This window comes from Paraburkholderia sp. HC6.4b (assembly GCF_014200875.1).
GTDB lineage: Bacteria > Pseudomonadota > Gammaproteobacteria > Burkholderiales > Burkholderiaceae > Paraburkholderia > Paraburkholderia tuberum.
Window position 1 is genome coordinate 1 of the sequence record NZ_JACHDC010000031.1, and the last position, 84,775, is coordinate 84,775.

Consider the following 84,775-nt stretch of genomic DNA (forward strand, 5'->3'; position numbering starts at 1 on the left):
TCACCGAGTTGAGCATCGATTCGCTTCGTCATCCGGAAAATTCGACGGCATCTCGTCTGCAACTTGGGCAGTTGGTCCATTGATCAGCGCTTCCCTAGTTGCAAAGAGGCGCGCAGCCAGGTCCGCGCGTTCCGAAGAGGTAGTAGCGATACCAGGATGATGGGTTGACTGCCTGGCGGCGGCGCAGCCCGTTACGATGCTTTGGATAGCTCGAACAGACCCTCGTCACCCTGGAAAGCCTCGAAGATGAATCGTAAGCTCGACGTACCATCGGCCGAACCGGTGCCGCCGCAGGCGCAGGCCACGGCGACAGCCAAGGCCGCCCCGCCGGCCGGCGATGAAGCCGCCGCGCATTGGCAGCGCAATCTGTGCGTGTGCGTGTTCGGCTCGTTCACGACCATCGTCGCGATGACACTGCTGCTGCCGTTCCTGCCGCTCTATGTCGAGCAGCTCGGCGTAAAGGATCATGCGGCGATCGTGCAGTGGTCCGGCGCCGCGTTCGGCGCGACCTTCTTCAGCGCCGCGCTCGTCGCGCCCCTGTGGGGCAAGCTCGCGGACCTCTACGGCCGCAAGCTGATGCTGATCCGCTCGAGCCTCGGCATGGCGGTCGCGATGTCGCTGATCGGCATGGCGCACTCGGCGTGGCAGCTGGTCGCGTTGCGGCTGCTCGCCGGGTTGCTCGGCGGCTATGCGTCGGGCTCGATGATCCTCGTCGCGACGCAGACGCCGAAGGCGCGTTCGGGCTGGGCGCTCGGCGTGCTGTCGTCGGGGATCATGGCGGGCAATCTGGTCGGCCCGCTGATCGGCGGCTTCCTGCCGCCGCTGATCGGCATCCGCGCGACCTTTTGGGCCTCGGGCGCGGCGATCTTCGTCGCCTTTCTCGCGACGGCGTTCCTGATTCGCGAAATGCCGGTTCGCAAGCGCGCGGACAGCGCGCCGAAGCAGGGCGCGTGGGCCTCGGTGGACGACAAGCGGCCGGCCATCGCGATGCTTGCCACGGGTCTGCTGCTGATGGTCGCGAACATGTCGATCGAGCCGATCATCACCGTCTACGTCGCCCAGCTCACGAAGCCTCAAAGCGTGACGATGATCGCGGGCTTCGTGATGTCGGGCGCGGCGCTCGGCAGCGTGATCTCGTCGTCGCGTCTCGGCAAGTTCGCCGATCGCGCCGGGCACTGGAATGTGATCGTCGGCTGCCTCGCCGTATCGGCGGTGTTGCTCGTTCCGCAGGCGTTCGTCACCGCGAGCTGGCAACTGATCGTGCTGCGTTTCCTGATGGGGATGGCACTGGGCGGCCTGTTGCCGTGCATCGCGAGCGTGATCCGCCATAACGTGCCGGCGAGCGTGACGGGCGCGATCCTTGGGTACTCGGTGTCGTCGCAATACGCGGGGCAGGTGGCTGGCCCGTTGCTGGGCGGTTTCGTCGGCGGACACATCGGCATGCGCGCGGTGTTTCTCGGCACCAGCGTGCTGATGGCGCTCGGCGCGCTCGCGAACTGGCGCGTAAAGTCGGGCAGGGCACGGGCAGCGGTGGCGCGCTGATACAAGCCACCTCGACGGTCAACGCGTTTGCCATTCCGGCGCAAACACCTTTCCCCTGGGCGACCAGCGCCCGCGTAAACCCCAGCGCGCGTCTAGCCAGAACCCGCTTTGCTCCTTTTTTTATTCATGCTACTGTGAATCGCAGTTCGTCAGGCTATGCAAATTTACATTGTGATCAGCCGAGGCGAAGCGGGGGGTGGCTTGAGGTCGCCACTCCGCCGGACACACCCCAACGTGTAATCCCGACCAAGGAGAAAGCGCGGTGACGCAGGTTCCGATCGACGGTAGCAGCATCGTTTCCGCGCGCGCTTTGTCCCACCCACGTCAGTCCCCGGCGAAATGGTTCGTCAGGGCGGGCGTCGCGCTCATCTATCTGTTCATGCTGAGCCCGCTGATCTTCGTGATCTGGCTGAGCTTCTTCAAGGACGCGATCATCACGTTCCCGCCGTCCGGCTACACGCTGTCGTGGTACGTCAACGCATGGCGTAACGACGCGTTCGCGAACGGCTTCGTGCTGTCGCTGAAGCTCGCGGCCGGCGCCGCGATCGGCGGCGTGGTGCTCGGTGTCGCTGCCTCGCTCGCGCTTGCGCGCTACCGGTTTGCTGGGCGGCGTCTCGTCAGCAATACGCTGCTGCTGCCATTAGTCGTGCCTGGTATCGTCGCCGGCATTGCGACCTATCTGTTCTATCTGCGCGCCGAGAATGCGCTCGACACCGACATCGTCGGCACGTTCGGCGGCCTGCTGCTCGCGCATGTCTGCCTGACGATCCCATGGACGATCCGGCTCGTCACCGCGAGCCTGGGCCAGCTCGACACCACCGTCGAGGAGGCGGCGCGCAATCTCGGCGCCGGTGCGTGGCGCACGCTGTGGCGCGTCACGCTGCCGATGCTGCGGCCGGCGATCGTCGCGTCCACGCTGTTCGGCTTCATCGTCTCGTTCGAGAACCTCGAGATGACCTTGCCGCTCGTCGGCCCCGGCAAGACGACGTTGCCGATCGCAATCATGCAGTACCTCGAATTCAATCTCGACCCAACCATTGCGGCGGTATCGGCCGCGCAGATCGTGCTGCTTGGCATCGTGATGCTGATCACCGATCGTTTCGTGAAGCTCGGCAAGGTGATCTGATCATGGCTCAGGTATCCCTGCGCAATCTGCGCAAGCAGTACGGTGCGACGACCGCGGTCGCCGACGTGTCGTTCGATATCGCCGAGGGCGAACTGGTCGCGTTCCTCGGCCCGAGCGGCTGCGGCAAGACGACGACGCTGCGCATGGTCGCGGGCTTCGTCGAGCCGAGCGACGGCGAAATCTGGATCGGCAACACCGAGGTCACGCGGCTCGCACCCGACAAGCGCAATACCGGCATGGTGTTTCAGCGCTATGCGTTGTTTCCGCACATGACCGTCGCGCAGAACGTCGCGTTCGGTCTGGAAATGCGGCGCGTACCGAAGGCGGAGCGCGACACGCGCATTCGCGAGGCGCTCGACATGGTGCGGCTGAGCTCGCTCGCCGAACGCTATCCCAGGCAGTTGTCCGGCGGCCAGCAGCAGCGCGTCGCGATTGCGCGCGCGCTCGCGATCCGGCCCGACGTATTTCTGCTCGACGAGCCGTTGTCGAACCTCGACGCGAAGCTGCGCGTCGAGGTTCGAGAAGAAATTCGCGCGCTCCAGCAGCGTCTCGGTCTCACGACGATCTTCGTCACGCACGATCAGGAGGAAGCACTTGCGATGGCGGACCGCGTGGCCGTCATGCACGACGGACGCGTGCAGCAGATCGGCAGCGCGGACGCGTTGTACGAGCGGCCCGCCAATCCGTTCGTCGCGAGCTTCCTGGGCCGCATGAATTTCCTCGCGGGCCACGTCGACAACGGCCAGTTCATCACGGCGAACGGCGAAAAGTTCACAGTCAACGCGGCCGCGCGCAATGCCAACACGCTCGGCATCCGACCCGAGCGCCTGCGTCTCGCCGCGGCGCCCGAGCACAGCGAAGTGTCGATCCCGGTCAGGCTGGCCGAGCGGATCTATCTCGGCGCGACCGTCGAATTGCGCCTCACGAGCGAGCGCGGCCAGAGCCTCGTCGCGCTCGTGCCGAACACCGCGCACGCCGGTGCCGGCGCATGGTCGCCGGGCGACACGCTGCACGCGTGCTTCAGAACCGAAGATTGCCTGCTTTTTTCCGCCTGAAGGACCATAAAATGAGCTATCCCATCACGCGCCGCACGTTTCTGAAAGCTGCTTCCGGTCTGCTCGTCGCTCCGTCGCTCGGCTTTGATCCGCGCACGGCGCTGGCGGCCGACGCTTGCCCCAACGTCGTCGTCGGCACGTGGGGCGGCGATTATCTGAACCTGCTCGAACAGAACATCGGCAAGCCGATCATCGAGGCCGCTGGCGGTCGCGTCACGTACGACTCGGCGGATCAGATCGGCCGCATGACGAAGCTGCGCGCGGAGAAGATGTCGCGTCACGGTTCGCTCGACGTCGCCTGTCTCGCCGACATCGACATGTTCGACGTCAACCGTTCCGGGGTGCTCGAACCGCTCGACACGAAACTGGTGCCGAACTCGGCGCGCACGATCGAAGCGCTGCGCCGCCCGTATTCGATTCCGCACATCTTCAGTGCGATGGTGATCGTCTACAACCCGGAGAAGTTTCAGGCGAAGCCCGATTCGCTCGCGGTCGCGCTCGATCCGAAACTGAAGGGACGGGTGGGTTTTTCCGACATTCTGTACAACTTCAACGTGCTGCAGTCTTCGCTCGCGGCGGGCCAGCACAATGGCGACACGGCGGCCGGCATCCAGTTTCTGCGCGAGGTGCGCAAGCAGCAGCCGAAGGTCTATCCGTCGAACGAAACGGTCGCGGCAGCGCTGAAAAGCGGCGAAATCTGGATGACCTGCATGTGGAAAGCGCGCGCGCTGCAGTGGAAGAAAGGCGGCGTGCCGGTCGACTACGCGTTCCCGAAAGAGGGCGGCGTGCCGGTCACGTTCGAGGCCGCCGTGCCGAAGAACGCGCCGACGCGTGCGTGCGGCTTCAACTATCTGAACGCGATGCTCGATCCGCGCGCGCAGGTCGGCTTCGCCGAGACGATGGGCTATGCGCCGACCGTCACCGATGCGGCCTTGCCGCCGACGCTGCAACAGAGCGTCGGCTTCACGAATGCCGAACTCGATCGCCTCGTCAAAGTCGACTACGCGCGTTTCACTGCGGAAAAACCGGCGCTGCTCGACTTCTGGAACAAGGAATTCAAGCCGGGACTTTGAACCATGACGACGAGCGCACTGAACGCCGCGCCGCGGCGCCGCGACTTCGCCGGGGGCCTGCTCGCAACGCCTGCCGTGTTGGTCGTGCTATTCGTGATCGTGCTGCCGGGCGTGCAACTGGTGCGCTACAGCTTCAATCATTTCGACTCGGTCCAGATGATGCAGGCGGCGTTCACGCTCGAGAACTACGTCCAGTTTCTGACCGATCCGTACTACCACGCGGTGCTGTGGACCACGATCAAGGTGGCCGCGCTGTGCACGGCGCTGTCGCTCGTACTCGGTTTTCCGGTCGCCTATGTGCTTGCTAAAACACAGAGCCGCTTCAAGAGCCAGCTGGTGATGCTGCTGGTGTTTCCGCTGCTGGTCGGCAACGTCGTGCGCGCGGCGGGTTGGATGGTCATGCTCGGCAACGCCGGTTTCGTCAATGCGATGCTGATGGCGCTCGGCCTCGTCGATCAACCGGTGCGGCTGCTGTATACGCCGTTCGCGGTGGTGGCCGGCACCACCGCCGTGGTTCTGCCGTACATGATCCTGACCTTGCAGAGCGTGCTCGAAGGCCTCGATTTCTCGATCGAGGAAGCCGCGCGCAATCTCGGCGCGAGCTTCGCTCAGACGCTCGCGCGCGTCGTGCTGCCGATCGCGGCGCCCGGCGTCGCGGCCGGCACGATGCTCGTGTTCATTCTGTGCATGAACGCATACGCGACACCGGTTCTGCTCGGCGGCACCGGCATCACGATGATGACGCCGGCAATCTACGACCAGATCGCCAAGGCGAACAACTGGCCGTTCGGGGCCGTGCTGTCGATCGTATCGATGGTCGTCACGTTTGCGCTGGCGCTGTTGTCGCACTGGATCATCCAGCGGCGCTACGCGAAGACGATGATGACCTGAACTGGCAGGGCGCGCCGCGGGCTGGTGTGTGGGATGCGCCTCTCCTTAATTCTTCTTCCTGAAGGAACAACAGATGCCAATCCTCACCGACAAGACTCGCGCTTACCGTCACGACCTGATGCAAAAACTGATGGAACGTCAGCGAGTCGATGCGCTGATCTTCACGTCTGCCGACTTCTTCCAGTGGGCGACCAATTTCCACGTCGACGTGCAGACCTGGGAGCGGCCGATCGCCGTGTGCGTGCCGCTGTCGGGCGAGCCGTTCGCGATCATGAACGAGCTGTCGACGCATCACGTGATGATGGCGCGCGAGCGCGGACATCTGTGGCTCGACGATATCTCGTTCTACTCCGAGCATCCGCGCGTGGTCGAGCGGCAGCCGCTACTCGCGGAAGTCCCGGAACTGATCGCCGCGCGTTTGCGTGCCGCCGGGCTTGGCGCATCGCGAATCGGCGTCGAAGCCGCCGGCGGTCCGCTCGGCCGCGCGGCGTCACTGCTGCCGGACGCGAAGTTCCTGCCGATGCTCGCCGAGCTGCGCTCGTTGCGCTGGGTCAAGCACCGGGAGGAGATTGCCATCATGCGGGCCGCCGCAAGCCTCGCCGATTGGGTGCAGGACCGCTATCGCGAGAACATTCGCCCCGGACGGCTCGTTCAGGAACTCGACTATCAGATGGCCACCCTGATGGTGACCGAAGGCGCGCGCCGCTTTCCTGGCGAGAACCTCGAAGTGATGCGTTGCTGGACCTTGTCGGGACCGGCATCGGCGTCGCCGCACGGCGACGGTGCGTCGTGCGGCGCGCAGATCAAGGCGGGCGACGGTCTCGTCAATATCGTGATTCCGCGTTTGAACGGTCTCGTGATCGAGAACGAGCGCACCTGGTTCTGCGGCAAACCGGGCGCCGAGCAGGCGCGTTTTCATGAGGTCGCGCGCGCGGCCAACGAGGCGGCCGTCGCGGCGGCCGTCACGGGTCAGCCGGTTTCGGGTATCGACGCGGCCGCGCAGGCGGTGATCGAGCAGGCCGGCTGCGCGAAGTACATCCGTCATCGCACGGGGCATGGCATGGGCATCATCGGTCACGAGTATCCGGACGACATGGCGTTCAATCACCGCGCGCTGCTGGACAACGAGGTGTACTCGGCGGAGCCCGGCATCTATGTGTACGGCCTCGGCGGTTTCCGGCTCGACGATTCGGTCGTGACCGGCCCGACGCCGGAGCTGCTCACGAAGACCCCGCGCACGCTCGCGCACGCGACCATCGATTGAGTCGCGCAGCGCGCGACACCCTTCAACGTTGGAGATGACCCGGATCTTGTACCGGGAGGAGACCTGATGGAGTCGATTCTGTTCTCGCACTGCGCGCTGCTCGATCCGGCTGCCGGCGAATTGCGTGAGGACCACGCGGTGCTGGTGGAAAACGGACGCATCAAGGAGGTCTCGGACCGGCCGATCCGCAGCGCGTCCGCACGCGAAATCGACCTGCGCGGCAAGACGCTGATGCCTGGCCTGATCGATTTGCATGTGCACGTGCATGCGACGCAGCTCAATCTCGCGGCACAGGTGAACTTGCCGAACGTGCTGGTCACGCTGAAGTCGTTGCCGTTGTTGCAAGGCATGCTTCGGCGTGGCTTCACGACAGTGCGCGACGCGGGCGGCGCGGGCTTCGCGCTGAAACAGGCGTTGGAACAGGGGCTCGCCGAAGGTCCGCGCCTGTTCGTCTCGGGCCGCGCGATCAGCCAGACCGGCGGACACGGCGACATGCGCGGCCGCAGCGACTACATCGGCACCGATAGCCCATGCGCGTGTTGCGCGCGGGTCGGCGCGATATCGCGTGTCGCCGACGGCGTCGATGCCGTGCGTCGCGCGGTGCGTGAAGAGCTGCAGATGGGCGCCGACCAGATCAAAATCATGGCCTCGGGCGGCGTCGCCTCGCCCACCGATCCGGTCGGCGCATGGGGCTATTCGGAAGACGAGATCAGGGCGATCGTCCACGAGGCGCGGGCGCGCGGCACCTACGTGCTCGCGCATGCGTACACGGCCGAGGCGATCGCGCGCGCGGTACGCTGCGGCGTTCGGACGATCGAGCACGGCAATCTGGTCGACGAAGCGGCTGCGCGGGTGATGGCCGAGCACGGCGCGTTCGCGGTGCCGACGCTCGTCACCTACGACGCGCTCGCGAACGAAGGCGAAGCGCTCGGCCTGCCCGCCGACAGCGTCGCGAAGATCGGGAGCGTGCGCCAGGCGGGCCTGCGTTCGCTCGAAATCTTCCGCGCGGCAGGCGTGCCGATGGGCTTCGGTAGCGATCTGCTCGGCGAATCGCAGCGTCTGCAAAGCGATGAATTCCGCTTGCGCAGCGAAGTGCTGACGCCGCTCGAGATCCTGCGCAGCGCAACGGTGGTCGGCGCGCAGGTGCTCGGCCAGGTCGGGCAGCTCGGGCAGATCACGGCAGGCGCGCACGCCGACGTGCTCGTCGTCGACGGCAATCCGCTTGCGTCGCTCGACTGTCTGCTGGGGCAGGGCGAGCGCATTCCGGTCGTGATGAAGGGCGGTAGAATCCATGCCTTTGATTTGCCGGCGTGACATGCGGAGCGCTCGCTTGCGAGCGAGGTTGACAGCGGGGAGCGCCGGCGGCCCGTGCAATCCGGAGAGAACGGATGGACTTTCGGCACATCGACGCATTCAGGGCGCTGATGCTCACGCGCACGACGACCCGCGCCGCGCAGGTCATCGGCACTTCGCAGTCGGGCATCAGCCGCCTGATTACCGATCTGGAGCGCTCGACCAGTCTCACGCTGTTCGATCGCAGCCGCGGCCGGCTCGAACCGACCGTCGAAGCCCTGGCGCTGTTCGAGGAAGTCGAGCGGCGCTATGCCGGCCTGGACAACATCCGCGAGTTCGCGCTGAGCTTGCGCAATCCGTCGACCGCGGTGATCCGCGTGGGCTCGGTCGTATCGTTCGGGCTCGGCTACTTCGCGCGCGTCGTGGCGAACTTTCATCGCCGGCATCCGGCCGTGCAGATTGCGTTGACGACCGGGGCATCGTCGCTGATTCGCGATCAGGTGGTGTCGCGTCAACTCGCGCTCGGTCTCGTCACGAATACGGTCGACGTGACCGGCACCGATTCGACCGCCTTCGCGCAGCTCGACGCGATCTGCGCGTTGCCAGCCGGTCATCCGCTGGGCAAGCGCAAGGTCATCAAGGTGGCGGATCTGCGGAATCAGCCGATCGTGTCGTACGATCTGCCGGACCTCGTGCGCTGGGACATGGATCAGGTGTTCGCGACCGGTCAGCTGCAATCGCAGGTGGTGGCGACCGCGCCGTATTCGGTCAACATCGCGACGATGGTCAAGGAAGGCCTCGGCATTGGTTTGCTGCATCCGGTGTCGGCGTACGACTTTCTCGACTCGAATCTGATCTTGCGCCGCTTCGAGCACGCAATGCCTTTCTACACGCTGAAGATCACGCCGCATGGCGCCGCGCCGGCTCCGCATCTCGACGAATTGTCGAAGGTGATGGAGGAGACGCTCGAAGAAGTGCTGGCGGCCGTGAATACGCGCTTGACGGCAGCGAGCTGACCGATTGCCGCTTCGCGGCGGCAGCGGCGTTCCCCACCTATCCAATGAAATACCGATCGGGCCACCGAGGCCTGACGTCGTCTGTTGCGGCTTCTTTTCGAAACGCATTTCTCCTGGAGCGAGTGTATGAACCACATCAACCAGCCACGCCGCCGTTTTCTTCGATCGACGGGGACGCTCGTCGCCGCCTCCGCGCTGGGTCCGTTCGCGTTGAAAGCCAATGCGGCCGGTGCGTGTTCCGGTCAGGTGGTGGTCGGCACGTGGGGAGGCGACTATCAACGCCTGCTGCAACAGAACATCGATTCGCTGGTGACGCCTACCGGTGATGCGATCACCTATGCGCTCGGCAGTGCGCTCGCGCGGCAGACCACGATGCGTGCCGAAGCGCACGGCCGGCGCAGCACGTTGGATGTCGCGCTGCTGCGCGATAACGACATGTTCCAGATGTACTCCGAAGGCACGACCGCGAAACTCGATGACGCGCTGCTGCCGAACCTTGCCAACGTGATTCCGCAATTTCGTCGCAGCTACGCGGTCCCGCACATCTTCAGCGCGCTGGTGCTCGTCTACGATACCGACAGGGTGCGCACGCGCCCGGACGGTATCGCCGCGCTGCTGGACCCTCAATTCAAGGGCAAAATCGGCCTGGTCGATGATCAGTATGACTATCTGACGCTCGCGGGCGCGCTTGCCTCGGGTGGGCAAGCGAGCGATCTCGCGCTCGGGCAGAAGTATTTGCGCGCGCTGCGCGAGGCATCGCCGCGAGTGTATCCGTCGGTCGATGCGCTGGCGTCGGCGCTCAAGAGCGGCGAGATCGTCGTGACCGTCACGTGGAAGGCGCGCGCGCTGCAGTGGAAAAAGGCGGGCCTCGCGGTCGATTACGTGTTCCCGAAGGAGGGCGCATTGCCGGCCACGTTCGAGGCCGCCGTCACCGCGGGCAGTAAATCGTCCGCCTGCGCGTTTCCCTATCTGAATGCGATGCTCGATCCGCGTTCCCAGCGCGCGTTCGCCGAATCGATGGGCTACGCGCCGACGATCACGAACGCGAATCTGCCGCCGTCGTTGCAACAGGCGGTGGGCTTCTCGGGCAAGGAGCTGGAGCGGATCGTGCCGGTCGACTTCGCGATGCTGATGAAACACAAGACGGAAATGCTCGACTTCTGGAACAAGGATTTCCGCGCTGGACTATGATCCTGAGGCTCCGCACATTTCTGCCTGCAAGACCCAAACACATGATTATTCTGACCAACAACGAAGGTAAATCCGGCATCGGCTTGACCGCGGAACTGCTGCGCAATGGCGGTGCCGGGCTCGACGCGGTCGAGGCAGGCATCCGGCTCGTCGAAGATGACGAAGAGGTGCGCACGGTCGGGCGTGGCGGCTGGCCGAATCTGCTCGGCGAAGTCGAGCTCGATGCGTCGGTGATGGATGGCTCGACGCTGCGCACTGGCGCGGTGGGCGGTCTGAAGGGCTTCAGGCATCCGGTGAGCGTCGCGCGTGCCGTGATGGAACGGCTGCCGCACGAGCTGCTGATCGGCGAGGGCGCCGCGCGCTATGCGGCCGAAACGGGTGCGGAGCGCTGCGAGCTGCTCGCCGAACATTCGCGCCAAGCGTACGCGCGCTGGTTCGACAGCGAAGTCAGCGCGACCGACAGGGCCGCGTGGCCGAACGTGCCGCTCGAACGGTACTGCCATGACGCGGTCGATCCGGAGATCGGCAAGGACACGACCGTGTTTCTCGCAATGGACAGCGCCCGCAATGTCGTGAGCGGCACGAGTACGTCGGGATGGGGCTGGAAATATCCGGGCCGTCTCGGCGACAGCCCCGTGATCGGCGCGGGCTCCTATGCCGATAGCCGTTACGGCGCCTGCGCATGCACGGGCGCGGGCGAGATGACGATCCGCGCCGGCACGGCGCGCGCGGTGGTGCTCTACATGAAAATGGGCATGAGCGTCGAGCGCGCGGTCAGCGAAGCGGTCGACGATATGCGCGCGCTCAAGGGCGGCTTGATCAGCCGCGTGACGATCCATGCGATCGATGCCGCGGGCAATCACCGCGTGGTGGCGGTCAATGGCTTGCCGGGCAATCACTACTGGGTGTGGACGCCAGTCATGGCGCAGCCGGAGCGCCGTGCTTGCGAGCTGATCCAGATCTCGGAGGGCGCGCCGCAGAGCAAGCGGATTGCGATGCAGGTTTATACCGACGTGTGAGGGTGACGCGTAGTGGCGATGTGGCCGTCCACGCATTGCGCGGACGGATAAGTTCGATCCGACGGTTCGTTCAGGTCGAATCAGTCGGGCAAAGACCTCTTAGCGATGCAGGCCCGGGCCTCGCGGACGATTATTCACGCATCGTGTTCAATGTCTCAACGCTACAGCGGCTAATTTCCGGCGCCCTTTGAGGCATGCTTGCACTCATCGAGCGCGCACCCATTGAGGCGCGCCGTGCAACGGAGAACGAGACATGAGCAAGACATTCAGAATCGCCGCGATTCCCGGCGACGGCATCGGCCAGGAAGTGATGCCGGAGGGCGTGCGTGTGATGGAGGCGGCAGCCGCGAAGTTCGATCTGAAGCTGGAATTTACGCATTTCGACTGGGCGAGCTGTGACTACTACCTGGAGCACGGCAAAATGATGCCGGACGACTGGTTCGCCACGCTCAAGGAGTTCGACGCGATCTATTTCGGAGCGGTGGGCTGGCCCGACAAGGTGCCCGATCACATTTCGCTGTGGGGTTCGCTGCTGAAGTTCCGCCGCGAGTTCGATCAGTACGTGAACCTTCGGCCGGTACGTCTGTTGCCCGGCGTGCCGTGCCCGCTCGCGAATCGCAAGCCCGGGGATATCGACTTTTTCGTCGTGCGCGAGAACACCGAAGGCGAGTACAGCGCCGTGGGCGGCAAGATGTTCGAAGGCACGGAGCGCGAGCTCGTGCTCCAGGAGTCGGTGTTCACGCGCCAGGGCGTGGACCGCATCCTTCAGTACGCGTTCGAGCTCGCGAACACGCGCGAACGCAAGAAACTTACGGCGGCCACGAAGTCCAACGGCATCTCGATCAGCATGCCGTACTGGGATGAGCGCGTGGCTGCGATGGCCGAGGCGTATCCCGACGTGAAGTGGGACAAGCAGCACATCGACATCCTGTGTGCGCGCTTCGTGCTGCAGCCGGATCGCTTCGACGTGGTCGTGGCGTCGAACCTCTTTGGCGACATTCTTTCGGATCTCGGCCCCGCGTGTACGGGCACGATCGGTCTCGCGGCTTCGGCCAACCTGAACCCCGAGCGCAAGTTCCCGTCGTTGTTCGAGCCGGTGCACGGTTCGGCTCCGGACATCTTTGGGAAGAAGATTGCCAATCCGATCGCGATGATCTGGTCGGGTGCGATGATGCTCGACTTCCTCGGCAACGGCGACGCGCAATACAAGGCGGCGCACGACGCGATCATGCGGGCCATCGAGAACGTGCTGGTGGAAGGGCCGCGTACCCCGGACATGGGCGGCGCGGCGAACACGGCGGACGTCGGCAAGGCTGTCGCCGCCGCGCTTTGAGCGGGAAGCGCGCGGGGTGTTCCTGCGGGACACCCCGTTATCTTTGACGAATGCTCGTCACCCGGATTCAGCGAACGTTCATCGCCCGGATTTAGCCCGCGCCGATGCCGAACGGCGCGCTTCCCGTGGCCGCGGCTTCTTCGGCGACCGGCTGCGCACCCGTGGTCGCGGCCGCCGTCATGTCGGCGGGCTGCGCCGCGCGGCACAGTGCCGTGAGCCACACATCCTCGCCGTGCGGCGCGACACGCGCGTAGCCTTGCTCCACCACCAGCCGCCACGTATCGTCGGGCAACAACGCACGATACAGCACGCGATAGTCCGCGCGATGCGTGAGCGCGTCATTCACACTCGCTTCGCGCGCCGCGCGGTCGTCGGAATGAATGTGCTGCGAAAGTTCGACGAAATGACGCGGCGCCCCGGCCGGATCGACGCCGAACAGGCGGCACCACTCGTCCGACACGATCAACTCGTCCTGCGCGCGCAGCCAGCGCCATGCACCGAAACCCGCGATGCGCGCAGCGTCGTTGAGCAACTGCAGGCGGCTTTCCAACGCGCGCTCCGCTTGCTTGCGCGCGCTGACGTCGATGGTGGTGCCCACCACACGCACGGGACGCCCGGCATCGTCCAGCAGCATGGCGACGCGTGACTCGATCCAGCGGATCTGCCCGTCGGGAAGAATGATGCGGAAGTCCCACACGCGCGGCGCCGTGCTCGCAACGAGTTCCTTCAAGGACCCTTCGTTCAGCCAGATCGCGTCCTCGGGGTGCAGGATCTCCCAGAATTCGGCGTTGCTGTGGATCTCGCGGCCATAAAGCTTCGCGCAATTGCTCGAATAGATGAGCTCGTCGGTGACCAGATTCCATTCCCACGTCACGATGCCGGCCGACTCCTGCGCCTGCTTCATGCGCGCTTCGTTCGACATGATCTCGGCGGTGTAGCGGCGGCGCAGGTCGGTCATGGGCAGTTCCGTATTGCCTGCGATGCCGAGGTCCTTCACGGCTTCGTCGCCGTAGCGCAGCCAGACCCAGTTCACGTCGAGGAACGCCGCGAGGCGGCGCAGGTTCGAATAGTCGATCTCGCCGCCGCGGGTCCACTTGTGCACGGCGGGTCGTGAAATGCCGACGGCGTCGGCCACTTGCTGCAAGCTCAGCTTCTTGTGCTCGAGCAGTACTTTCAGACGGAACGCGAACGTATCCTCGGACATCCATTTCCCTCTATGACGTATCGCGCGGTCGAACGGATCAGGCGAAAAGGGCGGCATAGGCCCTGGGCCCGAAAGAAGGGCTCGGGGCCTATGCCGCCGATGATGAATGGGGCGCGCGGCCGGGACAATGCGTGCGAGCGCCTATCTTTCGGTAGTTTAACGGATCGGCGCGAGGGCCGTTCCGTCAGGCGCTGCAGCGCTCACCCGGGAATCCGTGCCGTGGAGGCCGGCCTACAGGTCGATCACGAGGCGTCGCGTGCGCGAGCGTGACACGCATAGCAGAATGGTCTTCTGCGCGGCTTTTTCGTCGTCGTCGAGATACTGGTCGCGATGATCGGCCTCGCCTTCGAGGATCGCCACTTCGCAGGTGCCGCACACGCCTTCGCGGCACAGCGACTCCACCGTCACGCCCGCGCGCTCGATGGCCTTGAGGATGGTCTCGTCCTCGCCCACTTCGAGCTCGATGCCCGACTTCGCGAGTAGCACGGTGAACGCCTTGCCGCCGGTGTCGGTAGCGGCGAACTGCTCCGAGTGCAGCTGTGACTTCGGCCATCCCAGCAACGCGGCGTTCGCGTAGACGGCGTCGTTCAAGCCCTGCGGGCCGCACACGTAAACATGCGCATCGGTCGGCAGGCTCTTGAAGAGCTTGAGCAGGTCGAGACGCTGGCCCTCGCTTTCCACATAGCAGTGCACGTTGGCCGCGTGCGGGCCAGCCTTCAGTTCGTCGACGAATGCGCCGTGCTCGGGACTGCGGAATGCATAGTGCAGATCGAGCTCGAGATCTTCAGGCCGATGCTCGGCGAGCTGCGCGAGAAAAGGCGTGATGCCGATGCCGCCCGCGATGAACACGTGCCGCTTCGCGCCGCTCGCAAGCTCGAACAGGTTGGCGGGCGAGCCGATAGCGAGGCGCGTGCCCGCTTCGACCTTTTCGTGCATGAAGGCGGACCCGCCGCGCGAGGCCTCTTCGCGGCGCACGGCGATCTGATACCGGCGCGTGTCGTGCGGCGAACTCAGCAGCGAGTACGCGTTGTGGCGCCACGCTTCGCCGTCCTGCATGGAGACCAGCACATGGGCGCCGCCGTTGAAGGCGGGCAGTGGCGCGCCGTCGGGCAGTGCGAGCGTGAAGCGCTTGATGAGTGGAGTGAGTTGCTCGACGGCGACGACGTCGACAGCGATCGATTCGCGGGCGTTCATGTTGACTTCCTTGCCTTCTGAGTCCGGAGAAAAGAGCGGATGCGGCGCGGCCCGCATCCGCTCGAAGGTGAGCGCGTCGATTAACGCGAAACCCCCGCCATACAGAGGTACTTGATCGACAGGTAATCCTCGATGCCGTACTTCGAGCCTTCGCGGCCGATGCCCGACTGCTTGACGCCGCCGAACGGTGCGACTTCGTTGGAGATCAGGCCCGTGTTGATGCCGACGATGCCGTATTCGAGCTGATCGGCCACGCGCCAGACGCGGCCGATGTCGCGGCTGTAGAAGTACGCGGCAAGCCCGTAGATCGAATCGTTCGCGAGCTGCACGACTTCGGCGTCGCTCGAAAAACGCACGATGGGCGCGACCGGTCCGAAGATTTCCTCGGAGAGCACCGCCATGCCGGGCTTCGCGTCGGCGAGCACGGTGGGTGCGTAGAAGTTGCCGCCGCGCTCGTGCGGCGCACCGCCCGTGACCGCGCGCGCGCCTTGCGCCACGGCGTCGCGCACGAGGCTGTCGACCTTGTTGCGCGCCGCTTCGGTGATGAGCGGTCCGATGTTCACGCCCTCGGCGAAACCGTCGTCCACCTTGAAGGCGGCCACTCGCGCGGCAAAGCGCCGGCAGAACTCGTCGTACACCGAATCGTGTACATAGAAGCGGTTCGCGCAGACGCAGGTTTGCCCGGCGTTGCGATACTTCGAAAGCAGTGCGCCTTCGATCGCGGCGTCGAGGTCCGCGTCGTCGAACACGATGAACGGTGCGTTGCCGCCGAGTTCGAGCGACACTTTCTTGACGGTATCCGAGCACTGACGCATCAGCAGACGGCCTACTTCGGTCGAGCCTGTGAACGTGAGCTTCTTGACGAGCGGGCTCGAAGTCATCTCGAGGCCGATCTCGCGCGACTTGCCCGTGACGATGTTGATCACGCCGGCGGGAATGCCGGCCTCCTCGGCCAGCGCCGCAAGCGCGAACGCGGAGAGCGGTGTCTCGTTGGCGGGCTTGATGACGATCGTGCAGCCGGCGGCCAGCGCGGGAGCGGCTTTGCGCGTAATCATCGCGGCCGGAAAATTCCACGGGGTGATCGCGGCGCACACACCCACCGGCTCCTTCGTCACGACCAGACGCTGGTCCGGGTTCGGGCTCGGGATCACATCGCCGTCGATGCGCTTGGCCTGCTCGCCGAACCACTCGATGAACGAGGCCGCGTAGCCGATCTCGCCACGTGCCTCCGCGAGCGGCTTGCCTTGCTCGCGGGTCATGATCTCGGCCAGCGCCTGCTGGTTCGCCATGATGAGCTCGAACCAGTTGCGCAGAAGGCGCGCGCGCTCCTTCGCCGTAGTGGCGCGCCACGCAGGGAAGGCGCGGTGCGCGGCCGCGATGGCCGCGCGCGCTTCGGCGGCGCCCATGTTCGGCACGTTCGCGATCAGCTCGCCCGTGGAGGGGTTGTAGACGTCGAGCGTGGCGCCGTCGTCGGCGTTGCGCCACTGGCCGTCGATATAGGCCTGCTCACGCAGCAGGCCGGGATGTTGCAGCGAATTCATGCGTGGCCCCTTAGTCCTGGTACTGCTGGGCAAGCAGGTTGTGGAAGTGCGCAATGCCGTGCTCGCTGACGCCGCTGCGCTGACTGTCGACCATGATGCGTCCCTGGCCGCGATAGCCGCGCGACTTCAGGCCCTTCTGCACGCTCTCCACGAGGCGCAGGTCTTCCGGGCGGAACACGGTGCGATACCACTCGATCAGCTTCTTCTGCTCTTCGGTCGGCTCGTCGTTCAGGAAGTAGATGTCATAGTGCTGCAGCGTGACTTCGGCGCTCATCGGAAATTCGTAGATGACCGTCATGAAGTCGCCGCCCGGCGGCACGTTGAACATCGTGCAGGGCCACGCCCAGTAACCGCTGAAGCTCGGGTCCTTCACGGACGGATCGAGCTTGAACGAACGCTCCGACGATTGCGCGTGACCGAACTGCAGCGTCCAGTTGCCGTGCAGCGTGTGCGTGTACTGGTCGATCTTCACGGAATCCGAGAAGCCGGGGTGCGCCGGGCCGCAGTGGTAGCACTCGAGGTAGTTATCGACGATCGACTTCCAGTTGGCCGGCGTCTCGGTCACGAAGCGAGCGGCGAGCTTGAGGTCGTCGATCACGGGGCAGGCCTTGCGAAGGCTGGCTTCGAGGCCCGGCAGTTGCGCTTCCACGCCCTCGGCGTCCGGGTTCAGGTTGATGAACACGAAGCCCGCGTACTCCTCTACGCGTACCGGCACGAGCGTCGAGTTTTCCTTGTCGAACGACTCCACGTGATCGCAGTTGTTGGCGTGCGCGAGCGCGCCGTCGAGCTTGAACGCCCAGGCGTGGTACGGGCAGGTGATAACGTTCTTCGCCTTGCCGCTGCCTTCGAGCAGCTGGTGGCCACGGTGCGGACAGACGTTATAGAAGGCGCGCAGCACCTTGTCTTTGCCGCGCACGAGCAGGATGCTCTCGCCCACCACTTCACGGGTGACGTAGGCATTCGCTTCGGCCAGTTCGCTGCGGTGCGCGACGCAGATCCAGGTGTTCTCGAAGATCCTTCTTTCTTCGGCCTTGTACACCGATTCAGAGGTGTAGTAGCTCGCCGGGATGGTCCAGGCGAGTTCGGGGTTGGCGCAGAAGTCGGCCGGCAACTTGGGGAGGTCGGGTTTTTGGTGGAATTCGATCGGGAGGTAGGTCATGGGGTCCGCCGTACTGGGAGTTAATTAACTGACAGTTACTATAAAACTATTGGTTAACGGGAATATAGGAGAAAACGGTCCGGCGGAGGATCGGGGTTATCCCGCACTGATCGCCCGGGTGGCGTGCGGGTTCGATGCAAGACGCCCATTCTTTCTATTAAGAATCAATGGAAATTGACGTTCGACGAACCAAATCGATTTCCGCATAGACGTCAATAGGAGGATGCGATAGTGCGACGAAACACTCCAGGGTGGGTACCATCGTTAACTGATGGTTTGTAGTTAACTGAAAGATAACCGTGTCGTGTCAGGAAACTGGAACTCCAGGTATCGGGACCGGCGCGGAAGGCGGGACCGTGCCATTCGCGGCCGCTTTCGCCACCCCACAACTGGAGGAGACATGTCCCACGAGGCAATTGCCGAAACCTTGGCCAACGAACCTTCGCGCGCAAAATCGCGAATCGAATCACGCTCGATCGACTACGTGCCGCTTGCCGAACGCAAAGGCAAGGCCTGGCACCTATGGCCCGTGTGGTTCACGGGCGACGCCAATCTCGCGACCGTCGCGGCCGGTGCGATTGGCATCAGCATGGGCGGCAACCTGCTGTGGAGTGCGATCGCCATCGTGCTCGGCAACGTGCTGGGCACCTTCTTCATGGCGTTCCATTCAAGCCAGGGGCCGCAGCTCGGGCTGCCGCAGATGATCCAGTCGCGCCCGCAGTTCGGCTACATGGGAGCGCTGCTCGTGTGGGTGGTCGCGCTCGTCACCTATATCGGCTACAACTCGTTCAACCAGCTGATGGCGGGACAGACCGCGCATCACCTGCTGGGCACCGAGCCGCATCTGAGCTACATCGTGTTCACGGTGATCGCGGTTGCGCTCGCGGTGTTCGGCTATGACCTGATCCATAAGGCACAACGTTGGCTCGCGCTTGCGCTGCTCGCCGCGCTCACGATCTTCAGCATCGGCATGTGCCTGAAGGTGCCGTTCCCCACAGGCCAGTTGAGCCTCGCGGGCTTCAAGACCACGCCGTTCCTCGTGCAGCTTTTTTCGGCAGCGGCATATCAGCTCTCGTGGTCGATCTACGTTTCCGACTACTCGCGGTATCTGCCGCCCAATACCGGCGTGCGCGCCACCTTCTGGTGGACCTTCCTTGGCGCGCTCATTGGCGGCGTCTGGATGATGCTGGTGGGCACGGCGGCCGCGGCGCTCAACTCGCAGATCGAGATCTCCGACGCGGTCCAGCGCGCGGGCGACATGATCTTCCCGGGATTCGGTACGGTTACGCTGCTGCTCTCGCTGCTCGGATTGCTCGCCATCACGGGCCTGAACTTCTACGGTGCCTCGCTCACGCTGCTGAGCATCACGGACTCGTTCAAGCCGCTCAAGTCGAACGCGACCAAGCGCATCGTGAGCCTCGTCGTGGTGGCACTCGTTGCGACCTCGCTCGCGTTTTCGGCGTCGGATAACTTCATGGGCAAGTTCGGCGACTTCCTCGGCATTCTCGGCTATCTGTTCACGCCGTGGACCGCGATCAACCTCGTCGATTTCTTCATCGTCCGCCACTCGCATTACTCGGTGCGTGAGATCTTCAACCCGCGCGGCATTTACGGACGCTGGAACTGGCGTGGCCTGACCGCATACGGGGTGGGCTTTGCCGCGATGATCCCGTTCTTCAGGACAGAGCTCTATTCCGGACCGGTCGCGAATGCGCTGGGCGGCATCGACATCGCGATGCTCGTGGGCCTGCCCGTCGCGGCACTGGTCTATCTGTGGGCCTGTCGCTCGATCGACATCGAAAAAGAACGCCAGCTCGTGCGCGAAGCCGACCGTGGCCTGAACTGAACCTGACTCAACAACGACTACAACATGAATCAGACGAAGAAATTGCGGCCCGCCGTATTCGTTACGGCGGTGTTCGCACTCGCCTTGCTCCCGGTGGCCGCGCGCGCGCAAAGCAGTGTCACGCTTTACGGCGTGCTCGACGCGGGCATCACCTACGTCTCTAACGCGGGTGGCTCGCATCTGGTCAAGTTCGACGACGGCGTGACTTACGCGAACCGCTGGGGCCTGATGGGTACCGAAAACCTGGGCGGCGGGATGAAGGCCGTGTTCAAGCTGGAGAGCGGCTTTCACCTGGGTAACGGGCAAATCTCGAACGGCGGCTCGCTTTTTGGTCGCGCCGCTTATGTGGGTTTGCAGAACGACTGGGGCACACTCACGTTCGGCAATCAGTTCGACATGACGCGGGAAATGGTCTACCAGTACAACGCGTCCGCGTGGGCAAGCGGCTACGCCATCAACCAGGGTGACTTCGACCGCATGAACGGCGACCATCTGCCGAACGCCGTGAAGTTCATGTCGAGCACGTACGGCGGGTTTCAGTTCGGCGGCATGTACTCGTTCAGCAATACGCCTGGCGATTTTCACAAGGGCAGCGCGTGGAGCGTCGGCGCGCAGTATCAGCACGGCCAGTTCTCGATGGGCACCGCCTATACGCAGCTGAACAACCCGTCGGGCATTTACGCGTTCGACCCGTACAACATGATCGGCGTGCGCACGTTCTTCGGCAGGCCGACCGTGAGCGTCGATCCTGCCACGGGCGCCGTCACGTCGCTGTATGCGGATACGCCTTTTCCGGTCGACAGGCAAGGTGCCTTCGGCGTGGGCGCGAGCTATGTCATCAACAAGGTCACGCTGATGGGTGCTTTCACGTACACGCAGATCAAGGCGTTTGGCGAGAGCGAGCACATGCTGGTGGCCGAGGGCGGTGCGAACTGGCACATCACGCCGGCGGCTAGTTTCGCGGGCGGCTATCAATACACGCACTTCGACGGCCACCACTGGAATCAGCTGTCTGCGGGTCTGCATTACCTGCTTTCGAAGCGCACGGACGTGTACATCTCGGGCGACTGGCTGCAGGCGTCGAACGGTGTGGATGCGGTGATCGGCTACAGCTTCACGCCTTCTTCGACGACGACGCAGGCCGACGTGCGCATCGGCATACGCCACTCGTTCTGATGAAGCTTCCTGCTTCCCCTGAGCTCAACGACCTGCGGGTGTTCTGCATGGTCGCCCGCAAGTCCAGCTTTAGCGCGGCTGCCGATGCGCTCGACGCCTCGGCGGCGTATGTGAGCAAGCGCGTGGGGATACTCGAAGCGAGCCTCGGCACGCGTTTGCTGCACCGCTCGACGCGCCGCGTGGCGATGACGGCCGCGGGCGAGCGCGTGTTCGCGTGGGCCGAGAAAATCCTCGACGACATGGAACAGCTCGTCGAAGACGTCTCCAGCACGCGGCGCGTTGCGCGCGGCACGCTGCGCGTGTCGAGCAGCTTCGGCTTCGGCCGCAAGTTCGTCGCACCGGCGCTGGCAGCCTTGTCGGATCGCTACCCGCAACTGGGTGTGCGGCTCGACCTGTTCGATCGCGTCGTGGACGTGGCGGGCGAAGGCTTCGATCTGGACGTGCGCATCGGCGACGAGATCGCTGGCCACCTGATTGCCAGGCGCCTTGCAACCAACTATCGCGTGCTTTGCGCCTCGCCGGCATACCTCGCGCAGCACGGCGAGCCGCGAACCGTCGCGGATCTGGAGGCGCACGCGTGCCTCGCGATCAAGGAGCGCGATCACCCATTCGGCGTCTGGCGTCTCGATGCGGGCGGCAAGACGGTCGCGGTGAAAGTGACGGGTCCGCTCTCGACGAATCACGGCGAGGCCGCTGTGCAATGGGCGCTGGCAGGGCGCGGCATCGTGCTGCGCTCGATCTGGGACGTGCAGCCCTTGCTCGACGAAGGGAGGCTGCGGCGCGTGCTGCCCGAGCTCACGCAGCCCGCCAGCGTGTGGGCCGTATTTCCCGAACGTCTTGCGCAGTCGGCGAAGGTGAAGGTGTGCGTGGACTTTCTCGCCGAAGCGTTCGCGCAGGCTGGGGTGGGCTGCGCCGCGCAGGCGCCATCACAGGGCACTTCGAAGCCGCGGAGCAGAACAACGCCGACGCTGGTTCACAGTCACACCACCGCCTAAGGCGTCTTCTGCCCCCCCGCAATCACCCGCTCCAACGACAGCTTCAAGTGACGCTGCATCGCCGCTTGCGCCTGAATCGCATCATGCGCCTCCAGCGCTTCGAGAATCACGAGATGTTCGTCGGGCACGGCGCCCCACGTCGTCTCGTTCTCGAAGTGGCCGCGCAGCTTTTCCGACAGCGGACTATGCCGCGCATCGAATAGCGAGCTGACGGTGCGCACCAGCACCTCATTGCCGGACATTTGCGCGATCGCGAGATGGAACGCGCGATCGGCCGCGACCGGAATTCTGCCGGCCTTTACTTCGCGCTCCATCTCGTTGTAGATGGCGCGCAGCATCTTCAGATCTTTCGGTTTGCAGAACGGTGCGACGCTCGCGATGATCGAGCCTTCGATCAGGCAGCGCGCGCCGAGGATGTCGAGCAGGCTATCGCCGAGTTCGGCCTGCGACAGCGACGCATCACTCTGCGCGGACGGCGTCGCGCACAGGTAGACGCCCGAGCCCATGCGAATCTCGACGAGCCCTTCCAGTTCCAGCGCGACCAGCGCCTCGCGCACCGACGGCCGCGACACGCCGAGCGTCTCCGCCAGCGCGCGCTCGGGCGGCAGGCGGCCGTTCGGCGCGAACTCCGGCTGAGCGATCAGCGCGCGCAATTTTTCCGCGATCTGAAGATAGAGGCGGCGAGTGTCGGCAGGTCTGGTGGTCACAAAACGATTCCCGGCGATGTAGCTTGTGCAAGCCCCATAAGGCGAGCGCCGATTGTAGATCGAAGCGCCCGGCGCGCAAATCGTGCGCGCTCGGCGGCGCGGCGACAGCGTTCGGGCTTTCCCCAACTCCGTGCGAATTGGCTTGACCAGTATCGCACTCGCCGTTATTTTTGCAAATTGGTAAGGCCAGATTGGCGCCGCGGAGACGCCAGCCGTGCAGCCCTGCTGGTCGCTCCGCATCCCGACACCCGATCAATTTCTCCATGACGATGAAGACTGTGCGCGCACGACGGCTAACGACGCGGGCCGCAAATCCGCAGTAGATCTGTAGCACACCCCGGCAGCACACCGGCGGCCACGAGGCCGCATGGTTCATCCAAATAGAGTAGATGCCAGCCCAGGAGGAGACGGTTTCATGAAGAAGAAGATGCGTTGGGTAGTGATTTTTCTGTGCTTTCTCGCGATCGCGGTGAACTACATCGATCGTGCGAATCTCGCGGTCGCCGCGCCGCAAATCGAAAAGGCGCTCGGCATCGGCCCCGCCGAGATGGGCTTCATCCTGAGCGGATTCTTCTGGACCTACGCGTTGATGCAGATGCCGTTCGGCTGGTTCGTCGATCGTGTCGGCGCGCGCATCGCGTTGCCGCTCGCGGTCGGGTGGTGGTCGGTGTTTACCGCGGCCACCGCGGTCACGACCAGCGTCGCGGGCATGTTCGGCTGCCGCCTGTTGCTCGGCGTCGGCGAGGCGGGCGCATATCCGTCCTGCGCGAAGCTCGTCAGCCAATGGTTCGAGCCCAAGGAGCGCGCGATCGCGACCAGCATCTTCGATAGCGGCTCGCGGGTCGGCTCCGCGCTGTCGATTCCCGTGGTCGCGCTGATCATCGGCACGCTCGGCTGGAAGGCTGCTTTTGTCCTCACCGGCTTGCTCGGCGCGGTGTGGATCGTCGGCTGGTTCGTGATCTATCGGAATCCCGTGCAGGACGCGATGGAGAGCGCGCGCAACGCTGCGCCGGCGGCTCGAGCGAGAGGCGGCCAGGACAACGTGACGTGGGCATCGCTGTTTCGCCATCGCACGCTGTGGGGCATGATGCTCGGCTTCTTCTGCCTGAACTTCGTGATCTACTTCTTCATTACGTGGTTTCCGAGCTATCTCGTGCAGACGCGCGGCTTCTCGCTGAAATCGCTCGGCACGCTCGGCATGATTCCGGCGCTGATCGCGATTCCGGGCGGCTGGCTCGGCGGCTATGTGTCCGACGCGCTGTTCCGGCGCGGCTGGAGCCTGACGGCTGCGCGCAAGACCTGCATGGTCGGCGGCATGCTGGTGTCGTCGGTGATCACGCTGTCGGCGTTCACGGAGAACACCTATCTGATGCTCGCGTTCTTCGGTATCGCCTATGGCAGCCTCGCGTTCGCCGCGGCGAGCATCTGGTCGCTGCCCTGCGACGTCGCGCCGACACCGCGCCATGTCGCGTCGATCGGCGGCATCCAGAACTTTGCGTCGAATCTCGCGGGGATCGTGATCACGACGTTCACCGGCGTGATGGTCGCGATGACGAAGGGCTCGTTCACGATCCCGCTCGTCGTCGCGGGCGGCTTCTGCTTTCTCGGCGCGTTCAGCTATCTTTTCATCGTGGGACGCATCGAGCCGCTGTCGCTGGAATCGGAAAGCCGCGATCTGCCGAAGGGCGCGGGCTCCACGATCTGACGTATTCTGTGTCAACGCATACGGATAACCCCATTTTCGAGGCTTTTCATGTCGACTCAAGCTAGCGTCGCGTCCGCGATCATCCGCCTGCACCCCGGCGACGACGTCATCATCGCTACCCGGCAGTTGCTGCCGGGCACGCGCATCGAGGCGGAACAACTGGTCGTCGCCGGACTGATTCCACCGGGGCACAAGATCGCGACGCGCAACATCGCGCAAGGCGAGCCGGTCAAGCGCTACAACCAGATCATCGGCGTCGCGCGTGAGGCGATCGCGCGCGGCCAGCATGTCCACACGCACAATCTCGGCATGTCGGAGTTCGCGCGCGAGCACGCGTTCGGCGTCGATGCGCAGCCGACCGTCTACGTCGACGAACCCGCGCATTTCATGGGCATTCGCCGCGACGACGGCCGCATCGCGACGCGCAATTACATCGGCATTCTGACCAGTGTGAACTGCTCGGCGACGGTCGCGCGCGCGATTGCCGATCATTTCCGGCGCGACGTGCGTCCCGACGCGCTCGCCGACTATCCGAACGTCGACGGCGTGATCGCCTTGACGCACGGGCTCGGCTGCGGCATCGATATGCAAGGCGAGGGCATTGCGATCCTGCGTCGCACGCTGGCCGGTTACGCGGTGCATCCGAACTTCGCGTCGGCGCTGTTCGTCGGGCTAGGCTGCGAGACGAATCAGATCGACGGCGTGCTCGCCGCGGGCGGTCTCGACGCCAGCACGACGAAGCTGCGCAGCTTCACGATCCAGGACAGCGGCGGTACGCGCAAAACGATCGAACTCGGTATCGCGATGGTGCGCGAGATGCTCGCCGACGCGAACCGCGTGCAGCGCGTGCCGGTGCCGGCTTCGCATCTATGCGTCGGTCTGCAATGCGGCGGTTCGGACGGCTACTCTGGCATCTCCGCGAATCCGGCGCTCGGCGCCGCGGTCGATCGGCTCGTGCGGCACGGCGGCACCGCGATCCTGTCGGAGACGCCGGAAATCTACGGCGCCGAGCATCTGCTGACGCGGCGTGCGGTGAGCGCCGCGGTCGGCGACAAGCTGCTCGCGCGCATCGCATGGTGGCAGGACTATTGCGCGCGCAATGGCGGCGCGATGGACAACAACCCATCGGCGGGCAACAAGGTGGGCGGCCTGACGACGATCCTCGAAAAATCGCTCGGCGCGGTCGCGAAGGGCGGCACGACGAATCTGGTCGACGTCTACGAATACGCGCAGCCGATCGCCGCGAAGGGCTTCGTATTCATGGATTCGCCCGGCTACGATCCGGTGTCGGCGACGGGACAGGTCGCCTCGGGCGCGAACCTGATCTGCTTCACGACCGGGCGCGGCTCCGCCTATGGCTGCGCGCCGTCGCCGTCGTTGAAGCTGGCGACCAACACCGCGTTGTGGGAGCGCCAGCAGGACGACATCGATATCAATTGCGGCGGTGTGGTCGACGGCAGCGCGAGCATCGACGAACTCGGCGAAGCGATCTTTCGCATGATGCTCGACTGCGCGTCCGGCACGCGCACGAAGAGCGAGCTGCACGGCTATGGGCAAAGCGAGTTCGTGCCGTGGCAGGTCGGCGTGGTGACCTGAGCGGGTGCATTGCAGCGACACAGCCGAAAAGCCGAATGGATCACGCATTGGAGGATGCAATTGGAACGCCGCCTTTATTCAGGCCGCGAGGTGAAGCGCGCGCAGCGGCTCTGCCCGTCTGACGAACTGGAGATACCGGATGCAGCACGAACCGATCTCCGCGACCCGCGGTAACGAAGCCGTCGCCGCGCTGCGCGCGGCGCTCGGCGCTGACATCGTGAGACTGCCGGCCGAATTTGGCGCGCGGCAGTTCGCGGACTGGAGCGGCACGCCATCGACCGATCCGATCGCGCTGATCCGCCCGCGCACGACCGAAGAGGTCGCCACCGCGCTCAGAATCTGCCATCAATTCCGGCAGCCGGTCGTCACGCAAGGCGGCATGACCGGGCACGCGGGCGGTGCCTGCGTGCTTGGCGGGGAGGTCGCGCTGAGCGTCGAGCGGATGAACGGCGTCATCGACATCGATCCGGTCAGCGCGACGATGACCGTGTTCGCGGGCACACCGCTGCAGGTCGTGCAGGAAGCGGCCGATCACGCCGGCTTCATGTTCGCGCTCGACCTCGGCGCGCGCGGCAGTTGCACGATCGGCGGCAACATCGCGACCAATGCGGGCGGCAATCGAGTGATCCGCTACGGGATGATGCGCGACCAGGTGCTCGACGTCGAAGCGGTGCTCGCCGACGGCAGCGTGATCGGCGGCGAGCGCAAGATGATCAAGAACAATACCGGCTACGACCTGCGCAACCTGCTGACGGGCAGCGAGGGCACGCTCGCGGTCATCACGCGCGCGGTGCTGCGCCTGCGGGCCAAGCCGCGCGCGATCTCGACCGCATGGTGCGGCATGCCGGACTACGCGGCGGTGACCACGCTGCTCGGCCGCGCGCAGGAGCGGCTGCCGGCCGGGGTGTCCGCGTTCGAGGTCATGTGGCCGAGCTATTGCGACTTCGTGCGGCAACGCCTGCCCGAACTGCGCGTGCCGCTCGCGAGTGATCACGCCTACTACGTATTGCTCGAGACTTGCGGCGCGGACCCGGAACGGCAGTCGGCGGCTTTCGAGGAATTCCTCGCCGACATGTTGAACGCCGGCGTGATCGCCGACGCCGCAATCGCGCAATCGGACGCGGACGCCGCGGCGTTCTGGGCGATTCGCGACGCGCCAGCCGAATATCCGCGCCTGATCCCGGGACGCATCTCGTTCGACATCAGCTTCGCGGTCGCGCAGGCGGGCGACGCGGCGCAGCGTTGCGACGAGCGGTTGCGCGCGCGCTGGCCGCAAGCGACGATCCTCGTCTATGGGCATCTCGGCGACGGCAATCTGCACGTGGTGGTGCAAGAACCCGGCTGGACCGACGAGGCCATCGACGACGTCAAGCGCGTCGTCTATGAACTGACGGGGGAAATGGGCGGCTCGGTATCGGCCGAGCATGGGATCGGCGAGGAGAAGCTGGGCGTGCTCGGCCTGTCACGCTCGCCGGCCGAACTCGCCGCGATGAAGGCGATCAAGCTCGCGCTCGATCCGCACAATCTCCTGAACCCTGGCAAGGTGATCGCGATGTAGTGTGCGCGGCGCGAATCTGCGTGCGCAGCATGTTCCCGAGTCGCTTGCTCAGGCACTCGATCTCGCCGAGCGCGACGTGTTCGAATTCGGCGGGGCGCAGTGCGATCGCATCGTTGCGAACGTACTCACGAAAATATCCGGCGGCGCGTCATGGCATCGGCGACGCGGTACGCCGGAGCTGTGCCGATTCAGGCGTCTTCGCCGGTTGCGAATACGCCGTTTTCCGGTGCCGTCCGTTCGACGTCGATGCATTGCACGCGCCAGTGGCCGCTCGCGAGGATGCGGCCGTGCTCGGCGCACCACTGCACACGGCCGACCTCGCCTTCGAACGGCCCGTCGAGCTGATTCAGATCAAGCCCCTCGAGCACGCAGACCGGCGCGGAGCTATGCGGCGCGCACACGAGCGTATTGCCGCAATCCATATGCAACGCGCCCCATTCGGGCAACTCGAGCCCGAAATGACCTTCGCGCGACCATTGCCGCGTGTCCTTGTCGAGCCAGAGAATGGCGAAGGCCATCGGGTTGACACGATCGAACGTGTCGAGATGAACAGTCAAACGCATGACATGTCTCCGCAATGTAGACAACTGATTCGCATTGCCGGCGCCATCGCGCGTCGGCAGCGGGCCCGCTGCGTGCGCATCAAGTCCTTATTGGCTAAGTACCCATTGCACGAGCGTGTGCGCGTCCTGCGCCGATAACGGCCCACCGCGCTCGGCTCGGTCTCGCCATAAGCAACGCCGGCCGTCAGCGCGCACGCCGAGCACACGAGCAGACAGTTTCGGATTCGCGCAATCACGGCACGTACTCCCGTATCAGGAATAAGATCAGTGTACGGGCGGCGAAACGGCCCTCATTGACTTCGATCAAACGGTCTACGGCGCGGGCCGATCGCGCGACACAATGGCGCGCCTACGCTGATGAGAACGGCGCGCGCCTCGCTGTCTGCCATGACGGCAGCTTGTCGCCGCCGAAGCATCTGAAGGAGAACCCGATGCGAGCGATGGTGTTCGACGGCAACTCGGCGACACTGACCGAGCGGGAAGTGCCTGATCCGCGGCCCGGTGCCGGGGAGATCCTGATCGACGTTCATGCGTGCGGCGTGTGCCGCACGGACCTGCATCTGGTCGACCGCGAGCTCGAGCATCCAAAGCGGCCGGTGATTCCCGGCCACGAAATCGTCGGCGTGGTGGCCGAATTGGGCGCGGGCGTCAGCGGTTTCACGGTGGGCGAGCGGGTCGGCGTGCCGTGGGTCGGGCGCACCTGCGGCCACTGCCGCTACTGTCTGTCCGCCCGCGAAAATCTCTGTGACGACGCTGGCTTCACCGGCTACACGATCGACGGCGGCTACGCCGAGCGCACCGTCGCCGACAGCCGCTACTGCTTTCATCTGCCGCCGCACTACAGCGATATCGAGGCCGCGCCGCTGCTGTGCGCGGGTCTGATCGGCTATCGCACGTTGAGCATGGCGGGCGACGCCGAACGGATCGGCATCTACGGTTTCGGCGCGGCCGCGCATCTCGTCGCGCAGGTGGCGCGTCACCAGCAGCGCACCGTCTATGCGTTCACGCGTCCCGGCGACCACGCGGCCCAGCAACTCGCGCTGCGCCTCGGCGCGGCATGGGCCGGCGGCAGCGACGAGGCACCGCCCGGCGAACTCGACGCCGCGCTGCTGTTCGCGCCGGTCGGCGCACTGGTGCCGCTGGCGTTGCAGGCGGTCGCGAAAGGCGGCGTGGTGGTGTGCGGCGGCATTCATATGAGCGACATTCCGTCGTTCCCGTACGCGTTTCTGTGGGGCGAGCGGCGGATGGTGTCGGTCGCGAATCTGACCCGCGACGATGGGCTTCAGTTCATGCGCAGCGCCGCCGAGATGCAGCTCGCGATCGAGACGACGACTTACGCGTTGTGCGACGCGAACCGCGCGCTCGACGATCTGCGCAACGGCAACCTGACCGGCGCGGCCGTGCTCGCGGTCCGCCCGTGATCCGCTAGCGAGCCGTTCGCGCTTGATACAGATCAAGCCGCGCGCCGCGTCGGCGTTCATCATGTAAGCGCGAACCGTTGGCGTCCCCGTCACGGGCCGAGGTGTGAAGCGACGCGCTTGACGCGCCGCCTCGCGGTGCGACGATCCGAGGAGAGCCGATGAACACTGCTGCCGGGCGCAACACCTTCCACCGCGTGATGATCGCGTCCGCGGGCGGCAGCGGACTGCCGCTCGGCACGCGCGTCGCCCGGCAGTTGGTCGCGGCGGATGCGCGCTTTCGTCTCGTCGATATCGTTTGCAATCCTGCCGCGCTTTATCCGACGCTGATGCTCAGCTATCCGGACTGGTGCGAGGCGCATCGCGCGATGCTGCACGGCGCGCAGGCCGCGCTGCGCGACGCGGTGATCGCGTTGCACGGCGTCGTCGCGGCGACCGACGCCGAGATCGTCGATCTCACCGCGCTGCATCAGGGCGCGGCCGAAGCGCTCGCCCACACGGCGACGCAATGGGACGCGGATCTGGTCGCGGTGGCCGCGCATCCGCGTGAACATCGCTGGGACAGCCGTATCGATCCCGAGGAACTGGTCGCGTCGATCGGGCGTCCGGTGCTGTACATGCCGGCGAGGTCGACCGACGCGAGCGATGCCTCGGCGGTGAGCCGCGTGCTGGTCGCGATCGATGGCAGCGACACCGCGCTCGACGCGCTGCGCACCGCGCTCGCGGTAGCGCCGCCCGACGCACGCATCAAGGTCGTCTACGCGGCCGACGACCGCTTCGCGTGGTGCGAATGGTTACCGTTCGAAGTCGTGTCGCAGCATCGAATCGATGTCTTGCGGCGCGGCGCGGCGATGCTCGAACAAAGCCGGCGCGCGGCCGAAACCGCGTTGCTCGAGTTCGACGATGATTCCGGCGATGCGTCGAGCGCGATTCTGGACGAAGCGCAACGCTGGCACGCGGACCTGATCGTGATGGGTTCGCACGGCATGCGCGGCGCGCCGCACCCGTTGCCGGGGCACGTGACGTCGCGCACGCTGCGCGACGCGGCGTGTCCCGTGCTCGTGTGTCCGCGCGGCGCGTCGTCATTGCGGGCGGACGACGTGCCGCACGGCGAGTGGCGGGAGCCGTATCCGGGCAGTCCGGGCGGGCCCTTTTATCTGTAGCGGGAGCGCGCCACGCGCGTTGACAAATCCAACCTCAGTGGAGAATCGGCATGTACCAACATATCCTCGTCGCGCTAGACGGCAGTGCTTTCTCGAAACGCGCGCTGAAAGAAGCGGTGAATCTCGCCGCGTTGACGAAGGGCGTCGTGCATCCGGTTTATGTGGTCGACAAGACGCCGCTCTTTTCCTATGCCGGCTATTACGACCCGCTCACGCTCGTCGAAGCCTTGCGCCAGGACGGCCAATTGGTGCTGGAGGAGGCCGAACAGGCCTGCGCCGCCGCCGATGTGCCTTGCCGCCCTGAAATGATCGAGTCGGAGAGCCTGTCCGACGACGTCGCCGCGATCGTGCTGCGCCACGGCGAGCAGATCCACGCCGATCTGCTTGTGCTAGGCACGCATGGGCGACGCGGCGTGCGGCGCCTCGTGATCGGCAGCGTGGCGGAGCGGGTGCTGCGTTTCTCGACCTGTCCGGTGCTGCTCATGCGCGAGCCAAGCACCGAGGATGCGCCCGCAGAGTAACCCGCGACAGCGGGGCGCGGCAGCGCGTGAACATTACGCGAGCGCGTCGGCCGGTATCTGGATCGAGATCCCGAAGCCATGGCCCGGCGAGCTGGTGAACGACACGTTGCCGCGCAACTGCCGCACGCGTTCGCGAATGCCGAGCAAACCGAATGAATCTGTTCCCTGCGACCGATCCAGCGCGACACCCACGCCGTCATCCTCGATATCGAGCGATACGATGGGGCCCGCGCAGGTCATGTCGATGCGTACGCAGCTGGCCTTGGCGTGCCGCGCGACGTTCGTCAACGCCTCCTGAACGATGCGAAACAGCGCCGTCGCCGCGAATTCGCCGCACACCGGCTCGGCCGGTTCGAGATGCACGCTCGAGCGCACGTCGTAGCGTTTCGTGAAGTCTTCGGCCAGCCAGTCGAGCGCGGCGGCGAGCCCGAGGTCGTCGAGCAGCGGGGGCCGCAGATCGGCGGCGATACGCCGCAGCGAAGCGGCCATCCAGTCGATCTGCTTTTGCAGTTCATGCGTCTGCGCGGCCAGCGGCTCGGTGTCGGCCTGGCTTTTCAGCTTCGCTTCGAGCAGCGCGACGCTCATTTTCAGCGCGGTCAGCCGTTGGCCGAGATCGTCGTGCAGTTCGCGCGCCATACGTTTTTGCTCGTTTTCGCGGGCGATCTGCACGTGCGTGGATACCTGATTCGCGCGTTCGAGTTCCGCGAGGCGCATACGTTCGGTCAGGTCGCGCGTGATCTTGGCGAAGCCGAGCAGCGCGCCCGACGCGTCGTGCACGGCGGAAACGACCACGTTGGCCCAGAAACGCGAGCCGTCGCGACGTACGCGCCAGCCTTCGTCCTCGGTGCGGCCTACGGCTGCGGCGATTTCCAGTTCGCGGGCGGGCTTGCCGGCCGCGATGTCTTCCGGGGTATAGAACTTCGAGAAATGCTGGCCGATGATTTCTTCGGGCGTGTAGCCCTTGATGCGCTGTGCGCCGGGATTCCAGCTGGTCACGCGGCCGGACACGTCGAGCATGAAGATCGCATAGTCCTGAACCGCATCGATCAACATGAAATAGCGATCCTCGACGGGCACATCCGACACGGACGCCGCACCGGTGAAGCAGGAAGACTCGCCGCTCGACAGATCCATCGCTCCTCCGGGTGGTCACGCAAGGTCGCGCACCGCAACGCACCGAGTTATATCAGTTCGGGAGCGCTTGTTCCACCCCGCATGTCCCGCGAACGAACGTGAGGCGAGCGACGCGTCGGCGTTCAAACCCGAGCCAGTCCTTCCGCGTCTTCGATGCGGATCGTTTTGCCGTTCGCCTTGACGAGGCGCTCGCGCTGGAACTTCGAGAACATCCGGCTCACCGTTTCGAGCTTCATGCCCAGAAAGCAGCCGATTTCCTCGCGGGTCATGCGCAAATGAAACTCCGCCGCGGAAAAGCCGCGCGCCTTGAAGCGCTTCGACAGGTTCAGCAGAAACGTCGCGACGCGCTGTTCGGCGGTCATCGTGCCGAGCAGCATCATCTGGCTCGACTCGCGCACGATCTCGCTGCTCATCATCTGGTAGATGTGATGCTGCATCGGCTTCATCTCGCGACAGATCGCCTCGAGCTGCGCGAACGGAATGATGCACACGACGCTGTCTTCGAGCGCGATCGCATCGCAATTCTGCTTGCCCTCGCCGATGCCGTCGAGGCCGAGCGAGTCGCCGGCGATCTGGAAGCCGGTCACGTGCTCGCGGCCGTCGCGATGCATGACCACGGTCTTGAACGATCCGGCGCGGATCGCGTAGAGGCTTTGAAACGCATCGCCCGCGCGATACAGCGTATCACCGCGTTTGATCGAGCGCGTCGAGCCGATCAACGTGTCGAGTCGGCTCAGTTCGTCGGATGTCAGCTCGGGCGGCATGCAGATCGCGCGCATCGCGCAGGTGGAGCAGCGCGGCACGGCGTAGCGTGTGGCCGCGGTGCGTGGCACGACGTGGATCGGTACGACGTGCGAAGTGCGGGGCGCGTCGTGGCGGGGTTCACAGACTGTGGCAACTTGCATGCTCGGCTCCTGGCGGTCAGACCGGATGCGCACGACGCGCATAGGCAATCGCTTCGATGGCACGGCAGGCGAGTTCGAACTCCGAGGTCTTGTCGAAGCAGAAGTCGGCGCCCGCCGCTTCGCACGCTCGGCGAAACGCCGTCGTGCAATGATTGGTCAACACGATGCTGACGATGGACGGCCGCACCCGCGACAGCGCCGCGAGCAGCAGCAGATTGGTCTTGCCCGAGAAGCACGGGTCCAGCACCGCGACATCGGCGCGACTCGCGACGATGTCGTCGAACGTGTGCTCGACGCCGGCGGACTCGCCGACGATTTCGATGCCGGGAATCAGCGCGATCAGGCAAGCAAGCCGGCGTCGGACCTCGGTCGCATCGTCGACGAGGAAGACTCTCGATAAGGTGGCTGGCGGAGCGGTGTCCATACTGACCAGTATTGGCGACCTCATCTCAGAAATATATCGGCGGGGATTTAAGCGGCGCTAGGAGTTCGGGTAGTGTTGTAGGAATATTCCTAGTGCATGGCTGGCGATGGGGTATGTAGCCGAGTGCGAGTACACGGCTACTTTCGACGTGACGGCTTCGAAGGTCGCAGGCATGCAGTTGATCAAGTAATCACGGAACAAGCCGATAAAGACCCATTGACCTGCGTCAAGCCGCGCGGCGGCGCGCGCTTCACACTGTCGGCGCGGACACGCGACGGCACCGCTTCGGTTCATGCCAGCGCTTTCACAGGGAGTCCAACATGTATGCACGAATTCTGGTTGCGCTCGACGACAGTCCCAGCGCGCAGCGCGCCTTTGCCGAGGCGCTGAAGCTCGCGAAGCTGACGGGCGCCACACTCGAAGCCTGCTGCGTGGTAGGGCACGGCAAGTGGTCGGACAATGCCGATGTGGCTTTCGAGCCGGAACCGGCGGCCGCGGCGCAAGAATTCGCCAGCCGCGCGCTCGATGCGCCGCGCGAGCTGATGCGCGAGGCGCAGGTGCCCGGCGGCGTGCGGGTGATCGACGCGTACGCCGAAAGCGTGTCCGCGGTGCTCGCGCGCGTCGCCGACGAAATCGAAGCCGATCTGATCGTGATGGGAACGCACGGCCGCCACGGCGTGCAGCGCTTTCTGCTCGGCAGCGTCGCCGAGTCGCTCGTGCGTGCGACCGACAAGCCGGTGCTGATCGTGCGGCATGACGAACACGGGCACGCGCGGCCCTGAAGCGTCGCGTCGCGCAGCCGTGGCGCGATCGCGTCGGAGCGGCCGCGCAGCAGGCCGGTTTTCGCGGCTCAGGTGAGTTCGTTTTCGGCGCAGGCCGGGACTGACTGATCGCGCGTCGCGCCGTTCGCGTGCGCGGGAACCATCAGCACGGGGCAGCTGGCGCTGCGCAGCACGCGCTCGGCGACGCTGCCGAGCATCAGTCGTTGAACACCACGGCGGCCGTGCGTGCCCATCACGATCGCGTCGGCGTGCCATTCGAGCGCCGCCTCGACGATGCGATGCGCGACGTCTTCGCCGGTGATCGCGGCTTCGACGGTGCGGGCCGTGCCCTTGATCCCGCGCGCGGTCATCCGGCTCTGGGCATCGGCCGCGATCCGCTTGCCTTCCTCGATGAAGGCGTCCTGGATCACGCAAGGGTCGAAGCCGGGCGCGTCGTAGGCGATGACGGGCACGTCGATCACGTACAGCGGCTGCAGCTCGGCGCCTGATTCGGCGGCAAGGGTCAGCGCGGCGTCGAACGCACGGGAGGCGGTGTCGCTGCCATCGAGCGCGACGAGTAGGCGGTGAAACATGGCGGACTCCTTAAGCGCGCACTTCAGTGCGACAACAGCACCGGCACGGTCATCGACTCGAGCATCGTGCGCGTCGCGCCGCCCAGTACGACTTCGTGCAGACGCGAATGCGCGTAAGCGCCCATCACGATCATGTCGCAGCCGAGGTCGGCCGCCTGCGACAGCAGCGCGTCGCCGACCGGCGTGCCGTCCGCGACGCTCAGTTCGCGCACGTCGATCTTGACGCCGTGACGCGCGACGGTGAGTGCGATGTCGTCGCCCGGAACCGTGTCGCGCGGCGGACGATCGCCCGACGAATGAACCGTCAGCAGCGTCACTGTGGACGCGTGCGCGAGGAACGGCAGCGCGTCGTGGATCGCGCGGGTGGCTTCGCGGCTGCCGTCCCACGCGATCAGCACGTGGCGGCCGGGCGCCGCGAAGGTGCCGCCCGACGGCACCAGCAGCACCGGCCGCCCGGCCGACAGCACGACGTGCTCGACGAACTGTTCGGCGACGAACGCCTCGGGATCGGTCGGATCGGTCTGCCCGAGCACGATCAGATCGGCGAGACGCGCATAGGGCGGCACGACGTCGTTCGCGTAGCCGTTCGCGGCGATCCAATGACCGTCGACGTTCGCGCGCGCGAGTTCGGCACGAAACAGCCGCTCGAGCGCGCTGGCGCGCTCGTGCCGCAGACGCTCGTGCTCCGCGTAGTAGTCGGCGGTGCCGGCCATCACGAAGAACGCGTGCCGCGGTGGCACGTACGTCGAAAACAGGCCGGTCAGCGTCGCATGAAAGCGGTGTGCGAGCTGCAATGCGATTTCGAGGCGCGGATGTGCACGAACGCTCGTATCGAGGTGAACGAGAATGCTTTTGTAGCTCATCGCCAAAGCTCCGTGACAGAAACGTGGGGAAACGGGCACAAGCAGGCTCGAGCCCGTCGTCAAATGGAGTCTATGAGCCCGGCGGCCGCGGCTGTTGATGCAGATCAAGCGCGGGCCGCCGCGCGCTCAATACAGTGGTAGGCGCGCTCGACGGTTTGCAAGCGCGCCTGGCAATCCTATGCTGTGCTCTGGAGGGCAGCGATCATGGTTTCCGAATCCGATGCGCCGCCCGGGCGCCCCGCTTCACCGTGGACCTCGACGGCGTCCGGACCGCCCGAAGGCTGGCTCGACTACGCGGCGGCGTATCAGACCGCACAGGGCGCGGCACACGAGTACGCCGAGCGGTGCTTCGCCGACTGGAGCAAGTCGATCGCTTTCGTCGCGCAGCGCGAGGCGGACTGGTTCGGCGAGGCCAACCGCGCTTGCGCCGCCTGGTATGCGGGGTGGCAGGCGGCGTACGGCATCGCGCCAGGCGTCGCGCCGCTCGCGGGCGGCCTGAGCGCATGGTGGTGGAGCTCGCAGAACGCGCTGCCGTTCGCGGGCGTCGTTTAGCCGCGCGAGCCGGCGAGGCCGGCGCGCGCACCGTCAATGGCAGACACGGCAAGGAGGAGTTCAGATGGGAACGGATCGCGTGGCATTGGTCACAGGCGGGATGGGCGGTTTGGGCACGGCGGTCAGCCGGGCGCTTCATGACGCGGGCATGACGGTCGCGGTGACGCACTCGACGCACAACGATCACGTGTCGACATGGCTGCAGCACGAGCGCGACACGGGGCGCGACTTTCACGCGTACGAAGCCGACATCGCCGACTTCGATTCATGCGCGCGCTGCGCGCAACGCGTGCTGACCGAACTGGGCGCGGTAGACGTGCTGATCAACAACGCGGGCATCACGCACGACACGAGCTTCGCGAAGATGAGCAAGGAGCACTGGGACGCCGTGCTGCGCACCGATCTCGATGGCCTGTTCAACATGAGCAAGCCGCTGTTGCCCGGCATGCTCGAGCGGCGCCACGGCCGCATCGTCAACGTGGGGTCGGTCAACGGTTCGCGCGGCGCCTACGGGCAAACCAATTATTCAGCTGCCAAAGCGGGCGTGCACGGCTTCACGAAGGCACTTGCGCTCGAAACCGCGAAGCACGGCGTCACGGTGAACACGGTGTCGCCCGGTTATCTCGCGACCGCGATGGTCGAAGCGGTGCCGCGCGAGATCCTCGACACGAAGATCTTGCCGCAGATTCCGCTCGGCCGGCTGGGACGTCCGGACGAGGTGGCGGCGTTGATCGTGTTTCTATGCTCAGAGGAGGCGGCTTTTATCACCGGTGCGGACATTGCGATTAACGGGGGTATGCATATGCAGTGAGGGTGCTCGCCTTCACCGCGCTTGACCCACGTCAATGACCGTCTTTCTGGCAAGAACAAGATAAGCCTCATAGCAAGCGCCTGGATCCTGAGTCTGCGCGGAACAGGTTCGATCGACATTCGCAAGGGGAGGCGAAGATGGGCATCGACATGCAGATCGTCTACCTTGGCTTCGCGGGTGCCGCTCCGCTCGAAGCGGAAGCAGGTGCGCAACTGGTGCGTCTCGCGCGGTTTGGCGCGCTCGTGTCGCACTGCCATCTCGCCATCGAGGCGTTGCGTCCGGGATCGGCGCATCCGCTGTATGACGTGAGGCTGGATCTGGTCACGCCCGCGCACGAGTTCAAGCCCGTCGCGCACTGCACTGACGACGATGCCAAAGCGGCGATCCGTCGCGCGTTCGATGTGGCGGAAATGACCCTCGAAACAGCGATCGGCACCGAGCGTGGGAACTGACGAACTTGCGTCGTGACGTGACGCTCGGCGTTCGTCAGATGCGGACTGCCGACGTTTTCCCGGTCACCTCACGCCGATTCGCGGTTTGCCGAACCCCTGGCCGCGCGGCGCGGCCGGCAAACCTTCAACGCGGCGTGCTCGACATCGCGCCAGAATTCGCAGAGCCCCGGGTGAACCGCATCGCGCCAACGCGGCCCGATGAAGAGATCGTAGTGATTGCACTGCTCGATGGTGAGCTGCCGCGCGGCTCGCATCGGCGATGCATCGCACAGCGCATGCGCGCAATGCGTTTGCCCCGCGCCCGTGATCTCGTCGCTGTCACCCTCGATCGAGCACAGCGGGGTATCGCGCAGCGCGGCGATTCGTACCCGGCGCCCGGCGACCGACCACAGATCGCGCGGCAACAGATGTTCGTGAAACACCACACGAAGCATGTCGAAGAAGTAGCACTCCGCCATGTCGAGCACTGCGGCATATTCGTTTGCCGAGCGCAGCGCCCGCTGCGCACCGGGCATGTCGCCGGCGAGCCATCGGGACCAGTAATCCGCTTCGAGTCGCAACTGCCGCTCCGGATGCGCGGCAAAAATCGCGGTCTGCTGGATGAAGCCCGGATACACGAGACGCCCCGCGCCGCAATAGGGCGGTGGAACGATATCGATCGCATGGTCGTGAAACCACTCGAGCGAATGGGAACTGGCGAAGCGGTCGGTGATGGTCGGGTTCAAACGGGTATCGATCGGGCCGCCGAGTAGCGAGAGGCTCGCGATCGGCGCCGCCTCGTCCATGGCGAGCAGCGCCGCGGCGCCGAGCGCAGGCACGCTCGCCTGACAGATCGCGATCACATGAACCGGCGAACCGAACGCGCGGGCGGCGCCGACGAAGCTTTCGAGCGCGTGCACGTAGTCGTCGAGCGATAGCGGGCCCGCTTCGCGCGGCACGTCGCGCGCGTCGGCCCAATCGGTCACGAACACGTCACGTTCCTCGAGCAGCGTTTCGACGGTCTCGCGCAGCATGACTGAGTGATGTCCGGCGAGGGGCGCGCACAACAGCACCGGCAGTTTGGCGTCGGTAGGGGGTGTAGAGGGGTTGCGCTTGAACCTGAGCAGCGCGCCGAGCGGCAAGGAGGCGACGACGCTTTCGTCGACGGTAACGCGGCTACCGTTGCCGGCAACGGAGTGGATCGCGAATGTCGGCGTTCGTTCGAAAGCGCAGGCGGATCTCAGCAGCCAGTAGCTGAACGCGTCGGCCGCCTGTTCCGGGCCGAGCCAGCCCGCTTGCGGGCGCGGCCCCGACTCCGGTTCGGACAGAACTCCCCCGACCATCGCGCGCGCGAGGCGTTGCTGTGCATCGATGAAGGCGTACCACATGATGAACTCCGACGTTCGTCGATCATGAGGGCAGCGTTGCCGCACCGGCACGAACTCGTGACGCGGATACCGTCGCAAAGCTTACCGCGAAACGTCGGGGCGAGGGGCGCGAAATCGGTGCGCGCGGCGCGCCAAGCACGCCGCGTGCAAGAGGCATTGCGCGTTTTCCCGGCAGGGTTTTCACGCGATGGCGGGCGTCTGAAACGGAGCTGAAAGTATCGGGGAAAGCGAACGACGTCGAGCGTGACTCATGGTTCGTGTTGACGGTTGACGTGGATCAACGAGAGAGGCGTTGCGGGCCATTACGCTGACGATGGCAGTCGCTCGCGACAACCCCGAGGAGCATCCAATGGCCATATCAGCAAACGCGCAGGAAGGAACCTGGTCCGTGAGCGTCGAGACGCGGGAGGCGCAGGAAGGCGGGTTTCTGTCGACGATCCATGTCAAACATGTGTCGCCCGAGGGTGACTTCGAACGCACCTTTCATCAGTCGCAGGTGTTCGCCGTGGAAAGAGAAGCGGTACTCGAAGGCTTGCGCGAAGGCATGACGTGGATCGCGCTGAAGACGACGCGGACCATCGGGGTGTAACAGCGCACCGCGCCTCGCGTGCTCGCCGCAACAGGCAACGCGTGCGAGGTAGCGGTGCTCGAGCGTCGCGATGCGTGTCTTCAGATTCCGCTCGTCGGATCGACACGTGTCGCGGGATCGCTTTCGACGACGCTGCGCGTCGCTTCCCAGTACGGTTCGCGATGATAGAACTGATGGACCGACGTCCCCCATGCGCGATCGGCCATCGCCGGCCAATGGTCCTTGTCGAAGCCCGGCGAGCTTTTCACCTGCTCGGCCGTGGCGTCCAACTGGAAGCACTTGCGGTCCGTGTCGAGCGTCAGCGAACGCCACGGGATCGCGTGCAAGGTCCCGCCGATGCCGAGAAAAGCGCCCTCCGTCAGCACCGCATACGCGATGCGGCCGCTGCGCACGTCGAGCATGATGTCGGAGATTTTGCCGAGGTCCTGGCCATCGGAAGAGATCACCTTGTTGCCGTCGAGCGTCGCGGCGGCCATGACCTCGGGTCCGGGACCGTCGCCGACGCCGGCGCCGGCGATACGTGCGCCGGCGCTGGGCTGTACGGGAGTCGCGGAGGCGTTCGGGTCGAGAGGATCGAGCGGGTTCATGTCAAAACTCCTGATTTCCACGGAATACCTGCCGATCGCAAGACCCGTACCCGAGACCGGATTCGAAGACTAGAATAAAAACACGCCGTGTCGAGACGGCTGCGCTGCGCCCGGATAGGGGGAGCGATCATGCGTTGTGGAATCGTTGGTCTATGCACTGGCGTGGCGGGCGTATGTGTGTTGTCTGGCTGCGTCTATTACGGTCCTTATTCGTACTATCCGGGAGCCGGTGGCTATTACGCCTGCACCAGCGCCACTGCCACTGGCCCCGCGCAAGCATCGTCTGGCAACGCGCCTGTGCCGGCGAGCGGTACGGCGGCCGCGAATCCGGCGCCAAACGACTTGCCGTTGTCGGGACAGAATTGCACGTACGTCGCGGTACCTGCGCCTGCTTATTACGGCTATCCCGGGTATTACGGTTATCCGGGCTATTACGGTTATCCCGGCTATTACGGCTATCCCTATGGCTATTCATGGCCGGGCTACTACGGATGGTGGGGACCGTCAGTGGTGATCGGAGGCTACTGGGGCGGTGGCTATGGCCGTGGCGGCTATTACGGCCACTGGCACGGAGGACATGGCGGGCACTGGCATTGAGCAGCCATCACGCCAGCCAACTACGAAAACGTCTCCGGATAAAGATCCTCGCTCATGTCGAGATTGCCAGTCTGCGCGTAGATCAACGGGTCGCCGTCCGCGCCGGCTAGCGCGCCATCGACGACGCGCCCAACTATCAGCCGATGATCTCCCGCCTCGATGTCGCCGGTCACCCGGCAGTCGAAATGCGCGAGCGCATCGAGCGGCAGCGGCGCGCCGGTCACGTCGGTACGCCAGCTTGCGGTGAACGCATTGCGGCGCTCGCCGTCCGCTACGCCGATCACATACACACCCGCAGTCAAATGCCGGAAAAGCTGCGCGATCCAATTGCTCATAGGGCCTCCTGGATAAAATTTCGGCGCGTGTTGCATGCCTGTGCGGCTGCTCCGGAAGATGCAAAACTTAAATATTGAATCGATATAAACATCTCGAAATAGAATGAATCTCAGCGCGGTTGTTCGTCGCTAATGCGCTCTTCGGTCCAGACCCGCGCAAGCAGACGTGACGCGGTGCACGCCTGTGGGACGAATTCAGGCTATCACCGGGCTATGCAAACGATAAATATTATATTTAGCTAAAGACATAGAGCGTGCATGTTCGGGGCGACCAAAAGCTTTGCACCAAGCGAGTGCGGTCGGCACGAGTGCGTGCACCGATTGGCACTTTCATCGGCTCAAAATAGAGCACTCCTGTTTCTCTCATAGGGACGTAAAAAAATCTTCGCGATAATCCCGCTATTCACCTGAAGAATGAGAGCGTATTGCCGATAACCAGTTATGTCCGGTACTGCATTTCGCGTCGGTATGGCCTTGTGTTATAGCGGGCGCCAAAGCGGTGAGGTACCTGCTTATCCGTTCGGGTTCTTACATTCTCAACAAAGCGAACTATGAATTTCGGCAATATGAAACTCGGCGCCAAGCTGATCAGCGCTTTCATCCTGGTTTCGATCATCAGCGCTGTTGTCAGCGGGATCGGCCTGCACAACATGGCGGAGATCAGTGCGAACGCAGACAAGACGTATCGGCAGGACCTTGTCGGGCTCAACCTGATACAGCAGGCCAACGCCGACGTACTGAGAGTCGGCACCTATCTGCGCAACGCGGTTCTGGCCACGACGGCCGCACAGCGGGCTGGCTCGCTCGATCAAGCTGACAAGGCCTTTGCCTCGTCACGCGAGCACCTCAATCAGGCGGAGCCGCTCGTCTATACCGACAAAGGCAAGGCTACGTTCGCCGACCTCGATCAAGGTTGGCAGGACTACATCCAGGCCTTCAATGAAATGAAAGGCAAGATCAACGCGGCGGCGTTAGGGGACCGGGACAGCCTGACCGAATACATGCTGGGCGAGTACCACCACAAAGGCTTCAAGACCCTCGTGCTGATGGGCAATCTGGTTGCCCTGAAACAGGCCGACGCGCAACGGACAGCTGAAGCCAACGATGCCGTGTACGAGGAAGGTCGGACTTTGATGCTGGTCTTCGTGGCGATGTCCGTGTCGATCGGCGTGGGAATCGGCATATGGATGATGCGTAGCGTAACGCGGCAACTGGGTACGGAGCCGGCGACGGCTGCTGCTGTGGCCAGAAGCGTGGCGGCCGGCGACCTGAACATCAGTATCGCCCTGCGGCCCGGCGACACGAACAGCCTGATGGCGTCGCTCAAAGCCATGTGCGACGCCCTGGTGCGGGTCGTATCAGAGGTGCGCGAGAACGCCGAAGGTGTCGCGACTGCGAGTGCGCAGATCGCACAAGGCAATCTGGATCTGTCGAGTCGCACGGAGCAACAGGCGGCGTCGCTCGAAGAAACGGCTTCCAGCATGGAGGAACTGACTGCGGCGGTCCGCCACAACACGGACAATGCAACCCAGGCTGCCACGCTCGCGGGTACCGCCTCGAGCGTCGCGCAACATGGCGGCGAGATCGTCGGGCGCGTGGTTGAGACAATGCGTGACATCTCCACCAGCTCGGCCACGATGTCCGAGATTATCGGCGTCATCGAAGGCATCGCCTTCCAGACCAACATCCTCGCGCTGAACGCAGCGGTCGAAGCGGCCCGCGCGGGAGAACAGGGGCGGGGCTTCGCTGTCGTTGCGGGTGAAGTCCGCACGCTCGCGCAGCGCAGTGCGACTGCCGCGAAGGAAATCAAGGAGTTGATCTCCGACTCTGTCAGCCGGGTGGAGGCAGGCTCGATGCTCGTCGAAGAAGCGGGCGGTGCGATCAAGGAAATCGTGCAGTCAGTGAAGCGCGTGACCGACATCGTGGGTGAAATCTCGTCGGCATCGAGCGAGCAAAGCACTGGTATCGAACAGGTCAATCAGGCAGTCAACCAGATGGACCAGGTCACACAGCAAAACGCTGCGCTTGTCGAAGAGGCGTCGGCGGCAGCCCAGACAATGGCCCGGCAAGCGGAAAGCCTGCGCAAGACGGTCGCTTTTTTCAAGGTCGATGGCGAGAAGGCTGCTTCATCGCGAGCGACGACGCAAGCGGCAGTACCGCAACGGACGGCCCTGAACCGCGCCCCGTCCTCTGCTGTAACACCGGCAAAGCTTGCGAGGAGACCAGTCCCCTCTTCAGAACGTCCGGTAGTCCTCGCCGCCGCGACTGAGACGGACTGGCAGAAATTCTGAGCGATTCCGACCGGTTCCGGGTGCTGGATGACGTCGATTCATACCGTCGGCGCGTGCCAGCCCCGCGGGAGTCGAGCGGGCGAAGATCCGCGATACACGTGCGCCGGATGGCTATCAATGCGGCGCGGCGACTGCCTCAGGCACGCAGGCAGCGTGGATGATCAACAGTGCAGCCAGGGCGTGTGATTGTGGACGGAGACACCCGGGCCCGCCGGTCAAGCGGGTTCGAGGAAATAGCGTGATGCGCGACTGCACTCGACGTGCAGCGCCTTGAATGTCGTCTCGCCGTCTCCGCGCACTGGCCATCGCCGATCTCGTCTCGCGCCGCTCCGACAGGCAGCGCGTGACGGGCAGATGCGCAGCGGTGAGATTCGATTAACGGTAACTCGTGAGATCGTAATCAAAACTATGGGATCAAACGCTCCGCTCAATGTCTCGACAATGGTTGTGAACTCGTTGGAGTCCGCCGGAATAGACCACGTGTTCCTGGTCCCGGGAAAACTGATCTATCCGCTGCTGGACGCAATCGACAACTCCCCTTTGATTCGCGGAATCGTAGGCGCTCATGAGACTGGCAGTGCTTTCATGGCCGATGGCTATGCCCGCGCCAGCCGGAAATTCGGTGTTTGCGCAGGGATTTCCGGCCCAGGCACGATGAATTTCGTGCCCGGCATGGCGGCCGCTCACGCAGACCGGATTCCGATGCTCTATATTGCCGGCGGGATCTCGTCGCACGCGGAAGGCAAAGGGGCGTTCCAGGATGCCACGCCCGGAGGCATTTTTGAAAGCGGCGTGGTCAGAAGTCTGGTGACGGATATCGTCGAGCTAAAGAACAAGGAAAATACTCAGGCCGAGATGCGTCGTGCGATCGAAGGGTTGAACTGGATGCGTCGAGCGCAGTCATTCATCAGTATCCCCGTAGACGTTCAAAAGCAGGATGTCCTGCCCGGTCAGGAGGTGGCACGGCAACCCTACGCTCACCGCGAATTTAACGCATGCGAAGTGCCCGCGAACCGCGCCGCTCTCGATGCCCTGTGCGATCAGTATCTGTTTCAGTCGAAGAGAGTCGCGTTTCTGGTCGGAAGTCGCGGCAATGATGCGGAAACTGCAAAGCTTCTTCTCGAGGTTGCCGAAGGCTTTCACATTCCAGTCGCAACGACACTATCGGGAAAAGGTGCATTTCCTGAGCAACATGCCCTTGCACTGGGTGTGTACGGATTTTCAAGTCATTCGCGCGCTGCACGGGTGATCAACTCCGACGAACTTGATGTACTAGTCGTGTTTGGTAGCGACCTGAACCAGCGAGACAGCATGAACTGGAGCAGGAGGCTGACAGGGGGGAAGGAGCTATTCATCTTTGATGACAGCTTCGATTCACCGGCGATGGGGCACATTTCGCGTCAAGGAATCTTCTCCGGAATTTCCGCGAGCTTCCGGTTGCTGGCTCAGAAAGCCGCGGACAACCGTCCCGGGCTGCCGCAAGCACTGCAAAGAAGAAAGGGGTGGATTGCCGAGATCAACGAGACCCCCCTGTACGACCACCGGTTCGAGCAGTTAGGAGACCGAGTTTCCAGCGGTGACGAAGCGCTATATCCTGGAGACGTAGTTAAGCACTTGTGCCGGATTCTGCCGAAGGACAGCAACGTCGTGGTGGATTCCGGAGCCCACCGCATCTTCATGGCCCATTACTGGCTGTCGTCAGGTAAGGGCAACTACTTTTCGTCGAGCTCGCTCGCCCCGATGGGCTGGGCCATCGCAGCCGGAATCGGCGTCAAGCTTGCGGCCCCAGAACGCCCGTGTGTCGTGGTGACCGGCGACGGGTGCATGATGATGCACGGCATGGAGATTCAGACCGCGGCTCGATACCGAGTCAAGGTGATCTATGTGGTTCTGAACAACGCCGCACATGGCGCAATCCATATCGACGCTATCAGGAGTGGTTCGATTTCAGAGCAGTTCACCAAATTGCCCTGTCATAGCTGGTCGGCTTTTGCATCGTCGATCGGTGTGGCCGCGCGCGCGGTTGAGCGCATCGACGAGCTTGATGGTGTACTGAGTGAAGCTTGTCAATATGACGGCCCCTTTCTGATCGAAGTCATCACCGGAGTTTTTCCCGCGCCGAACCGGTACTATGCAGAAGCCGAAGCCTGTCCGTGAGATTCCATCCTTCAACGCGGCAAAGCCAACCGCATTGCTGAACGACGCCGCAATCAGACTGTCTGAACGCCGCGCCGCAGTTGTCAACGAAATGTCATTCGAACCGCCTAAGTTTAGACGTTCGAGCCGATGGCAAGGCTCGACGCGGCGATGGGCACGCCGGGCCTGCGGAATGCGCAAGAGAGGGATCGCGGCGCGTAGCTTGCTGCAACCATTGAACCGGTCAGTCAATCTCGTGGAGGCAAACCATGCTGTTCAAACGAGGAATTGCAGTTCTTGCCGTTGCTCTACCGCTTGCGGCCGCGCAAGCGCAAACCGTCAACATCACCGGCGCGGGCAGCACTTTTGCGGCCCCGATCTATAACAAGTGGGCTGACGCCTACCAAAAGGCGGGAGGCGGCAAGGTCAACTACCAAGGCATCGGTTCAGCGGGCGGCATCAAGCAGATCATCGCGAAGACCGTTGATTTCGCAGGTTCCGATGCGCCGATGAAGGACGACGAACTGGCGAAGACTGGCCTGTTCCAATTCCCGACCGTGGTCGGCGGCGTCGTGCCGGTCGTGAACCTGCCCGGCGTGAAGCCGGGTCAACTCATTCTGTCGGGTGCCGTGCTTGGCGACATCTATCTGAACAAGATCAAGAAATGGAACGATCCGGCGATCGCCGCGCTGAATCCGGGTATGAAGCTGCCAGATACGGACATCGCCGTGGTGCGCCGCGCCGACGGTTCGGGCACGAGCTTCATCTGGACGAACTTTCTGTCGAAGGTGAACCCGGAGTGGAAGTCGAAGATCGGCGAAGGCACGACGGTGAACTGGCCGACCGGTACGGGCGGCAAGGGCAATGACGGCGTTGCCGCGTTCGTGCAACGCCTGCCGGGCGCGGTCGGTTACGTCGAGTGGGCATATGCGAAGCAAAACAACATGATCTACACCAGCCTGAAGAATTCGGCCGGTATCGTGGTTGCGCCGAAGACCGAAACCTTCAAGGCGGCCGCCTCGGGCGCGGACTGGAAGACGACCTTCTACCAGATCCTGACGAACGAGCCCGGCAAGGACGCGTGGCCAGTCGTCGGCGCGACCTTCGTGCTGCTGCATGCGACGCAGGACAAGCCGGCGCAAGGCGCGGCAACGCTGAAGTTCTTCGACTGGGCGTTCAAGAACGGCGGGCAGGCTGCCAGCGATCTCGACTACATTTCGCTGCCGGATTCGGTCGTGTCGGAAATCCGCGCGCAATGGAAGACCAAGGTCAAGGACGCGTCGGGAAAACCGGTGTTTCAGTGAAGGCCTCGATGCCACCCGCCTCAAACAGCTTGTAATCGATCATGGACGAAGTCAATTGACGCAGGTCAATTGACTGACGCATAGAGGCGGGTAACGTGTGTGTGACGGTTCTTTATCACCGCACGCTCGGAGCAAGCCATGGTCACGCGCAACGTCGAGGATGTCATCAGGCAGATTGCCGCCGCTACCGACACTCCTGAGGAAACGGTCTCGCAGATGTACGCGCAGACGTGGATTGAATACAGCGAAGGTGCACGAATCACGGACTACCTGACGGTGCTGGTCGCTCGTCGTGTGCGGGACGACCTGCGTAGGCGGCAAGTGCGGGATTCGCTGGTATCTCTCGGACAAGCTGACTAATATTCTGCGTGTGGGCTCACCACGGTTCACGCGACTCCGGTCGGATTGCGGGCCGATGGCGTCCAACTTCCGCGGAAGGGGGACATATGACGCCATTGTCATTAAGTCGTCCGATACTGCGCGCACTCTATCGCCGACATCCGTCTCAACACATCTCACCCTTCATCGCTGGATTGTCGTTGGCGCACGCGGCCTTTGCCGGTGGCGTGCTTCCGCAGGGCGGGCACTATGTTGCCGGGGCGGGAACCATCGCCGGTCAGGGCAACGTGATCACCGTCACGCAGCCGAACTCGACTCGCGGCGTGATCGACTGGAGCAGCTTCTCGATCGGCAAAGGCAGCGCCGTTAACTTCGACAACGGTTCGGGCGCAACGCTCAACCGCGTGACGGCCTGCGCGCCTTCCGCGATTCTCGGCAGCCTGAAGGCAACTGGCAGCGTGTATCTGATCAACCCGCAAGGCATCGTGGTGGGTCGTAGCGGGACTATCACTACCGGCGGACGATTCGTTGCTTCAACACTCGATCTGCCGAATACACCCTTCGTGAATGGCGGGACGCTCACGCTCACGGGCACATCGAATGGCAATGTAGTGAATCTCGGCAACATCAGTTCCAGCGGAGGCGATGTTTTCCTGATTGCACGCGGTGTCGTGGTCAATGCGGGCTCGGTCAGCGCACCGAACGGCACCGCGGAATTCGTCACGGGGCAGCAAGTGGCGTTGCTCGAATCGTCGGGCAGCAGGCAGGTATTCGTGCAGATAGGCAGCACAGGGACCGTGATAGATCGCGGTGCCACGCAAGCCGCGCAGATCAATCTGGAAGCGGCCGACGGGAATATCTATGCCCTTGCAGGTGGTGGCTCGCGTATCCGCGCGACGGGCACGGCGATGCGTGGCGGCCACATCTGGCTGGTCGCCGACAACGGGCACGTTACGCAGCAAGGCACGATCGCCGCAACGAATGCCGACGGCAGCGGCGGCACCGTCGATACGCTTGCCGACACACTCACGCTGGCGCATGGCGCCCGCGTGCGAGCAGGGCTTTGGAACGCGTCGACGCCAAACTTCACGATCGATCGCGGCACAGCCGACGCCTTCATGCGCAGTCTGAACGCCGGCACGTCCGTCGATGCAACCGCGACCGGCACGAACGGCGCAAGCGGCGACATGACGGTTGCGTCGAATCTCAACTGGCGAGGACCGGCGTCGTTATCGCTCGCGGCTTTTGGCAACGTGACGATCGCACCTGCGACGACGCTCAGGAGCACCGGCAGTGGCAACCTGAGTTTGCGGGCCGACGTGACGGGCATCGACAACGCAGCCAGCGTGACCAACCGCGGCACGATCGACTGGTCGGTAAGTACCGGTTCGGTGAGTTCGTTCTATGACATGAACGGCAGCTACAGCCCAGGAATCATCCGCTCGAATACCGCGTGGACTGCCGCGCCCTATAGCGGTCTTCTCACGCAAGTGACCGGCTACAAGCTCGTCAATTCGCTTTCCGACCTGCAGAACATATCGCTCGATCTGACCGGCAACTATGCGCTCGGCAAGGATATTGACGCGAGTGCGACGAATCTCTCTTCCACCCCCTCCGGCGGCGTCGACTTCATCTCGCTCGGCAGCGCGGCAACACCTTTTTCAGGCCAGTTCGACGGCATGGGACATGTGATCGACCACTTCAGTCAGCAGGAGTATTACTCGCCGTCGGGTACCCGGTCGCTTGGCCTGTTCGGCGAAATCGGGAGCACGGGCGCCGTACGCAACGTCGGCATGACGAACAGCGAACTTACGGCCATCTTCGACATTTCGTTCAACGATCCCATCTCTGTCACGTACGGCATACTGGCCGGCCGGAACCAGGGGTTGATCACCTACGCGTATACGACCGGCCTGCGTACGTCGCCCCACTATGGGAACGTTCCGATCGGCGGTTTGGTGGGCACCAATGATGGTCTCATCGAGCGCTCGTGGAGCAGCGCTTCAGTGAATGATGCCGGCGAGGCAGGGGGGCTCGTCGGCGTCAACACCGGCCGGATCGTTCAATCATTTACTACCGCGGATGTTAGCGGAGATGTGCGGATGGAACCGGGCGGACTCGTCGGCATCAACAGTGGCACGGTGTCACAGTCTTATGCCGCCGGCAGGGTGTTAGGGCTTTTTGCGGCTGGCGGATTGGCGTTCGCGAATAGCGGCGTGATCGAGCAGTCGTTCGCGGTTGGTCCGGTGCTAGGACCTTCCTACCAAGGCCCGGGCTACGGCACTTACGGGGGAATCGTGGCATACGGCGCCAGCGGAACGATTGCAGGCAATGTCTACTGGGACAAAGAGACGACGACACGTACGGTGAGCACTGGAGACGTGTCGCAACTGCCCGCGTCAAACGGGTTCACGACTGCTCAAATGAGCAACCCGGCGAGCTTCGACGCATCGTGGGATTTCAGTCCAACCGGCGCGTGGGTCATGCCTGCCGGCGCGACCCACCCCATCCTGCGCTGGCAACTCGGCCAGTAAGCGCTGCTGTGAGGCCGCGGCAGCAGTACCGACGCGCGCCCGTGAACTTGCCCTGATAGCTCGGCTCGTCCTTGCGTCTGACGATCAGGCGCGCAATGTGCTCGGAGATAGACCCGTTGATCGCTTTTGCGGCGAGGGCGTCGTGTGCACCGCGCCATGCGCCGCTAGGAGTGCTGTCAGCGGATCATCGGAGCGCACGGTAAATCTAGCAGCGCGGGCAACCGGCGCCATTGGCCGGAACCACAAGGAGAAATCGATGACCCTGCTCATCTATCTGGTCGGATGGATCATTTTCATTGGCGGCGTCGCGTGGGGATTGATGGCGCTGCATGTCGCGCAGCACATCATCGCAATCGTGGCCGTGATCCTGCTCGGCATTGCGGTGATTACGGGCGCCACGCGTGCGCGTAATCGCGATCGGTCGTCATAGCCTTTGGCGTTTGCCTGTCGGATCCATCAGGTGGGAACGCTCATCACACGCCACGCCACGCTCGCGATGTACCATGTCTGCGTGAAATCTCGCGCTGGATATCGTGGAGTACATCATGGGAAGCGCATGGAAACGCCGCTTCAAACTGTTTATCCAGCGTTTCTGGCAGCCAACCAGCGCGTGCATGACCTGTATGCCGGGGAGCTGGGGCAACATCATGAGCCTCACGCACTGGGCGATCGCATTCAAAACCGGGCTGCTCACCGGTGTGCTCGCCCTGCTGCTCACCTTCACGCCGGCGGCGAAGTGGTACGGGAATCGCTATAGCAACGCACTGCTCGTCGGTTGCCTGACCGCTATCGGCGATGCCTACTCTCATTTGAGCCAGTACCGCTTTCATGTTCTCGAACACGTCGCGACGGGGGTCATGTCAGGCCTGTTCGCGCTCGCTGCGTCGTACCTGTTCGAGGACCGCGCGCGCCGCATACGCGCGGCGTGGTCGCGCTTGTTCGGATAATAAGACTTCGATCTCGAACATCGTGAGACCTCACGATGAGTGTTGCGCGTGACACGTTCGCGCCCGGATACCTCGCGGTGAATTGTTCGCGTCAGTGCGGTGACGAAAGCAGTTTGAAGCGCTTCCACAGCTTCTTCAATGTCTGATGATCGGCAGCGACGCGTGACGCGAGGAAGCCGCGTGCGAAGGCCGCGCCCGAGGCTGCTTCCGGCGACGTTTTCAACAACGACTTCAGAAGCTGATCGGCGACGACGGCATCGTTGCGCCAGCCGAGATCATCCTGAAGCGCGGTGAGCGCGTCGACATAATGGCGAACGGCCTGCTTCGGGCATAGCGACGCAAAGAACTCGGTGGCGTATCGAACTTTTTTCGCCGCGATGCGGGCGCGGTGACGACGGTGATCGTCCAGATCGGCCAAACCCTTGCCACGTTTGATCAGTTTCTTGTGCCGACGACGCAGGACATCGGCGGCGAATGACTTCACCGGGCCGCTGATTGCGTTGCGCTGTTCGTCGGACATCTCATCTCGCCAACCTTTGCGGTTCATCCAGAGCGCGAACTGGAGCGCGAGCCGCGTGTAGCGAACCGACTCGACCGCGGCCGCCGCGCGCTGCCGGTTGTTGACGGCAATCTGCTCGCACGCCTGTCTGACGGGCCGGATCTCGTCCGCATTGCCGTCGGCGCCGGCATGGTCGAGCGTCGATCCCGCAAGCACTTCCCAGTCGCGCGCGCCGCCGAGTTCCGAGGCAATCCAGCGCAACTCCTCGTCGAATCCGGACGAGGCGGGGATGACCTTCGCAAACAGGTCGAGAGCCGAACGCAAGCGACGAAGTCCCACGCGCATCTGATGGACGCTCGATGGATCGTGGCCCGACACGACGCCCCGTTCATTCGCGTGGACCTGGTCCAGACAGTTGCGCACAATCACGCAGAACGCATCCTCGACCGAGTCGCGTTTGTTCAGTCGCACTGGTTGCGCTTTCACCGCCTCGCTGTGCTCGTCGACGAGCAGTGCATACCCGATATCCGCCTTGCTGCGATGATCGATACGCAGCGGCACAGTTTCGAGCATTTCCAGCGCGACGCGGTACAGCATATCCGGATTGCCCTGTTTCAGTTCCAGTTCCACCGCGGCGATCTGCACTGATCCCGAATCCGCTTCGACGCTTCCTTCGGCGAGAGCAAGCTCGAGTTCGTCTCCGGACGGCTGGCGCAGCACAAACGCTGACCGGTTGATCCGCGTGACGAACACCGGCTTCAGTTGGGCCGCGACGGTCTCGTCGCGAATCAGCTTTCCGCAGTCGCTGTCGTCGGGGATCTGGTCGTACAGCAGCGTCAGATCGGGCGCGTCGCTATTCACTGGCATCTCGAACTCGTCCCGGTCGAACAACCCCGCCTTGGCCGATCCTTCGCGCTTCAGCGTCTGGATTTTCTCGTTGCCGACGGTGCGCACGCGCAGCGAAGCCCCGCACCAGTGAAATGAAAAATCGGGCGTATCGAAATAGGTGCTCGTCAGCAGGTGAGGCGTTCCCGCTGTGGCTTCTGATTGCGCAAGCATCGACGCGTTACGCAATTTGACGAGATCTTCGTTTGCAACGCGCAGCTTCAGCTCCCGTTCCATGCCGCCTCCGAAATGAGCACCGGACTGTCAGACTACACCGGATTGGTTGGACCGCGTCACGGCCGATCGTCCCCAGTGGCCTCGGATAAAAGTCGTACACGGAAAAAGTGGATGAGACGGTCGACGAGCCTGGCGCGAATGCCTGTACACGTTGGGACATCTTGATTAGGAAATGATCATTTCCTATAATCGCCGTATGACTACACGCAACCATGCTGCCAGACAGCCACGTGCTCCAGGTCGTCCACGCGAATTCGACATGGACGTCGCGCTGGACGGCGCAATCCAGATTTTTCGTGAGCGCGGTTATCAAGGGACGTCTCTTGGCGACCTTGGGTCCGCGATGGGGCTCACCGCCGGCAGTATCTACAAGGCGTTCGCCGATAAGCGAGCGGTATTCCTTGCCGCGCTCGAGCGCTACATCCACCTACGAAATGGCCAGTTGCAGAGCCTGCTCGACGCGGAGCAGACCGGCCGCGACAAGGTACGGGCCATTCTGCGGTTTTATGCTGAGTCTGCAATTGGCGAAGAGGGCAAGCGAGGCTGTCTCGTAGTCGGAAGTGCAGTCGACCTGGTGGCCTTCGATGATGAGGTCGCGAGTCACGTGGTCGCGTCTTTGCAGCGAACGGAGCGTCTGTTGTGTCGTTTGATCCGAGTGGGCCAGACAGACGGTTCGATCGCGTCCGCCGTGGATCCGGACGCTACCGGCCGCGCACTGCTGAGTCTGACGCAAGGTTTCAGGGTCGTCGGCAAAGTCGGGCGATCCCGGGCACACATGATGGCGGCGGCGGATCAGGCCATGCGTCTGCTGGACTAAGCACAGCAAGACACAGCATCGCATGACCTCCGCGTGCCGCTCACCCTATTAGGAAACGTCCATTTCCTAACATCATCAGCCAATGAGAAAAGCCGCTCAACGGTGTCATCCCCCAACCCAGAGGAGTTTCGTTCGTGAAAACACATCACTCGCCGGTGCCATCAGGGAGTTCCGGATTCGTAAGCACGTTGCCAGTAGCAAGGCCCGTTGCGGGGTTAGCAGGATTCGAGCACAAGTTCGCAACCGTAGACGGACTGAGGCTGCACTACGTCACCGGTGGAAACCCACAGGGCGACGTGGTCGTGTTGCTCGCGGGCTTTCCCGAGAGCTGGTTCGCCTGGCGCAAAGTGATGGGACTGCTTGCAAAGACCTACCGAGTCGTCGCACCGGACCTTCCCGGACAAGGTGATTCGGATCGTCCGATGGACGGCTACGACACACAAACCCTTGCGAGCCATGTTCACGGTTTGCTCCAGCAACTGGGGATGACCCGGTACTTTCTTGCTGCACACGACATTGGAGCGTGGGTGGCTTTTCCTTACGCCGTAATGTTCGGCGACGAGATCCGGCGACTCGCGCTGCTGGATGCGGGGATCCCCGGCGTGACGTTGCCTGATGCGTTGCCGAGCGCGCCCGAGCGTGCATGGCGCACCTGGCATTTCGCATTTCACGGGCTACCGGACCTGCCGGAAGTGCTGCTCGCCGGCAAGGAACGTGAATACCTCGACTGGTTTTTGCGGCGAAAGGCGGCCAATCCCGATACTTTCACTGACGCCGATATCGATGAATATCTACGCATTCTCAAGAAAGACGGCGGCTTACGCGCGGGCCTTGCGTATTACCGGGCCGCGCATGTGTCCGCCCAACAGAATGCAGAACTGAAGCAACGAGGCATGCTCGACCTGCCACTGCTGACGCTCGGTTCCGATCAAGGTTCCATCGCCGATATGGCAACACCTTTGAGAGCCTTTTTCACCGACGTCAAAGGCCGCATCATCAGTCACTGCGGGCACTTCATTCCAGAAGAACAACCGCGCGCGGTCGCCGATGAACTCACCGCGTTCTTTGGAAGCGCAGAGGGGTAACGGGGCTACGGGGGCGCAAGATGCCGCGCATGGCTCAGGCGATGCGGGCGTGCTGTACGACGATCCATGCGGACCACACAAGCAACGCAATGCCGAGCGGCTTGCCGATGGAGCTGCCCCAGCGGAAATTCTTCTCGGCCGACATGATCGCGCCGAGCGCCAGCATCCAGCCGACGCTGCCAGTGCCGACCGCGAACATCAGCAGCATCAGGGCCCAACAGCAGCCGATGCAAAAAGCGCCGTGACTGATGCCGAGCGCAAAGCTCTCGCGGCGCGCGCTCCTGCCGCGCCAATGCTCGGTGATGAACATCAGCGGCGAGCGGCATTTGTCGAGACATCTATGCTTGAGGCTGCTGAACTGATAAAGGCCCGCGAGCGCGACGATCGCGGCGCCGATCAGCCAGCCGTTTGCAAGCAAGCTCGCAGACTGGTCCGCGATCAGATGGAGCGCCGCGTCGAAGCCGTGCGCAAGCACGCCGAACAGCGCCCACATCGTCGCATAACCGACGATCAGAAGCGCCATCAGGGTGCGCCGGTTGGCGCGCGCGACGGTCATCCGCCGGAACGTGTCGAAGAGCGGGAAGGCGGTCGGCAGCATCATGGCCGCGATCATCAGCAGCCATGCGACGCTGTGCAGCAATGCCGCAATCGTGAGGCTCGCGCCGGGCACCTGACGGCATATCGCGCCGACGAGCGGCAGTTCGGCCCAACTCGCATGATGCAGAAAACGCGCATAGGGCCCCGCGTCCCATATCCATAACGCGATCCACGCGCTGCCCGTCAATGCGACGAACAGCGGCGCGAACAGCCGCGAGCGTGCGAGCATCTTCACGACGCGAAGCTGAACGATCCCTGAATGGCGTTATGTCCGGTCAAGGCGAGGTCGAGACCGAGCTTTTCGTGCCGCAGGCGGAATGCGTTCGCCTTGCCGACGAAAGCAGGGGAGCCCGGTATCGTCGAAAAGATGCTTTCGACCAGTTTGGTCGGCTCGCCGGTCGGGCCGCGATAGGGCTCCAACTCGGCCTCGATGGCTTCGCCGACTTTCATCCTGCCCTTGCCGTCGACGACCGCGTATTCGATCGGCGCGCGTTCCACGGACACGACTTCGCCGATCAACTGCACGAGATCCGCGATGGGGCCACCGCGCTCGCCACGGTGCACGCTAACCAGGGCATCGAATTGCGCGTCGCTCGCGCGCTCGTCGACGAACATCGCGACGCGCCAGCCGCCTTTGAGCACGTTGCCGGGAATGAACGCCGCGAACGCGATCGTCAGGCCCGATACATCGACGCCGTCGATCATGCCTTGCTCGTAGTGGTATGCAAGCGCGCTGCGGCAAATGCCGTTATCGGGATCTTCTCCGATCCAGCACGGACACAGCACCTTGCATTCACACACTTCGAGGATGCTGCCCATCAGTTGATAGCTCATTCACGCCTCCGCTGCCGGTTGGATCCGGCCGGGAAGAACATCGCCGGACATCCTCTGTTGTAGCCGTTAAGCGGGCAGTAATCAAAGTGTTCGGGCGCTGCGAATGATTGAAGCGGCTTACACAGTCGGTGCTTTTGCGGTGCAGGAGGGGCGCAACTCTTATATAAGACATAAGACATTTGACCTTGCATGGGTATTGCAATTAAAATCGCGATCGAAGCAGTGCCCGGCACAGCTTGGAGTGCCTTAAAAGCCTTTCCCTGAAACGCAAATACCAGCAGGTCCACCATGCTTGAAAATTTTCGTGCTCACGTGGCCGCGCGCGCCGCGCTCGGCATTCCTCCCCTGCCGCTGACGGCTCAGCAGACCGCCGAGCTGGTCGAACTCCTGACGAACCCGCCCGCTGGCGAAGAGCAGACGCTGCTCGACCTGATCACCAATCGCGTGCCCGCCGGTGTGGACGAAGCCGCCCGCGTGAAGGCAGGCTTCCTCGCCGCCGTGGCCAACGGCCAGACCGCCTGCGCGCTGATTTCGCGCGCCCGTGCCACCGAACTGCTCGGCACGATGCTGGGCGGCTACAACATCCAGCCGCTGATCGAACTGCTGTCCGACGCCGAAGTGGGCACCGTGGCCGCCGACGCGCTGAAGAAAACCCTGCTGATGTTCGACCAGTTCCACGACGTCAAGGAACTGGCCGACAAGGGCAACGCCAATGCGAAGGCCGTGATGCAGAGCTGGGCCGACGCCGAATGGTTCACGAGCCGTCCGGAAGTGCCGCAAAGCCTGACCATCACCGTCTTCAAGGTGACGGGCGAAACCAATACCGACGACCTGTCGCCGGCCCCGGATGCGACCACCCGTCCGGACATCCCGCTGCACGCACTGGCAATGCTGAAGAACGCGCGTCCCGGTATCACCCCGGAAGAGGACGGCAAGCGCGGCCCGGTCAAGTTCATCGAGTCGCTGAAAGAAAAGGGCCACCTGGTCGCGTACGTGGGCGACGTGGTCGGCACCGGCTCCTCGCGCAAGTCGGCCACCAACTCGGTGCTGTGGTTCACGGGCGAAGACATCCCGTTCATCCCGAACAAGCGCTTCGGCGGCGTGTGCCTCGGCGGCAAGATCGCCCCGATCTTCTACAACACGATGGAAGACGCCGGCGCTTTGCCGATCGAACTCGACGTGTCGCAGATGGAAATGGGCGACGTGGTCGAACTGCGCCCGTACGAAGGCAAAGCCCTGAAGAACGGCGCAGTGATCGCCGAGTTCCAGGTCAAGTCCGACGTGCTGTTCGATGAAGTGCGCGCCGGCGGCCGCATTCCGCTGATCATCGGCCGCGGCCTGACCGCCAAGGCACGCGAAGCGCTGGGCCTCGCCCCGTCGACGCTGTTCCGCCTGCCGCAGCAGCCCGCCAACAGCGGCAAGGGCTTCTCGCTGGCGCAGAAGATGGTCGGCCGCGCTTGCGGTCTGCCGGAAGGCCAAGGCGTCCGTCCGGGCACGTACTGCGAACCGAAGATGACCTCGGTCGGCTCGCAGGACACCACGGGCCCGATGACCCGCGACGAGCTGAAGGACCTGGCGTGCCTCGGCTTCTCGGCCGATCTCGTCATGCAGTCGTTCTGCCACACCGCCGCTTATCCGAAGCCGGTGGACGTCAAGACCCACCAGACGCTGCCGAACTTCATCAGCAACCGTGGCGGCATCGCGCTGCGCCCGGGCGACGGCGTGATCCACTCGTGGCTGAACCGCATGCTGTTGCCCGACACCGTGGGCACCGGCGGCGACTCGCACACGCGCTTCCCGATCGGCATCAGCTTCCCGGCCGGTTCGGGTCTGGTCGCCTTCGCGGCCGCCACCGGCACGATGCCGCTGGACATGCCGGAATCGGTGCTGGTCCGCTTCAAGGGCAAGATGCAGCCGGGCGTGACCCTGCGTGACCTCGTCAACGCGATTCCGCTGTACGCGATCAAGCAAGGCACGCTGACGGTTGCCAAGCAAGGCAAGAAGAACATCTTCTCCGGCCGCATTCTCGAAATCGAAGGCCTGCCCGATCTGAAGGTCGAGCAAGCGTTCGAACTGTCGGATGCTTCCGCCGAGCGCTCGGCCGCCGGTTGCACGGTGCACCTGAACAAGGAACCGATCATCGAATACCTGAACAGCAACGTCACGCTGCTGAAGTGGATGATCGCCCAGGGCTACCAGGATCCGCGCAGCCTGCAGCGCCGCATCAAGGCGATGGAGCAGTGGCTGGCCGACCCGCAACTGCTGTCGCCGGATGCCGACGCCGAATACGCAGCCGTCATCGAGATCGATCTCGCCGACATCCACGAGCCGATCGTGGCCTGCCCGAACGATCCGGACGACGTGAAGACGCTGTCCGACGTAGCCGGCGCGAAGATCGACGAAGTGTTCATCGGCTCGTGCATGACCAACATCGGTCACTTCCGCGCCGCGTCGAAGCTGCTGGAAGGTAAGCGCGACATCCCGGTCAAGCTGTGGGTGGCCCCGCCGACCAAGATGGACCAGAAGCAACTGACCGAGGAAGGCCATTACGGCGTCTTCGGCACGGCTGGTGCGCGTACCGAAATGCCGGGCTGCTCGCTGTGCATGGGCAACCAGGCACAGGTGCGCGAAGGCGCGACGGTCATGTCGACGTCGACCCGTAACTTCCCGAACCGCCTCGGCAAGAACACGAACGTGTACCTCGGCTCGGCGGAACTGGCGGCGATCTGCTCGCGTCTCGGCAAGATCCCGACCAAGGAAGAGTACATGGCCGACATGAGCGTGCTCAACGCCAACGGCGACAAGATCTATCAATACATGAACTTCGACCAGATCGAGGACTTCAAGGAAGTCGCCGACGCCGTGACGATGTAAGTGTGCTGTCGGACTACGGCGTGTGGTTCGCGTCGTAGCGCCACGAAATGGCGCCGTGGGCTGAATGCCTGCGGCGCCATTTTTTTTTGCGGCGTTCGAGTCGAGGTCCGCGCGGGCCAGCCTCGCCGGGATCGCAGATGAATCTCAGGGCCTGGCGATAGCCGATCCGCATCGCAAGACAAACCCCGCGACCTGGTCCAACGCGTATCGGGCGCTTGCAAGCTCGTCGGTCGAGCGCTGGAACGCGTGATGGAGTCCCTCGTAGATTTCCAACTGCACCGTGTTTCCCCGCTGCGCAGCGGCAGCCGCGTAGCGCCGGGCGTCGTCGAGCAGCAGTTCGTCCGTACCGACCTGAATGGCGATCGGCGGCAGATGTGCGGGAACGTGGTACAGCGGCGACGCCCGTCGGTCCGCGGGATCGGCTGACCCAAGGTACGCGGCGGCGGCATCGGCGAGTATCGGCCGCGTCAAGACCGGGTCGCGGGTCTCCTCGCTGCGCGACGACGGGCCCGTCAACGCAAGATCGAGCCACGGCGAAAAAGTGGCCACACAAGAAACGTTCATCGACCGACCTCCATCAGCGCCCAGCGCCGCAAGCGCGAGCCCGCCGCCTGCCGAGTCGCCAACCAGCGCGATGTCGCGAATGCCTGACTGCGCTATCCACCGCAACGCTTCGATCACGGCATCGTATGCCGCGGGAAACGGATGCTCGGGCGCAAGCGGATAGTCGAGAACGAAGGTGTCGATGCCGGCACGCACGGCGATCTGACTCGCCAGGCCGCGATAACCGGTGGCAGACCCGAGTACGAACGCGCCTCCGTGCAGAAAGACGATCGCGCGGCCGGCCACGGCGGATTCGGGCCGAATCCACCAACCCATTACGTCCGCGCTCTCGACTCTTTCAAGATCGACGCCATCCGCTATAGGCGTTTGCGCCGTCATCGCGTCGTAGGCCTCACGCGAGGCTCCGCCGAATTCCGCAAAGAGTCGCTGAGTACGGTCGAGCACCGAGATCGCCGCCTCGCGGTCGTCGTCACTCAAGGGGTGCCGCATCTCGATCAGGTTGGTCTGCTGTACGACGCTCATCATTTGCTCCTTCGTTTAGTGGTGGTCGATGGGCAGACGATATCTATTCCGCCCAGCGTCCAGAAGAAGGCCGAACGGAATACAATCAATTCCATTCCGGAAATTTTGGGAGGCAAGGAGTGGACCGTCTGGATGCGCTCAAACTTTTCGTCCGCATCGTCGAGAGCGGGAGTTTCGCTGCGGCGGCGCGCGAAATCGGCGTGGGCCAGCCCGCGGTCAGCAAGCAGATCGCGTCGCTCGAACGCCATCTTGGCGCGCAACTGGTCAGGCGCACGTCGCGCAGCATGACGCTGACCGAGACAGGACAATCGGTCTATGAAGCGGGTTTGCGCATCATTGGAGATTTCACGGAGCTCGAATCGTCCGTCGGGCGCGGTCAGGTTTCGCCAGCCGGGATGGTCCGGGTCACCGTGGCGCCGGTTTTTGGCCGGCTGTATGTGGTGCCGCGCCTGCCGGCATTTTTCGCCAGGTATCCGACCGTGTCGGTGGACCTGTCGGCCACGGAGCGAACCGTCAATCTGGTCGAGGAGGGCTTCGACCTTTCGATCAAAAGCGGGCGGCTTGCCGACTCTTCGATGATTGCAAGGCAACTGGCATCGAGCCCAGTCGTTGTCGTCGCAACGCCGGATTACCTCGAAAAACACGGGCGCCCCGAACGGCCACAGGATCTCGCCCGACATGCCTGCGTCGTTTTCGCACCGCTGCGCGAGCCGCGGGCGTGGCGCTTCGAAAACGTCGACGGTCCCGGCTTGCACGTCCCGTCCGGCAATTTTCACACCGGCGACGCGGAACAGATTCGCGCTGCCGTGCTCGCCCATATGGGACTGGTTCAAGCGCCGGCGTGGCTCTTTGCACCGGAGATCGCGAGCGGTGCGGTCGTCAGCCTGTTGCCGGATTTCGCGCCGGCGCCGATGCCCATCCACGCCGTTCATCCTGCTGGCCGACGATTGCCGACCAAGACCCGCGTATTTATCGATTTCGTTTCGGAAATTCTGACGTCTGATCCCGGTCCGGCCTTTGTCCCGGTCAGGACCTAGCGAGTGTTCCGCCGACACCGGATCATGCCGAACAGGGATCGCGGTCCGGCCTTACCGCGCCGCAGTCAATCCCCGGTCGACAAGGCACTTGACCCGTCCGACAATGCTTGGCGAAACACGGTCGAACGGGCTGTGATCCAGGCGTCTGTTTCCAATGCGGCGTGGGTCCCAGGCGGTCGTCGGCGATTTTTTTGACGCCCCCTGTCCGTCAGCATGCGGCCCGCGCGTCATTGTGATGGCGGCCAATGCAATTCATCCGCCTCAACCCCATGACGGAGGCTCAAATGGAATACCTGTTGATGATCTACTCGGAAGAAAACGGCTGGAGCAAGATGACCGAAAGCGAGCGGCAGCAAGGCGTTGCCGCCTATCACGCGTACACCGAATCGTTGAAGAAAGCGGGGGCTCTGGTGGGGGCCAACCGGCTGCAGCACACGAACACGGCCACCACGGTGCGGCTCGTCGACGGCAAGCCGCAGGTGCTCGATGGACCGTATTCCGATTCGAAGGAGCAACTCGCCGGCTACTACCTGATCGACGTGCCGAACCTCGACGCGGCGATGTCGTGGGCGTCGCGTTGTCCCGGCGCGGCCCACGGCGTCATGGAGGTGCGCCCGGTCTGGACCGCCCCTTACGAAGCACCCACTGCATGAGTGCGTCCGGCGGCGCCCTGGGCGATGACGGCGCCGCGCGGTCGATTGCCGAGGCGGTCGCTCGCCGCAGCTACGGCAAGCTCGTCGCGCTGCTGGCGATGCGCACGCGCGACGTCGCCGCAGCCGAGGACGCGCTCGCCGACGCATTCGCGGCCGCGCTCGCGGACTGGCCGGAGCACGGCTGTCCCGCGAGTCCTGAAGCGTGGCTGATGACGGTTGCGCGCCGCCGGGCGATTGACGGCGCGCGTCGCCGCCAGGTTGGCGACGACGTGGCGAACCAGTTGATGATCCTCGCCGACGAGATCGACGAGAGTGAGGCAGGCGCGTTGCCCGACCGGCGGCTTGCGCTGCTGTTCGCGTGCACGCACCCTGCGCTCGAGGCCGCGATTCGGACGCCGCTGATGCTGCAAGTGGTGTTGGGGCTGGAAGCGAAGACGATTGCGTCCGCGTTCCTGATGTCGCCCGCCGCGATGAGCAAACGTCTCGTGCGGGCGAAGACCAAGATCCGCGAAGCGGGCATTCCGTTCAGCGTGCCCGAGCGCGAGGAGCTGCCCGGCCGGCTCGACGCGGTGCTCGAAGCGGTCTATGCGGCGTATGCGGAAGGTTGGACGGACCCGGTCGGCGGCGATACCGAGCGACGCGACCTCGCCGACGAGGCGCTGTATCTCGCGCAACTGCTGGTCGAATTGCTTCCCGACGAACCGGAAACGTTGGGCCTGCTCGCGCTGATGCTGTTTGCACAGTCGCGGCGTGATGCGCGACGCGATGCGGCTGGCGACTACGTGCCGCTGTCGGCCCAGGACCCTGCAACGTGGAACGCGCCGATGATCGACGCGGCGAACGCACTGCTGCGGCGCGCGAACGCGCTCAACGCAATCGGGCGCTTTCAGCTCGAGGCCGCGCTGCAGTCGGCGCATGTGGATCGCTGCCGGACGCGTCGCCCGAACTGGGACGAAATCGTGCAGCTCTACGATGGGCTCTTCGCCATTGCAGCGTCGCCGGTGGTCGCCGTGAACCGTGCGCTTGCCGTGGCCGAACGCGACGGCCCGCAGGCGGCGCTCGACGCGCTTGCGCCGTATGCGGACGCCCCGCGGCTGGCCGACTACCAGCCCTACTGGGCCGCACGCGCCAATCTGCTCGCGCGTGCCGGCGCGACTGCGCAAGCACTCGACGCGTACGATCTGGCAATCGGCCTTGAGCGTGATCCGGCCGTGCGCCGGTTCCTGCAGCGCAAGCGAATGGAGCTTGCGTCGACGAGCAGTTAGCGGAGTGGGTTGCGTTTGCCTGCTTCGTCAGGTCGGGCGTGGCGGCTTTGCCCCGACAGGCCTGCGCCTGAACCTTACCGCTCCGGCTGCAACAGCCCCCAGCTCACGAGAATCGCCTGGATGCTGCGCGCGTAGGCGTCGCGCTCGTGCGGCGATTCCGAGTGATACGCTCCGATTGCGCGCCATGTGTTGCCGTATCGCACCATCTTCTGCTTGAGCAGCCACGCGGCCACGAAGATATTCACGCACGGGTCCGTGAGCGCGCGGTGCGGAATGCCCCGGCTCTCGAGTTCAGGAAAGTGGATCGAATTGATCTGCAATTGCCCCACGTCGATCGAACCGTTGGCGTTGCGGTTGATGGCGCTCGCGTCGCCTTTCGATTCGCGCCATGCCACGGCGCGCAGCACGTGCGGATTGACGCCCTGGTAAGCGCCGGCCTTGTCGAAGCAATCGTCGGCGGACGGGGCGGCTTGCGCGGTCGAACTGCCGAGCGCCAGCAGCGCCGCCCAGGCGCATAGGGCCCACGACCGCAAAGGGCGGAAGGCGTTGGTCTTGTGCTGGTCCATGAGTCGGGGCTCCAGGTCCTGCTTTACTGCGCCAGCGCGGAATCGAGCTGCCGCTCGATGTCCTTGAGATAGGTGCGCGACGCATCGGAGACGACGAGGCGCGGCGTGGGCATCGCGCAGCGGCAATCGTGCTGGTGCGTCTTTTTCTTGTTGTGCGACGTCGAGCGCGGCGCGGGAAGATCGTCGTCGTCGCCGGTGGAGGGCGGCAGCATGGAGAGCGTGGGCAGCGGCGGGTAGACCTTGTCCGCAGAGGCTGTGGTGACAGCGGTGGCAGTGCCGGCCGCAGTCGCAGGCGCGCTGGCAGCGGGCTGGCCCGCCCATGCGGCCGAACCTAAGCATAGCGATGCCGCGGCGAAAGCAATCGGGCGCATCGTGTCAGCTCCCCGCATGTAGCGGCTGGATCGAGACGCTGTACGTCTGGTTCGCGCCGGTCGTAAGGTTTTCGAGCGTGGGTTTGAGCCCCTGCTGCGGCACGCCCCGCCAGATCGCCTGGTTGATGTACTTGAAGTCCTGGCCCAGCGCCGTTACGCGGATCACAGTGGGCTGCTTCTGCGCGGCGGCGAGCGCACCCGCCTTGGCGAGCACCGTAGTCAGTTGCGGATCGCGCGCGCCGAGTGCATCGGCGGGAATGTCGAACTTCATGATCACGTCCGACACCGCAGGTTTCTCGGCTTGAGCCGTATTGGGCTGCTGCAGTTGTGCACAGCCCGTTACAAACATTACGGCAAGTAAGAGCACAACGCGCGTCACGTCGGGGTCTCCAAAGTTTCGTGGCGATGTACGCGTTTTCGGCTTGGGATGCTCAGACTTGATACCTGGGGGCAAACGTTTGCGAAAAAAGAAAGAGTTCGCTCTCGCGGCGCCGCTTCCCGGAAGGTTGCTGCGTGCACCTCCGCCTTCGAGCAAAGAACTTCTTGCCCTGTCGGGTAAAGCCACAGCGATTGCTACGCGTACGCTCGTCTGAACGCGATCGACCTGACGCCCCAACCCGGCAAACCGACTCACGCATACCGCGCGAGAAACATATCCGCCGCCGCTTCCGCGATGCGCTTCTGCTCGCTGGCATCGAGCGGCACTTGCCCCATCGCCACTTGCGGCCAGAAGGCAAAAGCCTTCACGAGCCCCTGCAACTGCAGTGCCGCGAAGACGGGGTCATCGGTCTTGATGCGGCCGTCCGCGGCGGCCGCCCGGACCCACGCCGTCAGATCTTCCTCGCGTTCGCCCATGCGAGCGACCATGTCCCGCGCGCGCTCCGGTGAATGGATGCCAGCCGCGATCGCCACCCGTGCAAGCGACAAAAAGGACTCGTCGTGAAGCAGCCGCAGCTTGCGCTCCAGCAGATCGAGCAACTGCGCGCGCAACGGTTGGTCAGCACGATAAGAGGGTGCATCGCCGTCATGGCTCGCGTCCCACAGCTGATGGAGAATCGCCGCGAAAAGCGCTTCCTTGCTCGGGAAATGGTTATAGACCGTGCGCTTCGAGACATTCGCGCGGGCGGCGATACGGTCCATGCTGGTAGCGTCGTAGCCGGCCGCGAGGAATTCCTCGATCGCGGCAGCGACGATCGCGACGCGCTTTCGGTCAGTCAGACGTTGGGGGCGGGCACAGGATTCCATCCAACGATTTTACACTGGCCAGTTTACTTTTCTTGAAAATAAACTACACTGCCGAGTGTAAATTTTCTTCGGAAGGTCAACTTCATGACGTCGCTTCCCGCCTTTGTCCGCCGAATGCTCGGCGTGAACGCCGCACTGCGCAGCCGCGCGAGGTTCAGCCTGTCGCCGCAGCATGACGGCGAGCGCTTTCGCAACGTCAAGCCGCGTCCGGCGGAAAGCCTGCGCAAAACGCTCGGCCTCGCGTGGACGGTGCTGTTCAACAAGCCGCGCGGCACCGTGCCGGCCGACGCATTGCCGGTCGAAACGCTGACGCGCGCGCAACTCGACGCGGCGCCCGACCGCAGCCTGTACCGGCTCGGTCATTCGACGATGCTGCTGAAGTTGCGCGGCAAGTTCTGGCTGACCGATCCCGTGTTCGCCGAGCGGGCGTCTCCGTTCCGCAAGCTCGGTCCGAAGCGCTTTCATGCGCCGCCGATCTCACTCGACGATTTGCCGCCGCTGCACGGCGTGATCCTGTCGCACGATCACTACGACCATCTCGACCGCGAAACCGTGCTGATACTGGCGCAGCATACCGAGGTGTTTTTGACGCCGCTTGGGGTCGGCGACCGGCTCATCGAATGGGGTATCGACGCGGCAAAGGTCCGGCAGTTCGACTGGTGGCAGGGCACGGAGGTCGAGGGCATCGAGTTCACCGCGACGCCCGCGCAGCACTTCTCCGGGCGCAGCCTGTTCGACGGCAACCGGACGTTGTGGGCGTCGTGGGTGATCGTCGATCACGATTTGCGCGTGTTTTTCAGCGGCGACACCGGTTACTTCGAGGGTTTCAGCGCGATCGGCGAGCGCCTCGGACCATTCGACGTCACGTTGATCGAGACCGGCGCGTACGACGCGATGTGGCCATACGTCCATATGCAGCCCGAAGAAACCGTGCAGGCGCATATCGACCTGCGCGGCCGCTGGCTCGTGCCGATCCATAACGGCACCTTCGACCTCGCGATGCATCGCTGGCAGGAGCCGTTCGAAAGGGTGACGGGGCTGGCGCTCGCGCGCGGCGTCGCGCTGTCGACACCGCGCATGGGCGAGCGGCTCGATCTGACCGCGGTGCATCGCGGCGAACGCTGGTGGCGCGACGTTGCGCAAACCGCTGCCGTGCCGAAGGCTTCGTGGCGGATGTGCGCGTCGCGCGGGGTCCAGGAGGGGGAGTCGTCCTGAGGTCGTTGGCACCGCCACGTCTTTGCGGCGGACGAGAGCGCCCGAGCGGACTGTTTCTCGGCGGCGCGCGGGTGCGGCGCGCGCACGTTGCCGTTCCCGCCGAAGCGCTCGCGACCTCGAAGTACGCTCCGTCGGAACTGTCCGCCGCGGCGTGATACGCAACCGTCGATCTGCGGGTTAATTCTTCAGGTCGGCGAGAATGCGTTCCGCGAGAAAATCGCACACAGGTCGTTTCGAAGCGGCACTTCGCGCCAGCACGACTTCAAGCGTGCCGATTTCCGGCAGGCCATTCGCGGTTCCCAGCAGCGAGAAGTGAGCCGGTACCGCGCACTTGGCCAAAGGAGTCACCGCGAGTCCGGCCTCGGCCATCGTCAGCAGACCCAGCAGACTCGGACTTTCATACGAGGTTCGATACGTGATGCGCGCGCGCTCCAGGCTCCGGATGGCTTTCTCCCGCGCGACGCTGCCGGGCAAAAACACGGCGATCGGCAAGGGCCTTTCACGCCAGATCTCGGTCGCGCCTGGCGCGGCGGCCCAGACCATCGGTTCGTGACGCAGGAACTCGCCGTGCAATCCTTTCACGCGCGTCGCGCAGACGAGATCGACCGTGCCGTCTTTCAACATGGGCTCGAGAGCGACGCTTGGCAGGCCCACTACCTGAATCTCCGCCTTCGGATAGGTCGCCGAGAATTTCTTGAGGATCGGCGGGAACAGTGACGTCGCATAGTCGTCAGGCACGCCGATCACCACGCGTCCGGTCACGTCGGGCCGTACCACCGCTGCCCACGCTTCGTCGCGCAGGGCGATCATCCGCCGCGCGTAGGTCAACAGCATTTCGCCGTCCTGTGTCGGCACCACGCTGCGAGGCTTGCGCACGAAAAGCGCCTTGCCGAGCGCCGTCTCGAGCGTCTTGATCTGCATGCTCACCGCCGATTGCGAACGATGCACGACCTGCGCCGCGCGACTGATCGTGCCGGCGTCCGCGACCGCGATGATCATGGACAGCACGTCCAGATCGAGCGCTTTCATTTCCGTTGCCATGATGGTTGATATCAGAAAAGTAGATCGATTCCATCAATATTATGCGATTTTCTTTTGCGAGCACACCCTCGATAGTGGCGCCAAAGGAGCCCTGTGATGAATGCACGTACCAGCCCATCGATTCTGGCCCCGGCCTTTGGCGCGTCCGCGCCATCGTTTGTGACCACTGCATCGAGTCTTGCGATACCGTATGTCGAGTCCGGGCGCGGCGAGCCGATGGTGTTCGTGCACGGCTCGCTTTGCGACTATCGCTATTGGGACGCCCAGATGGCCTCCCTGTCGGGTCGGTTTCGCTGCTTCGCGCCGAGCTTGAGCCATTACTGGCCCGAGATCGATGCATTTGGACACAGCGACTTCAGTTGGGAAGCGCACGTCGAGGAAATTGCCGGATTCATCACGGCGCTCGACCTTGCTCCCGTTCATCTGGTCGGTCACTCGCGGGGTGGGTGCGTGGCTTTCCATCTCGCGCGCGAATTTCCGCGCCTCGTGAAAACGCTGACGCTAGCCGATCCCGGCGGCCCGCTGCAAACCGAACCGAGGGGGCAGCCCGCGTTCATGCCGCCGGCGACCAACGTGTTGCGCGCACGGGTCGCGGAACTGATCGAGCGGGGCGAGTTCGACGCCGGCTTGTCGATGTTCGTCGACTCGGTGAGCATGCCGGGGTTCTGGAACAAAAGCCCGGAGAGCTTTCGTCGCATGGCGCTCGACAACGCGCTCACGCTGCCAAAGCAGTTGCTCGATCCGCTTCCCGCCTATACGCCGGAAGCCGCGCGCGATATCAAGTGCCGTACGTTGTTGATCGACGGCCAGAAAAGTCCCCGTATGTTCCGCAATACGGTCGACAAGCTCGAACAGTGGATCGAGTTTGCCGAACGCGAAACGATCGACGGTGCGTCGCATGGGATGAATGTCGCGAGACCGGATGCGTTCAACAGGGCGGTTGCGACTTTCGCGGTGTAGCCCGGTTGGCGGCAGAGTGCTCCGGCGTGCACGCTGGTTTTCCCCGCCAGCAAGGTATCGATCTTGTGATCCTGGGCCAGCAACTCGGCCGCCGTACTCGAATGAACGACCGAGCCGCGCTCGAGCACCACGGCGTTGTGCGTGATGCCCAGCGCCTTGCGCGCGTTCTGCTCGACCAGAATCACTGAGAGGCCTTCGCGGATGATCTCCGAGACAGGTCCTGCACGATAATCGGCGCGAGGCCCTCGAGCGGTTCGTCGAGCAGCAGCACCTTGGGATTGAGCATCAGCGCGCGGCCGATGGCCAACATCTGTTGCTCGCCGCCGGAGAGCTGGTTGCCCATATTGGCGCGGCGCTCCTGCAGGCGCGGGAACATCCGATAGATGCGAGCCAGATCCCACGGACCGGACACGGCGATCGCCGTCAGGTTCTCTGCGACCGTCAGCGACTTGAAGATATTGCGTTCCTGCGGCACCCAGCCGATGCCGGCCAGCGCGCGCTGGCACGGTCGTAGTCCGCGCTTTGCTTCACGAGCCGCGCGCCCACTTCGGGACGCGCCAGCGATTTCGACGGCTTCAGCCGAAGCACGCTGCCTCTTCATTGGGCGGCCAGCGGCAGCCGGACACAGTTCTTGCTCGCGTATTCATCGATTCATCAATTCGGCGGGGCCAGGCGCAAAGCCGGCACGCATAGTGCGGACACGCGAGCGCCCTCGTGCCAGCGGGCGACTCGGGCGCAGCGTCGAGCGAACCCGCGGTCACGACGACGCCCGATGCCATGCAACCGGGCCTTCGACCACAAGGAGGAGTTTCAATGAAAGACATCGATCTGAACCAGCGCGTCGAAGAAATCGAACTGGCTCTTTCCACACTATTCGAGTCGCCGAAGGCGCCCGCGATCAGCAGCTACGACGACGGCCGGACGTTCTTCATCCAGGCCTCCTGGGTCGTCGAGTCACATGGCGACACGACGCTGGATGCGCGATGCGTGCTCACACTCCACTTTTCGGATTCGCAGATTCAGCGTTACGCGCAGATGGATACGGCACAACGTATCCTCGTGCGCGAACGCCTCTGCCAAATGGTCCGCGATCGACTCCGAGCGGAAGGCGGTGAGTTGCCCTTGCGGGGAGAGTGCGCCGAAGACCTGCAGGTGGAGGATCGGCTGCTGGATGTCGACGATCAGCTCTGATCCATCGCGGACGGCGTACGTCCGCGGCTTGGCGATTGGCTGTCCGAGCCGGCAGCCGCCTGCCAATCGAGTTGCGCCCGAATCTCCACGATGTAGCGAGGTCGAAAAGTGACTAGCACGATTCTTCGCTCGGGACCGGGGGCGGGAGCGACTCGAGCAACTTCACGAGCCTTGCCTGCTGCTGCGGAGTCAGTCCTTGAGTAGCGCTCACCTGCTGAACACGCGCGCGCCAGTAGGTCCGGCTGAACAACGAATCCGCGCCATCGGAGGACAGGATCCGTTCGAGATGGGAAATCGCATCTCCAGCGGTCAGGGGTGTATAGGGGCTCTCCCTGTCCGGGGGCCCTTTCCTGATTGTTGTTTTCATCCACTTCTCTCAGGTGGTGACCGGCTGGGTCCGGTCGTATACGTCCGGCTTCAATTGGCCGGTTCGTGCCAAACAACCCATGCGGGGCGCGCGCGCCCGCCAGCTACCTGGCGGGCCAGGTAGCATGACGCGCGCGGGGTCGCGTGGCGACGCGACCCATTGCAAGCGGCACGGCCCCGGTGTTCAGCAAAGCTCCGCGGCGGCCACCCACGGCATCGTCTCGAACTGCCTGAGAACGGTGTGCAGCGATCCGGAGAGCCTGTCGGCAAACGCGATCGTCATGTCTTCGACGTCACGTTTACGGTTGCTCGTAATCCGTACCTCCTCGATGGCATCTGCGACCGGCATCAATACCTGCCACACTGCGGCGACCCGCATGCAGCCGCGCCTCGTACGAACCGTAATCTGATGGCCTGTGGCCTTTAGTTGTCCGGTGGTTTCCGGTGTCATTCTTCAGCCCTCTCGATGTATCTGATTTGTTATTGGCACGGACGATGCACCTACATTCGCCCGCGCGGTTGATGCCACCACTCATGATGATCCAGCTGTCGTAGCAGTCGTGCCCGTCTGCGCTCACGGCGATAGTGATCAATCACCATCAGCATTGCGATGCTGAGGGCCGAGCCCCCAATGATCAGGCCCATCCAGGTCTCACTCATGACACGTTCCTCTCATGGAAGCACAGGGGTGTTGCGTGAATGGTTCACGCCGCTTCGTCCGATGTTCCGGCGCATACCGGCGCGGTGTGTCACGTTACTGCATGTGCTGGCCGCCGTTGATCGCGATATTGGAGCCGGTCACGAAGCCGGCATCGTCCGAGCAGAGATAGAGCACGAGCGCCGCGACTTCCTCGGGCTTGCCGAGACGGCCCATCGGGATATGCGGCAGGATCTTCGTATCGAGGATGTCCTGCGGAATCGCGGTGACCATCCTGGTGGCCAGGTAGCCCGGCGAAATCGTGTTGACGGTGACCCCTTTGCGCGCCACTTCCAGTGCTAGCGACTTGGTGAAGCCGTGCATGCCGGCCTTGGCCGCGGCGTAGTTGGTCTGGCCGACCGAGCCTTTTGAACCGTTGACGGACGAAATATTGACGACGCGCCCCCAGCCTCGTGCGACCATCTCTTCGCACAGCGGCTTGGTCATGTTGAAGACCGAATCGAGGTTCGTGCGAATGACCGCATCCCAGTTCACCTTGTCCATCTTCCTGAGAGTCATGTCCTGGGTGATCCCCGCGTTGTTGACCAGGATGTCGACCGGGCCGACCTCCGCCCGAATCTTGTCCGCGCAACGCTGGCATGAGTCGTAGTCGGCCACGTCGACCGGGTAAGCGCGGAAGCTCCGGCCCTGAGTTTCCATGTCAGCCAGCCATTTGTCCGCACCGGTGTTGTTCGGCGAGTGCGTGACTACCACCGCATACCCTGCGTCGTGCAGTTTCGTACTGATCGCTTCTCCCAGGCCGCCCATGCCGCCCGTTACTACTACGATTCGTTTCGTCATCCTTTCCATCCGTGATCGTAACGTCTGCGAGGATCGTGAATACCCAATGGCGGTCTCGCATACCCGCCATTGTTTTGCCACAATGCGCTGCCGCCTCCAGCGTCGAGGGAGGAACGGCTACGGCATTGATTGAACTGCGCGGGTTTTTATAGGCTTGTGGTATTGCGCGAATGGAGCCGGGTGCGTCAGCTCGCGGCGATATGCCGCGCCGGCGCACTGCTCAAAGATTCCAGATGCCCCGAATGGTGTTGCTCGCCTGCCGGTTCAGGGCGGCGAGTTTCTGTGCCCTTCAAACGCTTCGCTGGCGAGCGAAAGAAAAATCGACGCATTCGTTCGGCAGAATTTCAGCAAAACTTCGGACGAAAGGTCTCTCATTGCTTCTCCCTCGATTGATTTCGAACCCGCTTGCCCCGGAGACGACATGCGCAATGAATGTGCTGAATGTCAGTCGGAAACGATTCCAGAGCAAAAGTATTATTAGTAAGACTGAATAAACGCCACAAAACCAGTTCGGCCCGGATCGCACTTCTGATCGTCGGTATTCAACAGTCGAATGACGACACGGTGTCCATAATCGGGTCGCGGCCGATCGGTTGGCCATAACGCTCGTCAGTCCGGCCGTGCCGCTGACCGGATGCTTCGCCCTGGATTTCAACTGTCATGAAATGACATAACAATCGATGTTAGAAGGTTCATTCTAACTTCAAATTGTTAAATTTTTGAGAAGAAGGGCTAGGTAAATACCCTTATTCCGAAAGGTCGGCTATCAGAGGAGATAGTCGAGCTAAGTCGACGTTCGAACGTCCGAACGAAGGACGCGCATGGCCAGCGATGATGAGTGCGCTCTCCGATTGCTTCGCGGAGCACCCCAACAATGTCACGAAAATGTCCCAAATGACAGGACACTGCAGTGAGCACCACCGGATGCATCATTGCATGTCATGCAAGAAAATGACAATTCAGCCGACGCTGTCAGACACTTCTGCCTGGGCCCGGCCGGCTCGCTGCACGAGGGGCGGCTGCCCAAGGAGCGTCGCTCGTCCGCGGCGCGTGCGGTAGAGAATGGCGAACGCTGCGGCGCGGCACGCATAGCGAATGCGTGTCGGCAGCGGTGAACGGGACCGGATTTCGAAGGGCAACGCAGGCGCACATGGAACACCGTTCGCGCGCGAGCGTAAGATGGAAGCGATTGATCGATGAGTTTCAAGGGGGCGCCATGAAGGCGGTGTGCCCGCTGCACGGGCCAACGACCATCGTCGGCACGAACGCGTATGGGTTTCCGATCTATGCGTGTTGCCGCGACGACGTTCCTTATGTCACGCCGCCGGACGCCTGTACGCGTGAACCGGCGCAACGCGGACAAGAATCGAAGCCGCCACCGCGGCAGCCTCAGGCAAACAAGGAACCACGCTGACGTTCGCGGGCAACGTCATACCCGCAGCGAAACCTTATCGGCTCCAGTTGCAGTCGATCAACGCATCAACGAGGCGCCAGTCCTGCCAGTCGCAAAAGTCGAGCATCAGCGTGCCGCATGGTTCCGGACGAGCCGCGAGTCGCTCCGCAAGTTGCTCGTGAATGCCGCGATGCCGTGTATCGCCACACGCCACGACGACCGGCGCCGCCGCCATCCCCGTGCCGCTGCAAAAGTTGATGACCCACCGCTCGCCGCACAGAGCGGGGGCGAGGTTCAACAGTGAATCGATGGCGCGCCATTTGTAAGCGATCGATGTCGGCACCGGCACGCGAAACTCGTCCTGAATGGTGAATGGCGTGGGCACGACGTCGATATCGAACATCGCGTTCTCGGGCCAGACTGTCAGGTCGATGCCGAGCGGCTCTTCACTCGCGAAGCGCCGCAGTAGCACGATGCTCCCGCGTACCGCCTCCAGCAGCGGCCGCCCGGAAGCAAGGTGCCAGCGCACATCCGCATGTTTTTCCACATACCATTCGAAGGTCGCGGCAAATGCGCGGGCGCAGTCGCGCGCGGGCCATTCGTCCTTGACGGACATGACGATACATTCGCCGCGGTGAAGCGCGAGAAACTGAGCGCATGTCCGCACCACATCGTCGAAAGTCAGGCCCAGCGAGATGCCGCCGTGATGAATCGCGAAGCGATCACGCACATGGCGGCAGCGGATGTCGAGGACCCGCACGCCATGGTGCAACTGATCGTCGAGCGTGGCATGCTGCGTGCGCGCGAGCCGGTCATCGATCGTGTAGGCGCAGGTGTCGTGGCTGCCCGGCAAGGTCAGTGCGGACAGCAAGCGGCTGCCATCGATGGCCGACATCCAGTCAGCCGGCGAAACGGTGTGATCAGTCAGGGCAGGGCGCAAGAAAACCTCTGGATAAGCAAAGCGTCTGCTGCAGCGGCGGCGTGAAGTCGGAGCCCCTACTTCAACCCGCCCGAAAAGCCCTGCAGCAGATAGCGCTGCACATAGCCCGCGAGCAGAAGCGTCGGCACCGACGAAATCAGCCCCGCGCTCATCAGTTCACCCCAGTCGATGCCGTTCTCGGTCACATAACCCGCCATGGCGAGCGGCAGCGTGAAATGACTCGGCGACGAGACGAACAACAGCGCCAGCAGAAACTCGTTCCACGCGATGATGAACACGAAGATGGCGGTGGCAACGAGACCTGGCGCGCACAGCGGCACGACGATGAAGACGATGCGCTGCGCGAGGTTCGCGCCGTCGAGCGCCGCGGCCTCCTCGAATTCGATCGGCACGTCGCGCACGAACGGCAGCAACATCCAGATCGCCATCGGCAGCGCGTACAGCTGATAGGCGAGTATCAGCCCAAACAGCGAATCGAGCAGATGGAGCCACTTGGCCAGCGAAAACAGCGGTACGGCCACCGTAATCGGCGGCATCAGCTTCAGTGCCAGCACGAGCAGCAGGAACAGCAGATCGAGGCGCGCGGGAAATGCAAGCCGCGCGAGGGCATAAGCGGCCGGAAAAGCCAGCGCGAGCGCGAGCAACGTGGCGCCTGGCGCGACCCACACGGAGTTCAGCACCGACTGGGCCATGCCGCTTTGCCACACCGCCGCGAAATGCTCGAACGTGGGCGCCGAAGGCCACAACGCGAGCGGATGGGCGAGGCGTTCCAGCGTCGGCGTGAAGGCCGCGCCAGCCATCCAGATGCACGGCAGCAGCAACACCGCCAGCGCAGCGATCCGCAACAGCCCTCGCACTGCGGCAGCGGACGAGCGTCGCGCGAAACCCTGCAAGCGTGCGAGAGGCATCAACGGTCGCGCTTGACGGCCGATTTCCATATGTATCCCGAGACCAGCACCGCGCACGTGAGCAGCATCAGTACCGAAGCCGCGCTGGCGGGTCCTACGTTGAAGAACCGGAAACCCGTGTCGTAGATGTACGTCGACAGCGTTTGCGTGGCATTGCCCGGACCGCCGCCCGTCAATGCGTACACCTTGTCGAACAGCTTGAAGGTGTCGATCGAGCGCAGCAGCATCGCGAGGGCGACGTGGGGTGCAACGAGCGGCAGCGTGATGTATCGCAGGCACTGCCATTCGTTCGCGCCGTCGATGCGGGCCGCCTCGGCGATTTCAGGCGGAATCGACTGCAGCCCCGCGAGAATGATCAGGAATGCCATCGGCGTCCATTGCCAGACATCGACCAACATCAGCGACCAGAGCGCGAGGTGCGGATCGGATAACCAGGGCACCGCCGGCAGACCTGCCGCCGTGAGCAGCGCATTCAGGAAGCCGCGGTAATTGAGCCAATTGCGCCAGATGGCGGAGCACACGAGCGTGGAGAGCATCATCGGCAGCACGGCGAGCGGCAAGGCGATGCGCCGGCCCGGAAACGCGCGCACGAACAGCAGCGCGAGCGCGAGGCCGAACAGGACTTCAGCGAGCGAGGCCACGCTCATGAACTGGATCGTATTGACGAAACTCGTGCCGAACTCGCCGTCCGCAATGACCGATCGATAGTTGGCGAGCCCGATGAACGAGCGATGCCCCGACGCGTAATTCACCGAGAAAAACGAATCGATCAGCACGCGCGCCATCGGGTAGAGCGCCAGCACGCCGAGCACGAGCGCGGCTGGGCTCATCAGGACGATCAGCGGCAGATAACGTCGCAACCCGCTCATCGACTCTCTCCCACGCTTGTCTGCGCTGTCACCGCCGCTTTCACTGCAATGCGGCGTTGGCCTGGGCGATCTTCTGCGCCGCCTGATGCAAGGCTGCGTCGGGCGCGGCCTGCCCCGTCAGCGCGAGTTGCAACGCGTCGCCGAGAATCGCCTCGATCTGCTGCCAGTCTTTCACGCGAGGCCGCGCACGGCCCGCTTCGAGCGCCTTCAGCTGGTCCGGGTACCAGCGATACTGCTTGACGAGCGTCGGATTGACGAAGACGCTCTTGCGCGTCGGCGGAATGCCGAGCACGGCCAGTTGTGTTTGCGTGGCCGACGAAGTCAGATAGGCGAGGAAATCCGCCGCCACTTTCGCATGTGCCGCATCTTTCGCAATACCCATTTGCCAGATGCCGAGCATCGGCGCCGGCCCTTTGACCTGACCGGGCGGCGGTTGCAGCGCGACCTGGCCGACGACGCGCGACTTCGCCGGATCGTCGAGCGCGGGCAGCCAGGCGGGCCACACTTCGATGGCCTGCGCGGCCGTGCCGCCTTGCAGGGCGTCTCGCACTTCACCGGCGCCATATACGTCGACGTCCTTCGGCGCCCACTTCTTCAGGGCGAGCAGCATCTTCAGCGCGGCCAGCGCTTCGGGCGAATCGATCGTGACCTTGCCGTTGGTGTCGACGACATCTCCGCCATAGGCCCAAAGGATCGGCAGAAAACCGGTGACGATGGGGTTACCCTTCACGCCGCGAAACACGACACCCGAGACGTCCTTGTCGGCAGTGCCGATGGTCTGCGCGATCTTCAGCACGTCGTCCCAACTGCGCGGCGGCTGCAGGCCGCGACTCGCGAGCAGATCCTTGCGATAGGCGAACATCTCGACATTGCCGACGATCGGCATCGCGTACAAGGTTCCCGTCGACGTGCGTCCGAGGGAGATCGTGGACGTCACCATGTCGGCATCCGCGAGCGTGGCGGGCAGCGGCTGAAGCCATCCGTTGGCGATGAATTCGGGGGACCAGGTGTCGTCCATCATCACCAGGTCATAGGCGCGCGTGTTTTCGCGTAATGACAGCTTCAGTTTCTGATACAGGTCGTTGTTCGGCAACTTCAGCAACTCGATATCGACGCCCGGGTGCTGTTTCTTGTAGCCGTCCACCGCCTGCGCGAGTCCGCGGCCGTAGATGTCGTCCCGGCCTGCGATCACGAGATCCGCGGCATGGGCACCAAGGGCGGCGATCGACAGGCAAGCCGCGACGCAAGCCGCGCGCAGGCAGGCGAACAGGGTCGTCCGCTGGATCATTGAAGCCATGGCTCTTGAATTCCTCCAGGGGAAAGGCGTACGCGTACGATGAGTCCAGAGCAACCCACCCCGCTTTTTTTTGATCGCGCGCAGCGTTGCGAAAAATAGATGCCAGATGCGGCAGCGGGAATTGCAGCAACCTAGCATGACGTACATGTGTCAGCAAGCAAGGTTGCCGGGTAGTGTTCGGACCCGCACGCAGGCACGCTTGCCGCGTGGTCCGTTTCCGCGCCGCGACCGCCCTCGGCTGATCATGGCGCGGGTTGGTCCATTGAACCGCCGCACCAACCCCGCAAAGCGATGCGGCCAAATGCTTCGGATCACGAATGAGCGAGAGGATGAAGGCCGCTAGTCTCGCGGTCCACAGCCATCGCTCTCACTATGGACAAACCGCGTCCGGTGGCGCGGGCGGCAAAATTTTTTCCGCTCTGCACCATGAAATCCGTAGGGACCCGGTCATCGTTTGTACCGATTGAGCGCTGCGAGTCCCGTGAATATTGTTGTGTGCGCATTCTTCAAATGCTGCGATGTGGCGGGCAAATGTTGCTCAACGATCCTTTCGAATCGGAGATGCATGATGTCCAGTAACAGTGTGTGGCGAAACTTTCATTGCGTCGTCGCGACGGGGATGGTAGCGGCGGGCCTGGCTCTGCCGGCAGGCGCCCATGCGGCGGCAGAGCCGATCAAGATCGGCGTGATCAGCGAAGAATCCTCGGTGGCGGGCGCTTCGATCAGCAAGGCGGCGCAACTCGCCGCGGACCAGATCAACGCCAGCGGTGGCGTCGATGGCCGGCCCATCCAGATCGTCGCGTACGACGACCATTCATCGGCTTCGGACGGCGTGCGCGCCTTCCAGCGCGCGGCGACTCAGGACAAGGTAGTCGCTGTGATCGGCAGCTACATCAGCGAAGTGGCGCTCGCGATGGAGCCGTGGTCGGGACGCCTGAAGATGCCCTTCATCACTCCCGGCGCGGCTAGCAACGACATCTCGAAGCACGTTCACGACGACTACGACCACTACAAGTACACGTTCCACGGCTGGATGACGTCGGCGTTCATCGCACAGTCCATCTGCGACTTCTCACACGACGTTCTGATCGGCCAGTTCAAGATGAAAACGACGGTCGTCATGAGCGAGGACGCGGCGTGGACCAAGCCGCTCGACGAACGCTACCTCGAATGCCTGCCCAAAGCGGGACTTCAGGTGCTCGATCACATCCGCTTCAATCCTGACACTTCCGACTTCACGCCGATCTTCAACCAGATCGAGGCGAAGCACCCCGATACGATCACCACCGGCATCAGCCACGTTGGCGTGCAGCCGACCGTGCAATGGCACGACCAGCAGGTGCCGATCCCGATGTCGGGCCAAAGCTCGCAGGCCACGACCACGAGCTTCTGGAAGGACACGAACGGCGCGACGGAAGGCGTGATCACGGCCTCGGCCGCGGCGCCGGGCGTGGCGATCACGCCGAAAACGGTACCTTTTACGGATGAGTATCAGAAGAAGTTCGGCGTTTCTCCGGCGTATTGCGGCTTCACGAGCTACGACCTCGTCTACATCCTCGCGGACGCGATCAAGCGCAACAAGGGCTCGACCGATCCGGACCAGATGGTCGACGCACTCGAGAAAACCGACTACGTGGGCACGATCGGACGCTGGCAGTTCTACGGCAAGAGCGATCAGTTCACGCACGCGCTGAAGTACGGGCCCGGCTATATCACGGGCATCGACCTGCAATGGCAAAACGGCAAGCAGGTTGCGATCTGGCCCAAGTCGATTGCCAACGGCGTGGTCAAATTCCCGACCTTCATGAAGGTGCAGCAGGCAAGCGCGAACTAGCAGCGCGACGATCGCGACTGTCCGGACCCGCGCGTAGCGAAGGCCCGGACAGCGCACGCATCGACACCTCAACCAACATGAAAGGCCGGGCATGTTGCTACTGCAGATTCTCGTCGACGGCTTTGCGATCAGTTCCCTCTACGCGCTGGGCGCGATCGGTTTCACGTTGATCTTCGGCGTCTCCGGCATCTTGAATCTCGCGCACGGCGGCGTGATGCTGGTCGCGGCGCTGATGGGCTGGATGCTCGCGGGCGAGGCGGGACTTGGCACCTATCTCGGCACGCTGCTCGGCGTGTTGGCGGGTCTCTTGACGGCCTTCGTCACCTACCTGATGGTGGTGCGGCCCATTCAACGCTCGGCCGCGATTCCCGGCGAAGAGAAGGAAATCTTCGTGCTCACCGGCACGCTGCTGTGGGGCATCATGATCCAGCAGGGCATGGCGTGGCTCTTCACCGACAACCCGGTGACGATGCGCCCGCTGATCAGCGGTGTGGCGATGGTCGGCAGCGTGCGCGTGCCGTTCAACGAAATCATGATCGCGGTGGTCTGCTGGGCCGTGATCGGCATGTTGTGGCTGTTCGTGAACCGCACGCGCGCGGGCAAGGCGCTGCTCGCGGCTTCGATGAACCCTCGTGGTCTCACGCTGCTCGGTTTCGAACTCTCCCGAATCTATCTTCTCGCGTGGAGCATCTATGGGGTGCTGGCCGGTATCGCGGGCGTGCTGCTCGCTTCGTTCCTCGGCGTGAGCACCAACAATGCGGGGCAGCTCACGGCCAGCGCATTCTCCATTGTGGTGCTGGGCGGGCTCGGCAGCGTGTCCGGTTCGCTGATGGCCGCGTATGTCGTCGGTTATCTGGAAACCATTACGGCCTATCTGATCGCGCCGACCCTGCGGCCGCTGCCCGCGTTGCTGCTGCTGGTGCTCGTGGTGTATGTAAGACCCCAGGGCTTCCTGGGACGCCGCTAACAGTGCGAATGGAGCGTACCCTCATGTCCGTTCTTCTCCGTTCGCGTGGCGCATGGATCGCCGTTGCGCTCGTCGCGATGGCGGCGACGTTGCCGTGGTGGCTTTCGGGCTACATCCTCGGCGTGCTCACGGTTGCGTATTACTTCGGCGTGTTCGCCATGTCGTGGGACCTGTTGTTCGGCTTTGCCGGCGAGGTCAACTTCGGGCCGACGTTCCTGATCGGACTCGGCGCCTATTCGGCCGCGATCCTCGACGCCAGATGGGGTCTGCCCATACCCGTTTGCGTGCTCGCTGGCGGCGGCGTCGCGCTGGTGGGCGGCCTGCTGCTGGCGGTGCCCGCGCTGCGGTTGCGCGGTCCTTACTTCGGGCTGGTTACGCTCGTGGCCGTGCTGCTGCTGCAAAACGCCATCGTGATCTTTGCGGGCATAACGGGCGGCGAGATCGGCATGATGGTGCCGGACGTGATGTCGGTCGATGCGAACCATAACTACTGGATCGCGCTCGCGTTCCTGATTGTTTGCGCCGTCCTGCTGTTCGGCCTGTCGCGTTCAGCGGTCGGTCTGATCCTGCAGGCAAGCGGCCAGGACACGACCGGCGCGCAGGCGCTGGGTTTCAATGTCACGCGACACAAGCTCGTGGCCTTTTGCATCAGCGCCGTTTTCTCCGGCGTGGCCGGCGCGATGCTGGTGTTCTACCAGGGCACGGCCTCCGTGAGCACGGTGGTGGATCTCAGCGTGGGAGTACAGATCATCATCGCGGCCGTGCTCGGCGGACGCCGCACGATACTCGGCGCGGTGCTCGGCTCGATCTTCCTGATCGTCGCCGGCGAGTTTCTGCGCCCGCTCGGCCAGCTCAACACATTCGTCGTCGCGGCGGTCGCACTGGCGGCGCTGCTGTTTTTTCCAGACGGTCTGCTCGGCAATCTGCTGCGTGCGAGGGAGCGCCAATGAGCGACACGCCGCTGCTCTCCGTACGCGGACTGACCAAGCGCTTCGGCGGTCTCGTCGCCGTGAAGGATATCGGCTTCGACATCCGGCCCGGCGAGATTCTTGGCCTGATCGGACCAAACGGCTCGGGCAAGTCGACCGTCATGAAGCTGATCATGGGCATCGAGCGGCCCAACGCGGGGTCGGTCAAGGTGAATGGCGTGGAGATGGCCGGCTGGGCGCCGCACCGGATCGCGCGCGCGGGCGTGGGCATCGTGTTTCAGCATTCGCGGCCGCTCCATCGGCAGACGGTGCTGGAACACATCAAGCTCGCGCTGCTTCCTGATTCGCTCGTCAAGCTGGCCGCCGAACCGCACGTGCACCAGCGCGCGCAGGAAATTGCCTCGCGTGTGGGCCTTGCCGCCGTCATGCATCGGCATCCCGCGACACTGCCATTTGCGGATCTGCGCCGCATGGAGATGGCCAAAGCGATTGCGCGCGACCCGCAGGTCGTGCTGGTGGACGAGCCGTTCGCGGGACTGACGGTGGCGGAATCGGAGGCGTTTTCCGAGCTGATTCGCGGCTTTCGCGCCGAAGGCCGCGCGGTGCTGCTGGTCGATCACAACGTCAAAAGTCTGTCCGCGCTCGCCGACCGCGTGCTCGCGATGTACCTTGGCGAGCATGTCGCCGAGGGCACCGCCGAACAAGTGATGCAGAACGAGACAGTGCGCCGGGTCTATCTGGGCAGCAAGCTGGAGTTGCGCCAGCGCACCGGAGCCGCGGGCATTGCCAGGCCCACGATCCTCGAGGTGACCGGTGTGCGTGTGCTTTACGACAAGGCGTGCGCACTCGACGACGTCAGTCTGCAGGTGCGCGAGGGCGAGTTCGTATCGGTTGTCGGTCTGAACGGCGCGGGCAAGACGACGCTTTTCAACGCGCTCTCGGGCCTCGTGCCGTACAAGGGGACGATTCGCTTCGACGGGCGCGATCTGCGCGGCAGCAGCGGTGCCGCGATCTCGCGCGCCGGCCTCGTGCAATGCCCGGAAACGCGCGAGCTATTCGGCGACATGACGGTACGCGAGAATCTCGAACTCGGCGGATATCATCTCGTCGATACGGTGCGCGCCAAACAGCTGTCGTGGCTGTTCGATCTCTTTCCGATCCTCAAATCGCGCCAGGGCCAAACCGCGCGCACGCTTTCCGGCGGCGAGCAGCAAATGCTCGCGATCGCGCGTGCGCTGATGACCCGGCCGAAGCTGCTGATTCTCGACGAACCGACACTGGGGCTCGCGCCCGTGATTCTCGAGCAATTGTCGAAAGCGCTGGATTCGCTGCAAAAGTCCACACCCATTACCGTACTGCTGGGCGAGCAGAACGTCAGGTTTGCGCTGCCGCATGCGGACCGTGTCTACGTGCTCGAACATGCACGCATCATCTGGGAGGGCAGCGCTTCGCGCTTCGAGGCTGAGATGGGGCGCGGCTTTCTCGAGGCAGCGCCTACCGGTGAGCCCGACGCCACGACCTCCGGCGACGCGCGCAGCTAAGGCCAGCAGCGGCAGGCGAGCCCGTAGCGCGGCATCACGACAGGGACGCAAAGCGAAATCGACCCGCCGCCTTCGTCAACAGACCGGTCTGCTCGGTCAGCGACGCGGCCGCGGCGGCTGCCTGCTCGACCAGCGCGGCATTTTGCTGCGACATCTGGTCCATCTGCGTAATCGCCCGATTGACTTCCTCGATGCCATCGCTCTGTTCGGCCGAGGCCGTCGCGATGTCGCTCATGATCGACGTGACGCGGCTGACGGCCGTCTGTACTTCGCCCATGGTCTCACCGGCCCGACCGACCAGGCGCGAACCGTCCGCGACGCGGGCTGTCGACGCGTCGATAAGCTCCTTGATTTCCTTCGCCGCTGTCGCTGAGCGCTGGGCGAGATTGCGCACCTCGCCAGCGACGACGGCAAAGCCACGTCCTTCCTCTCCGGCGCGAGCAGCCTCGACAGCCGCATTCAACGCAAGGATGTTGGTTTGAAAGGCGATGCCTTCGATCACGCCAATGATCTCGCCCATCCTCTTCGCACCGTCGTGAATGTCGGTCATCGCGGCGATGACCTGACGCACCACGTCCGCACCCGCACCGGCCGTCGCCTTCGTCGCGTCGGCCAGCTCGCGCGCTTCACGCGCGTGCGCGGCGTTCTCCGTGACGGCATTGGTGAGTTGCTCCATGCTCGCCGCCGTTTCCTCGATGGACGCCGCCTGCGTCTCGGTGCGCGCCGACAGGTCCGCGTTGCCGGCCGAGATCTGCTGGGTCGCGGATGCGATCGACTCGCTGCCGCGCGCGATCTGTTCGATCATCGTGCCGATGTCCTTCTGCATCTGCCCGACGCTTCTGACGAGGCGACCCATTTCGTCATCACTGTCGAAGCGCAATTGCTGCGACATGTCACCCTGAGCGAGTCGCTCGACATGGCGCACCGTCATATCGATCGGGCGCGCGATTGCGCGAAGCAGCGTGAAACCGCAGGTGACGCAGGTCAGAAGACCGACGGCGATCGCGATTCCGGTAATTGTCACGAGGGTGTCATAGCGGTCCTGTGCCGTCTTGTAACGCACATTGCCCTGCTCGTTGCGAAACTTGTCCAGATTCGCGGTTTTCTGCGTGAGAGCCGCCGACAGCGGTGGCATCACGACCATCGCATCGTGGTCGGCGGCTTCATGATCGCCACGGCTCATCGCGTCCATCATCGGTTCGAGTGCGCCATGCAGCATCGCTTCCCGGGCGTCGGCCACGGCCTTCGACAAGGCCGCCTCGGCCTCGGAAACGGGCAGTGCGCGGTACTCTTTCCAGGCCTTGTCGGAGACCGCAAGATAGTTGCGGGCCTTATCGATGAGCGCGGCTCTGTCCGCTGCTTCCGGGTGCAGCAGCACGCGGTCGAGCGTGGTACGCACTACCGTCAGGTTCAGGTTGGACTTGCCGAGCGCGGTTGCGGCAGCCACGTCGTTCGTGTACGCCTGCGCAACGGCATGGTTTGAACCACGCATGCCGGCGATCCCCAGCACGCCGGTCACGGTCAGCAGGAACCCGAGCAAGGCGAGTGTGGCGAGAAGACGGAACTTGATGGTCAGTTTCATGCTGAATGCGGTGGAGTGAGGTGTCTCTGCATTAACGGCACCCACCCGGAAAAGTTCAGTTCTATTGATGATTCGGCGAGCCGTCGAGAAGCGCAGCGGCTTCGGTCGTCGGTGCCGGCGGGATCGCCGGTTGCGCGGCAGGACCAGGTGTGTGGAAGTGAGGCGTATTGTCGCGATCCAGCACCGCGCGCGCCAGGTTCCTGTCGAGTTGCCCCTCCCAGCGAGCGACGACGACGGTGGCAACGCCATTGCCGATCAGGTTCGTGACTGCGCGCGCCTCGTTGAGAAAGCGGTCCACGCCGAGCAGCAGCACGAGGCCTTCCACGGGAATCTTGTGCATCGAGGCGAGCGTCGCGGCCAGTGCGACGAATCCCGCCCCGGCCACACCCGCAGAACCCTTCGACGTGAGCAGCAGTACGCCGAGCACGAGCAACTGGTCCCAGATGCTCAGGTGGACGTTCATCGCCTGGGCGATGAACAAGGCCGCCATCGTCAGATAGATCGCCGTTCCATCGGCATTGAACGTGTAGCCGGTGGGCAAGACCATGCCGACCACTGGGCGAGCGCAGCCCATCGCCTCCATCTTGATCAGCATCTGCGGCAACACCGCTTCCGTCGACGCCGTGCCGAGCGTAATCAGAATCTCGTCCCTGATGTAGCGGAGAAACTTCCACAGCGATAGCCCGCACATTTTCATGACGAGGCCGAGCACGACGAACACGAAAAAGAACGAAGTCAGATACAGACAAAGCATCAACTCGCCGAACGATGCCAACGTGCCGATGCCGTATTTGCCGATGGTGAAGGCCATGCCCCCGAACGCGCCGATCGGAGCAACGTACATGACGATTCGCACGACGCCGAACATTCCTTGAAGGAACATGTCGAGCATGTCGACGAATGGCGCGGCACGAGGTCCGAGCTTTGCCAGCGAGATGGCGAGCAGGACTGAAAAGAAAATGATGGGAAGCATCTCGCCTTTGGCGAATGCCCCGACGATGCTATTCGGAACGATGCTCATGAAGAAGTCGAGCATGCCGTGTTGCTGCGCCGCGTGCGTGTAGGTCGAAATCGCAGCGGCATCGATCTGCGAGGGATCGATGTTCATTCCGCTGCCGGGTTTGATGACATTGACGACCACCATTCCCGCTATGAGCGCAATGGTCGACGCCAGTTCGAAATACAGGAGGGCTTTCACCCCAACCCGGCCCGCTTGATGAAGGTCGTTCATGCGCGCAATCCCGACCACGACCGATGCAAAGATGATCGGTGCAAGCAGCATCCGGATCAGCTTGATGAACAGGTCGCCCAGCGGTTTCATCTGCGAGGCGAGCTCGGGGTAGAAGTGGCCCAGCAGGACACCGGCCACGATCCCGATGAGGACCTGAACGTACAGCTTGGAAAGTGCTCTTCTTACTTTCGATACTGGCATGTCTGTCTTATATGGACGCCTCCCGGTTTGCCAGGTGATATTCGGTGTGTGACGGACAGGATGAGGTTGCAGACTTATATCCGGCCTGTGG

General features: G+C 63.7%; 79 protein-coding genes and 2 pseudogenes. 46 read left to right on the forward strand and 35 right to left on the reverse strand.

Annotated elements, in window-relative coordinates; translation table 11 throughout:
• Positions 1-246: 246 nt before the first annotated feature.
• From HDG34_RS35425 to HDG34_RS35475, 11 genes are all read left to right on the forward strand, one after another.
• Positions 247-1,542 carry an MFS transporter gene (locus HDG34_RS35425; RefSeq protein ID WP_184067776.1) on the forward strand — a complete coding sequence of 432 codons (1,296 nt, stop codon included), beginning with the start codon at positions 247-249 and terminating at the stop codon, positions 1,540-1,542.
• A gap of 262 nt (positions 1,543-1,804) precedes the next feature.
• Positions 1,805-2,668 carry an ABC transporter permease gene (locus tag HDG34_RS35430; protein WP_184067779.1) on the forward strand — a complete coding sequence of 288 codons (864 nt, stop codon included), beginning with the start codon at positions 1,805-1,807 and terminating at the stop codon, positions 2,666-2,668.
• A gap of 2 nt (positions 2,669-2,670) precedes the next feature.
• Entirely contained in the window at positions 2,671-3,723 is a 1,053-nt protein-coding gene (locus HDG34_RS35435) for an ABC transporter ATP-binding protein (protein WP_184067782.1), read from the forward strand.
• 11 nt (positions 3,724-3,734) lie between these two features.
• Entirely contained in the window at positions 3,735-4,796 is a 1,062-nt protein-coding gene (locus tag HDG34_RS35440) for an extracellular solute-binding protein (RefSeq protein WP_090810835.1), read from the forward strand.
• A gap of 3 nt (positions 4,797-4,799) precedes the next feature.
• Complete coding sequence (locus HDG34_RS35445; protein ID WP_090810837.1) at positions 4,800-5,687, forward strand: ABC transporter permease; 888 nt, start codon at positions 4,800-4,802, stop codon at positions 5,685-5,687.
• A gap of 73 nt (positions 5,688-5,760) precedes the next feature.
• Positions 5,761-6,951, forward strand: a complete 1,191-nt coding sequence (locus tag HDG34_RS35450; protein ID WP_184067784.1) for a Xaa-Pro peptidase family protein — start codon at positions 5,761-5,763, stop codon at positions 6,949-6,951.
• Between the two features lie 66 nt (positions 6,952-7,017).
• Complete coding sequence (locus tag HDG34_RS35455; protein ID WP_184067787.1) at positions 7,018-8,265, forward strand: amidohydrolase family protein; 1,248 nt, start codon at positions 7,018-7,020, stop codon at positions 8,263-8,265.
• Positions 8,266-8,339: 74 nt separating this feature from the next.
• Positions 8,340-9,260 (forward strand): LysR substrate-binding domain-containing protein, encoded by a 921-nt coding sequence (locus HDG34_RS35460; RefSeq protein WP_184067789.1) that lies wholly within the window; start codon positions 8,340-8,342, stop codon positions 9,258-9,260.
• Between the two features lie 126 nt (positions 9,261-9,386).
• Entirely contained in the window at positions 9,387-10,451 is a 1,065-nt protein-coding gene (locus tag HDG34_RS35465) for a PotD/PotF family extracellular solute-binding protein (RefSeq protein WP_184067792.1), read from the forward strand.
• A 41-nt stretch (positions 10,452-10,492) separates the two neighbouring features.
• Positions 10,493-11,470: a N(4)-(beta-N-acetylglucosaminyl)-L-asparaginase gene (locus tag HDG34_RS35470; protein ID WP_184067794.1), complete on the forward strand. Its 978-nt coding sequence runs from the start codon at positions 10,493-10,495 to the stop codon at positions 11,468-11,470.
• 253 nt (positions 11,471-11,723) lie between these two features.
• Positions 11,724-12,803 carry a tartrate dehydrogenase gene (locus tag HDG34_RS35475; protein WP_184067797.1) on the forward strand — a complete coding sequence of 360 codons (1,080 nt, stop codon included), beginning with the start codon at positions 11,724-11,726 and terminating at the stop codon, positions 12,801-12,803.
• Between the two features lie 91 nt (positions 12,804-12,894).
• On the opposite strand, the gene HDG34_RS35480 is transcribed toward HDG34_RS35475, so the two are convergent.
• The 4 genes from HDG34_RS35480 to HDG34_RS35495 all read right to left on the reverse strand — a co-directional run bounded on the left by HDG34_RS35480 (position 12,895) and on the right by HDG34_RS35495 (position 17,901).
• Positions 12,895-14,007, reverse strand: a complete 1,113-nt coding sequence (locus HDG34_RS35480) for a PAS domain-containing protein (RefSeq protein WP_184067800.1) — start codon at positions 14,005-14,007, stop codon at positions 12,895-12,897.
• Positions 14,008-14,238: 231 nt separating this feature from the next.
• Entirely contained in the window at positions 14,239-15,201 is a 963-nt protein-coding gene (locus tag HDG34_RS35485) for a PDR/VanB family oxidoreductase (RefSeq protein WP_184067803.1), read from the reverse strand.
• An 80-nt stretch (positions 15,202-15,281) separates the two neighbouring features.
• Positions 15,282-16,742 carry an NAD-dependent succinate-semialdehyde dehydrogenase gene (locus HDG34_RS35490; protein WP_184067806.1) on the reverse strand — a complete coding sequence of 487 codons (1,461 nt, stop codon included), beginning with the start codon at positions 16,740-16,742 and terminating at the stop codon, positions 15,282-15,284.
• Positions 16,743-16,752: 10 nt separating this feature from the next.
• Positions 16,753-17,901 carry an aromatic ring-hydroxylating dioxygenase subunit alpha gene (locus HDG34_RS35495; protein WP_184067810.1) on the reverse strand — a complete coding sequence of 383 codons (1,149 nt, stop codon included), beginning with the start codon at positions 17,899-17,901 and terminating at the stop codon, positions 16,753-16,755.
• A 400-nt stretch (positions 17,902-18,301) separates the two neighbouring features.
• On the opposite strand from HDG34_RS35495, the gene HDG34_RS35500 reads away from it, so the two are divergent.
• Genes HDG34_RS35500 through HDG34_RS35510 form a run of 3 tightly spaced genes read left to right on the forward strand, consistent with a single transcriptional unit; the run spans position 18,302 to position 21,918 of the window.
• Positions 18,302-19,747, forward strand: coding sequence for a cytosine permease (locus HDG34_RS35500; RefSeq protein ID WP_184067813.1), 1,446 nt, complete (start codon positions 18,302-18,304; stop codon positions 19,745-19,747).
• A gap of 24 nt (positions 19,748-19,771) precedes the next feature.
• Positions 19,772-20,923 (forward strand): porin, encoded by a 1,152-nt coding sequence (locus tag HDG34_RS35505; protein ID WP_184067816.1) that lies wholly within the window; start codon positions 19,772-19,774, stop codon positions 20,921-20,923.
• Positions 20,923-21,918: a LysR substrate-binding domain-containing protein gene (locus tag HDG34_RS35510; RefSeq protein WP_184067819.1), complete on the forward strand. Its 996-nt coding sequence runs from the start codon at positions 20,923-20,925 to the stop codon at positions 21,916-21,918. Before HDG34_RS35505 ends, HDG34_RS35510 begins: the two co-directional genes overlap by 1 nt.
• Here HDG34_RS35510 and HDG34_RS35515 read toward each other — a convergent pair.
• Positions 21,915-22,625, reverse strand: a complete 711-nt coding sequence (locus HDG34_RS35515) for a FadR/GntR family transcriptional regulator (RefSeq protein ID WP_184067822.1) — start codon at positions 22,623-22,625, stop codon at positions 21,915-21,917. The two genes, HDG34_RS35510 and HDG34_RS35515, sit on opposite strands and share 4 nt — an antisense overlap.
• A gap of 415 nt (positions 22,626-23,040) precedes the next feature.
• On the opposite strand from HDG34_RS35515, the gene HDG34_RS35520 reads away from it, so the two are divergent.
• The 3 genes from HDG34_RS35520 (at position 23,041) to HDG34_RS35530 (ending at position 27,484) form a co-directional block, all read left to right on the forward strand.
• Positions 23,041-24,330, forward strand: a complete 1,290-nt coding sequence (locus HDG34_RS35520) for an MFS transporter (RefSeq protein WP_184067825.1) — start codon at positions 23,041-23,043, stop codon at positions 24,328-24,330.
• Positions 24,331-24,378: 48 nt separating this feature from the next.
• Positions 24,379-25,926: a UxaA family hydrolase gene (locus tag HDG34_RS35525; RefSeq protein WP_184067828.1), complete on the forward strand. Its 1,548-nt coding sequence runs from the start codon at positions 24,379-24,381 to the stop codon at positions 25,924-25,926.
• A 139-nt stretch (positions 25,927-26,065) separates the two neighbouring features.
• On the forward strand, positions 26,066-27,484 hold the full coding sequence (locus HDG34_RS35530; protein WP_184067830.1) for an FAD-binding oxidoreductase: 1,419 nt from the start codon (positions 26,066-26,068) through the stop codon (positions 27,482-27,484).
• A gap of 188 nt (positions 27,485-27,672) precedes the next feature.
• Here the strand turns inward: HDG34_RS35530 and HDG34_RS35535 are convergent, their stop codons facing one another.
• Together HDG34_RS35535 and HDG34_RS40305 are read right to left on the reverse strand one after the other, a co-directional pair.
• Positions 27,673-28,047 carry a DUF3564 domain-containing protein gene (locus HDG34_RS35535; RefSeq protein WP_090810855.1) on the reverse strand — a complete coding sequence of 125 codons (375 nt, stop codon included), beginning with the start codon at positions 28,045-28,047 and terminating at the stop codon, positions 27,673-27,675.
• Between the two features lie 87 nt (positions 28,048-28,134).
• Positions 28,135-28,230, reverse strand: a pseudogene (locus HDG34_RS40305) (cytochrome C); the annotation flags it as partial.
• A 248-nt stretch (positions 28,231-28,478) separates the two neighbouring features.
• On the opposite strand from HDG34_RS40305, the gene HDG34_RS35540 reads away from it, so the two are divergent.
• From HDG34_RS35540 to HDG34_RS35550, 3 genes are all read left to right on the forward strand, one after another.
• Entirely contained in the window at positions 28,479-29,468 is a 990-nt protein-coding gene (locus HDG34_RS35540) for a zinc-dependent alcohol dehydrogenase family protein (protein WP_184067947.1), read from the forward strand.
• Positions 29,469-29,626: 158 nt separating this feature from the next.
• Complete coding sequence (locus HDG34_RS35545; RefSeq protein ID WP_184067833.1) at positions 29,627-30,628, forward strand: universal stress protein; 1,002 nt, start codon at positions 29,627-29,629, stop codon at positions 30,626-30,628.
• Between the two features lie 50 nt (positions 30,629-30,678).
• On the forward strand, positions 30,679-31,149 hold the full coding sequence (locus tag HDG34_RS35550) for a universal stress protein (RefSeq protein WP_184067836.1): 471 nt from the start codon (positions 30,679-30,681) through the stop codon (positions 31,147-31,149).
• A 33-nt stretch (positions 31,150-31,182) separates the two neighbouring features.
• Here HDG34_RS35550 and HDG34_RS35555 read toward each other — a convergent pair whose 3' ends face one another.
• The 3 genes from HDG34_RS35555 to HDG34_RS35565 form a co-directional block, all read right to left on the reverse strand.
• The gene (locus tag HDG34_RS35555; RefSeq protein ID WP_184067839.1) at positions 31,183-32,283 is read right to left on the reverse strand and encodes a PAS domain S-box protein; all 1,101 of its coding nucleotides are present in this window, start codon (positions 32,281-32,283) and stop codon (positions 31,183-31,185) included.
• Positions 32,284-32,405: 122 nt separating this feature from the next.
• Complete coding sequence (gene fnr / locus HDG34_RS35560) at positions 32,406-33,188, reverse strand: fumarate/nitrate reduction transcriptional regulator Fnr (protein ID WP_184067842.1); 783 nt, start codon at positions 33,186-33,188, stop codon at positions 32,406-32,408.
• 16 nt (positions 33,189-33,204) lie between these two features.
• Positions 33,205-33,612, reverse strand: coding sequence for a response regulator (locus HDG34_RS35565; RefSeq protein ID WP_184067845.1), 408 nt, complete (start codon positions 33,610-33,612; stop codon positions 33,205-33,207).
• Between the two features lie 320 nt (positions 33,613-33,932).
• On the opposite strand from HDG34_RS35565, the gene HDG34_RS35570 reads away from it, so the two are divergent.
• On the forward strand, positions 33,933-34,394 hold the full coding sequence (locus tag HDG34_RS35570) for a universal stress protein (RefSeq protein ID WP_184044907.1): 462 nt from the start codon (positions 33,933-33,935) through the stop codon (positions 34,392-34,394).
• Positions 34,395-34,462: 68 nt separating this feature from the next.
• Here the strand turns inward: HDG34_RS35570 and HDG34_RS35575 are convergent, their stop codons facing one another.
• Together HDG34_RS35575 and HDG34_RS35580 are read right to left on the reverse strand one after the other, a co-directional pair.
• Positions 34,463-34,966: a universal stress protein gene (locus HDG34_RS35575; RefSeq protein ID WP_184023896.1), complete on the reverse strand. Its 504-nt coding sequence runs from the start codon at positions 34,964-34,966 to the stop codon at positions 34,463-34,465.
• 23 nt (positions 34,967-34,989) lie between these two features.
• Positions 34,990-35,829, reverse strand: coding sequence for a universal stress protein (locus tag HDG34_RS35580; protein WP_184067848.1), 840 nt, complete (start codon positions 35,827-35,829; stop codon positions 34,990-34,992).
• 204 nt (positions 35,830-36,033) lie between these two features.
• Between HDG34_RS35580 and HDG34_RS35585 the strand changes: the two genes are divergently transcribed.
• From HDG34_RS35585 to HDG34_RS35595, 3 genes are all read left to right on the forward strand, one after another.
• Positions 36,034-36,381: a polyketide synthase gene (locus HDG34_RS35585; RefSeq protein ID WP_221309363.1), complete on the forward strand. Its 348-nt coding sequence runs from the start codon at positions 36,034-36,036 to the stop codon at positions 36,379-36,381.
• Positions 36,382-36,445: 64 nt separating this feature from the next.
• Complete coding sequence (gene phbB / locus HDG34_RS35590) at positions 36,446-37,192, forward strand: acetoacetyl-CoA reductase (RefSeq protein ID WP_184067850.1); 747 nt, start codon at positions 36,446-36,448, stop codon at positions 37,190-37,192.
• 137 nt (positions 37,193-37,329) lie between these two features.
• The gene (locus HDG34_RS35595; RefSeq protein WP_184067854.1) at positions 37,330-37,644 is read left to right on the forward strand and encodes a hypothetical protein; all 315 of its coding nucleotides are present in this window, start codon (positions 37,330-37,332) and stop codon (positions 37,642-37,644) included.
• 68 nt (positions 37,645-37,712) lie between these two features.
• On the opposite strand, the gene phaZ is transcribed toward HDG34_RS35595, so the two are convergent.
• The gene (phaZ, locus tag HDG34_RS35600; RefSeq protein WP_184067857.1) at positions 37,713-39,011 is read right to left on the reverse strand and encodes a polyhydroxyalkanoate depolymerase; all 1,299 of its coding nucleotides are present in this window, start codon (positions 39,009-39,011) and stop codon (positions 37,713-37,715) included.
• Positions 39,012-39,360: 349 nt separating this feature from the next.
• Between phaZ and HDG34_RS35605 the strand changes: the two genes are divergently transcribed.
• Positions 39,361-39,600, forward strand: coding sequence for a hypothetical protein (locus HDG34_RS35605; protein ID WP_090811852.1), 240 nt, complete (start codon positions 39,361-39,363; stop codon positions 39,598-39,600).
• Between the two features lie 80 nt (positions 39,601-39,680).
• On the opposite strand, the gene HDG34_RS35610 is transcribed toward HDG34_RS35605, so the two are convergent.
• Positions 39,681-40,187 (reverse strand): PRC-barrel domain-containing protein, encoded by a 507-nt coding sequence (locus HDG34_RS35610; protein ID WP_184067860.1) that lies wholly within the window; start codon positions 40,185-40,187, stop codon positions 39,681-39,683.
• Between the two features lie 177 nt (positions 40,188-40,364).
• Here HDG34_RS35610 and HDG34_RS35615 point away from each other — a divergent pair, with 177 nt between their 5' ends.
• A complete protein-coding gene (locus tag HDG34_RS35615) occupies positions 40,365-40,784 on the forward strand; it encodes a hypothetical protein (protein ID WP_409259713.1) in 420 nt (139 codons plus the stop codon).
• A gap of 20 nt (positions 40,785-40,804) precedes the next feature.
• On the opposite strand, the gene HDG34_RS35620 is transcribed toward HDG34_RS35615, so the two are convergent.
• Positions 40,805-41,119: a flavin reductase gene (locus tag HDG34_RS35620; protein WP_184067866.1), complete on the reverse strand. Its 315-nt coding sequence runs from the start codon at positions 41,117-41,119 to the stop codon at positions 40,805-40,807.
• A gap of 551 nt (positions 41,120-41,670) precedes the next feature.
• On the opposite strand from HDG34_RS35620, the gene HDG34_RS35625 reads away from it, so the two are divergent.
• The 7 genes from HDG34_RS35625 (at position 41,671) to HDG34_RS35655 (ending at position 50,670) form a co-directional block, all read left to right on the forward strand.
• Complete coding sequence (locus tag HDG34_RS35625) at positions 41,671-43,410, forward strand: methyl-accepting chemotaxis protein (protein WP_184067869.1); 1,740 nt, start codon at positions 41,671-41,673, stop codon at positions 43,408-43,410.
• Between the two features lie 441 nt (positions 43,411-43,851).
• Entirely contained in the window at positions 43,852-45,567 is a 1,716-nt protein-coding gene (locus HDG34_RS35630) for a thiamine pyrophosphate-binding protein (protein WP_260321443.1), read from the forward strand.
• Between the two features lie 248 nt (positions 45,568-45,815).
• On the forward strand, positions 45,816-46,850 hold the full coding sequence (pstS, locus tag HDG34_RS35635; protein WP_184067872.1) for a phosphate ABC transporter substrate-binding protein PstS: 1,035 nt from the start codon (positions 45,816-45,818) through the stop codon (positions 46,848-46,850).
• 138 nt (positions 46,851-46,988) lie between these two features.
• Positions 46,989-47,210, forward strand: a complete 222-nt coding sequence (locus tag HDG34_RS35640; protein ID WP_184023913.1) for a DUF3562 domain-containing protein — start codon at positions 46,989-46,991, stop codon at positions 47,208-47,210.
• A gap of 86 nt (positions 47,211-47,296) precedes the next feature.
• Entirely contained in the window at positions 47,297-49,723 is a 2,427-nt protein-coding gene (locus HDG34_RS35645) for a filamentous hemagglutinin N-terminal domain-containing protein (protein WP_184067875.1), read from the forward strand.
• Between the two features lie 256 nt (positions 49,724-49,979).
• On the forward strand, positions 49,980-50,153 hold the full coding sequence (locus tag HDG34_RS35650; RefSeq protein ID WP_013093753.1) for a hypothetical protein: 174 nt from the start codon (positions 49,980-49,982) through the stop codon (positions 50,151-50,153).
• Between the two features lie 115 nt (positions 50,154-50,268).
• Entirely contained in the window at positions 50,269-50,670 is a 402-nt protein-coding gene (locus HDG34_RS35655; protein WP_090810890.1) for a hypothetical protein, read from the forward strand.
• 91 nt (positions 50,671-50,761) lie between these two features.
• On the opposite strand, the gene HDG34_RS35660 is transcribed toward HDG34_RS35655, so the two are convergent.
• Complete coding sequence (locus HDG34_RS35660; protein ID WP_184067878.1) at positions 50,762-52,291, reverse strand: CYTH and CHAD domain-containing protein; 1,530 nt, start codon at positions 52,289-52,291, stop codon at positions 50,762-50,764.
• Positions 52,292-52,550: 259 nt separating this feature from the next.
• Here HDG34_RS35660 and HDG34_RS35665 point away from each other — a divergent pair, with 259 nt between their 5' ends.
• Both HDG34_RS35665 and HDG34_RS35670 read left to right on the forward strand, forming a co-directional pair.
• A complete protein-coding gene (locus HDG34_RS35665) occupies positions 52,551-53,108 on the forward strand; it encodes a TetR/AcrR family transcriptional regulator (RefSeq protein ID WP_184067881.1) in 558 nt (185 codons plus the stop codon).
• Positions 53,109-53,242: 134 nt separating this feature from the next.
• Positions 53,243-54,193: an alpha/beta fold hydrolase gene (locus HDG34_RS35670; protein WP_409259715.1), complete on the forward strand. Its 951-nt coding sequence runs from the start codon at positions 53,243-53,245 to the stop codon at positions 54,191-54,193.
• A 34-nt stretch (positions 54,194-54,227) separates the two neighbouring features.
• Here HDG34_RS35670 and HDG34_RS35675 read toward each other — a convergent pair whose 3' ends face one another.
• Both HDG34_RS35675 and HDG34_RS35680 read right to left on the reverse strand, forming a co-directional pair.
• On the reverse strand, positions 54,228-55,019 hold the full coding sequence (locus HDG34_RS35675; RefSeq protein WP_184067959.1) for a DUF2182 domain-containing protein: 792 nt from the start codon (positions 55,017-55,019) through the stop codon (positions 54,228-54,230).
• 2 nt (positions 55,020-55,021) lie between these two features.
• The gene (locus tag HDG34_RS35680) at positions 55,022-55,624 is read right to left on the reverse strand and encodes a DUF1326 domain-containing protein (protein ID WP_184067884.1); all 603 of its coding nucleotides are present in this window, start codon (positions 55,622-55,624) and stop codon (positions 55,022-55,024) included.
• A 288-nt stretch (positions 55,625-55,912) separates the two neighbouring features.
• On the opposite strand from HDG34_RS35680, the gene acnB reads away from it, so the two are divergent.
• Complete coding sequence (gene acnB / locus HDG34_RS35685; RefSeq protein ID WP_184067887.1) at positions 55,913-58,498, forward strand: bifunctional aconitate hydratase 2/2-methylisocitrate dehydratase; 2,586 nt, start codon at positions 55,913-55,915, stop codon at positions 58,496-58,498.
• Positions 58,499-58,642: 144 nt separating this feature from the next.
• Here acnB and HDG34_RS35690 read toward each other — a convergent pair whose 3' ends face one another.
• Together HDG34_RS35690 and HDG34_RS39980 are read right to left on the reverse strand one after the other, a co-directional pair.
• Positions 58,643-59,584: an alpha/beta hydrolase gene (locus HDG34_RS35690; protein WP_260321440.1), complete on the reverse strand. Its 942-nt coding sequence runs from the start codon at positions 59,582-59,584 to the stop codon at positions 58,643-58,645.
• The gene (locus HDG34_RS39980) at positions 59,584-59,844 is read right to left on the reverse strand and encodes a hypothetical protein (protein ID WP_311734915.1); all 261 of its coding nucleotides are present in this window, start codon (positions 59,842-59,844) and stop codon (positions 59,584-59,586) included. Before HDG34_RS39980 ends, HDG34_RS35690 begins: the two co-directional genes overlap by 1 nt.
• Between HDG34_RS39980 and HDG34_RS35695 the strand changes: the two genes are divergently transcribed.
• The 3 genes from HDG34_RS35695 (at position 59,740) to HDG34_RS35705 (ending at position 62,539) form a co-directional block, all read left to right on the forward strand.
• A complete protein-coding gene (locus HDG34_RS35695) occupies positions 59,740-60,621 on the forward strand; it encodes a LysR family transcriptional regulator (protein WP_311734913.1) in 882 nt (293 codons plus the stop codon). The two genes, HDG34_RS39980 and HDG34_RS35695, sit on opposite strands and share 105 nt — an antisense overlap.
• Positions 60,622-60,905: 284 nt before the next feature.
• A complete protein-coding gene (locus HDG34_RS35700; RefSeq protein WP_184067896.1) occupies positions 60,906-61,274 on the forward strand; it encodes a YciI family protein in 369 nt (122 codons plus the stop codon).
• Positions 61,271-62,539, forward strand: coding sequence for an RNA polymerase sigma factor (locus HDG34_RS35705; RefSeq protein ID WP_184067900.1), 1,269 nt, complete (start codon positions 61,271-61,273; stop codon positions 62,537-62,539). The genes HDG34_RS35700 and HDG34_RS35705 overlap by 4 nt, the downstream gene beginning before the upstream one ends.
• A gap of 74 nt (positions 62,540-62,613) precedes the next feature.
• On the opposite strand, the gene HDG34_RS35710 is transcribed toward HDG34_RS35705, so the two are convergent.
• The 4 genes from HDG34_RS35710 to HDG34_RS35725 form a co-directional block, all read right to left on the reverse strand.
• Positions 62,614-63,105 (reverse strand): lytic transglycosylase domain-containing protein, encoded by a 492-nt coding sequence (locus tag HDG34_RS35710; protein ID WP_184067903.1) that lies wholly within the window; start codon positions 63,103-63,105, stop codon positions 62,614-62,616.
• Between the two features lie 23 nt (positions 63,106-63,128).
• Entirely contained in the window at positions 63,129-63,476 is a 348-nt protein-coding gene (locus HDG34_RS35715) for a hypothetical protein (protein ID WP_184067904.1), read from the reverse strand.
• A 4-nt stretch (positions 63,477-63,480) separates the two neighbouring features.
• Positions 63,481-63,855, reverse strand: coding sequence for a hypothetical protein (locus HDG34_RS35720; protein ID WP_184067907.1), 375 nt, complete (start codon positions 63,853-63,855; stop codon positions 63,481-63,483).
• Between the two features lie 251 nt (positions 63,856-64,106).
• The gene (locus HDG34_RS35725) at positions 64,107-64,721 is read right to left on the reverse strand and encodes a TetR/AcrR family transcriptional regulator (RefSeq protein WP_184067909.1); all 615 of its coding nucleotides are present in this window, start codon (positions 64,719-64,721) and stop codon (positions 64,107-64,109) included.
• An 84-nt stretch (positions 64,722-64,805) separates the two neighbouring features.
• Between HDG34_RS35725 and HDG34_RS35730 the strand changes: the two genes are divergently transcribed.
• Positions 64,806-65,936 carry an MBL fold metallo-hydrolase gene (locus HDG34_RS35730; protein WP_184067913.1) on the forward strand — a complete coding sequence of 377 codons (1,131 nt, stop codon included), beginning with the start codon at positions 64,806-64,808 and terminating at the stop codon, positions 65,934-65,936.
• Positions 65,937-66,113: 177 nt separating this feature from the next.
• Here the strand turns inward: HDG34_RS35730 and HDG34_RS35735 are convergent, their stop codons facing one another.
• Positions 66,114-66,965: a LysR substrate-binding domain-containing protein gene (locus tag HDG34_RS35735; protein WP_184044869.1), complete on the reverse strand. Its 852-nt coding sequence runs from the start codon at positions 66,963-66,965 to the stop codon at positions 66,114-66,116.
• Between the two features lie 108 nt (positions 66,966-67,073).
• Between HDG34_RS35735 and HDG34_RS35740 the strand changes: the two genes are divergently transcribed.
• Positions 67,074-67,937, forward strand: a complete 864-nt coding sequence (locus tag HDG34_RS35740) for an alpha/beta fold hydrolase (RefSeq protein WP_184067916.1) — start codon at positions 67,074-67,076, stop codon at positions 67,935-67,937.
• A 44-nt stretch (positions 67,938-67,981) separates the two neighbouring features.
• Here HDG34_RS35740 and HDG34_RS39985 read toward each other — a convergent pair.
• Positions 67,982-68,451: pseudogene (locus HDG34_RS39985) on the reverse strand (ABC transporter ATP-binding protein); the annotation flags it as partial.
• Positions 68,452-68,750: 299 nt separating this feature from the next.
• Here HDG34_RS39985 and HDG34_RS35750 point away from each other — a divergent pair.
• On the forward strand, positions 68,751-69,128 hold the full coding sequence (locus tag HDG34_RS35750; RefSeq protein WP_018422505.1) for a DUF3022 domain-containing protein: 378 nt from the start codon (positions 68,751-68,753) through the stop codon (positions 69,126-69,128).
• A gap of 112 nt (positions 69,129-69,240) precedes the next feature.
• Here the strand turns inward: HDG34_RS35750 and HDG34_RS39665 are convergent, their stop codons facing one another.
• The 7 genes from HDG34_RS39665 to HDG34_RS35780 form a co-directional block, all read right to left on the reverse strand.
• Entirely contained in the window at positions 69,241-69,495 is a 255-nt protein-coding gene (locus HDG34_RS39665) for a hypothetical protein (protein ID WP_260321441.1), read from the reverse strand.
• A gap of 183 nt (positions 69,496-69,678) precedes the next feature.
• On the reverse strand, positions 69,679-69,945 hold the full coding sequence (locus HDG34_RS35755; RefSeq protein ID WP_184067919.1) for a hypothetical protein: 267 nt from the start codon (positions 69,943-69,945) through the stop codon (positions 69,679-69,681).
• Positions 69,946-70,248: 303 nt separating this feature from the next.
• Positions 70,249-70,992 carry an acetoacetyl-CoA reductase gene (gene phbB / locus HDG34_RS35760; protein ID WP_184044861.1) on the reverse strand — a complete coding sequence of 248 codons (744 nt, stop codon included), beginning with the start codon at positions 70,990-70,992 and terminating at the stop codon, positions 70,249-70,251.
• Between the two features lie 1,448 nt (positions 70,993-72,440).
• Complete coding sequence (locus tag HDG34_RS35765) at positions 72,441-73,325, reverse strand: phosphatidylinositol-specific phospholipase C (protein ID WP_409259717.1); 885 nt, start codon at positions 73,323-73,325, stop codon at positions 72,441-72,443.
• 56 nt (positions 73,326-73,381) lie between these two features.
• Positions 73,382-74,233: a carbohydrate ABC transporter permease gene (locus tag HDG34_RS35770; protein ID WP_184067926.1), complete on the reverse strand. Its 852-nt coding sequence runs from the start codon at positions 74,231-74,233 to the stop codon at positions 73,382-73,384.
• Positions 74,233-75,102: a carbohydrate ABC transporter permease gene (locus HDG34_RS35775; protein ID WP_090810929.1), complete on the reverse strand. Its 870-nt coding sequence runs from the start codon at positions 75,100-75,102 to the stop codon at positions 74,233-74,235. Before HDG34_RS35775 ends, HDG34_RS35770 begins: the two co-directional genes overlap by 1 nt.
• Positions 75,103-75,142: 40 nt before the next feature.
• Positions 75,143-76,399, reverse strand: coding sequence for an ABC transporter substrate-binding protein (locus tag HDG34_RS35780; protein WP_184067929.1), 1,257 nt, complete (start codon positions 76,397-76,399; stop codon positions 75,143-75,145).
• Positions 76,400-76,967: 568 nt separating this feature from the next.
• Here HDG34_RS35780 and HDG34_RS35785 point away from each other — a divergent pair.
• The 4 genes from HDG34_RS35785 to HDG34_RS35800 all read left to right on the forward strand — a co-directional run bounded on the left by HDG34_RS35785 (position 76,968) and on the right by HDG34_RS35800 (position 81,670).
• Positions 76,968-78,233, forward strand: a complete 1,266-nt coding sequence (locus HDG34_RS35785) for an ABC transporter substrate-binding protein (protein WP_184067962.1) — start codon at positions 76,968-76,970, stop codon at positions 78,231-78,233.
• A gap of 91 nt (positions 78,234-78,324) precedes the next feature.
• Complete coding sequence (locus HDG34_RS35790) at positions 78,325-79,200, forward strand: branched-chain amino acid ABC transporter permease (protein ID WP_184067932.1); 876 nt, start codon at positions 78,325-78,327, stop codon at positions 79,198-79,200.
• Positions 79,201-79,223: 23 nt separating this feature from the next.
• The gene (locus tag HDG34_RS35795; RefSeq protein ID WP_184067935.1) at positions 79,224-80,150 is read left to right on the forward strand and encodes a branched-chain amino acid ABC transporter permease; all 927 of its coding nucleotides are present in this window, start codon (positions 79,224-79,226) and stop codon (positions 80,148-80,150) included.
• Positions 80,147-81,670, forward strand: a complete 1,524-nt coding sequence (locus tag HDG34_RS35800; protein WP_184067937.1) for an ATP-binding cassette domain-containing protein — start codon at positions 80,147-80,149, stop codon at positions 81,668-81,670. Before HDG34_RS35795 ends, HDG34_RS35800 begins: the two co-directional genes overlap by 4 nt.
• Positions 81,671-81,704: 34 nt before the next feature.
• Here HDG34_RS35800 and HDG34_RS35805 read toward each other — a convergent pair whose 3' ends face one another.
• Together HDG34_RS35805 and HDG34_RS35810 are read right to left on the reverse strand one after the other, a co-directional pair.
• Positions 81,705-83,252 (reverse strand): methyl-accepting chemotaxis protein, encoded by a 1,548-nt coding sequence (locus HDG34_RS35805; protein ID WP_184067940.1) that lies wholly within the window; start codon positions 83,250-83,252, stop codon positions 81,705-81,707.
• Between the two features lie 61 nt (positions 83,253-83,313).
• Positions 83,314-84,684, reverse strand: coding sequence for a dicarboxylate/amino acid:cation symporter (locus HDG34_RS35810; protein ID WP_184067944.1), 1,371 nt, complete (start codon positions 84,682-84,684; stop codon positions 83,314-83,316).
• Between the last annotated feature and the right edge of the window lie 91 nt (positions 84,685-84,775).

Excerpts from the sequence above, each read along its gene's own strand:
- HDG34_RS35725 (WP_184067909.1), bottom strand. The coding sequence starts at position 64,721 with ATGGAATCCTGTGCCCGCCCCCAACGTCTGACTGACCGAAAGCGCGTC.
- HDG34_RS35595 (WP_184067854.1), top strand. The coding sequence starts at position 37,330 with ATGGGCATCGACATGCAGATCGTCTACCTTGGCTTCGCGGGTGCCGCT.
- HDG34_RS35690 (WP_260321440.1), bottom strand. The coding sequence starts at position 59,584 with ATGAGCGTCGTACAGCAGACCAACCTGATCGAGATGCGGCACCCCTTG.
- HDG34_RS35805 (WP_184067940.1), bottom strand. The coding sequence starts at position 83,252 with ATGAAACTGACCATCAAGTTCCGTCTTCTCGCCACACTCGCCTTGCTC.
- HDG34_RS35730 (WP_184067913.1), top strand. The coding sequence starts at position 64,806 with ATGACGTCGCTTCCCGCCTTTGTCCGCCGAATGCTCGGCGTGAACGCC.
- HDG34_RS35625 (WP_184067869.1), top strand. The coding sequence starts at position 41,671 with ATGAATTTCGGCAATATGAAACTCGGCGCCAAGCTGATCAGCGCTTTC.
- HDG34_RS35455 (WP_184067787.1), top strand. The coding sequence starts at position 7,018 with ATGGAGTCGATTCTGTTCTCGCACTGCGCGCTGCTCGATCCGGCTGCC.
- HDG34_RS35780 (WP_184067929.1), bottom strand. The coding sequence starts at position 76,399 with ATGGCTTCAATGATCCAGCGGACGACCCTGTTCGCCTGCCTGCGCGCG.
- HDG34_RS35655 (WP_090810890.1), top strand. The coding sequence starts at position 50,269 with ATGGGAAGCGCATGGAAACGCCGCTTCAAACTGTTTATCCAGCGTTTC.
- HDG34_RS35555 (WP_184067839.1), bottom strand. The coding sequence starts at position 32,283 with ATGGATCTGTCGAGCGGCGAGTCTTCCTGCTTCACCGGTGCGGCGTCC.
- HDG34_RS35755 (WP_184067919.1), bottom strand. The coding sequence starts at position 69,945 with ATGACACCGGAAACCACCGGACAACTAAAGGCCACAGGCCATCAGATT.
- HDG34_RS35665 (WP_184067881.1), top strand. The coding sequence starts at position 52,551 with ATGGACGTCGCGCTGGACGGCGCAATCCAGATTTTTCGTGAGCGCGGT.
- HDG34_RS35645 (WP_184067875.1), top strand. The coding sequence starts at position 47,297 with ATGACGCCATTGTCATTAAGTCGTCCGATACTGCGCGCACTCTATCGC.
- HDG34_RS35775 (WP_090810929.1), bottom strand. The coding sequence starts at position 75,102 with ATGAGCGGGTTGCGACGTTATCTGCCGCTGATCGTCCTGATGAGCCCA.
- HDG34_RS39665 (WP_260321441.1), bottom strand. The coding sequence starts at position 69,495 with ATGAAAACAACAATCAGGAAAGGGCCCCCGGACAGGGAGAGCCCCTAT.
- HDG34_RS35735 (WP_184044869.1), bottom strand. The coding sequence starts at position 66,965 with ATGAAAGCGCTCGATCTGGACGTGCTGTCCATGATCATCGCGGTCGCG.
- HDG34_RS35605 (WP_090811852.1), top strand. The coding sequence starts at position 39,361 with ATGGCCATATCAGCAAACGCGCAGGAAGGAACCTGGTCCGTGAGCGTC.
- HDG34_RS35495 (WP_184067810.1), bottom strand. The coding sequence starts at position 17,901 with ATGACCTACCTCCCGATCGAATTCCACCAAAAACCCGACCTCCCCAAG.
- HDG34_RS35465 (WP_184067792.1), top strand. The coding sequence starts at position 9,387 with ATGAACCACATCAACCAGCCACGCCGCCGTTTTCTTCGATCGACGGGG.
- HDG34_RS35710 (WP_184067903.1), bottom strand. The coding sequence starts at position 63,105 with ATGGACCAGCACAAGACCAACGCCTTCCGCCCTTTGCGGTCGTGGGCC.
- HDG34_RS35510 (WP_184067819.1), top strand. The coding sequence starts at position 20,923 with ATGAAGCTTCCTGCTTCCCCTGAGCTCAACGACCTGCGGGTGTTCTGC.
- HDG34_RS35785 (WP_184067962.1), top strand. The coding sequence starts at position 76,968 with ATGTCCAGTAACAGTGTGTGGCGAAACTTTCATTGCGTCGTCGCGACG.
- HDG34_RS35630 (WP_260321443.1), top strand. The coding sequence starts at position 43,852 with ATGGTTGTGAACTCGTTGGAGTCCGCCGGAATAGACCACGTGTTCCTG.
- HDG34_RS35490 (WP_184067806.1), bottom strand. The coding sequence starts at position 16,742 with ATGAATTCGCTGCAACATCCCGGCCTGCTGCGTGAGCAGGCCTATATC.
- HDG34_RS35790 (WP_184067932.1), top strand. The coding sequence starts at position 78,325 with ATGTTGCTACTGCAGATTCTCGTCGACGGCTTTGCGATCAGTTCCCTC.
- HDG34_RS35640 (WP_184023913.1), top strand. The coding sequence starts at position 46,989 with ATGGTCACGCGCAACGTCGAGGATGTCATCAGGCAGATTGCCGCCGCT.
- HDG34_RS35445 (WP_090810837.1), top strand. The coding sequence starts at position 4,800 with ATGACGACGAGCGCACTGAACGCCGCGCCGCGGCGCCGCGACTTCGCC.
- HDG34_RS35740 (WP_184067916.1), top strand. The coding sequence starts at position 67,074 with ATGAATGCACGTACCAGCCCATCGATTCTGGCCCCGGCCTTTGGCGCG.
- HDG34_RS35680 (WP_184067884.1), bottom strand. The coding sequence starts at position 55,624 with ATGAGCTATCAACTGATGGGCAGCATCCTCGAAGTGTGTGAATGCAAG.
- HDG34_RS35440 (WP_090810835.1), top strand. The coding sequence starts at position 3,735 with ATGAGCTATCCCATCACGCGCCGCACGTTTCTGAAAGCTGCTTCCGGT.
- phbB (WP_184044861.1), bottom strand. The coding sequence starts at position 70,992 with ATGACGAAACGAATCGTAGTAGTAACGGGCGGCATGGGCGGCCTGGGA.
- HDG34_RS35800 (WP_184067937.1), top strand. The coding sequence starts at position 80,147 with ATGAGCGACACGCCGCTGCTCTCCGTACGCGGACTGACCAAGCGCTTC.
- HDG34_RS35485 (WP_184067803.1), bottom strand. The coding sequence starts at position 15,201 with ATGAACGCCCGCGAATCGATCGCTGTCGACGTCGTCGCCGTCGAGCAA.
- HDG34_RS35750 (WP_018422505.1), top strand. The coding sequence starts at position 68,751 with ATGAAAGACATCGATCTGAACCAGCGCGTCGAAGAAATCGAACTGGCT.
- HDG34_RS35525 (WP_184067828.1), top strand. The coding sequence starts at position 24,379 with ATGTCGACTCAAGCTAGCGTCGCGTCCGCGATCATCCGCCTGCACCCC.
- HDG34_RS35540 (WP_184067947.1), top strand. The coding sequence starts at position 28,479 with ATGCGAGCGATGGTGTTCGACGGCAACTCGGCGACACTGACCGAGCGG.
- HDG34_RS35475 (WP_184067797.1), top strand. The coding sequence starts at position 11,724 with ATGAGCAAGACATTCAGAATCGCCGCGATTCCCGGCGACGGCATCGGC.
- HDG34_RS35610 (WP_184067860.1), bottom strand. The coding sequence starts at position 40,187 with ATGAACCCGCTCGATCCTCTCGACCCGAACGCCTCCGCGACTCCCGTA.
- HDG34_RS35550 (WP_184067836.1), top strand. The coding sequence starts at position 30,679 with ATGTACCAACATATCCTCGTCGCGCTAGACGGCAGTGCTTTCTCGAAA.
- HDG34_RS35545 (WP_184067833.1), top strand. The coding sequence starts at position 29,627 with ATGAACACTGCTGCCGGGCGCAACACCTTCCACCGCGTGATGATCGCG.
- HDG34_RS35425 (WP_184067776.1), top strand. The coding sequence starts at position 247 with ATGAATCGTAAGCTCGACGTACCATCGGCCGAACCGGTGCCGCCGCAG.
- HDG34_RS35580 (WP_184067848.1), bottom strand. The coding sequence starts at position 35,829 with ATGAGCTACAAAAGCATTCTCGTTCACCTCGATACGAGCGTTCGTGCA.
- HDG34_RS35470 (WP_184067794.1), top strand. The coding sequence starts at position 10,493 with ATGATTATTCTGACCAACAACGAAGGTAAATCCGGCATCGGCTTGACC.
- phaZ (WP_184067857.1), bottom strand. The coding sequence starts at position 39,011 with ATGTGGTACGCCTTCATCGATGCACAGCAACGCCTCGCGCGCGCGATG.
- HDG34_RS35535 (WP_090810855.1), bottom strand. The coding sequence starts at position 28,047 with ATGCGTTTGACTGTTCATCTCGACACGTTCGATCGTGTCAACCCGATG.
- HDG34_RS35715 (WP_184067904.1), bottom strand. The coding sequence starts at position 63,476 with ATGCGCCCGATTGCTTTCGCCGCGGCATCGCTATGCTTAGGTTCGGCC.
- HDG34_RS35520 (WP_184067825.1), top strand. The coding sequence starts at position 23,041 with ATGAAGAAGAAGATGCGTTGGGTAGTGATTTTTCTGTGCTTTCTCGCG.
- HDG34_RS35480 (WP_184067800.1), bottom strand. The coding sequence starts at position 14,007 with ATGTCCGAGGATACGTTCGCGTTCCGTCTGAAAGTACTGCTCGAGCAC.
- HDG34_RS35650 (WP_013093753.1), top strand. The coding sequence starts at position 49,980 with ATGACCCTGCTCATCTATCTGGTCGGATGGATCATTTTCATTGGCGGC.
- fnr (WP_184067842.1), bottom strand. The coding sequence starts at position 33,188 with ATGCAAGTTGCCACAGTCTGTGAACCCCGCCACGACGCGCCCCGCACT.
- phbB (WP_184067850.1), top strand. The coding sequence starts at position 36,446 with ATGGGAACGGATCGCGTGGCATTGGTCACAGGCGGGATGGGCGGTTTG.
- acnB (WP_184067887.1), top strand. The coding sequence starts at position 55,913 with ATGCTTGAAAATTTTCGTGCTCACGTGGCCGCGCGCGCCGCGCTCGGC.
- HDG34_RS35770 (WP_184067926.1), bottom strand. The coding sequence starts at position 74,233 with ATGCCTCTCGCACGCTTGCAGGGTTTCGCGCGACGCTCGTCCGCTGCC.
- HDG34_RS35660 (WP_184067878.1), bottom strand. The coding sequence starts at position 52,291 with ATGGAACGGGAGCTGAAGCTGCGCGTTGCAAACGAAGATCTCGTCAAA.
- HDG34_RS35435 (WP_184067782.1), top strand. The coding sequence starts at position 2,671 with ATGGCTCAGGTATCCCTGCGCAATCTGCGCAAGCAGTACGGTGCGACG.
- HDG34_RS35620 (WP_184067866.1), bottom strand. The coding sequence starts at position 41,119 with ATGAGCAATTGGATCGCGCAGCTTTTCCGGCATTTGACTGCGGGTGTG.
- HDG34_RS35795 (WP_184067935.1), top strand. The coding sequence starts at position 79,224 with ATGTCCGTTCTTCTCCGTTCGCGTGGCGCATGGATCGCCGTTGCGCTC.
- HDG34_RS35565 (WP_184067845.1), bottom strand. The coding sequence starts at position 33,612 with ATGGACACCGCTCCGCCAGCCACCTTATCGAGAGTCTTCCTCGTCGAC.
- HDG34_RS35460 (WP_184067789.1), top strand. The coding sequence starts at position 8,340 with ATGGACTTTCGGCACATCGACGCATTCAGGGCGCTGATGCTCACGCGC.
- HDG34_RS35585 (WP_221309363.1), top strand. The coding sequence starts at position 36,034 with ATGGTTTCCGAATCCGATGCGCCGCCCGGGCGCCCCGCTTCACCGTGG.
- HDG34_RS35505 (WP_184067816.1), top strand. The coding sequence starts at position 19,772 with ATGAATCAGACGAAGAAATTGCGGCCCGCCGTATTCGTTACGGCGGTG.
- HDG34_RS35570 (WP_184044907.1), top strand. The coding sequence starts at position 33,933 with ATGTATGCACGAATTCTGGTTGCGCTCGACGACAGTCCCAGCGCGCAG.
- HDG34_RS35450 (WP_184067784.1), top strand. The coding sequence starts at position 5,761 with ATGCCAATCCTCACCGACAAGACTCGCGCTTACCGTCACGACCTGATG.
- HDG34_RS35530 (WP_184067830.1), top strand. The coding sequence starts at position 26,066 with ATGCAGCACGAACCGATCTCCGCGACCCGCGGTAACGAAGCCGTCGCC.
- HDG34_RS35700 (WP_184067896.1), top strand. The coding sequence starts at position 60,906 with ATGGAATACCTGTTGATGATCTACTCGGAAGAAAACGGCTGGAGCAAG.
- HDG34_RS35500 (WP_184067813.1), top strand. The coding sequence starts at position 18,302 with ATGTCCCACGAGGCAATTGCCGAAACCTTGGCCAACGAACCTTCGCGC.
- HDG34_RS35575 (WP_184023896.1), bottom strand. The coding sequence starts at position 34,966 with ATGTTTCACCGCCTACTCGTCGCGCTCGATGGCAGCGACACCGCCTCC.
- pstS (WP_184067872.1), top strand. The coding sequence starts at position 45,816 with ATGCTGTTCAAACGAGGAATTGCAGTTCTTGCCGTTGCTCTACCGCTT.
- HDG34_RS35810 (WP_184067944.1), bottom strand. The coding sequence starts at position 84,684 with ATGCCAGTATCGAAAGTAAGAAGAGCACTTTCCAAGCTGTACGTTCAG.
- HDG34_RS35705 (WP_184067900.1), top strand. The coding sequence starts at position 61,271 with ATGAGTGCGTCCGGCGGCGCCCTGGGCGATGACGGCGCCGCGCGGTCG.
- HDG34_RS35675 (WP_184067959.1), bottom strand. The coding sequence starts at position 55,019 with ATGCTCGCACGCTCGCGGCTGTTCGCGCCGCTGTTCGTCGCATTGACG.